Source organism: Leifsonia xyli, from assembly GCA_001647635.1.
Classification (GTDB): domain Bacteria; phylum Actinomycetota; class Actinomycetes; order Actinomycetales; family Microbacteriaceae; genus Leifsonia; species Leifsonia xyli_A.
Window position 1 is genome coordinate 916635 of record CP014761.1, and the last position, 113913, is coordinate 1030547.

Annotated in this window: 102 protein-coding genes, 12 pseudogenes and 1 other annotated feature (2 of these 115 running past the window's edge); of the genes and pseudogenes, 33 read left to right on the plus strand and 81 right to left on the minus strand. The window is 71.0% G+C overall.

What is annotated here, in order from left to right; all coding sequences use genetic code 11:
• A pseudogene (locus A0130_04515) lies at positions 1–815 on the plus strand (chromosome partitioning protein ParA) (it extends 3 nt beyond the left edge of the window).
• Positions 816–942: 127 nt separating this feature from the next.
• On the opposite strand, the gene A0130_04520 reads toward A0130_04515, so the two are convergent.
• The 7 genes from A0130_04520 to A0130_04550 all read right to left on the minus strand — a co-directional run bounded on the left by A0130_04520 (position 943) and on the right by A0130_04550 (position 5147).
• Positions 943–1494 (minus strand): transcriptional regulator, encoded by a 552-nt coding sequence (locus A0130_04520; protein ANF31044.1) that lies wholly within the window; start codon positions 1492–1494, stop codon positions 943–945.
• A 133-nt stretch (positions 1495–1627) separates the two neighbouring features.
• Complete coding sequence (locus A0130_04525) at positions 1628–2320, minus strand: MerR family transcriptional regulator (GenBank protein ANF31045.1); 693 nt, start codon at positions 2318–2320, stop codon at positions 1628–1630.
• On the minus strand, positions 2320–2826 hold the full coding sequence (locus A0130_04530; protein ID ANF31046.1) for a transcriptional regulator: 507 nt from the start codon (positions 2824–2826) through the stop codon (positions 2320–2322). Before A0130_04530 ends, A0130_04525 begins: the two co-directional genes overlap by 1 nt.
• Positions 2819–3451 carry a CDP-diacylglycerol--glycerol-3-phosphate 3-phosphatidyltransferase gene (locus A0130_04535; GenBank protein ANF31047.1) on the minus strand — a complete coding sequence of 211 codons (633 nt, stop codon included), beginning with the start codon at positions 3449–3451 and terminating at the stop codon, positions 2819–2821. The genes A0130_04530 and A0130_04535 overlap by 8 nt, the downstream gene beginning before the upstream one ends.
• Before the next feature lie 9 nt (positions 3452–3460).
• Positions 3461–4309 (minus strand): hypothetical protein, encoded by an 849-nt coding sequence (locus A0130_04540; protein ID ANF31048.1) that lies wholly within the window; start codon positions 4307–4309, stop codon positions 3461–3463.
• Positions 4309–4680, minus strand: a complete 372-nt coding sequence (locus A0130_04545; protein ANF31049.1) for an RNA-binding protein — start codon at positions 4678–4680, stop codon at positions 4309–4311. The genes A0130_04540 and A0130_04545 overlap by 1 nt, the downstream gene beginning before the upstream one ends.
• Entirely contained in the window at positions 4680–5147 is a 468-nt protein-coding gene (locus A0130_04550) for a hypothetical protein (GenBank protein ANF31050.1), read from the minus strand. The genes A0130_04545 and A0130_04550 overlap by 1 nt, the downstream gene beginning before the upstream one ends.
• Positions 5148–5179: 32 nt before the next feature.
• Between A0130_04550 and A0130_04555 the strand changes: the two genes are divergently transcribed.
• Positions 5180–5686, plus strand: a complete 507-nt coding sequence (locus tag A0130_04555; GenBank protein ANF31051.1) for a hypothetical protein — start codon at positions 5180–5182, stop codon at positions 5684–5686.
• On the opposite strand, the gene A0130_04560 is transcribed toward A0130_04555, so the two are convergent.
• Positions 5608–6441: a hypothetical protein gene (locus A0130_04560; protein ANF31052.1), complete on the minus strand. Its 834-nt coding sequence runs from the start codon at positions 6439–6441 to the stop codon at positions 5608–5610. The genes A0130_04555 and A0130_04560 overlap by 79 nt on opposite strands.
• Positions 6442–6570: 129 nt before the next feature.
• Between A0130_04560 and A0130_04565 the strand changes: the two genes are divergently transcribed.
• Complete coding sequence (locus A0130_04565) at positions 6571–6837, plus strand: hypothetical protein (protein ANF33287.1); 267 nt, start codon at positions 6571–6573, stop codon at positions 6835–6837.
• A gap of 1 nt (position 6838) precedes the next feature.
• Here the strand turns inward: A0130_04565 and A0130_04570 are convergent, their stop codons facing one another.
• Both A0130_04570 and A0130_04575 read right to left on the minus strand, forming a co-directional pair.
• Complete coding sequence (locus tag A0130_04570) at positions 6839–7228, minus strand: glyoxalase (protein ID ANF31053.1); 390 nt, start codon at positions 7226–7228, stop codon at positions 6839–6841.
• A 48-nt stretch (positions 7229–7276) separates the two neighbouring features.
• The gene (locus A0130_04575; protein ANF31054.1) at positions 7277–8224 is read right to left on the minus strand and encodes a heat-shock protein; all 948 of its coding nucleotides are present in this window, start codon (positions 8222–8224) and stop codon (positions 7277–7279) included.
• Between the two features lie 147 nt (positions 8225–8371).
• On the opposite strand from A0130_04575, the gene A0130_04580 reads away from it, so the two are divergent.
• On the plus strand, positions 8372–8752 hold the full coding sequence (locus tag A0130_04580) for a glyoxalase (GenBank protein ANF31055.1): 381 nt from the start codon (positions 8372–8374) through the stop codon (positions 8750–8752).
• Here the strand turns inward: A0130_04580 and ubiA are convergent, their stop codons facing one another.
• The 6 genes and pseudogenes from ubiA to A0130_04610 form a co-directional block, all read right to left on the minus strand.
• Positions 8753–9634 carry a prenyltransferase gene (gene ubiA / locus A0130_04585; protein ANF31056.1) on the minus strand — a complete coding sequence of 294 codons (882 nt, stop codon included), beginning with the start codon at positions 9632–9634 and terminating at the stop codon, positions 8753–8755.
• Positions 9631–9954, minus strand: coding sequence for a lycopene e-cyclase isoprenoid transferase B (locus tag A0130_04590; protein ANF31057.1), 324 nt, complete (start codon positions 9952–9954; stop codon positions 9631–9633). Before A0130_04590 ends, ubiA begins: the two co-directional genes overlap by 4 nt.
• A complete protein-coding gene (locus tag A0130_04595; protein ID ANF31058.1) occupies positions 9951–10307 on the minus strand; it encodes a C50 carotenoid epsilon cyclase in 357 nt (118 codons plus the stop codon). The genes A0130_04590 and A0130_04595 overlap by 4 nt, the downstream gene beginning before the upstream one ends.
• Positions 10304–11896 carry a phytoene dehydrogenase gene (locus A0130_04600; protein ANF31059.1) on the minus strand — a complete coding sequence of 531 codons (1593 nt, stop codon included), beginning with the start codon at positions 11894–11896 and terminating at the stop codon, positions 10304–10306. The genes A0130_04595 and A0130_04600 overlap by 4 nt, the downstream gene beginning before the upstream one ends.
• A gap of 65 nt (positions 11897–11961) precedes the next feature.
• Positions 11962–12861, minus strand: a pseudogene (locus tag A0130_04605) (phytoene synthase).
• Positions 12858–13955 carry a geranylgeranyl pyrophosphate synthase gene (locus A0130_04610; GenBank protein ANF31060.1) on the minus strand — a complete coding sequence of 366 codons (1098 nt, stop codon included), beginning with the start codon at positions 13953–13955 and terminating at the stop codon, positions 12858–12860. Before A0130_04610 ends, A0130_04605 begins: the two are co-directional and overlap by 4 nt.
• 75 nt (positions 13956–14030) lie before the next feature.
• Between A0130_04610 and A0130_04615 the strand changes: the two genes are divergently transcribed.
• Positions 14031–14630: a MarR family transcriptional regulator gene (locus A0130_04615; protein ANF31061.1), complete on the plus strand. Its 600-nt coding sequence runs from the start codon at positions 14031–14033 to the stop codon at positions 14628–14630.
• Here A0130_04615 and A0130_04620 read toward each other — a convergent pair.
• Positions 14554–16098, minus strand: a complete 1545-nt coding sequence (locus A0130_04620) for an NAD(P)-dependent oxidoreductase (protein ANF31062.1) — start codon at positions 16096–16098, stop codon at positions 14554–14556. The genes A0130_04615 and A0130_04620 overlap by 77 nt on opposite strands.
• A gap of 94 nt (positions 16099–16192) precedes the next feature.
• Between A0130_04620 and A0130_04625 the strand changes: the two are divergent.
• Positions 16193–16533: pseudogene (locus tag A0130_04625) on the plus strand (ATP-dependent DNA ligase).
• An 82-nt stretch (positions 16534–16615) separates the two neighbouring features.
• On the opposite strand, the gene A0130_04630 reads toward A0130_04625, so the two are convergent.
• Complete coding sequence (locus A0130_04630; GenBank protein ID ANF31063.1) at positions 16616–17527, minus strand: RNA polymerase subunit sigma-70; 912 nt, start codon at positions 17525–17527, stop codon at positions 16616–16618.
• A 302-nt stretch (positions 17528–17829) separates the two neighbouring features.
• Here A0130_04630 and A0130_04635 point away from each other — a divergent pair, with 302 nt between their 5' ends.
• Entirely contained in the window at positions 17830–19248 is a 1419-nt protein-coding gene (locus A0130_04635) for an MFS transporter (GenBank protein ANF33288.1), read from the plus strand.
• Here the strand turns inward: A0130_04635 and A0130_04640 are convergent.
• The 3 genes from A0130_04640 to A0130_04650 form a co-directional block, all read right to left on the minus strand.
• Entirely contained in the window at positions 19245–20234 is a 990-nt protein-coding gene (locus A0130_04640) for a DNA topoisomerase (GenBank protein ID ANF31064.1), read from the minus strand. The two genes, A0130_04635 and A0130_04640, sit on opposite strands and share 4 nt — an antisense overlap.
• Positions 20231–21127, minus strand: a complete 897-nt coding sequence (locus A0130_04645) for a Ku protein (GenBank protein ANF31065.1) — start codon at positions 21125–21127, stop codon at positions 20231–20233. The genes A0130_04640 and A0130_04645 overlap by 4 nt, the downstream gene beginning before the upstream one ends.
• A gap of 117 nt (positions 21128–21244) precedes the next feature.
• Positions 21245–21511 (minus strand): hypothetical protein, encoded by a 267-nt coding sequence (locus A0130_04650; GenBank protein ID ANF31066.1) that lies wholly within the window; start codon positions 21509–21511, stop codon positions 21245–21247.
• 186 nt (positions 21512–21697) lie between these two features.
• Between A0130_04650 and A0130_04655 the strand changes: the two genes are divergently transcribed.
• Both A0130_04655 and A0130_04660 read left to right on the plus strand, forming a co-directional pair.
• On the plus strand, positions 21698–22198 hold the full coding sequence (locus A0130_04655; protein ID ANF31067.1) for a hypothetical protein: 501 nt from the start codon (positions 21698–21700) through the stop codon (positions 22196–22198).
• 56 nt (positions 22199–22254) lie between these two features.
• Positions 22255–24672, plus strand: coding sequence for an ATP-dependent DNA ligase (locus tag A0130_04660; GenBank protein ID ANF31068.1), 2418 nt, complete (start codon positions 22255–22257; stop codon positions 24670–24672).
• 6 nt (positions 24673–24678) lie between these two features.
• Here A0130_04660 and A0130_04665 read toward each other — a convergent pair whose 3' ends face one another.
• Complete coding sequence (locus A0130_04665; GenBank protein ANF33289.1) at positions 24679–25878, minus strand: MFS transporter; 1200 nt, start codon at positions 25876–25878, stop codon at positions 24679–24681.
• Positions 25879–26078: 200 nt separating this feature from the next.
• Positions 26079–26522, minus strand: a complete 444-nt coding sequence (locus tag A0130_04670) for a hypothetical protein (GenBank protein ID ANF31069.1) — start codon at positions 26520–26522, stop codon at positions 26079–26081.
• A gap of 143 nt (positions 26523–26665) precedes the next feature.
• Here A0130_04670 and A0130_04675 point away from each other — a divergent pair, with 143 nt between their 5' ends.
• Positions 26666–28135, plus strand: a complete 1470-nt coding sequence (locus tag A0130_04675; GenBank protein ID ANF33290.1) for a hypothetical protein — start codon at positions 26666–26668, stop codon at positions 28133–28135.
• A 1-nt stretch (position 28136) separates the two neighbouring features.
• Here the strand turns inward: A0130_04675 and A0130_04680 are convergent, their stop codons facing one another.
• The gene (locus tag A0130_04680; protein ANF31070.1) at positions 28137–29303 is read right to left on the minus strand and encodes a citrate synthase/methylcitrate synthase; all 1167 of its coding nucleotides are present in this window, start codon (positions 29301–29303) and stop codon (positions 28137–28139) included.
• A gap of 51 nt (positions 29304–29354) precedes the next feature.
• Between A0130_04680 and A0130_04685 the strand changes: the two genes are divergently transcribed.
• Entirely contained in the window at positions 29355–30563 is a 1209-nt protein-coding gene (locus A0130_04685) for a hypothetical protein (GenBank protein ANF33291.1), read from the plus strand.
• An 84-nt stretch (positions 30564–30647) separates the two neighbouring features.
• On the opposite strand, the gene A0130_04690 is transcribed toward A0130_04685, so the two are convergent.
• Genes A0130_04690 through A0130_04700 form a run of 3 tightly spaced genes read right to left on the minus strand, consistent with a single transcriptional unit; the run spans position 30648 to position 33294 of the window.
• Positions 30648–31307: a methionine ABC transporter ATP-binding protein gene (locus A0130_04690; GenBank protein ID ANF31071.1), complete on the minus strand. Its 660-nt coding sequence runs from the start codon at positions 31305–31307 to the stop codon at positions 30648–30650.
• The gene (locus A0130_04695) at positions 31304–32347 is read right to left on the minus strand and encodes a methionine ABC transporter ATP-binding protein (protein ANF31072.1); all 1044 of its coding nucleotides are present in this window, start codon (positions 32345–32347) and stop codon (positions 31304–31306) included. The genes A0130_04690 and A0130_04695 overlap by 4 nt, the downstream gene beginning before the upstream one ends.
• A complete protein-coding gene (locus tag A0130_04700; GenBank protein ANF31073.1) occupies positions 32347–33294 on the minus strand; it encodes a methionine ABC transporter substrate-binding protein in 948 nt (315 codons plus the stop codon). The genes A0130_04695 and A0130_04700 overlap by 1 nt, the downstream gene beginning before the upstream one ends.
• 243 nt (positions 33295–33537) lie before the next feature.
• Here A0130_04700 and A0130_04705 point away from each other — a divergent pair.
• From A0130_04705 to A0130_04715, 3 genes and pseudogenes are all read left to right on the plus strand, one after another.
• Positions 33538–33726, plus strand: a pseudogene (locus A0130_04705) (BatC protein).
• Between the two features lie 2 nt (positions 33727–33728).
• Positions 33729–35090 (plus strand): cupin, encoded by a 1362-nt coding sequence (locus tag A0130_04710; GenBank protein ANF31074.1) that lies wholly within the window; start codon positions 33729–33731, stop codon positions 35088–35090.
• On the plus strand, positions 35087–36031 hold the full coding sequence (locus A0130_04715; protein ID ANF31075.1) for a hypothetical protein: 945 nt from the start codon (positions 35087–35089) through the stop codon (positions 36029–36031). The genes A0130_04710 and A0130_04715 overlap by 4 nt, the downstream gene beginning before the upstream one ends.
• 18 nt (positions 36032–36049) lie before the next feature.
• On the opposite strand, the gene A0130_04720 is transcribed toward A0130_04715, so the two are convergent.
• The 11 genes from A0130_04720 to A0130_04770 all read right to left on the minus strand — a co-directional run bounded on the left by A0130_04720 (position 36050) and on the right by A0130_04770 (position 46016).
• Entirely contained in the window at positions 36050–36472 is a 423-nt protein-coding gene (locus A0130_04720; GenBank protein ANF31076.1) for a lyase, read from the minus strand.
• 89 nt (positions 36473–36561) lie between these two features.
• Positions 36562–36966 carry an AraC family transcriptional regulator gene (locus tag A0130_04725; GenBank protein ANF31077.1) on the minus strand — a complete coding sequence of 135 codons (405 nt, stop codon included), beginning with the start codon at positions 36964–36966 and terminating at the stop codon, positions 36562–36564.
• Between the two features lie 60 nt (positions 36967–37026).
• Complete coding sequence (locus A0130_04730; GenBank protein ANF33292.1) at positions 37027–40569, minus strand: DNA helicase; 3543 nt, start codon at positions 40567–40569, stop codon at positions 37027–37029.
• A 131-nt stretch (positions 40570–40700) separates the two neighbouring features.
• Positions 40701–41267, minus strand: coding sequence for a Fe-S cluster assembly protein HesB (locus tag A0130_04735; protein ID ANF31078.1), 567 nt, complete (start codon positions 41265–41267; stop codon positions 40701–40703).
• Positions 41268–41271: 4 nt separating this feature from the next.
• A complete protein-coding gene (locus A0130_04740) occupies positions 41272–41490 on the minus strand; it encodes a hypothetical protein (GenBank protein ID ANF31079.1) in 219 nt (72 codons plus the stop codon).
• Between the two features lie 33 nt (positions 41491–41523).
• Positions 41524–42330, minus strand: a complete 807-nt coding sequence (locus tag A0130_04745) for a hypothetical protein (GenBank protein ID ANF33293.1) — start codon at positions 42328–42330, stop codon at positions 41524–41526.
• Between the two features lie 55 nt (positions 42331–42385).
• Positions 42386–43132: a 1-(5-phosphoribosyl)-5-((5-phosphoribosylamino)methylideneamino)imidazole-4-carboxamide isomerase gene (locus A0130_04750; GenBank protein ID ANF31080.1), complete on the minus strand. Its 747-nt coding sequence runs from the start codon at positions 43130–43132 to the stop codon at positions 42386–42388.
• Positions 43133–43181: 49 nt separating this feature from the next.
• Positions 43182–43823, minus strand: coding sequence for an imidazole glycerol phosphate synthase subunit HisH (locus tag A0130_04755; GenBank protein ID ANF31081.1), 642 nt, complete (start codon positions 43821–43823; stop codon positions 43182–43184).
• Positions 43820–44422, minus strand: coding sequence for an imidazoleglycerol-phosphate dehydratase (locus A0130_04760; GenBank protein ID ANF31082.1), 603 nt, complete (start codon positions 44420–44422; stop codon positions 43820–43822). Before A0130_04760 ends, A0130_04755 begins: the two co-directional genes overlap by 4 nt.
• Complete coding sequence (locus A0130_04765; GenBank protein ID ANF31083.1) at positions 44419–45576, minus strand: histidinol-phosphate transaminase; 1158 nt, start codon at positions 45574–45576, stop codon at positions 44419–44421. Before A0130_04765 ends, A0130_04760 begins: the two co-directional genes overlap by 4 nt.
• A 71-nt stretch (positions 45577–45647) precedes the next feature.
• The gene (locus A0130_04770; GenBank protein ID ANF31084.1) at positions 45648–46016 is read right to left on the minus strand and encodes a hypothetical protein; all 369 of its coding nucleotides are present in this window, start codon (positions 46014–46016) and stop codon (positions 45648–45650) included.
• 274 nt (positions 46017–46290) lie between these two features.
• Between A0130_04770 and A0130_04775 the strand changes: the two genes are divergently transcribed.
• On the plus strand, positions 46291–46971 hold the full coding sequence (locus A0130_04775) for a repressor LexA (GenBank protein ANF31085.1): 681 nt from the start codon (positions 46291–46293) through the stop codon (positions 46969–46971).
• Positions 46972–46999: 28 nt separating this feature from the next.
• Here A0130_04775 and A0130_04780 read toward each other — a convergent pair whose 3' ends face one another.
• The 4 genes from A0130_04780 to A0130_04795 form a co-directional block, all read right to left on the minus strand.
• The gene (locus tag A0130_04780; protein ID ANF31086.1) at positions 47000–47350 is read right to left on the minus strand and encodes a hypothetical protein; all 351 of its coding nucleotides are present in this window, start codon (positions 47348–47350) and stop codon (positions 47000–47002) included.
• Positions 47351–47436: 86 nt separating this feature from the next.
• Complete coding sequence (locus A0130_04785) at positions 47437–49788, minus strand: 5-methyltetrahydropteroyltriglutamate--homocysteine S-methyltransferase (protein ANF31087.1); 2352 nt, start codon at positions 49786–49788, stop codon at positions 47437–47439.
• Positions 49785–50747 (minus strand): 5,10-methylenetetrahydrofolate reductase, encoded by a 963-nt coding sequence (locus A0130_04790; protein ANF31088.1) that lies wholly within the window; start codon positions 50745–50747, stop codon positions 49785–49787. The genes A0130_04785 and A0130_04790 overlap by 4 nt, the downstream gene beginning before the upstream one ends.
• A 226-nt stretch (positions 50748–50973) precedes the next feature.
• On the minus strand, positions 50974–52509 hold the full coding sequence (locus A0130_04795; protein ID ANF31089.1) for a GTPase HflX: 1536 nt from the start codon (positions 52507–52509) through the stop codon (positions 50974–50976).
• 65 nt (positions 52510–52574) lie between these two features.
• On the opposite strand from A0130_04795, the gene A0130_04800 reads away from it, so the two are divergent.
• Positions 52575–53192: a 16S rRNA methyltransferase gene (locus A0130_04800; GenBank protein ID ANF31090.1), complete on the plus strand. Its 618-nt coding sequence runs from the start codon at positions 52575–52577 to the stop codon at positions 53190–53192.
• A gap of 37 nt (positions 53193–53229) precedes the next feature.
• On the opposite strand, the gene A0130_04805 is transcribed toward A0130_04800, so the two are convergent.
• The 13 genes and pseudogenes from A0130_04805 to A0130_04865 all read right to left on the minus strand — a co-directional run bounded on the left by A0130_04805 (position 53230) and on the right by A0130_04865 (position 66870).
• Positions 53230–54108: a diaminopimelate epimerase gene (locus A0130_04805; GenBank protein ID ANF33294.1), complete on the minus strand. Its 879-nt coding sequence runs from the start codon at positions 54106–54108 to the stop codon at positions 53230–53232.
• Between the two features lie 10 nt (positions 54109–54118).
• Positions 54119–55090 carry a tRNA dimethylallyltransferase gene (locus tag A0130_04810; protein ID ANF33295.1) on the minus strand — a complete coding sequence of 324 codons (972 nt, stop codon included), beginning with the start codon at positions 55088–55090 and terminating at the stop codon, positions 54119–54121.
• Positions 55087–56694 (minus strand): tRNA-2-methylthio-N(6)-dimethylallyladenosine synthase MiaB, encoded by a 1608-nt coding sequence (locus A0130_04815; GenBank protein ANF31091.1) that lies wholly within the window; start codon positions 56692–56694, stop codon positions 55087–55089. The genes A0130_04810 and A0130_04815 overlap by 4 nt, the downstream gene beginning before the upstream one ends.
• Before the next feature lie 60 nt (positions 56695–56754).
• A pseudogene (locus A0130_04820) lies at positions 56755–57366 on the minus strand (hypothetical protein).
• A 189-nt stretch (positions 57367–57555) separates the two neighbouring features.
• Entirely contained in the window at positions 57556–58629 is a 1074-nt protein-coding gene (locus tag A0130_04825) for a DNA recombination/repair protein RecA (protein ID ANF31092.1), read from the minus strand.
• A 171-nt stretch (positions 58630–58800) separates the two neighbouring features.
• On the minus strand, positions 58801–59025 hold the full coding sequence (locus A0130_04830; protein ANF31093.1) for a signal transduction histidine kinase: 225 nt from the start codon (positions 59023–59025) through the stop codon (positions 58801–58803).
• A gap of 93 nt (positions 59026–59118) precedes the next feature.
• Complete coding sequence (locus tag A0130_04835; protein ANF31094.1) at positions 59119–59430, minus strand: transcriptional regulator; 312 nt, start codon at positions 59428–59430, stop codon at positions 59119–59121.
• 158 nt (positions 59431–59588) lie between these two features.
• Positions 59589–60092 (minus strand): damage-inducible protein CinA, encoded by a 504-nt coding sequence (locus tag A0130_04840; protein ANF31095.1) that lies wholly within the window; start codon positions 60090–60092, stop codon positions 59589–59591.
• Positions 60079–60702: a CDP-diacylglycerol--glycerol-3-phosphate 3-phosphatidyltransferase gene (locus A0130_04845; protein ID ANF31096.1), complete on the minus strand. Its 624-nt coding sequence runs from the start codon at positions 60700–60702 to the stop codon at positions 60079–60081. Before A0130_04845 ends, A0130_04840 begins: the two co-directional genes overlap by 14 nt.
• Positions 60703–60708: 6 nt before the next feature.
• Positions 60709–63528, minus strand: coding sequence for a cell division protein FtsK (locus A0130_04850; protein ID ANF31097.1), 2820 nt, complete (start codon positions 63526–63528; stop codon positions 60709–60711).
• A 70-nt stretch (positions 63529–63598) separates the two neighbouring features.
• Positions 63599–64090 (minus strand): histone acetyltransferase, encoded by a 492-nt coding sequence (locus A0130_04855; GenBank protein ANF31098.1) that lies wholly within the window; start codon positions 64088–64090, stop codon positions 63599–63601.
• 49 nt (positions 64091–64139) lie between these two features.
• Positions 64140–65816 (minus strand): RNase J family beta-CASP ribonuclease, encoded by a 1677-nt coding sequence (locus A0130_04860; GenBank protein ANF31099.1) that lies wholly within the window; start codon positions 65814–65816, stop codon positions 64140–64142.
• Between the two features lie 76 nt (positions 65817–65892).
• On the minus strand, positions 65893–66870 hold the full coding sequence (locus tag A0130_04865; protein ANF31100.1) for a 4-hydroxy-tetrahydrodipicolinate synthase: 978 nt from the start codon (positions 66868–66870) through the stop codon (positions 65893–65895).
• Positions 66871–66950: 80 nt separating this feature from the next.
• Here A0130_04865 and A0130_04870 point away from each other — a divergent pair, with 80 nt between their 5' ends.
• The 4 genes from A0130_04870 (at position 66951) to A0130_04885 (ending at position 69327) form a co-directional block, all read left to right on the plus strand.
• The gene (locus A0130_04870) at positions 66951–67391 is read left to right on the plus strand and encodes a thiol reductase thioredoxin (GenBank protein ANF31101.1); all 441 of its coding nucleotides are present in this window, start codon (positions 66951–66953) and stop codon (positions 67389–67391) included.
• Positions 67392–67398: 7 nt separating this feature from the next.
• Positions 67399–67860: a hypothetical protein gene (locus A0130_04875; protein ID ANF31102.1), complete on the plus strand. Its 462-nt coding sequence runs from the start codon at positions 67399–67401 to the stop codon at positions 67858–67860.
• 113 nt (positions 67861–67973) lie between these two features.
• On the plus strand, positions 67974–68399 hold the full coding sequence (locus tag A0130_04880; protein ANF31103.1) for a peroxiredoxin: 426 nt from the start codon (positions 67974–67976) through the stop codon (positions 68397–68399).
• A gap of 31 nt (positions 68400–68430) precedes the next feature.
• Positions 68431–69327, plus strand: coding sequence for a nucleoside-diphosphate sugar epimerase (locus A0130_04885; GenBank protein ID ANF31104.1), 897 nt, complete (start codon positions 68431–68433; stop codon positions 69325–69327).
• Here A0130_04885 and A0130_04890 read toward each other — a convergent pair.
• Together A0130_04890 and A0130_04895 are read right to left on the minus strand one after the other, a co-directional pair.
• Complete coding sequence (locus A0130_04890) at positions 69324–69788, minus strand: hypothetical protein (GenBank protein ID ANF31105.1); 465 nt, start codon at positions 69786–69788, stop codon at positions 69324–69326. The genes A0130_04885 and A0130_04890 overlap by 4 nt on opposite strands.
• Positions 69789–69807: 19 nt before the next feature.
• Positions 69808–70614 carry a 4-hydroxy-tetrahydrodipicolinate reductase gene (locus tag A0130_04895; GenBank protein ANF31106.1) on the minus strand — a complete coding sequence of 269 codons (807 nt, stop codon included), beginning with the start codon at positions 70612–70614 and terminating at the stop codon, positions 69808–69810.
• A 68-nt stretch (positions 70615–70682) separates the two neighbouring features.
• On the opposite strand from A0130_04895, the gene A0130_04900 reads away from it, so the two are divergent.
• The gene (locus tag A0130_04900; protein ID ANF31107.1) at positions 70683–71186 is read left to right on the plus strand and encodes a PadR family transcriptional regulator; all 504 of its coding nucleotides are present in this window, start codon (positions 70683–70685) and stop codon (positions 71184–71186) included.
• A 6-nt stretch (positions 71187–71192) separates the two neighbouring features.
• Here the strand turns inward: A0130_04900 and A0130_04905 are convergent, their stop codons facing one another.
• Complete coding sequence (locus tag A0130_04905; GenBank protein ID ANF31108.1) at positions 71193–71795, minus strand: histidine phosphatase; 603 nt, start codon at positions 71793–71795, stop codon at positions 71193–71195.
• A 43-nt stretch (positions 71796–71838) separates the two neighbouring features.
• Entirely contained in the window at positions 71839–73197 is a 1359-nt protein-coding gene (locus tag A0130_04910; GenBank protein ID ANF31109.1) for a zinc protease, read from the minus strand.
• A 140-nt stretch (positions 73198–73337) separates the two neighbouring features.
• On the opposite strand from A0130_04910, the gene A0130_04915 reads away from it, so the two are divergent.
• Positions 73338–73922 carry a TetR family transcriptional regulator gene (locus A0130_04915; GenBank protein ANF31110.1) on the plus strand — a complete coding sequence of 195 codons (585 nt, stop codon included), beginning with the start codon at positions 73338–73340 and terminating at the stop codon, positions 73920–73922.
• 193 nt (positions 73923–74115) lie between these two features.
• On the opposite strand, the gene A0130_04920 is transcribed toward A0130_04915, so the two are convergent.
• The 8 genes and pseudogenes from A0130_04920 to A0130_04955 form a co-directional block, all read right to left on the minus strand.
• Entirely contained in the window at positions 74116–75168 is a 1053-nt protein-coding gene (locus A0130_04920) for an alcohol dehydrogenase (GenBank protein ID ANF31111.1), read from the minus strand.
• A 155-nt stretch (positions 75169–75323) separates the two neighbouring features.
• Positions 75324–76142, minus strand: coding sequence for a citrate lyase (locus A0130_04925; protein ID ANF31112.1), 819 nt, complete (start codon positions 76140–76142; stop codon positions 75324–75326).
• Complete coding sequence (locus tag A0130_04930) at positions 76139–76690, minus strand: dehydratase (GenBank protein ID ANF31113.1); 552 nt, start codon at positions 76688–76690, stop codon at positions 76139–76141. Before A0130_04930 ends, A0130_04925 begins: the two co-directional genes overlap by 4 nt.
• A pseudogene (locus A0130_04935) lies at positions 76690–77339 on the minus strand (succinyl-CoA--3-ketoacid-CoA transferase). Before A0130_04935 ends, A0130_04930 begins: the two are co-directional and overlap by 1 nt.
• A complete protein-coding gene (locus A0130_04940) occupies positions 77336–78097 on the minus strand; it encodes a succinyl-CoA--3-ketoacid-CoA transferase (protein ID ANF31114.1) in 762 nt (253 codons plus the stop codon). The pseudogene A0130_04935 and the gene A0130_04940 overlap by 4 nt, the downstream one beginning before the upstream one ends.
• Before the next feature lie 42 nt (positions 78098–78139).
• On the minus strand, positions 78140–79333 hold the full coding sequence (locus A0130_04945; GenBank protein ANF33296.1) for an acyl-CoA dehydrogenase: 1194 nt from the start codon (positions 79331–79333) through the stop codon (positions 78140–78142).
• Positions 79334–79381: 48 nt separating this feature from the next.
• Complete coding sequence (locus A0130_04950) at positions 79382–81490, minus strand: acetyl/propionyl-CoA carboxylase subuit alpha (protein ID ANF31115.1); 2109 nt, start codon at positions 81488–81490, stop codon at positions 79382–79384.
• Positions 81491–81495: 5 nt separating this feature from the next.
• Entirely contained in the window at positions 81496–83103 is a 1608-nt protein-coding gene (locus tag A0130_04955) for a methylcrotonoyl-CoA carboxylase (protein ID ANF31116.1), read from the minus strand.
• A gap of 98 nt (positions 83104–83201) precedes the next feature.
• Between A0130_04955 and A0130_04960 the strand changes: the two genes are divergently transcribed.
• Positions 83202–83825: a TetR family transcriptional regulator gene (locus A0130_04960; GenBank protein ANF31117.1), complete on the plus strand. Its 624-nt coding sequence runs from the start codon at positions 83202–83204 to the stop codon at positions 83823–83825.
• A 317-nt stretch (positions 83826–84142) separates the two neighbouring features.
• On the opposite strand, the pseudogene A0130_04965 reads toward A0130_04960, so the two are convergent.
• The 5 genes and pseudogenes from A0130_04965 to A0130_04985 form a co-directional block, all read right to left on the minus strand.
• Positions 84143–86739, minus strand: a pseudogene (locus A0130_04965) (penicillin amidase).
• Positions 86740–86848: 109 nt separating this feature from the next.
• Positions 86849–88120 (minus strand): citrate (Si)-synthase, encoded by a 1272-nt coding sequence (locus tag A0130_04970; GenBank protein ANF33297.1) that lies wholly within the window; start codon positions 88118–88120, stop codon positions 86849–86851.
• A gap of 193 nt (positions 88121–88313) precedes the next feature.
• The gene (locus A0130_04975; GenBank protein ANF31118.1) at positions 88314–89432 is read right to left on the minus strand and encodes a succinyldiaminopimelate transaminase; all 1119 of its coding nucleotides are present in this window, start codon (positions 89430–89432) and stop codon (positions 88314–88316) included.
• Positions 89433–89450: 18 nt separating this feature from the next.
• Complete coding sequence (locus tag A0130_04980) at positions 89451–89771, minus strand: ferredoxin (GenBank protein ID ANF31119.1); 321 nt, start codon at positions 89769–89771, stop codon at positions 89451–89453.
• A gap of 38 nt (positions 89772–89809) precedes the next feature.
• Positions 89810–90187, minus strand: coding sequence for a hypothetical protein (locus A0130_04985; GenBank protein ID ANF31120.1), 378 nt, complete (start codon positions 90185–90187; stop codon positions 89810–89812).
• A gap of 98 nt (positions 90188–90285) precedes the next feature.
• Between A0130_04985 and A0130_04990 the strand changes: the two genes are divergently transcribed.
• From A0130_04990 to A0130_05000, 3 genes and pseudogenes are all read left to right on the plus strand, one after another.
• Entirely contained in the window at positions 90286–91152 is an 867-nt protein-coding gene (locus tag A0130_04990) for a high-affinity Fe2+/Pb2+ permease (protein ANF31121.1), read from the plus strand.
• Positions 91153–91189: 37 nt separating this feature from the next.
• On the plus strand, positions 91190–92371 hold the full coding sequence (locus tag A0130_04995; protein ANF31122.1) for a PbrT family lead (Pb2+) uptake porter: 1182 nt from the start codon (positions 91190–91192) through the stop codon (positions 92369–92371).
• A 3-nt stretch (positions 92372–92374) separates the two neighbouring features.
• A pseudogene (locus A0130_05000) lies at positions 92375–93711 on the plus strand (peroxidase).
• Between the two features lie 4 nt (positions 93712–93715).
• On the opposite strand, the gene A0130_05005 reads toward A0130_05000, so the two are convergent.
• The gene (locus A0130_05005; protein ANF31123.1) at positions 93716–94186 is read right to left on the minus strand and encodes a hypothetical protein; all 471 of its coding nucleotides are present in this window, start codon (positions 94184–94186) and stop codon (positions 93716–93718) included.
• 132 nt (positions 94187–94318) lie between these two features.
• Here A0130_05005 and A0130_05010 point away from each other — a divergent pair.
• Positions 94319–95036, plus strand: a pseudogene (locus A0130_05010) (hypothetical protein).
• Between the two features lie 72 nt (positions 95037–95108).
• Here the strand turns inward: A0130_05010 and A0130_05015 are convergent.
• Positions 95109–97034 carry a GTP-binding protein TypA gene (locus A0130_05015; protein ANF31124.1) on the minus strand — a complete coding sequence of 642 codons (1926 nt, stop codon included), beginning with the start codon at positions 97032–97034 and terminating at the stop codon, positions 95109–95111.
• A 107-nt stretch (positions 97035–97141) separates the two neighbouring features.
• A pseudogene (locus A0130_05020) lies at positions 97142–99006 on the minus strand (glutathione ABC transporter ATP-binding protein).
• A 47-nt stretch (positions 99007–99053) separates the two neighbouring features.
• Between A0130_05020 and A0130_05025 the strand changes: the two are divergent.
• Positions 99054–99679: pseudogene (locus A0130_05025) on the plus strand (hypothetical protein).
• Between the two features lie 29 nt (positions 99680–99708).
• On the opposite strand, the gene A0130_05030 reads toward A0130_05025, so the two are convergent.
• The 3 genes from A0130_05030 to A0130_05040 form a co-directional block, all read right to left on the minus strand.
• Complete coding sequence (locus tag A0130_05030; GenBank protein ANF31125.1) at positions 99709–100719, minus strand: ABC transporter permease; 1011 nt, start codon at positions 100717–100719, stop codon at positions 99709–99711.
• The gene (locus tag A0130_05035; protein ANF31126.1) at positions 100719–102251 is read right to left on the minus strand and encodes an ABC transporter permease; all 1533 of its coding nucleotides are present in this window, start codon (positions 102249–102251) and stop codon (positions 100719–100721) included. Before A0130_05035 ends, A0130_05030 begins: the two co-directional genes overlap by 1 nt.
• A gap of 188 nt (positions 102252–102439) precedes the next feature.
• A complete protein-coding gene (locus A0130_05040) occupies positions 102440–104230 on the minus strand; it encodes an ABC transporter substrate-binding protein (protein ID ANF31127.1) in 1791 nt (596 codons plus the stop codon).
• A gap of 211 nt (positions 104231–104441) precedes the next feature.
• Here A0130_05040 and A0130_05045 point away from each other — a divergent pair, with 211 nt between their 5' ends.
• Positions 104442–105242, plus strand: coding sequence for a CAAX protease (locus A0130_05045; GenBank protein ID ANF31128.1), 801 nt, complete (start codon positions 104442–104444; stop codon positions 105240–105242).
• Positions 105243–105258: 16 nt separating this feature from the next.
• On the opposite strand, the gene A0130_05050 is transcribed toward A0130_05045, so the two are convergent.
• The 3 genes from A0130_05050 to A0130_05060 are packed head-to-tail and all read right to left on the minus strand — an operon-like array spanning position 105259 to position 109751.
• The gene (locus A0130_05050) at positions 105259–108174 is read right to left on the minus strand and encodes a glycine dehydrogenase (aminomethyl-transferring) (protein ID ANF31129.1); all 2916 of its coding nucleotides are present in this window, start codon (positions 108172–108174) and stop codon (positions 105259–105261) included.
• A gap of 15 nt (positions 108175–108189) precedes the next feature.
• Positions 108190–108564 (minus strand): glycine cleavage system protein H, encoded by a 375-nt coding sequence (locus A0130_05055; GenBank protein ANF31130.1) that lies wholly within the window; start codon positions 108562–108564, stop codon positions 108190–108192.
• A 2-nt stretch (positions 108565–108566) separates the two neighbouring features.
• Positions 108567–109751: a glycine cleavage system protein T gene (locus A0130_05060; protein ID ANF31131.1), complete on the minus strand. Its 1185-nt coding sequence runs from the start codon at positions 109749–109751 to the stop codon at positions 108567–108569.
• Positions 109752–109914: 163 nt separating this feature from the next.
• Positions 109915–110007: a binding site (glycine riboswitch), on the minus strand.
• Between the two features lie 234 nt (positions 110008–110241).
• Here A0130_05060 and A0130_05065 point away from each other — a divergent pair.
• The 4 genes and pseudogenes from A0130_05065 to A0130_05080 form a co-directional block, all read left to right on the plus strand.
• Entirely contained in the window at positions 110242–110973 is a 732-nt protein-coding gene (locus tag A0130_05065) for an ADP-ribose pyrophosphatase (GenBank protein ANF31132.1), read from the plus strand.
• Positions 110970–112265, plus strand: a complete 1296-nt coding sequence (locus A0130_05070) for a quinolinate synthetase (protein ID ANF31133.1) — start codon at positions 110970–110972, stop codon at positions 112263–112265. The genes A0130_05065 and A0130_05070 overlap by 4 nt, the downstream gene beginning before the upstream one ends.
• Position 112266: 1 nt before the next feature.
• Positions 112267–113820 carry an L-aspartate oxidase gene (locus tag A0130_05075; GenBank protein ID ANF31134.1) on the plus strand — a complete coding sequence of 518 codons (1554 nt, stop codon included), beginning with the start codon at positions 112267–112269 and terminating at the stop codon, positions 113818–113820.
• Positions 113814–113913, plus strand: a pseudogene (locus tag A0130_05080) (nicotinate-nucleotide diphosphorylase (carboxylating)) (it continues 754 nt past the right edge of the window). The gene A0130_05075 and the pseudogene A0130_05080 overlap by 7 nt, the downstream one beginning before the upstream one ends.

Below are 113913 nucleotides of genomic sequence, written 5' to 3' on the forward strand. Positions count from 1 at the left end.
GCTCTCGTGCACGTACTCAGCGTTAGCTCCCTCAAGGGCGGTGTCGGTAAGACCACTGTGACGCTCGGTCTGGCGTCCGCGGCGTTCGCCAAAGGGCTGCGCACTCTGGTCGTCGACCTCGATCCGCAGTCGGACGTCTCGACCGGCATGGACATCCAGGTCGCCGGTCACCTCAACGTCGCCGACGTGCTCGCCTCCCCCAAGGAGAAGATCGTGCGCGCGGCGATCGCGCCGTCCGGCTGGACGAAGGGCCGCTCCGGCACGATCGACGTGATGATCGGCAGCCCGTCGGCGATCAACTTCGACGGCCCGCACCCGAGCATCCGTGACATCTGGAAGCTCGAGGAGGCGCTTGCGAACGTCGAGCACGACTACGAGTTGGTGCTGATCGACTGCGCGCCGTCCCTCAACGCGCTGACCCGCACGGCCTGGGCCGCGAGCGACCGCGTCGCCGTGGTGACCGAGCCGGGCCTGTTCTCCGTCGCGGCCGCCGACCGCGCGCTGCGCGCGATCGAGGAGATCCGCCGTGGTCTGTCACCGCGCCTCCAGCCGCTGGGCATCATCGTCAACCGTGCGCGCGTGCAGTCGCTGGAGCACCAGTTCCGCATCAAGGAGCTGCGCGACATGTTCGGCCCGCTCGTGCTCTCCCCCAGCTGCCGGAGCGCACGTCGCTGCAGCAGGCGCAGGGCGCGGCGAAGCCGCTGCACGTCTGGCCGGGCGAGAGCGCGCAGGAGATGGCGCACAACTTCGACCTGCTGCTCGAGCGCGTGCTGCGCACCGCTCGCCTCGGCGAATACGCGACCGCCCAGTCCTGAGCCCCGCCTCCCGGCGCCTCCCCACCCCCGCGAAGTGCAGCTTGTTGCGCACTCGAACGGCGTGTCGAGCGCAACTAGCTGCACTTCGAGCGCGGTGGGAGGGGGATGCGCGGCGGGCGCGAGCGCGTCAGGAGGCGCGGGTGCGCGCGGCGCGACGAGCGGCGAGCTCGTCCATGGCGTCAGGCTGGGTGTCGAGCTCGACGAGGCTGGTCTCCACCTCGCGGAGGACCTTGCCGACCGCGATGCCGAAGACGCCCTGCCCACGGCTGACCAGGTCGATCACCTCGTCGTTCGAGGTGCAGAGGTAGACGCTCGCGCCGTCGCTCATCAGCGTGGTCTGCGCGAGGTCGTTCACGCCCGACTCTCGGAGCTGGTTGACCGCGGTGCGGATCTGCTGCAGCGAGATGCCGGTGTCGAGGAGGCGCTTCACGAGCTTGAGCACGAGGATGTCGCGGAAGCCGTACAGGCGCTGCGAGCCGGAACCGGCGGCGCCGCGGACGGTCGGCTCGACGAGGCCCGTCCGGGCCCAGTAGTCGAGCTGCCGGTAGGAGATGCCGGCGGCGCGGGCGGCGACCGCGCCGCGGTAGCCGTTCACGTCGTCCATCTCGGGCAGGCCGTCGGTGAAGAGCAGGCCCAGGTCGTAGCGGGAGGCGCCGTCGTCACGACTCAGTTCGCTCATGAAGATCGCCTCTCACCCGGGTAGTGGATCGCGCGCCGCAACCGCGTCGCTTCATCCACGGTACCCATGCGGGCGTCGCCGGGCAACGACATCCGTGGTTTCGGCGTCGGCGTGTCGGTCCGGCCGGCCCCGGTCACGGCCGAAGCCGGGCGATGGACGACCGGATGATGCTGCCGCGCACCACGTCGAGCTGGGCCGCGATCTCGCGGGCGAGCTCAGCCGTCCGGGCCTTCGCGGTCGCGTCGTTCCGCCGCGCGATCGGCACCAGGGCCGTCTCGATCAGGCCGATCTCGCGCTCCGCGGCCGCGCGGAAACCGCGTAGGTGCCGGGGCTCGATGCCGTTCCGCCGCAGCTCCGCCAGGGCGCGGAGCACCGTCAGCGCCTCATCGCCGTAGGAATCGGAGGCGGGGATAAGCGACGCGCTCACGGAGTCCTGGAGCAGCTCGGCGTCGGCTCCGGCCTCGCGGAGGAGGTCGTCACGCCGGTAGCGCCGCGACCCGCCGAGAATGGATCCCGCCGGTGCGGTGCCCGGGAAGGCCGGATCGAGTCCCGCGTCGAGGTCGGCGAAGTACTTCTTGATGACCTTGAGCGGGAGGTAGTGGTCGCGCTGCATGGCGAGCACCGCCCGCAGCCGCTCCACGTCGAGGGTGGAGAACTTCCGGTACCCGGAGGCCGTGCGGGCGGGCGAGACCAGCCCGCGCTCCTCCAGGAAGCGCAGCTTCGACGACGACAGGTCCGGGAACTCGGGGCTGAGGCGAGCGAGGACCTGGCCGATGCTGAGCAGGGCCGGTGCGTCGCCGGCGGCCCGCTGGGCCGGCCGGGCCACTAGCCGTTCGCCGCTGCGGCGAGGTCGTGGCGCGACGCGTAGAACGTAAGGCGGAACTTGCCGATCTGGACCTCGGCGGAGTCGGCGAGAAGCGCGCTCTCGATACGGACGCCGTCGTAGTACGTGCCGTTCAGCGAGCCCAGGTCGCGGACCTCGAAGGAGGTGCCGTGCCGCGTGAACTCCGCGTGGCGGCGCGACACGGTCACGTCGTCGAGGAAGATGTCGGCGTTCGGGTGGCGCCCGGCGGTGGTCACGTCGGCGTCGAGGAGGAACCGCGCCCCCGAGTTCGGACCGCGGCGGACGATGAGCAGCGCCGAGCCGGACGGCAGGGCGGCGATGGCCTCCTGCTCCTCCGGCGACACCTCGCCCGAGGGGTACATCTTCGAGATGAACTCCTCGCCGAAGCGCGCGGTCGTGTCTTCGTTGCCCGCGGCGTCGCGCAGGGGGCCCCGAGCGGTGTCGTCGGCTCCGCCGGCCGCAGCGTTCGGGTCAATGTTGTCAGGCACCGTCAACCTCCTTGCGGTCCAGCGTATCGGATCGAGAGCGGGTGTCATCGGCCGGAAGGCGGATCACGCGGGCGGTTTCACGGATGTAGACCACTCCCGCCCACCAGTACAGGAACGCGCCCCACAGCGCGAAGGCCCAGCCGAGGGGCAACGAGAACGGCGCGAGCGGGGCGTACGCCTCCCCCAGCATCAGCAGCGGGAGCGCCCAGAACAGGCAGAAAGTGGCCACCTTGCCGAGGTGGTGCACGGGCAGCGGACCGTAGCCGTGGTTCGCGAGGATGACGCCGAGGACGACGAGCATCACATCCCGCGCCACGATCACAAGGAACAGCCACCAGGGGATGACCTCGCGCCAGCACAGGCCGATGAGCGCGGCGAAGATGTAGAGCCGGTCGGCGGCCGGATCGAGCAGCTGGCCGAGCCGCGACACCTGGTTCAGGCGCCGTGCGAGCCAGCCGTCGAGGAAGTCGGTGACGCTCGAGACGACGAGCACGAGGAGGGCGAGTCCGTCCTCTCCGATGACGATCAGCCAGAGGAACACGGGCACGAGGGCGAGCCGGAAGAAGCTGAGCACGTTGGGGATCGTCCAGACCCGCGAGCTCACCACGACGCGTGCACCCTCCACAGATCGAGTCTAGTGAGCGTCCGATCCGTGCGGGCGCGGCGTCCACGCGGCGAGGCGGTCGCGGAGGCCCATCGCGTCGTAGGGCGCCCGCACCTTCACGTCGTTGTCGAAGTAGGCGTAGACGTCGCGGCCTCCCGCGAGCCAGCCGCCGAGCTCGGCCGCCCAGCGGTCGAGCGAGGCGTCGTCGTAGCCGCTGGTGTAGAGCTCCTCGTCGCCGTGGAGGCGCACGTATCCGAAGTCGGGCGCCGTCAGCTCCCGGATGACCGGGTAGCGTCCCGCGGTGTCGGCGAGCACGATCGCGACCCCGCGCTCCCGGGCGATCGCGGTGAACCCGGGGACGTCGAAGGACGCGTGGCGCACCTCGACCGCGTGCCGCAGCGGCCGGTCGGCGTCCACCGCGGTGTGGGTGCGGTCCTCGTCGAGGGTCGCCTCCCCCGCCAGCACGGCGGCCTCGGCGGTGCTGCGCGGCAGCATCCGGAAGAAGGCGTCCACCTGCTCGGCGTCGAACTGCAGGGTCGGAGGGAGCTGCCACAGCAGCGGGCCGAGCTTGGGGCCGAGGGCGAGCACGCCCGAGGCGAAGAAGTTCGCGACGGCGCCGCGCGCGTTCCTCAGGCGCAGGATGTGGGTGATGTACCGGCCGCCCTTGACGCTGAATACGAACTCGTCCGGGGTGTTCTCAGCCCAGGTGCGGTAGCTGGCCGGGCGCTGCAGCGAGTAGAAGCTGCCGTTGATCTCGATCGAGTCGAGCCGCTCGGAGGCGTACTCGAGCTCCCGTCGGTGCTGCAGCTTCGGCGGGTAGAACACGCCGCGCCACGGCGCGTAGGTCCAGCCGGAGATGCCGATGCGCGCGAGCGCCATCAGCGGCCCCGGAGCTGGTCCAGCATGCGGCGCTCCCGCTTGGTCGGGCGTCCGGCGCCGCGTTCGCGCGTAACGGTCGCCGGCGCCTCGGTGCGCGGCGGGGGCGGCGGCGTGCGGTCCTCGAAGCACTCGGCGGCCATGGCGGCGCTGACGCGCTTCACGATCAGCCGGCGGGCGATGTAGATGCGCTCGGCCGTTCCCGTCCACGCGCGAACCTCGTCGCCGACCTTCACGGGCTGGGCCGGCTTCGCCCGCTCGCCGTTCACCTTCAGGTGGCCGGCCTTGCAGGCGTCGGAGGCCGCGGAGCGGGTCTTGTACAGCCGCACGGCCCACGCCCAGGAGTCGACGCGGACGCTCGACGGGTCGGGCATCAGACCGCCGCGGGCTCGGGCGCCGTCTCGTCGGCCAGAGACGCCTTCCACTTCACCAGGCTGCGCACGGTGCGGCTGCGGTCGTTCGCGAGCTTCTCCATCACATCCGCCGGGACGAAGTAGTTGACGGCCACCCAGCCGCGTACGGTCTCCGACCGGTCGTCGGCGAGCTCGCGGAGGATGTCGCACGGCGTCGCCTCGTTCTTCGCCACGCAGCCGCGCACGCCCTCGTCGGCGTCGCGGGCGAGCGTCCAGAACAGATCCTCCGGCGTGTTGTAGCTGCTGGCCACCGCCTCCCGGATCTTCGGGTTGGCGTCCGTCGCGAGCAGTCGCAGTCGCCGGACCTTGCTCTCCGTCACCTCCGGGGCGGGATGCAGCGCGGCCGCCTCCTCGGGAGTGAGCATCGCCGGCCGGCTGTTCCGCATGGCCTGACGCTGGGCGGGGGTGTTGAACCGGATGCACGACATATCCCCACCGTAGCCCGGGTTACCGTGGATGCGTGGAAACTCTGCTCGCGCGGCTCGATCGCATCGCCGGCGGCCGTCACGCCGCCTACACGGTGCCCGAGGAGGGCCGCACCCACCCGCGCACGCGGCGCGCTTTCGTCGTCATCGGCTGGCTGCTCGCCGCCGAGCTGGTCATCGGCCTCGCCACGGTCGTCATCGCCGTCGTGCTCACCCTGCAGGGCGTCCGCGTGGCGTTCCCGGTGTGGATGCGCAGCGTGATCGTGCTCGGGATGACGGCCACCCTCTTCTACTTCGCGTGGCGCGCGCAGAAGGGCTACTACTGGGCGTACTCGCGGCTGCGGCTGTTCGCCAAGATCTTCCCCGTCGTGACGCTGGTCATCGCGGCGATCCCGGGCCTCTACCCGCTGTGGATGGTGACCGAGCAGATCGTGTTCAGCCTCATCTTGATCGGCGTGGCCGACTACCTCGACTCGGACCACATGCGGGCGGTGTTCCCGCGTCCGGGGAACCAGGGCACGACGGGCGACGTGCGCGCCTGATACTCGGCGTACTCCGGGTACCGCGAGCGCGAGATGCTCTCGGTGAAAACGGTGGAGCCGATGAACAGGCCGGTGAGCAGCAGTGGCCCGATCACGGTCCACTGCAGCACGGAGCCGGCGGCGACGCAGCCGAAGAGGAACACGACCCACCACTGCGCCTGCTCGCAGAAGAAGTTGGGGTGGCGCGAGAAGCGGAACAGCCCGGTCTGCAGGAAACGGGGCGACGGCTCCCGGCCCGCGGCGAGCTCGGCCTTCTTCCACTGGTGGAAGCGCCACTGCTGCTGGTCGGCGATCGTCTCGCCGATCAGCAGGGCCACGAACAGGGCGGCCAGGATGATGTCGAGCGGTGTCAGCGGCGTCCGGTGCTGGTACATCGTCCACGCGGGCAGCGTGATGAGGAGCAGCAGCACGTTCTGGTAGATCACGATGAAGAACAGGTTGAAGAGCGCGAAAGCGGCCTTCCCCATCCGGCCGCGCAGCACCTGCCAGCGGTAGTCCTCGCCGCCGGGCGCGTAGCCGCCCTTGCGGGCGAAGTTGAAGGTGAGGCGCGCGCCCCACAGCGTCACCAGGACGGCCACGAGGTCGAGGCGCGGGTCGGTGAGGCCCGCGGCGCCCGCGAAGACCCAGACGTAGACGACCGGCACGATGGACCAGATGCGGTCGACCCAGGAGTGCTCGCCGCTGATCAGCGAGAGCACCCAGGTGGCGGCGCAGGCGACCCCGAGGATCCACAGACAGACGATGAACGGCTCCACGGCGCCATCCTAGAACGCTGAGCACCGATCGAGGGACCGCTGTGCATCGACTGTGTCGCCCTCGCGCCGGTGCCCGAACGCGCCTACCGTAGCGTCGTGCCCGAAATCACGCCCGACTCCTTCCGCGCCATGCTGCTGCGCGACGGCAAACCGCCGCGGGTACTGACGCTGCCGTCGCGCCTCGATGTGCCGCCGAACCGCATCCGCATCCCGGCCGAGTTCGCCGGCGCCTCCGCCTTCGACGTGTTCGAGCTTGCGGACGATCGGGCGTGGCCGGCCGAGGCGACGTACCAGATGGTCGCGACCATCCCGCGGTCGACGGAGGACGTGCCGCCCGAGACGCGCGCCGAATGGGACGTCACCGACCTGGACAGCGACGAGGAGCCGCTGGCCTGAGTCAGTCCTGCAGGACCGACAACACGTTGCCCGCGGGATCGCGGAACCACGCGATGTCGGGGCCCTGCCCGGCGGCCCGCCCCCGCAGCACGCCCTTCTCGTCGGTGGGCAGGTTCGGGTCGTCGTAGATGGCCGTCTGCACGCCCTTGGCGTTGAGGTCGTCGACGGCCGCGTCGATGTCCTCGACGACGAGGTTCAGGATGGTGAACGTCGCGGGCTCGTGATTCGGCTTGGGGTAGATGAAGACGTGCCCGCCCGAGGGCAGCTGGAGGTCGAGGTTGCCCATGCTGCCGTCGGACACGCTGAGCCCGAGGGTCTCGCCGTAGAACGCCTTCGCCGCCGGGATGTCGTCGACGCTGAATCCGCTGAAGATCTCGAGTGGGGTGACCATGGGGTCCACTGTGCTCGTGTCGCGGCCCCGGTGTCTAGTGGGGCGGCCTCACACGAACCGCACGGACTCCTGCAGGCGGGTGCGCAGCTCGAAGGCCCGGTCGACGCTCTCGCGGCCGGCGGCGTTGGCACCGTCGCGGAGCACGCGCGGGAGGAGCGACCGCCGGACCAGCATGGAGCCGGCGAGCCGACCGCGACGGATGACGTCGAACGGCACGTCGAGGTCGGAATCCGGAACCACGACGATCAGGCCGGTGAAGCGGACACCCGCCTGGCGGCCGAAGCTCTTGGCGGCATGGTAGAGGTCGTGGAACGGCTCCTCGTCGGGTGCGATGCCCTCACCCACGAGCTCGCCCTTGGCGAGCTTGACCGGGCCGCCCCAGTCCGCCGACCGGACGGCGAACAGGCCCGCCGGCCCCAGGACGATGTGGTCGAGCTTCGCATCGGTCGCGGGATGCACGGCGACGTCGTTCCAGATGGTGAAGCCGATGCCGAGCCCTGTCACGGCTCGGGCTGTCGCCTCCTCGGCGAGCGCCTCCGCCAGCAGCTGGCGGATCTCGCGCGGGGCGGAACGGACGAGCGCCGGGTCGTAGGGGTCGCGGTCGTCGGTGCCGCGTCCCATCCACTCGCGCATGAGCCCGAGGAAGCGCTCGCGGGCCCGGCCGCCGGGATGCCCGTAGCTGCGGGCGCGGACGGTCGGTCCGCCGGAGCCGCCGCGGGTGGTGTGCACCGTCGCGCTGAAGCCGCCCCCGGCGGAGTCGCCGGCCACGGCGTCCACCGTGATGCTCTCGCCGCGGTCGTAGCGGGCGCGATCCTCCGGGTCGCCGACGAGCTCCCAGGCCTGCTGGACCGCCTGGAACGCGGCAGCGGTGCCACCAGTGTCGGGGTGCGTCTCGCGGAGCAGGCGGCGGTAGGCGCGCCGCAACTCGTCGTGGCTCACATCGGGGCGGACGCCGAGCACCTCGTAGGGGGTCGGCGAAGCCGGCGAGTCGCTCATCGGGCGCTGGTCGCTTTCGGATCTGGTGGCGGGTGGGATTTCGACGATAGCGTGCGGTGCCGCGAAATCGCCGAATGCGGATTGCGGCCGGAAACTGACCGGATGCCCTTCTACGCTGGAGGCAACCGGATAGGAAAGGCACCCATCATGACCATCACCGACTGGCGTATCGAGCTCATCATCCTCCCCGTCACCGACGTCGACCGGGCGAAGGCGTTCTACGTGGACACCGTCGGCTGGCACGCCGACCACGACCAGCGCGTCTCCGACGACCTGCGGTTCGTGCAGGTCACGCCTCCCGGGTCCGCCTGCTCGATCGCATTCGGGCAGGGGCTGACCGACATGGCCCCCGGCACGATGAAGGGGCTGCAGATCGTCATCCCGGACGCGGACGAGGCGCTGCGGCACCTGACCGAGCGCGGCGTCGAGGCGCGCGGGGTGCAGGATCTCGCGTGGGGGCGGTTCGTCGACTTCACCGACCCGGACGGGAACGCCTGGACGCTGCAGCAGCTGCCGAAGCGCGACTGATCAGCGCACCGCGGCCCAGAGGATGAGGAGCATCGTCACCACGAAGCCGCACGCGTAGTTGATCCAGAGGAACCGGCGCCAGCCGCGGTTCGCCTCGCCGGACCGCTCGTCGGTGACCGACCAGAACGGCGCCGCGGCCGCGATATAGGGCAGGGCGAGCACGGCGGCCAGCGGGCCGGGCCAGGGGGTGAACAGCATCGCCACCCCGGCGAGCGCCCACGCGGCGATCGCCAGGCGGACGGTCGCGGCCGCGCCGATGGCCGTCGCGATCGAGGAGATGCCGCCCTCGCGGTCGGGCATCACATCCTGGACCGCCCCGAAGGCGTGGCTGCCGATCCCCCACAGGAAGAAGGCGAGCAGCACGAGCCACAGCGCGGGCGTGAAGGTCGCGCCGGCGAGCACGAGCCCGTACAGCGCGGGGCTGGTGAAGTGGGTGCTGGAGGTGACGGAGTCGAGGAACGGCACCTCCTTGAACCGCAGCCCCTTCACCGAGTAGGCGACGACGGCGAACAGCGACACCGCGAGCACCAGCCAGGACAGCGGTGACCCGACGATGACGAGGTAGATCACGAACGGGACGGTGGTCACGACGGCCGCGATGAGGGTGCGGCGGTGCGCCGACCGGTCGAGCAGGGCACCTTCGGCGCCGCCCTTGCGCGGGTTCCGCAGGTCGGATTCGTAGTCGAAGACGTCGTTGATGCCGTACATCGCGAGGTTGTACGGGATGAGGAAGAACAGTGTCCCGATGACGAACGTCGCGTCCACGCGGCCGGTGGTGAGCAGGTACGCCGCCGCGAACGGGAAGGCGGTGTTGATCCAGCTGAGCGGCCGGGAGGCCAGGACCAGCTGCCGGAGCGGCGCCGCGGGCGCCACGGCGGTCACGCGCCGCTCCCCCGCCGCCGCGTGAGCAGCCAGAGCGCCGGCAGCAGCAGGAGCGCGGCGAGCGGGTAGGTGAAGTCCTCGAGGGGCACGAGGCCCAGTCTGGCACCGCTGATGTTCGCGTCGGTGTAGGTCATCAGGCCGGCGCCGATCATCAGGTTGTCGAAGACGGCGGTCAGCACGAGCACGACGACCGCGGCGATCAGCAGGGGCGCCCACCACCGGCGGGCGAGCCGGGCGCGATCCGGCGCCACCGCGAGGGCGACGACCAGGACGGCGGCCGCGACGGCCAGGAAGACGACACTGAGCAGGAGGTACGTCATCCGTCGCTCTCCCGCCGGTTCGAGAGGCGCCGGTTCGAGACCCGTCGGTCGAGCAGGGCGCGCGCCCCGAAGATCAGCACCAGCGTCAGGTAGCAGAGGAAGAGGAGGAAGAAGACCTCCTCGAGCGGCAGGTCCGGTGCCAGCTCGATCCCGGTCATCCACGGAGAACGGCCGCGGGCGAACACCCCGAGCAGGATGCCGAACGCGTCCCACGCCAGGAAGAACACCAGCCCCACCGCGAGCACGATCGTCGCGCGCCGCGCATCCCGCCAGAACACCAGCCGGAAGCGCGCGTCGAGCAGCACCATGGCGCCGAGCGCGATCAGCAGGCTCGCCAGGTAGGCCAGGCTCACGGGACGCGCTCGGCCTGCGGAGCCGGGAGGGGCTCCGGAAGCGGACCGGCGCCGCCGTCGCCGCGCAGGCGCTTGACGACCAATTCGGCGCTGATCAGGCACATGGGCAGTCCGATGCCCGGGATGGTGGAGCAGCCGGCGTAGAGCAGGCCGTCCACCTTCTTGGAGGCGTTGCCCGGGCGGAAGAACGCGCTCTGCCGGAGCGTGTGCGCCGGACCCAGCGCGCCCCCGCGCCAGGCGTTCAGGTCGGTGGCGAAGTCGTCCGGTCCGACCGTGCGCCGCACGACGATGCGGTCGGCGAGGTCCGGGATGCCGGCCCACGCGGAGATCTGCGCGATCGCCGCATCCGCCGCCCGCTCGATCGCCCGGTCGCCCTCGCCGTCGAGGCCGCCCGCGCCGAGGGACACGTCGGCGGGCACCGGGATGAGCACGAAGAGGTTCTCGTAGCCCTCCGGCGCGACGCCGGGGTCGGTCTCGCTGGGCATGCAGACGTAGAGCGAGGCCGGGTCCGGGATGCCCGGGTCGGGTCCGTAGATGGTCTGGAAGTTGGCCTCCCAGTCCGTGGTGAAGAACAGGTTGTGGTGCGTCAGCTGGGGAAGCCGGCCGCGCACGCCCAGCATGGCGAGGACGACGCCGGGACCAGGGTCGCGCCGGTCCCACACCTTCTCGGGATGCGTGCGCAGCGCCTCCGGCAGCAGGGCGGTCTCGGTGTGGTGCAGGTCCGCGGCCGACACGACGACGTCAGCGTCGACGGTGTGCAGGGACCCGTCGGCTGCGGCGTAGGTGACGCCGGCCGCGCGGGCGCGCGACGGCCCGGGAGCGGTGCGGATGCCGGTGACGCGCGCGCCGGTGACGAGCCGCGCGCCGGCCTCCTCGGCGAGCGCCGCGACCCGGTCGATCAGCGCGGCGAACCCGCCCAGGGGGTAGCGCACGCCGTCGTCGAGGTCGAGGTGGCTCATCAGGTGGTACATGCTCGGCGCCTTGTCGGGCGAGGTGCCGAGGAAGACCGCCGGGTAGCCGAGCACCTGGCGCAGCCGGTTGTCGGCGACGAAGCCGGCGGCGTACCGATCGAGCGGCTGGAGCAGCAGGCGGGCCAGGCGCGGCAGTCGACGGAGCAGATCCGGCGCGAACAAGGGACGCAGGTCGGCGAACGTGCTGTACAGGAACCGGTCGACGGCCATCCGGTAGGTGTCCGCCGCGCCCTCCAGGTAGCGGTCGAGCGCTGCGGCGCCTCCCGGCTCCTCCTGCTCGAACAGGGCGCGGTTGGCCGCCCCGTCCGCGCGGATGTCGAGCGGCGGGCGGCCGTCCTCCGAGAACACGCGGTAGCCGGGGTCGAGGGTCACCAGGTCGAGCTGTTCGGCGGTGGAGGTCCCCATCAGCCGGAAGAAGTGATCGAAGACCTCGGGCATCAGGTACCACGACGGCCCGGTGTCGAAGCGGAAGCCGTCGTGCTCCCAGGAGCCGGCGCGGCCGCCGAGGGTGCTCTTCTGCTCCAGCAGCGTGACGGCGTACCCGTCCCGGGCGAGCAGCGCGGCCGTCGCGAGGCCGGCGATGCCCCCGCCGATGACGGCCACGCGGCGGCCGGTCACGGGTGGGACTCCGTCCGGGCGGCCGCGGCCGGGACGATGGCCGGGGCGTGTGCGGCGGATCCGCCGCGCGGCATCGCGGCCGACACGGTGGCGCGGGCGAGGATGGCGAGCTTGACGCGGGTGGGCACGCTCACGCGGCGCGTGAGCAGCTCGGTGGCGGGCGTCTCGCGGATGCGGTCGCTCAGCTCCGCGAACAGGCCGTGCGCGGCGGCGATGGCGCGACGGCAGTTGTCCGGCAGGTCCGGGATGGCGTCGGCCGCCGCACCGAGGTCGCAGTCGATGTCGACCACGAGCGCCAGCTTCTGACGCTCGGTCAGGCGCGCCGGGTCGATGCCCGGGAAGTAGCTGCGGCCGAGCTCGGTCCAGTCCACCGCGAGGTCGCGGAGGAAGTTGATCTTCTGGAACGCTGCTCCGAGCCTGCGCGCCCCGGCCTCGAGCCGCAGCCGGGTCTCCTCCGGCACCGGGCTGTCGGCGAGGAACACCTTGAGGCACATCAGTCCCACCACCTCGGCGGACCCGTAGACGTAGTCGCGCAGCTCCTCGGCGGTGAAGTCCACCGGGCTCAGGTCGCGGCGCATGGAGGCGAAGAACGGGCGGGTGAGGTCGACGCCGATGCCCGCGGCGCGGGCGGTCACGGCGAAGGAGTGCACGACGACGTTGGCGCTGTAGCCGGTGCGCATGGCGCGCTCGGTGTCGGCCTCGAGGGCGTCCAGCAGCTCCCGCTGCTCGTCCACCGTGAGGCCCGCCTCGGCGGCGGCGCCGTCGACGATCTCGTCGGCGACGCGCACGAGCGCGTAGACGTCCTCGACCTGCGGGCGGATGCGCTGCCCGAGCAGCCGGGTGGCCATCCCGAACGAGGTCGAGTACGCGTGGATGATGGTGGCGGCCCCGGCGTGGGCCGCGTCGGTGTAGGTGTGCAGGTCCGTCGGCGGGGTGCCGACGGGAGCCTCCGGTGCGCGTGTCATGCGATCCTCCCGATGCAGGAGCGGGCGACGGCGGTGAGCGGGCCGGCGAGGGCCGGCGGGATGGACGGGGTGTCCAGCAGGGCGACGGCGGCGTCCACCTGCTGGGCGAGCAGCCGCTCCACGAAGCGGCGAGCGCCGCACTCGTCGAGCACCTCAGCCAGCCGGCCGGCTTCGTGCAGGGCGAGGTCGCCGCGGCCGAGGGACGCCGCGAGCTCCTCCCAGCGGGCGGTGCCGCGCGCGTACGCGATCAGGGAGGTCTCCTTGCCCTGGCGCAGGTCGCTCACGATGCTCTTGCCGGTCACGTCCTCGTCGCCGAAGACGCCGAGCAGGTCGTCTCCGAGCTGGAAGGCGATGCCGACCAGCCGTCCGTACTCGGCGAGGGTGGTGAGCACGTCCTCCCCGCCGCCGGCCAGGAGCGCGCCGGTCATCAGCGGGCCGGAGACGGAGTAGGCGGCGGTCTTGTGCTCGGTCATGGCGAGCACGTCCTCCAGCGTCGGCGCCTCGGGGCCGAGGTGCTCGGCCAGCGCCACGTCCGCGAGTTCGCCGGCGGCGGTGACGAAGACCCCGTGGTCGAGGACGTCCAGGAGGCGGTCGCGGGTGCGGTCGTCGGTCTCGGCGCGGGCGAGCACCGAGGCGGCCGCGTGGAGCAGCAGGTCGCCGGCGAGGATCGCTCCCGCCTCGCCCCAGTGGCGGCTGCGAGCGCCGTCCGCCCCGCGGGCTCCGGCCTCGGCGGTGAAGGCGCCGGCCACGTTGGGCCGGCCGCGGCGCACGGTGTCGCCGTCGATGACGTCGTCGTGCAGCAGGAACGCGGTGTGCAGCAGCTCGTAGGCGACGGCGGCGGTACGCGCCGCCTCCCTCCCCGCGCCGCCGAGCCCATGGAAAGCGGTCAGCACGAAACGCGGCCGGATGCGCTTGCCTCCGTCGGCCGCATCGCGTGCGCCCTCCCACAGGCGGCGATAGGAGGGATCGAAGGCGGAGGCCGCGGAGATGCGCTCTGCGAAGTACCGCCCCAGCCGGGCGTCGACCGCCGCGAGGTCGGACTCGAGCACGGTCTCGAGCTCGGTGGCCTGGGTTTCTGGGTGCAGCTGTGTCATACCGGCGCTCCCTTGTCTAGCCTGGTTAGCAAATAACCTAGCACGCATCTTACGAACAGGAATAGGATGTCGCTCATGACATCGGCCCGGGACGAGCAGAGGCGCATCTCCGCATCGCTCACCGACCCCCGGGTGATCGATCCACGCCAGGAGCTGGTCCGTCACGACGACCTGAGCGAGGAGGAGCTGGGCCAGATCGTCCGGCTGCTCGGCGCGATGCGGGAATGGCGGGAGGCCGACCAGAGGCTCAGCCTGGAGTCGCGCACGCACATGAAGCTCAACGAGACGGACATGCGCGCGCTGCGGTTCATCATCGCCTCCGCGAACGCCTCCGTGCCGGTCACCGCGGGCGCGCTGTCCGACCACCTCCGCATCTCGACGGCATCGACCACCAAGCTGCTCGACCGGCTGGAGCGCGCGGGTCATGTCGTGCGGCGCCCGCATCCCACCGACCGGCGCGCGGTCGTGGTCGAGATCACGCCCGAGACCCAGGCGGAGGTGCGCCGCACCATGGGCCTGCAGCACGCGCGCCGGTTCGAGGTCGCCCGGTCGCTCAGCCCCAGCGATCGTGATACCGTCATCCGCTTCCTCCAGGACCTCAGCGCGACGACGCTCGCAGCGGTGGGCTCGGAGCAGGAGCGACCGGCTCCGGGGACGGACGCGTCAGGCTCGTAGCCGCCTTCGGGTGCTCCGCCTCGTAGACGATGCGGTTCGCCATGCCGTTGAACACGATCCCGTGGAACGGCAGGATCGAGAACCAGTACAGCCGCCCGGCAAGCCCGCGCGGAAAGAACACGGCGCGCTGGCGGTACTCCGAGCCGCCGCCCTCGCGGGGCCGCACGGCGAGCTCCAGCCACGCCCGGCCCGGGACGCGCATCTCGGCGCGCAGCCGCAGGCTCCTCCCCCGCTCGATGCGCTCCACCCGCCACCAGTCGAGCGCGTCGCCCGTGTTCAGGTGGTCCGCATCCCGCCGGCCCCGGCGCAGGCCGACGCCGCCGACCAGCTTGTCCGCCCAGCCGCGCAGCGCCCACGCCAGCGGGAACGAGTACCAGCCCCGCTCGCCGCCGATGCCCTCGACCACGCGCCACAGCAGCTTCGGGTCGGCCGTCGACTCCCGTTCGCGCAGGTCCGTGTAGACCGTGTGGCCGGACCAGTCGGGGTCGCTCGGCAGAGGGTCACTCGGCGCGCCGGCGACGGACGCGTCCTGCCAGCTGGTCTCGACCTCCCCGGACCGCTCGCGCGCCAACGCCAGCCGCACCGAGCGGCGGTAGCCGGTCAGCCCCTCCGGCGGCGGCGGGATCACGGCGTCGATGTCGTGCTCGCGCATCACGCAGTCGTATTGCAGCGACTCGATGATCGGCACGGCCAGGCTGCGCGGGATGGGTGTGACCAGGTTCACCCACTGCGACGCCAGCCATGGCGTGAAGACCGGCAGCGACGCGATGGGACGCTGCGGCAGTCCCGCCTCGACGGCGTACGCGTTCATCATCTGGCCGTAGCGCAGGATGTCCGGGCCGCCGATGTCGAACGCGCGGGAGACCTCCGGCGGCAGGTCGGCGGCGGCGAGCAGGTAGTGCAGGACGTCCCGGATCGCGATCGGCTGGATGCGGTTGCGCACCCAGCGGGGCGCCGGCATGTAGGGCAGCACCTCGGTGAGGTGGCGGATCATCTCGAAGGACGCCGACCCGGAGCCGATCACGACACCCGCCTGCAGCACGACGGTCGGCACGCCGGAGTCGAGCAGGATGCGGCCCACCGCGACCCGGGAGCGCAAGTGCCGCGACAGCTCGCCGTCCGGATGGAGGGCGCCGAGGTAGACGATTCGGCGGACACCGGCCGCCTTCGCCGCGGCCGCGACCGTGCGCGCCGCATCCGACTCCTCCTCCTCGAAGTCGCCGCGCGCCCGCATCGAGTGGACCAGGTAGTAGACGACGTCGACATCGGTCGTCGCGCGTTCGACGGCCTCGGGGTCGTGCAGGTCGCCTTGGACGACCTCCACCTCCGATGCCCACGGCACGTCGGTGAGCTTCTGCGGCGAGCGCGCGAGCACACGGACGGTGTGCCCGCGGGCGAGCAGCCGGGGCACGAGACGGCCGCCGATGTAGCCGGTGGCTCCGGTGACGAGGACGCGCGAGGGGGTCATGCGGCAGAGACTACGCCGCGTCCGGCAGTGGCGCGGTGTTCGCCCAGCGAATGCCGAGGCGGGAGAGCCGCCGACGTCCTGTAGTTTTTTCCGCATGGGCAAGCTCATCTACGGCGGGACCACCGAGATCGGTTTCGAGGACCGGGTCCTGGCGCACCTGCAGATCGTGATCGGGCTGAAGCTCCGACGCAAGGAGGGGTTCTTCTTCTCCTGGCGCGATGAGCAGGGCGTCGGCGACGGCCGGAGCGCGATCTGGGTCGACCCGGCCATCCCCTGCTGTTCCGCTACAGCGGCGGACGGTCCCCGCGTATCAACAAGGCCTGGCTGGAGCAGCTCACGCTGTCCTCCAACAGTGCGCAGGGCCTCCAGCTGACCGAGGAGATCGGCGCGCTCGGCGCCGACGAGGTCGACGCGGACTCCCCTCCCGGCAAGTAGTCGCTCCCCTTAACGAGATTTGCGCCAAATCTCGGTTGTGGAGCTTCCACGACCGAGATTTGGCGCAAATCTGCTTCGAGGCCTACCGGAGGTACTCGAGGAGCTCCGGGGAGCGCAGGCGCTTGAGGCTGCGGGTCTCGAGCTGGCGGACGCGCTCGCGGGTGATGCCGTAGACCTCGCCGACTTCGTCGAGGGTCATCGGCTTGTGCCCGTCGAGGCCGAAACGCATCCGGATGACCTTGGCGTCGCGCGGGGGCAACTCGCGCAGGCGCTCCTCGAGGTCGCGGTGGCGGAACTCGACCTCCACGGTCTCGGACGGGCCGGCGAAGTCGCCGTCCTCGATCAGGTCGCCCAGCTCGGCGCCCTCGTTCTCGCCGACCGGCACGGCGAGCGAGACCGTCTCCGAGTCGCTCATCTGCAGCTTGTGCACCTCGGCGGGGTCGAGGTTCGACGCCTCGGCCATCTCCTCCAGGGTGGGCGTGCGGCCCAGCTCGCCGCCGAGGTCGCGGCGGATGCGGTCGAGCTTGTCGATCTTCTCCACCGTGTGGACCGGGATGCGGATCAGGCGGGCGGTGTCGGCGATGCCGCGGAGGATCGACTGGCGGATCCACCAGGTCGCGTAGGTCGAGAACTTGTTCCCGGTGCGATAGTCGAACTTCTCGACGGCGCGCACCAGGCCGAGGTTGCCCTCCTGGATGAGGTCCATCACGGGGAGGCCGCGGCCGGCGTAGCGCTTGGCGATGCTCACCACTAGGCGCAGGTTCGCCTCGATGAAGCGCTCGAACGCACGCTTGCCGTCATCGGCGAGGTACTGGAGCTCGCGCTTCTCACGGGGGGTCAGGTTCGGGCGGATCGCCAGGCGCTCACCGGCGAGCACTCCCACCTCGATCCGCTTCGCGAGTGCGACTTCTTCGTCCGCCGTCAGGAGGCGGGTGCGGCCGATCGAGTTCAGGTAGTCGCGTACCGGGTCGCTGGTCACTTCGAGCGTGGTCATCGTGTCATCCCATTCAGCCCATGTACTCACGGGCAGTCCTCGTTGCTGCTCTCAGTTCGGGTGCCTCGGGCCTCTCGTGGAGTCCCTCGGTTGTTAGCAACGATAAGCAATTGCCCCCTCGCACCAACAAGGGGTTGACAGTTGCGCGCTGCGTACGCTATCCGGGTTCCGAGCGCAAACGGGACGAAAAGTCAAGGCTCTGGAGGCCGATCCACAGGCGCCCTACTGTCGCTCGGGTGAGTGCACACACGGAGAGCAGAGCGGCGTCGCTGAAGACGATCCGCACGACCATCCCGGCCCGCATGGACCGGCTGCCCTGGTCGAAGTTCCACTGGCTGGTCGTCGTCGGACTCGGCACGGTCTGGATCCTCGACGGGCTCGAGGTCACCATCGTCGGCGCCATCGGAAGCCGGCTGACCGAGCCGGACAGCGGCCTCGGCCTCACCACCGCCCAGGTCGGCCTCGCCGCCGCGATCTACGTCGCGGGCGCCTGCACCGGGTCACTGGTGTTCGGCTATCTGACAGACCGGTTCGGCCGGAAGAAGCTGTTCATCCTCACCCTCGGCCTCTACCTGGTAGCGACCGTGCTCACCGCGTTCTCGTTCACGCCGTGGATGTTCTTCGTCTTCCGGTTCTTCACCGGCGCGGGCATCGGCGGCGAGTACGCGGCCATCAACTCCGCCATCGACGAGCTCATCCCGGCTCGCCGCCGCGGGCTCGTGGACCTGGCCATCAACGGGTCGTACTGGCTCGGGACGGCGTTCGGCGCCATCCTGACCGTGTTCCTGCTCAACACCGCGATCTTCCCGCCGAACATCGGCTGGCGCATCGCGTTCGGCCTGGGCGCGGTCCTCGGTCTCGTCATCCTCCTGGTGCGTCGCAACGTGCCGGAGTCGCCGCGGTGGATGTTCATCCACGGCCGCGACGAGGAGGCCGAGAAGGAGGTCGCCGAGATCGAGGAGGGGGTCGAGAAGGAGACCGGGAAGAGCCTCGACGCGGTGCCGGACGACAAGGCGATCGAGATCCACCAGCGCCGCTCCACGAGCTTCGGCGAGATCTTCCGCGTCGCGCTGTTCCAGTACCCGAAGCGGTTCGTGCTGGGGCTGTCGCTCTTCATCGGCCAGGCGTTCCTGTACAACGCCGTGTTCTTCACGTACTCGCTGGTGCTGACGAAGCTGCTGCATGTGCCGGACGACGTGGCGCCGTGGGCGCTCGTGCCGATCGCGATCGGCAACTTCCTCGGGCCGTTCCTGCTCGGTCACCTCTTCGACACGGTGGGACGCAAGTTCATGATCACGCTGTCGTACGTCGGCAGCGGCGTGCTGCTGGTCGGCACGGCCATCCTGTTCGACATGGGCGCTCTCGACGCGTTCTGGCTGACGGCATGCTGGATGGTCGTCTTCTTCTTCGCGTCGGCCGGCGCGAGCGCCGCGTACCTGACGGTGAGCGAGATCTTCCCGATGGAGACCCGGGCGATGGCGATCGCGTTCTTCTACGCGGTCGGCACCGGCATCGGCGGCATCATCGGCCCGATCCTCTTCGGAAATCTCATCGAGGGCGGCATCCACTCGGTGGTCATCGGCTACTACATCGGCGCCGGCCTCATGATCGCCGCCGGCCTGGTGGAGCTGTTCCTCGGCGTGAACGCGGAGGGCAAGTCGCTGGAGGAGATCGCCGCCCCGCTCTCCGCCTCCACGAAGGCGCAGACCCCGACGCGCTAGCTCGCCCGCTCGACGTCCCGGGGGCCCGCGTCGAGGAGGTCGAGCAGGGCGGCCTCGGGGACGCGGGAGGTGTCGATCACCTCGCCGTTGCGGTAGCGGTCGAAGATGCGCGGGTCGATGTAGCTGTTGCGCGCGATCGTCGGGGTGTTGCCGAGGGCGGAGGCCGCCTCGTTGACGGCGGCGCTGACCCGCTTCTTGCGCTGCGAGTCCGAGCCCGCCAGCCCGAGGTCGGCAAGCGCCGTGGCGGCGACGATGGTGCCCTTCAGCGTCCGGAAGTCCTTCGCGGTGAACTCGCCGCGCGTCTGCCGGCGGATGTACTCGTTGAGCGAGGCCGGGCGGATGGTGTGCCAGGTGCCGTCCTTCCACGACAGCAGGCGCGACCGCTGGCCGCGGAGCGCCTGGATCTGGCGGAGCAGCTCGGCGAGGTCCTCGTCGTTGATCGTGCTCGTCCACTTCTGCGCCGACTTCGCCGGGAAGGTCAACGTGATGTCGTCGCCGTCGATGACGGCGTGCCGGCACAGCAGCGTGGTGAGGCCGCGGCTGCCGTTGGCGTGCAGGTACTCCTCGCTGCCGATCCGGACGCTGCCGAGGTCGATGATCCGGAAGGCGGCCGCCAGGATGCGGTCACGGCCGAAGCCCTCCTCGCGCAGGTCCATGGTCACCTTGCGGCGGGCCGACGGGAGGGTCTCGGCGAGCTGGGCCGCGCGCTCGAACTTCAGGCGGTCCTGATGCAGGCGCCACGAGTCGTGGTACCGGTACTGGCGGCGTCCGGCCTGGTCGGTGCCGACGGCCTGGATGTGGCCGCGTGCGTCCGGCGAGATCCACACGTCCTCCCACGCGGGCGGCAGCACGAGGGAGCGGATGCGCTCCAGTTCGCGCTCGTCGACGATGCGGTTGCCCGCTTCGTCCTCGTAGACCGGTCCCTTGTCGGTCATCCTCCGGTGATAGCCGGGGCCGGACGGGTTGCTCCGCTTGAGCCGCGTCACGCGGGCTTCTTCGCAGACTTCTTGGCGGGAGCCTTCTTCGCGGGAGCCTTCGTGGCGGGCGCCTTCTTCGCTGTGGAGGCGGACGACCCCGCGGACGACTTCGTCGACCGGCTGCGTTCGACGCTGCGCTGCAGCGCCTCCATCAGGTCGATGACCTCGCCGCCGCCCTTCTTCTCGGACTCCTCCTCGCCGAAGGTCGCGGCGGTGTCGACGCTGTCGCCCTCCTCGAGCTTGGCGTCGATGAGCTTCCGCAGCTCCACCTGGTACTCGTCGCTGAACTTCTCCGGCTCGAAGTCGCCGGCGAAGCTCTCCATCAGGGCGCTCGAAAGCTGCAGCTCGCGGTCGGAGATGCGCGGCGTCTGGTCGAGCGCCGGGAAGTCGGCCTCGCGGATCTCGTCGTGCCAGAGCAGCGTCTGCAGCACGAGCACGTTGCCGCGCACGCGCAGGGCGGCAAGCCGGGTCTTCTGGCGGAGGGCGAACTCCACGATGGCGGTCCGCTCCTCGTCCTCGAGCGTCTTGCGCAGCAGCGCGTACGCCTTGAGGGACTTGGAGTCGGGCTCCAGGTAGTAGCTGCGGTCGAACATGAGCGGGTCGAGCTGGTCGTTGGGGACGAACTCCACGACGTCGATCTCGCGGCTGCGCTCGGAGGGCAGCGACGCGATGTCCTCGGGCGTGAGGATGACGGTCCGCTCGCCGTCGTCGTACGCCTTCGCGATGTGCTCGTACGGGATGACCTTGCCGTCGATCTCGCAGCGTCGCTGGTAGCGGATCCGTCCGCCGTCCTCGTCGTGCACCTGGTGCAGCGGGACGTCGTGATCCTCGGTTGCGCTGTACACCTTCACCGGGACGTTCACGAGTCCGAAGGTGATGGCGCCCGTCCAAATGGCCCTCATGTGCCCATGTTGACCAGAAAGCGGGCGCTACTCAACCCTCCGGTGTCGAATGTCGCCGCCGGATGGCCCCGATCCGCCTGCCGATAGTCCATCGGCAGGCGGATGGTCGAGCGTCGTCTACCAGATCACGTAGTCGTAGAACGTGCCGTAGTGGTAGCCGAAGAAGATCAGCATGACGAGCTTGAACAGGCTGCCGATGAGCTTGAGACCACCGAGGATCACGGCGATGAGCGCCAGGGCGCGGCCACGCTCGCCCGTCCGCGCGATTTGCGAGAGGCCGGCTGCGCCGAGGACGAGGGCGAGCGGGCTGAAGACGAACAGGAACACGAAGCCGACGACGGCCATCGTGTTCCATCGGCTGGTGGTCTGGGTGGTTGCGGACATGGTTCTCCTGGTGAAGGTGGGACGAAGACGCGAGTGCGCCCCCATCGAAGGAAGACGCGCCTTTCACCGTTCTCTGACGAAATCCACGCAAATCGCGTCACGGTGGCACGCCCGGACCGTCTGAACCAGTAGGGCAGCAGCTGCGCGTCCGCATCCATTCAGCAGTCACCAGAAAGAACTCATCACATGCGCAAGAACCTCCTCGTCCGTGCTCTCGCCGTCGGCGCTCTCGCCATCGCCGCCGGAAGCGTGCTCAGCGCCTGCAGCGTGCAGGATGGCTCCGGCACCACCGTTCCCTCGGGGAAGGTCACCGTCGAGATCGACGGCAAGAAGACCACCTACGACGACGGCACGTCGATCACCGGAGCCGGCAAGCCGATCTCGGTCGGCACCAACAAGTCGAAGGCCACCATCGCGTGTACCGGCGGCGAGGCGATCACCCTGCTCGGCGACACCGGCACGATCACCCTCTCCGGAGACTGCGGCGACATCTCCGCCACCGGCGCGCACACCCACGTAACCCTGGACAGCGGCAAGGAGCTGTCCATCCTCGGCGCCAACAACGTCATCACGGCCGGCGTGGTCGACGCGCTGAAGGTCACCGGCGCTGGCAACAAGGTCACCTACGCCTCGTCCACGAGCGAGCCCGAGCTGCTCGGCGTGAACAACGACGTCACCAAGAAGTAACCGCACCCGCGCGGCGGCCGCGCTCTCCGGCGGGCCGCCGGGCGTACGGTGTGCCTATGGCCGCGCCGGACACCGAGGTCGTCGACATCGACGGCCACCGCCTCAAGCTGACCAACCTCGACAAGGTGATGTATCCCGCCACCGGCACCACCAAGGCGGACATCTTCGGGTACTACAGCGCGGTCGCCGAGGCGATGATCCCCCATGTCCGCGACCGGATCGCCACGCGCAAGCGCTGGGTGCACGGCGTCGGGACCCCGGACGATCCCGGGCAGGTGTTCTTCCAGAAGGACCTCGACGACCGCTCGACGCCCGACTGGGTGCGCGAGGCGACCATCCAGCACTCCTCCGGGGCGAAGTCCTACCCGCTCGTGAACGACCGGGCGACCTTGATCTGGCTCGCACAGATCGCATCGCTCGAGATCCACGTGCCGCAGTGGCGTGTGGACCGCGACGGCGAGCGCGGCAACCCCGATCGGCTGGTGCTCGACCTCGACCCCGGAGAGGGCGTCACCCTCGCCGACTGCGCGGAGGTCGCCCGCATGGCGCGCGTCATCCTCACCGACATGGGGCTGGAGCCGTTGCCGGTGACCTCCGGCTCGAAGGGCATCCACCTGTACGCCGCGCTCGACGGGTCGCAGACCAGCGACCAGGTCTCGGCGGTGGCGCATGAGCTGGCCCGGGTGCTGGAGTCCGACCATCCGGATCTGGTGGTCAGCGACATGAAGAAGTCGCTGCGCGCCGGCAAGGTGCTGGTCGACTGGAGCCAGAACAACGGGTCCAAGACGACCATCGCGCCGTACTCGCTGCGCGGCCGCTTCGAGCCGACGGTGGCGGCGCCGCGGACGTGGCGGGAGCTCGCATCCAAGGACCTTCGCCACCTCGACTACCAAGAGGTCATGCAGCGCGTGAAGGGCCGCGGCGACCTGCTCGCCGACCTGGATGACGCGCACTCCGACGCCCGGGCGACGGAACCGGACCGGCTGTCCACCTACCGTTCGATGCGCGACGCGGCGAAGACCCCCGAGCCGGTGCCCGCCGACCGGCCGGAGGCGCGCGAGGGACGTTCGTTCGTCATCCAGGAGCACCACGCGCGGCGGCTGCACTGGGACTTCCGGCTGGAGAACGACGGCGTGCTGGTCAGCTGGGCGCTGCCGAAGGGCACCCCGACCGACCCGAAGCAGAACCACCTCGCCGTGCACACCGAGGACCATCCGCTGGAGTACGGGGGCTTCGCCGGTGACATCCCGCACGGAGAGTACGGTGCCGGGCACGTCGATATCTGGGATCACGGCGACTACGAGCTCGAGAAGTGGCGCGACGACGAGGTGATCGCGACGCTGCACGGCCAGCCGGACGGCGGCCTCGGCGGGGTGCCCCAGAAGTTCGCGCTCATCCGGACGAAGCAGGGCGGCGACGAGAAGAACTGGCTGATCCACCGGATGAAGCTGGACGGCGACGAGGAGCAGGCGCCGCGCCGGTCTCGCGAGCCGGGGCCGCCGATCACCGGCACCCCGGTCTCCCCCATGCTCGCCACCCTCGGCTCGGCCGCGGACATCTCGGACGAGGACGAGTGGGCGTTCGAGATGAAGTGGGACGGCATCCGCGCGGTCGCCGAGGTGCGCGACGGCCGGCTGCGGCTCACGACGCGCAACGGCAACGACGTGACCGTCACCTATCCCGACCTCGCCGGCCTGGTCGACCTCGCCGGCGACCACGACCTCGTCCTCGACGGCGAGATCGTCACGCTCAACGCGCAGGGCCGGCCCGACTTCGGGCTGCTGCAGACGCGGATGGGGCTGACGCGGCCGGCGGACGTGCAGTCCGCGCTGAAGCGCGCGCCCGCCCACTACATGGTCTTCGACGTGCTCGAGGTCGACGGCACGAAGCACACCCGCGACCCGTACGACGAGCGGCGATCGCTGCTGTCGGAGGTGCTGCGGCCCGGCCGCGGCGACGTTGTGCAGGTGCCGCCGGCGTTCGACGGCGACCTGGCGCACGCGGTCGCCTCCAGCAAGGAGCTCGGGCTCGAAGGCGTGATGGCGAAGCGGCGCGACAGCACTTACGCCACCGGGCGGCGCTCGCGGTCGTGGATCAAGATCAAGCACCACCTCACGCAGGAGGTCGTCATCGCCGGGTGGACGCCCGGCAACGGCCGTCGGGCGAACACCATCGGCGCGCTGCTGCTCGGCATCCCGGACGGGGACGGCCTGCAGTACGTCGGCAAGGTCGGCACCGGGTTCAGCGACCGCGCGCTCGACGACCTGAGCGCGAAGCTCGGGAAGCTGGAGCGGAAGACCCGGACGATGGAGGGCGTCCCGTCGGCGGATGCGCGCGGCGCGCACTGGGTGCGCCCGGACCTGGTGGGCGAGGTCGAGTTCGCCGAGTGGACGGGCCCCGGGAGGCTGAGGCAGCCGTCCTGGCGCGGGCTGCGGCCGGACAAGCGCCCGGATCAGGTGGTGCGCGAGTCCTGAGGCCGCCTACGGCGTGGGTGCGAGCGCGTCGTAGCGCCGGAACGAGCCCTGGACGCGGACGATCGTCGCGACGAGCACCACGATCAGCAGGCCGCCCAGCAGCGGCGGGAACCACAGCGCGCCGGTCAGCGCGAGCAGGCCGATGTAGAGGTCGCCGAGGCGCGGGCCGCCGGTGACCACGACCGTGAAGACGCCCTGAAGCCGGCCGCGCATCACATCCGGCGCCGAGGCCTGCAGGATCGTCATGCGGAAGATCGAGCTCACGTTGTCGGCCGCGCCCGAGGCCGCGAGCAGCAGCGTCGCGACCAGCAGCGCCGGCAGGTTGGCCTGGGTGAGCGAGGCATCGCCTCCCGCCGTACCGGTCAGGGCGACGACCGCGAGCACGATCCCGAAGCCGAGGATGCTCGCGCCGTACACGATGATCGCCCGCTCCACCGCACGACCCTGCCACCGGACACTGCCGAGACGTCCCGAGAAGACGCTCGACGCAAGTGTTCCGACCGCTCCCGCCGCGGTGAGGATGCCCACGGTGATCGGGCCGCCGCCGATGAGCAGCGCCCCGACGGCCGGGAACAGCGCGCGCGGCTGGCCGAACGTCATGGCGATGACGTCGAGGACGAAGGTCATGCTGAGGTTCGGGGCGGTGCGCAGGAACCGCAGCCCTTCGAGCACCGACGCGAGGCCGGCGCCGGTCCGCTCCCCCTCCGGCACGATCGCCGGCAGCGTGAAGATGCCGAGGAACGCGGCCGTGAAGAGCACGGCATCCACGGTGTAGGTCCACGGGATGCCGACGGTCGCGACCAGCAGGCCGGCGAGCGCGGGCCCGACCGTGACCATGACGCCCATGGAGATGCCGCCGAGCGCACTGGCGGCCGGGAGGAGGCTCGTCGGCAGCAGGCGCGGCGTGATCGCCTGCCGGGTCGCGCCGATCATCACGCCCGCGACCGCGTTGATCGTGGTGAGGATGTAGAGCGGCCAGACGACGGGTACGCCGGTCCAGGCGAGCAGCGCGAGCGCCGCCGTCGACAGCCAGGCCACGATCGCCGTCACGAGCGCGACCTTGCGGCGGTCGAACGCATCGGCGAGGACTCCGCCGTACAGCCCCAAGACGATCATCGGCACGAGCGCGAACAGCGCGACCAGCGACACGGCGAGCGTCGAGTGCGTGAGGTCGTAGATGTGCAGGCCGACCGCGACGACCGTCATCTGCGTGCCGATGCCGGAGATCGCGCCGCCCAGCCAGAGGCGCGCGAACGCGGGCGACTCGCGCAGCGGCGAGAGGTCGACGAAGTGTCGGCGACGGGGATGCTGCTGCGCGGTCTCCCCGGCGGGCACGCCGGCGTCGAGCGGCGCGGTGGGGTCGGTCTGCGCGGCGGGTTCAGCGGTGCGGTCCGCCGGGTCCCCGGTCAGAACCGCGGCTGCTTGCTGAGGCGGACCGCGGCCGTCGAGACGACGACGCCCGCCAGCATGATCACGACGGTGATCGCCTGGAGCAGCACCTGGAAGAACGGGGCGAAGGGCGTGACCGAGACCCAGAGCCAGAGGATGGCGCCGATCAGCGTGATCACGTAGCTGAACGTGTGGCGGGCGTACAGCGCGTTGAGCGAGACGACGGTCGCCGCGACGGTCACCTGGAAGAACGGCAGGAAGTCGTCCGCGTTGCCGGTCCACGTGAACACCAGGCTGATGACGCCGATCACCAGCGACGCCAGGACCACGAGCGTGGCGAGGAGGTTGCCGAGCGCCGGCGGGAGGACCGTGCTCAGGCTGCGGACGAGCGTTCCGCGCTCGTCGGAGCCGATGACCTCGCGCTCGTGCTCGCTGGGCTGGGAGATGACGTGCGTGCTCACGTCGTCGATCCTACCGCCCGTCGTCCGGGCGCGGAGCACGGTCGGCGTAGATTGCGAGCATGGCCACTTCTCGACGCCGCCGGCACGCCCGCCTCCCGTTCCCCGACCGCGCGGAGAGGGTGGACGAAGCCGTCGCCCGCCGGATCAACGCGCGTACCACCGGCCCGGCGGTCGACGGCTTCTGGCGGGGACTCACCCGGTTCGCCAACCACGGCAAGCTCTGGTTCGTCGCCGCCTTCGTGCTGGTCGCGCTCGGCCGCCCGCGCGCGGCGGTCCGCGGTCTCGCGTCGCTGGGGCTCGCCAGCCTGGTCGCCAACCTGGTCGGGAAGCGGCTGGTGGGCGGCGCCCGCCCGGCGCTGACATCCATCCCGATCGCGCGCCGCCTGGACCGCTCGCCCACGTCCCCGTCCTTCCCCTCCGGTCACACCGCGAGCGCCGCCGCGTTCGCCACCGGCGCCGGACTCGAATGGCCGGCCGCCGGCGCCGCCCTCGCCCCGGTCGCCGCGGCCGTCGGCTACTCGCGGCTGCACACGGGCGCCCACTGGTTCTCGGATGTGGCCGGCGGCGCCGCGATCGGCGTCGGCTCCGCCCTGGCCGTCAAGGCGGCCGCAGGGCTGGCCCGCCCGGTCGTGGACCGCCGCGACCCGCCGACGGCCGCCACCGTGGAGCTGCCCGCCACCACGACCGGCGCCGGCGTCTTCATCGTGGTGAACCCCGGTTCCGGCAAGGGACTGGGCCGGCCGGCGCCGGGACCGCTGCTGCACTCCGCCCTCCCGGAGGCGGAGTTGCACGAGCTCTCCGAGCACGAGGACGTCGCGACGCTGATCGCCGATCGGCTCGCCGCGGCCGACCCGCCGCGCGCCCTCGGGGTCTGGGGCGGCGACGGCTCGGTCGCCACCGTCGCCGACGCCGCTCGGTCGGCTGATCTCCCGCTCCTCGTGCTGCCCGGAGGCACGTTCAACCACTTCGCCCGCGCCCTGCTCGTCGACTCCGTCGATCAGGCCTTCGCGGCCCTGGCCGACGGCTGCGGCCGCGAGGTGGATGTGGCGGAGCTGGAGTTCGGCGACGGCACCACCCGCACGGTCCTCAACACGGCGTCCGTCGGCCTTTACCCGGCGTTCGTCGAGGAGCGCGAGCGGCACGAGAAGCGCCTGGGCAAGCCGATCGCCGCCCTGATCTCGGCGATCCGCACCGTCCGCCGCACTGAGCCGCTGGAGGTGGAGATCGACGGACGGGCCCGCACGGTCTGGTCCGTGTTCGTCGGCGTCGACCGGTACTACCCGCCGTCGGTCGCGCCGATCGAGCGCCGCCGGCTGGACGACCACCTGCTCGACGTGCGCATCCTCGCCGCCGGAGGCAAGCCCCGGACGCGCGGGGCCGTCGCCCTGGCGTTCGGCGGCCGCACGGACGCGCTGGCCGCCCGCCTGCCGTTCCTCCAGGGGCCGCCGGCGCTCGAGGCCCGCACGGTGGAGGCGATCGAGATCGCGGCCGACGGCGACGACCCGGGCTACGCCCACGACGGCGAGGCGTCCACGAGCACGCCGGGCGACCCGAAGCGCCTGCGCCTTCGGGTCGTGCCGAAGGGCCTGCGCGTGTACGCGCCGCGGGAGTGAGTCAGGCCGGGATGCGCGCGGGCAGCGGTTCCGGCGCCGCCGGGCCCACGTAGCGCGACGACGGCCGCACGATCTTGCCGTCCGCGGCCTGCTCCAGGATGTGCGCCGTCCAGCCGACCACACGCGCCGCGGCGAACGTCGGCGTGAACATGTCGCGCGGGATGCCGCACAGCTCCATCACGATGCCCGCGTAGAACTCGACGTTGGTGTGCAGCTCGCGCCCCGGCTTCAGCTCGGCGAGCAGCTCCTGCACGCGGCGCTCGACCTGCACGGCGAAGTCGACCCGCGGGCCGCCGAAGCCCTGGGCGAACGCGCGCAGCATCCGGGACCGCGGGTCCTCCGTGCGGTAGACGGCGTGCCCGAACCCCATGACGCGGCCGCCCTCGGCCAGCGTGCGGCGCACCCACTCGTCGGTGCGATCCGGCGTCCCGATCTCGTCGAGGGTGTCGAGCGCGCGGCTCGGCGCGCCGCCGTGCAGCGGTCCGGAGAGAGCGCCGAGGGCGCCGCCGACGGCCGCGGCGAGGTCCGCGCCGGTCGACGCGATGACCCGCGCGGTGAAGGTCGACGCGTTGAAGCCGTGGTCGATCGCCGCGGTCATGTACGCGCTCAGTGCGCGCTCCTCCTGCTGGGTCGGGACGCGTCCGGTGACGAGATACAGGTAGCCGGCCACGTGCCCGAGGTCGTTCCGGGGTTCGAGCGGCTCCCTGCCGGCGGCGAGCGCGTGCAGCGAGGCGAGGAGGACCGGCGTGATGGCCGCGGTGCGGATCGCGTCGCGCATCCGCTCGTCGGGGTCCTCGTCGTAGAGCGGCCGGACGCGGTCCGCGGCGGCGACGGCGGCGAGCGCCATCCGGAGTCCGGCTAGGGCGTCACCGTCCGCCGTCAGGCGCGCGATGGCCGGGAGCAGGGCGCGCACGTCGTCCGGGAGGGCGCGGGAGGCGGTGATCCGGGCGCGGAAGGCGTCCAACTCCCTCGGATCAGGCAGCGCGCCGAAGAGCAGCAGGTACCAGGCCTCCTCGAACGTCCGCTCGCGCGCGATGTCCACGGCCGAGTACTGGCGGTAGTGGTAGAAGCCCTCGTGGCCGCGCACGTCGCCGAGTTCGGTGCGCGCCGCCACAACGTTCGTGAGCCCACGCGGAACGTCGATGAGGGTGTCGTCCATCCTGTTCATACCGGTATGGTGAACTGGATTCATCGCCTCGTCAACGTTGATCGGATCAACATGGATGCGCTCCCCCGCCTGACCGCGGAGCAGACCGCCGACCGCCTCGGCGTCAAGCTCGAGACCCTGTACGCCTACGTCGCGCGCGGGCGGCTGCAGCGGGAGCGGACCGTCGATGGGTCGACCTTCGATCCGCTCGAGGTGGAGCGCTTCGCCGCGACCCGGCGGCGACGGCCGGCCGTGTCCGGACACTCCGAGGGTCGGCCGCTGATGGTGATCGAGACGCGCTTCGCGCTCATCGAGGAGGGCGAGCTGTTCTACCGGGGCCGGCCGGTGTCGGAGCTGGCGACGGAGCCGTTCGAGACCGTCGCCCGGTGGGCGCTCACCGGCCGTTGGGATGCTGCGGCGCGGTTCTCCCCCGGAGCGGGACTCGCGGCGGCGCGGGCGGCGTCGCAGGCCCTCCCCGCGTCGGCGGGCGACCGCGACCGGCAGCTGGTGGCGGTGATCGCCCTGGCGGCGGCGGACCCGCTCCGCGCCTCGGTCGACCCGGACATCATCGCCAGCGCCGCCGAGCGGCTGGTGGCGGGGATGGTGGAGGTGCTTCCCGAGCTCAGCGCGGGTCCGGGCGCCGGCACGCCGACGCTCGCCTCCCGGCTCCACCGGCGCCTGGTGGCGGCCGAGCTCCGCGCGTCCGACACCGCTCTGCTCGACGCCGCCCTCGTTCTCCTCCTCGACCACGACATCGCGATCTCGACCCTGGCCGCCCGCGCCGCCGCCTCCGCCCGGGCCACGCCTTACGGCGTGGTCGTCGCCGGGCTCGGCGCGCTCGACTCCCCGCTGCACGGCAACGCCAGCCGCGCGGCCCATCGGCTGCTGGCGCGGGTGGTCGCCGGCGAGGACGCCGCTCGTACAGTGGCGGACACGGTCCTCACCGCGCATGGACCGGTCCCGGGCTTCGGGCAGCCGCTGTACCCGGAGGGCGACCCGCGGGCGCGCATCCTGCTCGGCATGCTCGCCGCCGATCCGCGGCACGCGCGGGTCACGGAGGCCGTGGAGGCGGTGACCGCCGTCATGCGCGACCGCACGGGCGCGCATCCCAACGTCGACCTCGCGCTGGGCGCGCTCACGGTCGCGTGCGGCATGCGCGACGACGCCGGGGAGGTGCTGTTCGCCACCGCGCGCACGGTCGGCTGGCTGGTGCACGCCCTCGACGAGTACGCGCAGCCGCCGCTGCGGCTGCGTCCCGTCGGCCGCTACGTCGGGGACTGACGCCCGCGCTGCCGTCATTGAGGGGACGCAACACGCCGTCATGCACGGCGCATGACGGCGTGTTGCGTCCCATCGAGGGGTGCGTCAGCGGCGCAGCGCCTTGCGGGCCAGCCAGTTGCCGAGGAACTGCGCGGCCTGCACCAGGATGACGATGGTGATGACCGCGATCCACGTGACGGCCCAGTTGTAGCGCTGGTAGCCGTACGAGATCGCGAAGTCGCCCAGGCCGCCGCCGCCGATGCTGCCCGCGATGGCGGACAGGTCGACGATCGCCACGAAGATGAACGTGTAGCCCAGGATGAGCGGGCCGAGCGCCTCCGGGATCAGCAGCGTCGTGATGATCCGCCACGGGCTCGACCCCATCGCGCGGGCCGCCTCGATGACGCCCGGCTCGATGGTGACGAGGTTCTGCTCCACGATCCGGGAGATGCCGAACGTCGCCGCGATCGTCATCGGGAAGATCGCCGCCGGCGTGCCGAGGAACGTCCCGAGCACCAGCTGCGTGAGCGGCGCGATCGCCGTCATGAAGATGATGAAGGGGATGGGGCGGATGAAGTTCACGACCACGTTGAGGACGGTGAACAGCGTGCGGTTCTCCAGCAGCCCGCCGCGGCGGGTCGTGTAGAGCAGCACGCCGAGCGCGAGGCCCAGGATGCCGCCGAGCACCAGCGTCGCGACGACCATCCAGAGCGTCTGGCCGATGGACTGCAGGTACACCGGCCACAGGGTCGACCAGTCGGTCATGCGGCCACCTCCTCGACCTCGGTGACCGTCCGGAGCTCGGCGATCAGCGCATCCACGTTCGCGGGCTCGCCCAGCAGTTCGAGCGTGAGGCTGCCGAACGACCGGCCCTGCAGCGCCGAGATGCCGCCGTAGACGATCTCGAAGCGGACGCCGTGGCGTCCGACCGCATCCGACAGCACCGATCCGAGCCGGCCGTCGTCGTGGATGCGCGCCGACACGATGCGGCCCGCGTGCTTGCCGCGCAGGCGCTCGATGTCCGCCTCGCCCGGCTGGTTGCGCAGCACGGTGCCGACGAAGCGCTGGGCCGTCGGCGTCTGCGGGGCGGAGAACACCTCGAAGACGCTGCCCTGCTCGATCACGCGGCCGGCGTCGAGCACGGCGACGCGGTCGGCGATCGAGCGCACCACCTCCATCTCGTGGGTGATGACGACGATGGTGACGCCGAGCTCGCGGTTGACCCGCTTGAGCAGGGCGAGCACGTCGGAGGTCGTCTCCGGGTCGAGCGCGCTGGTGGCCTCGTCGGCGAGAAGGATGTCGGGGTTCGTCGCGAGCGCGCGGGCGATGCCGACGCGCTGCTTCTGGCCGCCGGAGAGCTGGTCGGGGTAGCTCCACGCCTTGTCCGTCAGACCGACGAAGGCGAGCAGCTCGGCGACGCGCTGCTTGCGCTTCTCCTTCGGCCAGCCCGCGACCTTCAGCGGGTACGCGACGTTGCCGAAGACCGTCCGCGAGCGGAACAGGTTGAACTGCTGGAAGATCATCCCGATCCCGGCGCGCACGCCGCGCAGGTCTTTCTCCTTGAGCGTGGTGAGGTCGCGTCCGTCGACGATCACCGAGCCGGACGTCGGATGCTCGAGCGCGTTGATGAGCCGCACCAGCGTGCTCTTGCCCGCGCCCGAGTAGCCGATGATGCCGAAGATCTCGCCGCGCGCGATGCTCAGGTCGAGGTCGTCGACGGCCGGAACCGCGGCGGCACCCGAGCCGAAGCTCTTGGTGACGCCGCGGAACTCGATGATCGGAGCCGTGGTGCCCGCTTCCGCCACTACTGCGCCGCCTGGATGGTCTTCTTCAGGCCGTCGAGGATGCCGATCAGGTCGGACTCGTCGCGCTTCACGATGACGGCGGTGTTCTTGGACTCCGCGAGCACCGCGTCCGTCACGGCCTTGGTGTGGTAGAGCTCGGCGACCTTCAGGTACGTCTTGTTGTCCTTGTCCTTCTCGCGGGCGACGAAGGCGTTGATGTACGGCTCGGCGGTGTCTGACTTGGGGTCGTCCTGGAACAGGGCCGACTTCGGGTCGATGCCCGCGGTCAGCGCGAAGTTGTTGTTGATGATCGCGCCGTCGGCGGAGCTGAGGGCCGGCGCGGTCTGGGCCGCGTCCACCGGGATGACGGTGACCTTCGAGGCCGAGGCGTCGATGTCGGCCGGGGTGGCGAGCGTGCTGCCGCCGTTCTTCAGCTTCAGCAGGCCGGCCTTCTGCAGCACGAGGAGCGCGCGCGCCTGGTTGGTGGCGTCGTTCGGGATGGCGATCTTCCCGCCCTGGGGGATGTCCTCGAGGCTCTTGTGCTTGGTCGAGTAGAGCGGCAGCGGGACGACGAGGGTCGCGCCGATCGGGACCAGGTTCTGCTTAGCCGACACGTCGTAGTTGGCGAGGAACTGGAGGTGCTGGAAGAGGTTCAGGTCGAGCTGGCCATCCGCGAGCGCCGGGTTGGCCTGCGTGTAGTCGCGGAAGTTGACGGTCTGGATGTCGATGCCCTCCTTCGCCGCCTCCTTCTTCAGCACGGCCCAGTACGGGGAGGACGCCTCGGTCGTGCCGATCTTCACGGTGACGGTCTTCGCGGTCGCGGCACCCGATCCGGTCAGGTTCACGACGACGAGCACGACGGCGACGATGACCGCGACGACGGCGATGCCGATGCCGACGAACCAGCCGGTGCGCGAGCGCTTCGGCTTCTCCGGCAGCGCGGGGGTGGGAGGGGTGGCGTCGGACATGGCTGTGCCTCTCGTGAAGGTGTGATGTGATTTCGCCGGCGGACGGTTGGCGGCTGATTCGAGCCTCCCCTGCTCGTGTGAATCGGTCAAAACGTCTTGCGAAATGTGACGCGTGGATGTTCGTCGAGCGTTCACGGCGCGGGCCTTACCCTGGCGCAGGGCCACGCGTAGTGTGAGCCGCGTCGGAGTGCTCCACGGGACGTGCTCCGCGGGACACGCGAACACGGACGGATGGGAGACGGAATGAGCGACATCAACGACGACGACATCACCACCGACGCGGCGGGCTCCGGCGAGGGCCCGGCGGATGGCGGCGCCAACGCGGGCGGCCACGACGGCGGTGCGGACGGGTCCGCGGGCAGCTCGGGCGAAGGCCCGGCCGACGGCGGCGCCAACGCAGGCGGCCACGACGGCGGAGCCGACGGGTCCGCTTGATGACGACGGACGGGCGCGGGCCGGGCGACCGGCCCGCGCTTTCGCGTTGCGTGCCGGTCGACGCATCCCGCTTCGCGGCGGAGTTCTGGGGCCGGCGCCCGCTGTTCACCCGCGCGGTGGACCTGGGCGGTGACGGCTTCGCCGACCTGTTCAGCGTGGATGCGGTGGACGAGCTGGTCTCGTCGCGCGCGTTGCGCACGCCGTTCGTCCGCATGGCGAAGGAGGGCACCGTCCTGGCGCCTGCGCGCTTCACGGGCCCGGGCGGCTTCGGTGCGGAGGTCGGCGATCAGCTCGACTCGGCCAAGGTGCTCGCCGAGTTCGCGGACGGCGCCACCCTCGTGCTGCAGGGCCTGCACCGCACCTGGCCCGCGATCGCGGAGTTCTCGCGGCGGCTCTCGGCCGAGCTCGGGCATCCAGCCCAGGTGAACGCGTACATCACGCCAGCGTCGTCGCGCGGCTTCGACCCGCACTACGACGTGCACGACGTGTTCGTGCTGCAGATCGCGGGCGAGAAGCACTGGCGCATCCACGAGCCGGTGCACGTCGACCCGCTGCGCGACCAGCCGTGGGGCGACCACCGGGACGAGGTCGTGGCGCGCGCCGCGGAGGCGCCGGTGATCGACGAGACCTTCCGGCCCGGTGACGCGTTGTACCTGCCGCGGGGCTGGATCCATTCGGCCGAGGCGCTCGGCGGCGTCTCCGTGCACCTGACCATCGGCGTCGCGGCCTACACGCGGGCGGACGTGGTCAGGGAGGCGGTGGCCCGCGTGGCGGACGTCGCTGCGCTGCGCGCGTCGCTCCCGGTCGGGTTCGACCCGGCTGACCCGGACGCAGTCGCTCCCGTGGTGGAGGAGACCGTGGACGCGCTGATCGCGGCCCTCTCCGATCGGTCCGCCCGCCCCGCGATCGCCGCCGCCGTGTCGAAGCAGCTGCTTCGGCGGCAGCGGTCGGACTCGCCGCCCGCCCCGGTGCGCCCGCTCGCCACGATCGCGGCGGCCGAGTCGCTCGGCCCGGACACTGTGGTCGTCGCCCGCCCGGGCCTGCGGCCGGATGTCACGGTCGAGGTCGAGACGGTGACCGTGCGGCTGCCCGCCAAGACGGTGGCCCTGCCGATCGCCGCGAAGGACGCGGTGCGGCTGCTGCTCGACGGACGGCCCGTCGCGGTCGGTGAGCTCCCGCTGGACGAGCGGTCGGCTGTCGTCGTCGCGCGACGGCTGCTGCGGGAGGGCATCGTGGTTCTCGACAGCGACCGTGGTGGGGCCCAGGATGCGGACGAGTTCGATTTCGCGGACCCGGCCGGGGTCTCGTCGGACGGCGAACGCAGCGCGACCGCCGACTTCGGGACCGCGACGGCCACGTGACGGGCGTGCCGGCCGTCGGTGAGTCGGCCGCCGGCGGCGGGCCCGCCGGACGAGTCCCGGCGTGGCTGCCGTGCAGTGATCGGGCGATCGAGCGCGGTGATCGCCTGGCCGGGACCGCCGGGTTCGGCGAGCGCTGGCTGCTGGTCGAGATCGAGAGCGGGTGGGGTCGCCACGCGTTCTTCGACTCCGACCTCGATCCCGCCCTCGGGGCGCGGATCGTCGCGCGCGCCGAGGCCGAGGGAGTCCGTCCGCTCGCCATCCGGCGCACGCGGTTGCGCGCGCCCGACCGGCGCGACCAGTCGTCGTGGCGCTGGGCACTGGTCGACAGCCGTGCGGGGACGGAGTCGATCCGCTGGGGCCGCGTGAACGACCCCACCGAGCTGCTGGACCTGCCCCTGGACGGCAGCGTCGGCGAACCGAGCGCCGCTCCGATCTACGCGGTGTGCACGCACGCCCGGCACGACCAGTGCTGCGCCGTGCGCGGGCGGCCCGTCGTCGAGGCGTTGGCGGCCTCGCATCCCGAGCTGACCTGGGAGTGCTCGCACCTCGGCGGCGATCGGTTCGCCGCGACGATGATCGTCTTCCCCCACGGGCTCCATTACGGACGGGTGACGGCCGACCGTGCCGAGACGGTCTTCGAGCGGTACGCCGCGGGACGGGTCGTGCCCGACCTTCTGCGCGGCCGCACCTCGCTGACGACGGTCGCGCAGGCCGCCGAGGCCTTCGCCCGCGACGACACCGGCGACGACCGCATCGAAGCCTTTCGTGTGGTGTCGGAGCGGCCCCATCCTCACGGCTGGACCGTCGAGCTGGACCACGGCGGGGACAGGCTGACGGTCGAGGTGGGCGAGCGCCTGTCGGAGCCGATGCTCAGCACCTGCGCCGCCACGCTCGCCCATCCGGTCCGTGAGTTCGTCCCGGTGTCGGTCGCCCGGCGGTAGCCTCCCCGGCGGCGCTCGTCAGGCGTTCTGCGCGGCCGGCGCGGTCTGCAGGATGCGGACCATGTTGCCGGAGGGGTCGCGGAACGCGCAGTCGCGGGGGCCCCACGGCTGGTCGATGGGCTCCTGCAGGACCTCGGCGCCCGCCGCGCGGACGCGCTCGAACGCGGTGTCGAGGTCGTCGGTACGGAAGACGATCGGGCTCATGGAACCCTTCACGACGAGCTCCTGGAGGGCGTCGCCGTCGGCCTGCGAACGGCCTGCGTGCGGGTCGCTGAGGACCACGGCGGCGTTGTCGTCGCCGGCCACGCCGAGCGTGATCCAGCGGTGGTCGCCGGACTGGACGTCCTGGATGACGTCGAGCCCGAGCGCGTCGCGGTAGAAGGCGAGGGACTCCTCGGGGTCGAGGACGGTGATCTGCGAGTACTGGAGTGAAACGGTCATGAGTCGACTCTAGGAAGCGGCATCCGAGGGCGCTTCTCCAAAACTGCTCTCTGTGGAGAAGTCGTCGAGGTGCGCTGCTGTGGCCGGTTTCAGCCGCGGACGCGGACCGGACGAGTGCGCTGCTTGGCGATGCAGTCGGGCATCGCCCGCACGGCCTCGTGCTCACGTGCGCGGTACTCGGTCGGCGTCATCCCGACCACCTCGGTGAACTTCGAGCTGAACGAGCCCAGCGATGTACAGCCGACCGCCATGCAGGCGTCGGTGACGCTCATCCCGCTGCGGAGCAGCGCCATCGCACGCTCGATGCGGCGCGTCATGAGGTAGCTGTACGGGGTTTCGCCGTAGGCGGCCCGGAACCGGCGGGAGAAGTGCGCCGGCGACATGTAGGCGCGCGCGGCCATCGTCGGGACGTCGAGCGGCTTGGCGTAGTCGCGGTCGATCAGGTCCCGTGCGCGGCGCAGGTGCGCGAGCGTCTGCAGCTCCTCCGGTGACACGGGATGAGAGTAGCACCGGGCGCTCCGCAGTCAGCCAGCGGTTCGATCGTCAGCGGGGCGTCACCCCACCGGTAGCGCGGCGGACTCCTCCGCGCCCTCGACCAGGCGGATGAACGCACTCAGCTCCCCCACCCCACTGGGCGTGGTCGGCAGGAACTCCGTCAGCTCCGGCGAGTGCACGAGGTACGCCGCCCACTTGGCGCGCGAGATGGCGACGTTGAGGCGGTTCTTCATGAGAAGGAACGACATCCCGCGCGGCACATCGACCGCCGACGACGCCGCGAGGCTCACGATCGCGATCGCCGCCTCCTGGCCCTGGAACTTGTCGACCGTCCCCACGCGCACGTCGCGATAGCCGGCCGCGTCGAGCAGCGCGCGCACCTCGGCGAGCTGCGCGTTGTACGGGGTCACGACGATGACGTCGTCCTCGCCGAGGGGGTCGTCGTCGCGCCCGGCGTCCGGATCGCTCCAGGACCGCCCGAGCAGATCGCGGACGATCTCGACGACCGCTTCGGCCTCTTCGGGTGAGGCCGTCGAGTTGCCGACGTGCAGCACCGGAACGGGATGCACGCCCGGCACGACCCCGCCCAGCTCGCGCTCGGACGCGCAGGAGTGCGCTCGGAGCTTGCCCTCGTAAGACAGCCGCGAGACCGACGCCGCCAGGTCGGGATGCATGCGGCGCGTCTCGGCGAGGAAGTACCCCAGCTCGGGCGGGAGCACGTCGTGCCCTGCGCTCACCCACCCCAGCGCGGACCCGTCCACCGGTTCGGGGTGTCGGCCCTGACTCACCTGCGGCAGTTGCTGCGGGTCGCCGAGGAGGAGCAGGTTCTTCGCCGCGACGCCGACCGCCACCGTCGAGGCGAGCGAGAACTGGCCGGCCTCGTCGACGACGAGCAGGTCGAGGCTTCCGCGGGGCACGCGCGCCGCGTTGGCGAAGTCCCAGGCCGTACCGCCGAGGACGAAGCCACGCCCCTCGTTTACCCCGGCGAACTCCAGGTGGCCATTGGCCGGCAGCGGCGTGAAGCGGTGTGCCGTCTCGCCTTCGGCCGCCTCGGGGTCGTCGCCGCGCGCACCGCCGCTCGGCACCTTGCCCACGGCGGCGGCATCGAGCCCGGCGTCCACCACACGGTCGAGCAGGTTCTCGACGACCGCGTGGGATTGCGCGACGACGCCGACCTTCCAGCCGTGCTCGGCGACCAGCCGGGCTATCACGTGCGCTCCGAGATACGACTTGCCCGTGCCGGGCGGCCCCTGCACGGCCAGGTACGACCGGTCGAGGTCGAGCAGGCTCGCCACGACGGCGTCGATGCGGCCATCGCCGTCGCTGCTCTGCCCACCGGCGACTCCGTCGAGCGTGGGATCGGGCACCAGCCGCCCCGACCGGGCACGCGGGGGCGTGCGTCGGAGCAGGTCGATCGTCGCGTCCACCGGCCACGTCTCGTGGTGCCGGGCGATGAGCAGCGCGGTGCCCCACTCCCGGATCGCCTCGGCGAGGCGCCGAGAGTCCGGTGGCGCAGCCGGCGTCAGAGCGCTGGGGAGGTCGCGGTAGGGCGGAACCTCCGGCGGGAGCGTCTCGCGCACGACGATGGAGCCGTCGGGCAACGCCTCGATGACCGCCACCGTCCGCGCGGCGCGTGCCCCGGGCTGCGCCCGCGGCTGTCGGAACGGGCCTGGGTACTCGTACAGCAGGTAGGGACCGCTGCGTTCGCTCACCCGGACCGCGCTGCCCGCACCCCACTGGCCGGTGAGCAGCAGTTCGCGCCGCTCGACCTTCTGGCCCTCGTCGATGTACCAGTCGCGCAGCACCACCGCGGTCTCGACCACCAGCACGTCGCGTGTCTCGGCCCACTCCTCGATCGGCTGGATCAGCCGAGCGAAATGCGACTGCCAGAAGCTCTTCTGCTCGCGGCGGTGGAAGTCGATCGCCGCCGCGGCGAGCGCCATCGCCTCGCGATCGCTCGACCGGTGCGGGTCGAGCGGATCTCCCGCGAAGGCCAGCAGGCCAGCGCGCAGCGGCGACTCGTCGGGAGCGACCTCGGACTCCTCCGCCGGCGCCGCGCCGACCGGGATGCCGTTCTCGGCGGCGCGGGCGAGCAGCCAGTCGCGCAGGCGCAGAGTCGACACGCAGTCGTACCGGTTGTACTCGCCGATGTCGTCGAGCAGCGGCTGGGCCTCGTCGAGGCGGCCGAGCGCGATCAGGTCGCGCGCATTGGCGTACTCGGTGATCGAGTCGGCGCCGTTCGTCACATCGCTCTCGCGCAGCTCGTCGCCCATGTAGAGCGGCTCGAGCTTCTTGATGGAGTACGAGCGCGATCCGACGCGCACCGCCTTGCGGACCAGCGGGTAGAGGTCGACCATCACGTTGTCGCGAAGCAGGCCGTCGACCTCCTCCTCGCCGACGCCGTGCCGTGCCGCGAGCGAAAGAAGGTGGGTCTGCTCGTACGCCGCGTAGTGGTAGATATGCATGCCCGGGTACTGCCGCCGCCGATCGCGCACGAACGCGAGGAACGCCTCCAGAGCGACGCGTTCGGCGGCGAAGTCGTGGGCCCAGAAAGCGGTGAACCGCTCATCCTGGTCGACCAGGCCGAACAGATAGTCGAGATTCCAGCGCTCGCCCGCGCCCTCGGTGTAGAGCGGGTCGCCCTCGAAGTCGAAGAAGATGTCACCCGGATCGGGATGCGGCAGCACGGCGAGCACCGGCGCGTTGAACACCCGGACGGGCGGCGGCGACCCGGGCTCGGCCTGCAGCTGCAGGCGCGCCTGCTCTCGCAGCCCGTCGAGCGTGCCCTCGGGGATGCCGTCGACCGGTCCGCTGGAGGCCGCCAACGCGTCGATCGTGCCGAGCCCCGCCGCGAGCAGGTGCTCGCGCTGCGTCACCCGCATGCCGGCGACCAGCAGCACATCCCGTGTCGCCTGCACCTCGGCGTCGCAGGTATCGCAGCGCCCGTCGACCGTGAACCGCGGATCGCCCCAGGCGACCGGCCCGGAGTCGGCGACGTGCTCGGCGATGATCGTCAGCAGCCGTGCCCGCCGCTTGCGGTACACCGGCTCGATGTCGGCGAGCGAGTGCTCACTGACGGATCCGTCGCCGAGAAGGAGCTCGACCGTGTCGTCGACCTCTACGCCCATCCGCCGCAGCTGCTCGGCGTACGCGGCCAGCTGCAGCAGCGCGGTCACCCGCGCGCTGCGGGCGAGCTTGGAGTCCTGCACCCGGTAGCGCCCATCGGGCAGCCGAACCACGAAGTCGGCGAAACCCACGAAGGCGCCATCGAAGAAGGTCGCCTGGAACACCACCTCGGCCCCGCGGGCGAACGCCTCCGACGTCAGCCGCACGGCCTCGGCCAGCGAATCGGCCGTCAGCTGCGGCGGCCGCTCGATCTCGACCACACCCGCGCCGAAACGCTCCCGGTAGCGCTCGAGGATGCGGTGCTCCTGCTCGTCGCCCATGCGCGACGAGCGCACGTACATCGGGTCTTCGATCTCTTCGGTCTTCTCGAGCCGACCGAGCTTGACGTCGACCGTACGAAGGAACGCGAACTCGCACTTGGACGCCTCGGTGAGGTCGCTGGCGCTCGTGACGATGACACCATCCAGCAGGAACACGGCGACCTCCTTCCACTCCGGCTGATCGACCCGGTACACCGAGGCTATCGGCCACCACCGACACGGCGGCGACGGTCGCAGAAGCAGTGGATAACCTCCGGGGCCGCCCGCCTGTGGGCGGTCTCAGCGGCTCACTTGGCCTTGGCTGCGGCCTTCATCGCGCGCTTGTGCTCACGCACCTTCGTCAGCGAGTCGGCGTCGACGATGTCGGCGACCGAGCGGTAGCCGGGCGTCCCGTAATCGCCCGCGGCCTTCTCCCACCCGGCGGCCGTGAGGCCCTTCTGCTTGCCGAGCAGGGCGAGGAAGATCTTCGCCTTCTGCTCGCCGAAGCCGGGCAGCGCCTTCAGCCGGCGCAGGACTTCGTCGCCGTCCGGGTCGCCCTGGGTCCAGATCGCGGCGGTGTCGCCGCCCCAGTCGGACACGATCGCGGCGGCGAGCGCCTGGACCCGCCCGGCCATCGAGCCCGGGAACCGGTGGACCGCCGGGGGCTGCTTCATGACCTCGGCGAGCTTCTCCGGATCCATCGCGGCGATGCTCTGCGGATCGAGCGCGCCGAGTCGGTCACGCAGCTTCGCCGGTCCACTGAACGCGGTCTCCATCGGGATCTGCTGGTCGAGCAGCATCCCGGTCAGCAGGGCGAAGGGGGACTCGTCGAGGAGGGCGTCCGCAGCGGGGTCGCCGGTGATGGAGAGTGGCATGGCCTCAGCCTGCCACCAGCAGCAGGACCCCCGCCACCGCCGACAGCGCGGCGAGGAGGAGTGCGACGCCGAGCAGCACGGCGTGCACGACGAGGAACGGGGTCGCGCGGCCCGCCGCGTCCCGCGCCCGCTGATCGTTCCGCACCCGCGCGAAGAAGCGCGGCCAGGCGAAGACGTTGAAGACGGCGTTGAGGAACAGGACGATGGCGGCGAAGACGGTCATGGTGCCTCCAGCCTAGACAGGGAGGAGGCGGCTTCAGCCCTGCGACGCCGCCAGCTGCACGCGGAGCGAGTCGACGCGCGTGGCGATCACGTCGTCGGCGGCCCAGCGCTGCGCGAGGCGGGCGAGGATGGCGTCCAGCTCCTCGCGCGTCAGCCCGGCGGCGAGAGCGAGGCGGACGACGAGCTCCTCGCCCGCCAGCCGGCCCTGCGGGTCGCCGGAGAGGAGCGCGATCTCGTGCACGCCGAGTTCGGACGCGATGGACGCACGGAACGCCTCACCGACGGCGGGATCGCGGTCGCTGGGGAGCCATGGCGTCCCCTGCGCGACGGCCCACACCGCGGGCCGCCGGAGCACGAACTCGGTCTCGGAGGTCGGGTCGAGCACGATGAGCTCCGTCCCCTCCGCCGCCGCGGCCAGAGCGGCGCGGCGGCCATCGACCGGGACAGGCCGGGCGGCGGGGTTCCAGGCCGTCATCGCGGCGACCGAACTGAAGACGGGCTGTACCGTCCGGCCGTCCGGGCCGGCGACGGTCACGATCGAGAGCTCCTGCGTCTTGTCCACGCGCAGACCGGCGTCGCTCTCCCCCTCGTCGCCCAGCTCGGCAACGAGCGGGATCAGGAGGCGCGAGGAGCGCAGCGCGTCCACGACCGCCTCGGCGCCGACCTCTCCCGCGCGGAACGCGGCCAGCGCGCCGAGCAGCGCCGGCGGTGCGGAACCGTCGTCGTCGCCGAACGGGTTGTCGTCGAACTCCCGACCCTCCCACGCCTGGCCGGCGGAGTCGGCGAGGGAGGCGGCGAAGCCGGCGAGCCGCGCCGCGCCCTCCTCGGACGGCGCTCCGATCACCGGACGACCGTCGTCGGCCCCACCGCCGGCGGCGGCGTCGGCGGCGTCGGCCTCAGCGTCCCGCGACATCCAGCGCCTCGGGCAGCGTGAACGCGCCCGCGTAGAGCGCCTTGCCGACGATCGCGCCCTCGAGGCCCAGAGGGACGAGCTCGCGCAGCGCGGCGATGTCATCGAGGTTGGAGATTCCGCCGGAGGCGACCACGGGACGCTCGGTGCGATCGAGCACCTGGCGAAGCAGGTCGAGGTTGGGGCCGCGCAGCGTGCCGTCCTTCGTCACATCGGTGACGACGTAGCGGGCGCAGCCGGCCTCCTCAAGACGGTCGAGCACCTCCCACAGGTCGCCGCCCTCGCGCGTCCAGCCGCGGGCCGCGAGGGTCGTGCCGCGTACATCCAGGCCGACGGCAATCGCCTCGCCGTACTGGCTGATCGCGTGGGCGGCCCACTCCGGGTTCTCCAGCGCGGCGGTGCCGAGGTTCACGCGGGAGGCGCCCGCCTCGAGCGCCTGCTCGAGGGACTCGTCGTCGCGGATGCCTCCGGACAGCTCGATGCTGACGCCCTTGACCTGGTGGATGACGCGCTTCAGGAGGGAGCGGTTCTCTCCGCGGCCGAACGCGGCGTCGAGGTCGACCAGATGGATCCACTCCGCCCCGGCCTCGGCCCACTCGGCGGCAGCATCCACCGGATCGCCGTAGCTGGTCTCGCTGCCGGCCGCGCCCTGAGTCAGGCGCACCGCCTTGCCGTCGGCGACATCCACCGCGGGAAGGAGGACGAGGCGGGGCGTGGTGAGAAAGTCGGTCATCGTTTCCTTAGGTTCTTCCGCGGCGCGGACGGATGGTTCGTGCGGTCGGCTAGAGCGAGCGGACCCAGTTACGGAGCAGCCGGATGCCGGCCTGCCCCGATTTCTCGGGGTGGAACTGCGTCGCGCTCAGCGGGCCGTTCTCGACCGCGGCGACGAACGGTGCGCCGTGGTCGGCCCAGGTCACCTTCGGCGTCGGGAACGGGGCCTCGGGGTGCAGCGTCCAGTCCTGCGCGGCGTAGGAGTGGACGAAGTAGAAGCGCTCGTCCTGCAGCCCGTCGAACAGCACCGAGTCCTCCGGCGCGCGGACGGTGTTCCAGCCCATGTGCGGCACGACGTCGGCCTTCAGGAGGTCGACCGTGCCCGGCCACTCCCCCAGCCCCTCAGTCTCGAGGCCGTGCTCCACGCCGCGCTCGAACATGATCTGCATGCCCACGCAGATGCCCAGCACCGGTCGTCCTCCGGCCAGCCGGCGGTCGATGACCTCGTCACCGTGCGACGCGCGCAGCGCCTCGGCGACGGCCGTGAACGCGCCGACACCGGGCACGAGCAGCCCGTCGGCCTCCTGGGCGCGCTTGCGGTTGCCGGTCAGCTCGACCGCCGCGCCCGCGGCTTCGAGCGCCTTGACCGCCGAGTGGACGTTGCCTGTGCCGTAGTCGAAGACGACGACGTCAGGCTTCCGCTCGTCGCTCACAGCGCCCCCTTCGTGGACGGGATGCCCGTGATCAGCGGGTCGAGGGCCTTCGCCTGGCGGAACGCGCGCGCGAACGCCTTGAACTCGGCCTCGGCGATGTGGTGCGGGTCGCGGCCGCCGACCACGGTGATGTGCGTCGTGATGGCGGCGTTGAACGAGATCGCCTCGAACACGTGCCGCACCATCGAGCCGGTGAAGTGGCCGCCGATGAGGTGCAGCTCGAAGCCCACGGGCTCGCCCGTGTGCACGAGGTACGGACGCCCGGAGATGTCGACGACGGCCTGCACCAGCGCCTCGTCGAGCGGCACCAGGGCGTCGCCGTAGCGGGAGATGCCCGCCTTGTCGCCGAGAGCCTGGCGGATGGCCTGGCCGAGGACGATGCCGATGTCCTCCACCGTGTGGTGGACGTCGATGTCGGTGTCGCCGGTCGCTCGGATGCGCAGATCGGTCAGCGAGTGCTTGGCGAACGCGGTCAGCAGGTGGTCGTAGAACGGGACGCTCGTCTGGATGTCGGACGTGCCGGTGCCGTCGAGGTCGAGGGTGAGCTCGATGCTCGACTCGCTCGTCTCGCGGGTGACCGTGGCGGCGCGGTTCGTCATAGGTCCGAGTCTATCGGGGCGGGCTCGGTGCGCTCCGGGGCGTCGTCGGCTGTGGATAACTCGTCCGCGGCCGCGGCAGGGCGGCCCAGCGCGGCCAACGCCTCCAGGAACGCGGTCGTCTCCTGCTCGGTGCCGGCGGTGACGCGGAGGTGGTGCGGGATGCCGACGTCGCGCACCAGGATGCCCTGCTCGGCGAGCGCCTCGAACGTCGCGTGGGGATCGGCGACGCCGCCGAACAGCACGAAGTTGCTGCCGCTCCGGTGCGGCGTGTAGCCGAGGGCGGCGAGCTCCGTGACGAGGCGGTCGCGCTGCACGCGGATCTCGCCGACGGTCGCCAGCATCTCGTCGGAGTGGGCGAGCGCGCCGAGGGCCGCCGCCTGCGTGATCGCGGAGAGGTGGTACGGCAGGCGCACGAGCCGCAGGGCGTCGTTCACGGCCGGATCGGCGGCCAGGTAGCCGACGCGGGCGCCGGCGAAGGCGAACGCTTTGCTCATCGTGCGCGAGATCAGGAGACGCGGGCGACCGGGAAGCAGCGAGAGGGCCGAGGGCGTGCCGTCGGGCAGGAACTCGGCGTACGCCTCGTCCACCACGACGATCCCGCGCGCGGCGTCGTAGGCCGCCTCGACCGTCGCCAGGTCGAGCGGGGTGCCGGTCGGGTTGTTCGGCGAGCAGAGAATGACGATGTCCGGGTCGAGCGCGCGGATCTGCTCGGCGGCGGTCGCCGGCGAGAGCTCGTAGTCCGCGTCGCGCGTGCCCGCGACATACGCGGTACCGGTGCCGGCGGCCAGCAGCGGGTACATCGAGTACGTTGGCGCGAAACCGAGCAGCGTGCGACCCGGGCCGCCGAACGCCTGCAGGATGTGCTGCAGCACCTCGTTCGAGCCGTTCGCCGCCCAGATCTGGTCGGCGGTGAGGTCGTGCCCGAGGTACCGCGCGAAGGCTCCGCGCAGCTCGGTGAACTCCCGATCCGGGTAGCGGTTCACGCCGCCGACCGCCGCGGCGACTCGCGCGACGATGTCGGACGCGACGCTCTCGGGGATGGGATGCGTGTTCTCGTTCACGTTCAGCGCGACGGGCACCGGACGCTGCGGCGCGCCGTACGGGGAACGACCGCGGAGGTCGTCTCGGATCGGCAGCTCGGAGAGGGAGGTCACCGTTCAATCGTAGTCAGCGCGGCACGCCCGCTCCGCCGGATGACGGCGTGCGACGGGCGGTGTACGGGAGGCTACTTCGCGTACTTCGCCGGAACGGCGAGCTGCTGGCCCGGGGTGACGACCGCCGAGTCGAGGCCGTTGAGGGAGACGATGTCGGCGATCACGTCGCGCGGGTCGGCGTTCGGGGCGACGCGCTCGGCGACCGACCACAGGGAGTCGCCGGAGGCGACGGTGACGTACTGGAAGGTGACGTGCGTCTGCTCACCGGTCGCGACCGCGCCGCCGCCGTTGAGGGCGAAGACGAGAGCGCCGATGACAAGCGGCAGTGCGACGAGAGCGCTCAGGACCGCGCGACCGCGGCGCGTGAGCCGCAGGCGGACGCGCGCGCCTTCGGGAAGCGGCGGCACCGCCCGAAGGGTGGTGGAAACCGACTCGCTCATCAGTACTGCGCTCATGGCCGTGACCTCCTCAGAATCGCGGGTGCGAAGCTGTGTTCCGAATGTATCTTCGAATGTCTGAATCCGCAAGGTGCCGTTCGCGGCTGCAGGAACCACAGAATTGCCCGAAGAAGTTCGCGACACACTCGAACACATGTTTGTCTTCCCTCCTGGACGCGGATACAGTTTCGACTGTCTGAGGACATCAGATCAGGAACCACCGACATTCCTGCCGGAGAGCACCCGGCGGACGGCCCCAGGCCCAGAGAGGACGCCCGTGTCGAACGAGAACCAGGCCCGCGGAGGCACCCGCCGCCGCAAGAACCTGAGCGACAAGCAGCTGGCGATCCTCGACGTCATCCAGAAGTCGGTGAGCCAGCGCGGCTATCCGCCGAGCATGCGCGAGATCGGCGACGCAGTCGGGCTCTCCTCCCTGTCGTCGGTGACGCACCAGCTCAATCAGCTGGAGTTGAGCGGATACCTGCGCCGCGACCCGAACCGCCCGCGCGCGCTCGAGATCCTGATCGACCTGCCCAGCGCGTCCGGCGACACCCCGGACTACGAGAACCAGACGCCCGTCGGCGACGCGGCGATGGTGCCTCTGGTCGGCCGCATCGCAGCCGGAATCCCGATCACGGCGGAGCAGCAGATCGACGAGGTGTTCCCGCTCCCCCGCCAGCTGGTCGGCAACGGCGAGCTGTTCATGCTCAAGGTCGTCGGCGAGTCCATGATCGACGCGGCCATCTGCGACGGCGACTGGGTGGTCGTGCGCGCGCAGAACACGGCCGAGAACGGCGACATCGTCGCGGCGATGCTCGACGAGGAGGCGACGGTCAAGGTGTTCCGCCAGCGCGACGGCCACACGTGGCTGCTGCCGCGCAACTCCAACTTCGAGCCCATCCTGGGCGACTTCGCGACGGTGCTCGGCAAGGTCGTCGCGGTCCTCCGCGCCGTCTGACCCGTCCCAGCCGTCGACCGGCCAGCGGTCACGCCCAGCCGAGCTCCTGCAGCCGGGCGTCGTCCAGCCCGAAGTAGTGACCGATCTCGTGGACGACGGTGACGCGCACCCGCGCCCGCAGCTCCTCCAGAGACGAGGCGGAGGCCTCGAGATTGTTCCGATACAGCGTGATGCGGTCGGGCAGCTCCCCGAATCCGTACACCGACCGTCGAGTCAGCGGGCGCCCGCTGTAGAGCCCGAACAGTCGCGGCCGTGCGCCCGGCGGCTGGTCCTCGATGAGGATGGCGACGTTCTCGAGCGGGCCGACCATGTCGTCGGGGAGGGAGTCGAGGATCTCTCCCACCATCCGCTCGAACTCCTCATCGGGGATGCGCACCATGCGCTCATCCTGCCCGACGCCGAAGCGCCCCGGGGCGGTGTCCGCGGACAGCGGACGCCCCGGGGCGCTTCGACGTGATCGGGCGATCAGGCGGTCACGGCCGCCTTCTCACGCACGCCGCGCGTCGCCTCGATGATGTTGCGGAGCGACGCCACCGTCTCGTCGTACCCGCGGGTCTTGAGCCCGCAGTCCGGGTTCACCCAGAGCTGACGGCCCGGGATGGCGCTGAGCGCCGTCTCGAGCAGTTCGGTGACCTCGGCGACCGACGGCACGCGCGGCGAGTGGATGTCGTACACGCCCGGGCCGATCCCGTGCTCGAAGCCGGACCGCTGGATGTCGTGCACGACCTCCATGCGGCTGCGCGCGGCCTCGATGCTGGTCACGTCCGCGTCCAGGTTGCGGATCGCGTCGATGACGACGCCGAACTCCGAGTAGCAGAGGTGCGTGTGGATCTGCGTCTCGTCGGCGACGCCCGAGGTGGCGAGGCGGAACGACCCGACCGACCACTCCAGATAGTCGTCCTGGTCGCGCTTCTTGAGCGGCAGGAGCTCGCGCAGCGCGGGCTCGTCGACCTGCACCACGCGGATGCCCACCTGCTCCAGGTCGGCGATCTCGTCGCGGAGGGCGAGGGCGACCTGGCGGGCGGTCTCTCCGAGCGGCTGGTCGTCGCGGACGAACGACCACGCCAGGATCGTCACCGGACCGGTCAGCATGCCCTTCACCGGCTTGGACGTCAGGCTCTGCGTGTACGACGACCAGTCGACCGTGATCGGCGCCGGACGCGACACGTCGCCCCAGAGGATGGACGGGCGCGTGCACCGCGACCCGTACGACTGCACCCAGCCGTTCTGGGTCACCGCGAAACCGTCGAGGTTCTCGGCGAAGTACTGCACCATGTCGTTGCGCTCGGGCTCGCCGTGCACGATGACGTCGATCCCGATCTCCTCCTGGAGGTCGACGACCCGCTTGATCTCGTCGCGCATGCGGCCGAGGTACTCCGCCTCGCTGATGAGGCCCTTCGCGAGCTGGGCGCGCGAGCGGCGGATGTCGGCGGTCTGCGGGAAGGATCCGATCGTCGTGGTGGGCAGGAACGGCAGGCCGAGAGCCTCCTCCTGCGCCGCCTGACGCGCGTCGTAGTCGCCGCGGCGGAAGTCGGCGCGGGTCAGCGCCGCCTCGCGCTCGCGCACGGCCGGGACGCGCACACCGGGCGCCGAGGCGCGGTCGGCGAGAGCCGCAGTGGCGGCCGTCAGCTCCTCCTGGATGGCCTCGTGGCCGTCGACGATCCCGCGGGCGAGAACGGCGACCTGCGCGACCTTCTGATCGGCGAAGGCGAGCCAGGTCTTCAGGCGCGCGTCCAGCTCCGGCTCGTCGTCCACGTCGTGCGGCACGTGCAGCAGCGAGGTGGAGGTAGACACGGTCACGGACGGGCTGAGCGACAGGAGCTCGGTGAGCGTCCCGAACGCCGCCTCCAGGTCGCCGCGCCAGATGTTGTGGCCGTCGATCACACCGCCGACGACGGTCTTGGTCGCGAGCGCGGCCGCGGTCGCCGCGTCCAGTCCGGTCGGGACCGTCCCGCGGACGAGGTCGAGCGAGATCGCCTCGACCGGAGCGGCCACCAGCGGGGCGAGGGCGTCATCGAGGCTGCCGTACGGCGCCGCGACGAAGATCGCAGGCCGGTCGGAGGCGGAGCCCAGTTCGTCGTAGGCCGTGCGGACGGCGTCGAGCACGGCATCCCGCGGCTCGTCGATGCTCTCGCTGACAAGCGCGGGCTCGTCCAGCTGCACCCACGGAGCGCCGGCCGCGGCCAGGCGGGCGAGCAGTTCGCGGTACACCGGCAGGAGGTCGGACAGGCGCGACAGCGGGCGGAAGCCCTCGGAGGCGTCGTCGCTCGGCTTGCTCAGGAGCAGGAAGGTGACCGGGCCGACGATGACCGGGCGGGTGACGAAGCCGGCCGCGCGGGCCTCCTCGAACTCGCGCACGATGCGGTCGGAGGCGAGACGGAAGTCGGTCTCCGGTCCGATCTCGGGCACGAGGTAGTGGTAGTTGGAGTCGAACCACTTGGTCATCTCCAGCGGCGGGTTCTCCCCCTCGCCGCGGGCGATGGTGAAGTAGCCCGCGAGGTCGACGGCGCCGTCCGCCCCGGCGAGACCGGCGAAGCGCGACGGAAGGGCGCCGATGGTGACGGCGGCATCCAGCACCTGGTCGTAGTAGCTGAAGCTCTCCGGGATTGACGCGTCGGTGCGGCCGAGGCCGAGGGACGCGAGGCGCTCGCGAGTGGCCGAGCGAAGGTCGGCGGCCGTCGCCTCCAGCTCGTCCGCGGTGATGCTGCCGGCCCAGAACGCCTCGACGGCCTTCTTGAGCTCGCGGCGGCGGCCGATGCGCGGGTAGCCGATGATCGTGCCCGCGGGGAAGGCGGGGCGCGCGGTGGTGTCGGTCATGCTGGTTCCTTCTGGGTGGTGGGTCGGTCGATGTCGCCGGACGGCAGGGCGCCGATCCGGTCCAGCACGGAGAGCACGGCCTCGTGCTGGTTGAACGTGTAGAGGTGGATGCCGGGGGCGCCGCCGTCGAGCAGGCGCTGCGCGAGACGGGCCGCCCAGGCGATGCCGATCTCGCGGCGGCCCTCGTCGGTCGGCTCGACCTCGAGTTCGATGGCGAGGTCGCTGGGGAGGTCCTCGCCGCTCAGCTCCAGCATCCGCTTGAGGCGAGCCGGGCTGGTGACGGGCATGATCCCGGGGAGGATCGGGAAGGCGACGCCAGCCTCGGCCGCGCGCTGCGCGAAGTGGAGGTAGTCCTCCGCGTGGAAGAACAGCTGGGTGATTCCGAGGTTGGCGCCGGCCGCCTGCTTCGCGAGCAGCGCGTCGATGTCCTGAGAGACCGAGCGCGACGACGGGTGCCCGTTCGGGAACGCCGCGACCGCGATCTGCACGTGCTCGCGGTGCTCCAGCACGGCCTGGGCGTGCAGCCCGGGGACCGGCAGCTCGCCGTACGGCACGCGCTCGGCCTGCACCCGGTGGATGAGCTGCACCAGCTCGGCCGTGGTCCGGATGTCGCCGATGGGATCCTCGCCCTCCGGCAGGTCCGCAGGCGGGTCGCCGCGCACGGCGAGGAACCGGCGCACGCCCGCATCCAGGAACTCCCGGATCAGCCGGTTCGCCTCCTCGTGCGACGAGCCGACGCAGGTGAGGTGGGCCATCGGGCTGACGTCGGTGTGCTGCAGGATGTAGCGGAGCACGTCGAGCGACGCGGTGCGCGACGATCCGCCGGCGCCGAAGGTCACCGAGATGAAGTCGGGATGCACGGCCGCGAGGCGGTCGATCGTTCCCGGGAGCGCAGCCGCCGCACGCTCGTTGCGCGGCGGGTACAGCTCGAAGGAGTACCGGGGCTCGGTACAGCTCATGGATCGGTTCCTCGGATGGTCGGACAGCGGCACGGGATACCCGCCCCGCGCGAGTGCGCGGTGGCGGTTTTCACGGGCGGGTGCCGGGCTCGGCTGTCGCACCACGTCAGCGGTCGCCCGCTTCGGTTGAGAGGCAATCTAGCAACGCAGAAGGCCGGACGGAATCGCCCGTGTCATGCTTCGACACAGTCGATCCCGTCCGGCCTCCCGGATCGGTGCGCTGCCGTTAGGCGGTCGCGGTCACCTCGAACGGCTCGAACGCCGCGTGGTACTCCGGCATGATCCGCGCGGTGACGCGGGTGCCCTCCTCCACGTACTCGGTCGAGATCACCCGGCCGCGCTCGTGCAGGGCCGAGATGAGGTCGCCGCGGTCGTACGGCACCACGAGCTCCACCTCCAGCGACGGGTCCGGCAGCAGGCGCGCGATAGCCGCGAGCACCTCATCCACACCCTCGCCCGTGCGGGCGGAGGCGAAGATGGCGCCCGGCTCCAGGCCGCGCAGCACCAAGCGCTCGTCCTCGGGGATCAGGTCGGCCTTGTTGAAGACCACGATCTCCGGGATGTCGCGCGCCCCGACCTCGCCGATGACGTCGCGGACGGTCGCCAGCTGCGACGCCGGGTCCGGGTGCGACCCGTCGACCACGTGCAGGATGACGTCGGAGTCGGCGACCTCCTCCAGCGTCGACCGGAACGCCTCCACCAGCTGGTGCGGCAGATTTCGCACGAACCCGACCGTGTCGGCGAGCGTGTACAGGCGCCCGTCGGCGGTCACGGAACGGCGGACCGTCGCATCCAGCGTCGCGAACAGCGCGTTCTCGACCAGCACGCCGGCCTTCGTCACGCGGTTCAGCAGGCTGGACTTGCCCGCGTTGGTGTAGCCGGCGATCGCCACGGACGGCACCGAGTTGCGGTTGCGGTTCGCGCGCTTCGCCTCGCGGGCCGGCTTGAAGCCGGCGATCTGCTTGCGCAGCCGCGCCATGCGGGTGTGGATGCGGCGGCGGTCCAGCTCGATCTTCGTCTCACCGGGTCCACGCGAGCCCATGCCGGCTCCCGCGCCGCCCACCTGGCCACCGGCCTGACGGGACATCGACTCGCCCCAGCCGCGGAGGCGCGGGAGCAGGTACTCGAGCTGCGCGAGCTCGACCTGCGCCTTGCCCTCGCGGCTCTTGGCGTGCTGGCTGAAGATGTCGAGGATCACGGCCGTCCGGTCGATCACCTTCACCTTCACCACGTCCTCGAGCGCACGACGCTGGCTCGGGGCCAGCTCGGTGTCGGCGATCACGGTGTCGGCGCCGAGGGCGGCCACGATCCCGGCCAGCTCCTCCGCCTTGCCGCGTCCGAGGTAGGTGCTCGGGTCGGGATGCGGACGGCGCTGCAGCAGGCCGTCGAGCACCGCCGCTCCCGCGGTCTCGGCCAGAGCGGCGAGCTCGCGCATCGAGTTCTCGGCGTCCTGCAGGGAGCCCTGCGAGTACACGCCGATCAGCACGACGTTCTCGAGCCGCAGCTGCCGGTACTCGACCTCGGTGACGTCCTGCAGCTCCGTCGACAGGCCGGAGACGCGGCGGAGGGCCGCACGCTCCTCGCGCTCGAACTGCTCGCCGTCGTGAAGGCCGCCGTCGGCCCTCTCGGCCTGCAGTGCCTGAGCACGATCCGCGCTCCCGGCTCCGAAGAGCGTCACGGAGGCGCGGTTGTTCTCGGTCGCGAGCACGCGGGCGACGACGTCGTCTTCGGTGTGTTCGCGGATGTTCGTCTTATCAGTCATTCATTCCCCTGATCCGGGATAAACCCTAGTTCGTCTTGTTCGCGTCTGTCCTGTACCGTCTGCTTATGGCCAGCGGAGATCACTACTTTTCCCCGGCGCCGGAAAGCGAACTGAACCTGCGGCCGTTCACCGCGCGCCTGGCCGGACGGACCTACGAGCTCGTGACGGCCAACGGCATCTTCAGCCCCGAGCGCGTCGATATGGGCACGAGAGTGCTGCTGGACCATGTCCCCACGCCTCCGCCCGGCGGTCAGTTCCTCGACCTCGGATCCGGCTGGGGACCGCTGGCTCTCACACTTGCTCTCGAATCCCCTCATGCGACGGTCTGGGCCGTCGACGTCAACAACCGAGCGCTGGATGTGGTCCGCCGGAATGCGGAGAAGCTCGGCCTCACCAATGTAAACCCGGTGACGCCGGATAATGTTCCCGATGACGTGATGTTCACGACGATCTGGTCGAATCCGCCGATCCGCGTGGGCAAGAACGAGCTGCACGCCATCCTGGAGCGCTGGCTCCCCCGGCTGGAGCCGGGCTCGGACGCGTGGCTGGTCGTGCAGCGCAACCTGGGCAGCGACTCCCTGCACCGGTGGATCCAGGCGACGTTCCCGGAGCTGACGACGACGCGGGCCGCGACGTCGAAGGGCTACCGCGTGCTGCGGGCGCGGGCGCGGGCGTCGGCGTAGGCGGCCCCGGACGCGGAGCACTGCGGCCGCGAAGCGCTCAGGCCAGCTCGAGCGTCCCGGTGTAGACCAGCTCGGCGGGGCCGGAGAGGCCGACATGCTCGCCGTCCTCCGTCGCGAACATGCGGACGCCGACCGTGCCGCCGGGCACATCCACGCGCCACTGGTTCGGAGCGCCTTCGCCCGCCCAGTACCGGACCGCGAGAGCGGCGGCGGCCGCGCCGGTGCCGCACGACAGGGTCTCGCCGCTGCCGCGCTCGTGCACGCGCATCCGGATGCGGCCGACGCCGTCCTGGATCAGCGGCTCGCGGGGCACGACGAACTCGACGTTGGCGCCGTGCTCGGGCGTCGGCTCGAGGTGCGGGATGTACGAGAGGTCGGCCGCGTCCAGCTCGGCGTCGTCGGCGACCGCGACCACGACGTGCGGGTTGCCCATGTCGATGCCGAGGCCGGGCCGGGCGACCGGGAGCTCCTTGGCGCGCACCAGGGGTTCGCCGCCAGCGAGGTCCCACCGGCCGAGGTCGACCTGGAAGCCGTTGGTGCTGCGTTGGACGTCGCGCACGCCCGAGCGGGTGCCGATCGCGAGCGTCCCGCCCTCGGGCAGCTCGGCGAGGCCGGTCTCGAGCAGGTAGCGGACGTACACCCGGATGCCGTTGCCGCACATCTCGGCGGCCGACCCGTCGGCGTTGTAGTAGTCCATGAACCAGATGGCGCCGTCGTCCTCCGCCAGCGCCGCAGCGCCGTCGGGCAGGTGGGCGGAGCGGACCGCGCGGATGACGCCGTCCGCGCCCACGCCGAAGTGCCGGTCGCAGATCTCCGCGATCTGGGCGGCGGTCAGCGGCAGCTCCCCCTCGGGGTCGGAGTACAGGACGAAGTCGTTGCCGGTGCCCTGACCCTTGGTGAAGTGGATGGTCGCCATGCGCTCCAGCCTACCGATCCCCGGCTGGGTGGTCGGCGGCGTCGACGAGCGCCAGGGCGGCATCCACGAGCTGCGGGTCGTCGTACCCGAGCCAATGGATGCCCGGGTAGCGCTTGAACCAGCTGACCTGCCGGCGGGCGTAGCGGCGGGTGAGCTGCTGCGTCTGAGCGATCGCGTCCTCGCGGGTCAGCTCGCCGCGCAGCTCGGAGAGCGCCTGCGCGTACCCGATGGCGCGGCGGGCGGTGACGCCGTCGTCGATCCCCTGCGGGATGAGGCGTTCGACCTCGGCGACGAGGCCGTCCTGCCACATCTGCTCGACGCGGGCGTCGAGGCGCGTGACGAGTTCGTCGCGCGGTGCGGAGAGGCCGATGACGACGGTCGGCTCGTGCCAGTATCCGGGCTCCTCGGGGAGCGCGCCGCTGACCGACGTGCCGGTGAGCTGTGCGACTTCGAGGGCGCGCACGATGCGGCGTCCGTTGCGCGAGCCGATGCGGCGGGCGGCGTCCGGGTCGAGCTCGGCGAGTCGCAGGTAGAGCATCCCGGGGCCGTGCTCCGCGAGCTCGGCTTCGAGTCGTGCGCGGAGCTCCGGGTCGGTGGTGGGGAAGTCGAAGTCGAAGAGGACGCTCGAGACGTAGAGGCCCGATCCGCCGACGAGCACCGGCACGGCGTCCCGGCCGAGGATGTCGGCGATGAGGGCGCGGGCCGCCGGCTGGTACCCGGCCACGGTGGCCTCCGCGCTGACGTCGTGCGTGTCGAACAGGTGGTGCGGGATGCCGCGCCAGTCGGCGGGCGGCAGCTTGGCCGTGCCGATGTCCATTCCGCGGTACTGCTGCATCGCGTCGGCGTTGACGATCTCAGCGCCCCGGCCGCGGTCGCGCAACGCCTCGGCGACCGCGAGCGAGAGGTCGGTCTTCCCGGTGCCGGTCGGGCCGACGATGGCGACGAGAGGACGCGACGAAGCCTCGGCGCGCGCGGTGCTCAGCGCTGGCCGTCCGATGGGTCGTAGATCGGCATGGTGCCGACGCCGGGCGAGGTCAGGGGCTCGCGGACGCGGAGCGTCGGGAGTCCGAGTGACACCGGGCCTGCGCCCGTGGCGGCCGTGCCGCCGTGGGTCGGCACGGCGCACGAGTCGGCCTCGGCACGGTCCCACGCGTCTCCCGCGCGGGTTCGGCGGACGCGGAGCGGCGCTCCGTCGGTCGCGTCGGCGATGAGGTGGTGCGGGGCGGCCTGCGTGACGCGCACGGTGACGGTGTCGCCGGGGCGCGGGAGGTCGGAGCCGGCCGGCACCTCGAAGTGCACCAGGCGGCTGTCGCGCGCGCGGCCGCTCAGGCGGCGCGTGTCGGCGTCCTTCCGGCCCTCGCCGTTGGCGACGAGCAGTTCGACCTCGCGGCCGATCAGCTTCTGGTTCTCCTCCAGGGAGATGCGCTCCTGGAGGGCGATCAGGCGGTCGTACCGGTCTTGCACGACCTCCTTCGGCACCTGGTCCTCCATCGTCGCGGCCGGGGTGCCCGGACGGATCGAGTACTGGAACGTGAAGGCGGACGCGAAGCGGGCGGCCTCGACGACCCGCAGGGTGTCCTGGAAGTCCTCCTCGGTCTCTCCGGGGAAGCCGACGATGATGTCGGTGCTGATCGCGGCGTCCGGCAGCTTCGCGCGCACGCGATCGAGGATGCCGAGGAACTTCTCGGAGCGGTACGAGCGTCGCATCGAGCGCAGGATGCGGTCGGACCCCGACTGCAGCGGCATGTGCAGCTGCGGCATGACGTTCGGGGTCTCGGCCATCGCGTCGATGACGTCGTCCGTGAAGGCGGCCGGGTGCGGGCTGGTGAAGCGGATGCGCTCGAGCCCCTCGATCTGTCCGGCCGCGCGGAGGAGCTTGCTGAACGCCTGACGGTCGCCGAATTCCACGCCGTAGGAGTTGACGTTCTGACCGAGCAGGGTGACCTCGATCGCGCCGTCATCGACGAGCGCCTGGATCTCGGCCAGGATGTCACCGGGACGCCGGTCCTTCTCCTTACCGCGGAGCGACGGCACGATGCAGAAGGTGCAGGTGTTGTTGCAGCCGACGGAGATGGACACCCAGCCGGAGTACGACGAGTCCCGCTTGGTCGGGAGGGTGGACGGGAACGTCTCGAGCGCCTCGAGGATCTCGATCTCGGCCGCGTCGTTGTGCCGCGCGCGCTCCAGCAGGCTCGGCAGCGCGCCCATGTTGTGGGTGCCGAACACGACGTCGACCCAGGGCGCCTTCTCGAGGATGACGTTCTTGTCCTTCTGGGCGAGGCAGCCGCCGACGGCGATCTGCATCCCCTCGTGACGGCGCTTGACCCCTGCAAGGTGGCCGAGGTTGCCGTAGAGCTTGTTGTCGGCGTTCTCGCGCACTGCGCAGGTGTTGATGACGACGATGTCGGCCTCTTCGCCGTCGGCCGGCACGTACCCGGCGGCCTCCAGCGAGCCACTGAGGCGCTCGGAGTCGTGGACGTTCATCTGGCAGCCGAAGGTGCGCACCTCGTATGTTCGCGCCCGGCCGTCGGGACGGAGGGCCGCCACGGAGGGCTCGATGACGCTGCGCTGTTCCAGGATGCTCATGATGGCGACAAGTCTACGTATCTCTGCCGCCCGGAAACGACTCGCCTCTGTGTGCAGCGGCTACTGGAAGCGGACGCCGGACCCGCCGCGCGACCGCCGCCCGGCGAAGGCGGCGTCCATCGCTTGTCGCACGATGTCGGAGGTGTACCCCTTGCGTGCGAGGAACCCGTGCAGGCGACGCCGAGCGGTCTCGTCGTCGTAGCTGGACAGTTGCCCGATGCGCTTGACCGCGAGCTCGGTCGCGCGCTCCAGCTCGTCGTCCTCACCGATGTCTTCGAGGGCCGCCTCGATCAGCTCGGGGTCGATGTGGCGCCGCTTGAGGTCCTGCTCGATCACCGTGCGCCCCAGCCCTTTGCGGCTGTGCTGTGTGAACGCCAGCGTCGCCGCGAGCGACGCGTCGTCGATCACGCCGAGCTTCTCGAGCCGGTCGAGCTCCGGACCGAACACCTCCGGATCGATCTCCCGCTTGGTCAGCAGCTGCTCAAGCTCCCAGCGGGACATACCGCGACGTGCCAGCTGACGGATGGCGACGCCCGTCGCCTTCCGAGTCTGTCGCTCGGTCTCCTCGTCCAGCTCTTCGGAAGCGTCGTCCGAAGACGCCACCGCCATCGAACGCGGGCGCGCGGTCGGTGCCGCAGGGTCTGAGCCCCAGGTGTTGTTCCACCCCCGCTCGAGAGCGCGGCGACGGGGCGCGCCGCCGACCTCCGCGACGGATGCGCATCGGACGCACGCTCGCGCCCCGCGCCCGCCGGGCGGAGCGGTGTCACGGGAGCCAGGTGCTCCCCTTCCTCCGCTCCGCCCTCGGGCGACGACGGGAATCTCACCACCACGCGCAACTCCTCCCGGAGCCGAATGCCACCGTCACGCGCCCTTGCGGGCCTGCAGCTTGTCTTCGATCGAGCCGACGTTGGACGGCGCCGCGGCGGCCGCGTTCGGGTCGGGGATGATGCCGAGCTTGATCTTGATCTTCTGCTCGATCTCGGCGGCGACGTCGGGGTTCGCGATCAGGAAGTTGCGCGAGTTCTCCTTGCCCTGGCCGAGCTGGTCGCCCTCGTACGTGTACCAGGCACCCGACTTCTTGACGATCGCGTGCTCCACACCGAAGTCGAGGAGGCTGCCCTCGCGCGAGATGCCCACACCGTAGAGGATGTCGAACTCGGCCTGCTTGAAGGGCGGCGCCATCTTGTTCTTGACGATCTTCACGCGCGTGCGGTTGCCGACCGCCTCGGCGCCGTCCTTCAGCGTCTCGATGCGGCGGATGTCGAGGCGGACGGACGCGTAGAACTTGAGCGCCTTACCACCGGCGGTCGTCTCGGGGCTTCCGAAGAACACGCCGATCTTCTCGCGCAGCTGGTTGATGAAGATCATCGTGGTGTTGGTCTGGCTCAGACCACCCGTGAGCTTACGCAACGCCTGCGACATGAGGCGCGCCTGCAGACCGACGTGCGAATCGCCCATCTCGCCCTCGATCTCGGCGCGCGGCACGAGCGCCGCGACGGAGTCGACCACGATGAGGTCGATGGAGCCGCTTCGCACGAGCATGTCGGCGATCTCGAGCGCCTGCTCACCCGTGTCGGGCTGCGACACCAGGAGGGAGTCGATGTCGACGCCGAGCTTGCGGGCGTACTCGGGGTCGAGCGCGTGCTCGGCGTCGATGAAGGCCGCGATGCCGCCGGCGCGCTGCGCATTGGCGATGGCGTGCAGGGTCAGGGTCGTCTTACCGGACGACTCCGGGCCGTAGATCTCGATGATGCGGCCACGAGGCAGACCGCCGATGCCGAGCGCGACGTCGAGTGCGATGGATCCGGTCGGGACGACCTCGACGGGCGCGCGCTCGTCGCTGCCCAGTCGCATGACGGACCCCTTGCCGAACTGGCGGTCGATCTGCGCGAGAGCGGTCTCGAGCGCCTTCTCGCGGTCTGCGGGTGATGGCATTGCGGTTCTCCTTCGTGGCTTCGCTACGGTTCGACTCTAGGAGTGACGTCCGACACTGGAAGCGCGGGCGCGCGATCTGTGGACAACCGGTTTTCGACTGCCGTTGTGAAGAAGTCTAGCCAGTTCCGAACATATCTTCGAGAGTCCGAATCCGGCGTGTCGCGCTGCGGATCAGCGCTTCGGCGCGGGCTTTCCGGCGCCGTACCAGCGCGACGACGGCACGCCCGTCTCTTTGCAGAGCGCGATCCAGACCTCGCGGGGCGGCAACCCGGCGGCGATCGCCTCGTTCGCGGTGCGCCCGCCGAGTTCGGCGAGCACGAGGTCGGTCAGCAGCGTCTGACCGTAGGAGCTGCCGAACTTGTCGGAGACGGCGCGCTGGAACTCGCTGAGCTTCATGGGTCCTTGACTTCTAGGCGAAAGGGAGAACAGGTGGGTGGGAAAACGAAGGACGCCCCGCTGTTCGCGGGGCGTCCTCGACAGTCTTCGGAATCAGCGGACGACCAGGTCCGAGTCCATCGCCGAGACGAACTCGTCGGGCACCGTGTCCGGGATCACCGGCTCGAGGCCCTCGAGAACCGCGATGCGGTCTCCGACCTCGCGCATGATGACCGAGACCGGGGTCTCGAGCGCGTCTGCAACGGAGGCGAGGATCTCGCTCGACGCCTCCTTCTGACCGCGCTCGACCTCGCTGAGGTAACCGAGCGCGACGCTGGCCTTGCTGGCGACCTGGCGGAGCGTACGTCCCTTTTGCAGGCGGAAGTCCCTGAGCACGTCGCCGATTTCCTGACGTACAAGAATCATTCGGAGCCTCCTTCTCTTACCCTGCCGACGTATCGATGGGATACGAATGTACCGCATCCGGTTGCTCCACGATATCGAGGGCCACTGGGCTTTTCTTGTGAATGCAGCAGGTGTAACGAGACCGAAACACCGCGTATTCCCGCGGTAACGCGGGATGTTCACACAGCCGTTATGCCGAGCTCCTCGGCGATCACCGCGACGGCCGAGACGACGGTGGCGCGCCGGATCGCGTCGCGGTCCCCGGACAGCTCGAGGGCGACCGCGCGCGTGCCCCGCGCCGACGAGACGCCGACGAAGACGGTCCCCACCGGACGACCCCCCTGGGGCTCCGGGCCGGCGACCCCGGTGGTCGCGACGCCGAGGTCCGCCGGGCGCCCGTCCACCGCCAGCCGCTCCCGGACGCCGCTCGCGAGCTGGCGGGCGACCTCCGGATGGACCGGACCCTCGGCGGCGAGCAGGTCGGCGTCCACACCGAGCAGCGAGTGCTTGAGCTCGGTCGCGTACACGACCGCTCCCCCGAGGACGACGGCGGACGCGCCGGGCACGCTGGTGAGTTCGGCGGTGACGAGGCCGCCGGTGAGCGACTCGGCCGCCGCGATCGTCAGACCGCGGTCGATGAGCGCCCGGACGACCGCGGCGGTCGCCGGATCAGGCGACGGCACGCTTGGCCCTCCGCCCCTTCCACGCCTGCCAGAGGTAGTCGATGCCGGTCCAGACGGTGAGGATGACAGCGGCCGTCATGAGGACACCGTTGACCCAGAAGACCCAGTCGCCGAACACCGTCCACAGCGGCACGAGCGCGAACGAGATGGCCACCGACTGGACGATGGTCTTGATCTTGCCGCCGCGGGAGGCGGCGATCACGCCCTGCCGGATCACGACGAAGCGGTACACGGTGATGCCGATCTCGCGCACCAGGATGACGATGGTCACCCACCAGGGCAGCTCGTTCAGGATGGAAAGGGCGATGAGCGCACCACCGGTGAGCACCTTGTCGGCGATCGGGTCGAGCAGCTTGCCGAGGTCGGTCACCTGCCCGTTGCGTCGCGCCAGGGCGCCGTCGACGCCGTCGGTCGCGATCGCCAGGATGAACAGGGCGGCCGCCGCCCAGCGCAGCAATCCGTCGTCGCCGCCGTCCGCCAGCAGCATCCAGACGAAGAGCGGGGCGAGCAGGATGCGCACGACGGTGATGACGTTGGGCAGGTTCCAGTTGCTCACGCGCTTCGCTCCGCCGTCCGCCGGGGTGGGCGGAGGCGCGTCGGGCACCGACATCGCGGTCTACTCCCTGTCGGTCAGCTGCCAGGCGTCCTCGTCCGAGTCGCCGTCGACCTCAGGATAACCCGCCGTCATGTCCGCGACCGGGTCCGCTCCGTACCGGTCGTCGCCGTACTCGTCCTGCGGCGCTGCGGGAGCGGGCGTCGCAGCGGCGGCCGGCGCAGCCGCGGGCGAGGCAGGCGCCGGCTCCTCGCCGCGCAGGCGCGCCAGCACCTGTGGCAGCTGCTCGGCGGTGACCAGCACGTCGCGGGCCTTCGAGCCCTCCGACGGGCCGACGATCTCGCGGGACTCCAGCAGGTCCATCAGGCGACCCGCCTTCGCGAAGCCCACGCGCAGCTTGCGCTGCAGCATCGAGGTGGAGCCGAACTGCGACGACACCACGAGCTCCGCGGCCGCGAGCAGCAGCTCCAGGTCGTCGCCGATGTCGGAGTCGATCTGCTTCTTCTCGGCGCCGGCCGTGACGTCCTGCCGGTACTCGGGCCGCGCCTGGCGCGTGACGTGCTCGACGACCTTCTGGATCTCCTCCTCGTTCACCCACGCGCCCTGCACGCGCAGGGCCTTGGAGGCGCCCATCGGCAGGAAGAGCCCGTCGCCCTGGCCGATGAGCTTGTCGGCACCCGGCTGGTCGAGGATGACGCGCGAGTCGGTGACGCTCGTCACCGCGAAGGCGAGACGCGACGGGACGTTCGCCTTGATCAGACCGGTGACGACGTCGACGGACGGCCGCTGCGTCGCGAGCACGAGGTGGATGCCGGACGCCCGCGCCAGCTGCGTGATGCGGACGATCGAGTCCTCCACGTCGCGCGGCGCGACCATCATCAGGTCGGCCAGCTCGTCGACGACGACCAGGAGGTACGGGTACGGCTTGAGCTTCCGCTCGCTCCCCTCCGGCAGGACGATCTCGTTGTTGATCACCGCGCGGTTGAAGTCGTCGATGTGGCGGAAGCCGAAGCTCGCCAGGTCGTCGTACCGCATGTCCATCTCCTTCACGACCCATTGCAAGGCCTCCGCGGCCTTCTTGGGGTTCGTGATGATGGGCGTGATCAGATGCGGGACGCCGCCGTAGATGGTGAGCTCGACGCGCTTCGGGTCGATGAGCACCATGCGCACCTCGGACGGCTTCGCGCGCATCAGCAGCGAGGTGATCATCGAGTTGACGAAGCTCGACTTGCCCGAACCGGTCGAACCGGCGACCAGGAGGTGCGGCATCTTCGCCAGGTTGGCGACGACGAAGCCGCCCCCCACGTCTTTGCCGACGCCGATGGTCATCGGGTGCGTGCTCTTGGCGGCCGCGGGCGAGCGCAGGATGTCGCCGAGCGATACGATCTCGCGGTCGGTGTTCGGGATCTCGACGCCGATCGCGCTCTTGCCCGGGATGGGCGACAGGATGCGCACCTCGTTGCTGGCGACCGCGTACGACAGGTTCTTGCTCAGCGCGGTCACGCGCTCGACCTTCACGCCCGGGCCGAGCTCGATCTCGTACTGCGTGACCGTCGGGCCGCGCGAGTAGCCGGTGACCTTCGCATCCACGCCGAACTGCGTGAGCACCTCGGTGATGGCCGCGACGATCTCGTCGTTCGCGCCGGAGCGGGTCTTGGCCGGCGTCCCGGCCGACAGCATGGACGCCGACGGCAGGTGATACGGCGCCGTGGGCTGGGGCAACGCGGGCGGACCGGCGGCCTCCTCGTCGAAGTCCTCCGCCCCGGCCTGGAAACCGGGCAGCACGGCTCCGGCGCCCGGCACGCCGCCGCCCGTCGTCGGCATCGGCGCGACGGCCGTCGGCGGCAGTTCGCCGGTGAAGCGCTTGAGGGCGTCCTCGGCCTGCGCCAGCTCGCCGATGACCTCGGTGTTGTAGTGGTCGCTCGACGGGTCCGGCTCGAGCGGAGTGTCGAACTCGCCCTTGCCGCGCTGCGGGGCGCCGAACACCTCGGTGAGCCCGTCGACACCGGGGGCGTCGTAGTCCGGGTCCTCCTCGCGCTGCGACTTGTTGCGCCGCCACCACGGCAGGTTGGCCCCGCCTTCCGGCTCGTCGTCGATGCCGTCGAGCTCGACCTGCTTGGACGCCGCCTTCGCCTCTTTCGCCTCGGCGCGCTCGTCCTCGGTCGGCAGCTGGGCGCCGAAGAGGTAGGCATAGAGCTCGCGGATGCGGGCAGGCAGCTTGTTCGGCGGCGTCTTGGTGATGATGAACAGGCTCAGGATGAGCAGCAGGATGATGACGGCGCCGGCGCCGTACGGGGTGATCACGAGCGAGAGCGGCGCCGCGACGAGCCAGCCCAGCACGCCGCCCGCCTGGGCGAGCGCGATCATGCCGTCGGAGGGCGACGGGTGCGGGCTGAACAGGTGGCACAGCCCGGAGACCATGAGCAGCAGGATGCTGAGTCCGATGCCGATGCGCGTGTTGTCGTGCACGGAGCTCGGATGCCGGAACAGCCAGGCGGCGAAGATCACCATGACGACGGGCAGCGCGAAGGCGACGCGGCCGAACAGGCCGCCGAACGTCCAGGCGTCGAGCGTGCGCGCGACCTGGTCGTTGATGAGGAACCACTCGACCACCGCCCCGGCGATCGCCAGCAGCACCAGGAAGAAGGGGAAGCCGTCGCGGCGCTCCTCCCTCGACAGCTTCTCGGGACCGAGGGCGCGGAACGCCGCGCCGGTGAGATGCGCCAGCCCCATCCAGGCGCGGATGAGCGGGCTGGGCCCCGCGTCGGCCGCCGGGTACGCGACCGTCTTCTGCTGCGCGGTCTTCGACGCCGGCTTGCGCGCGGTCGACCCGCCGCGGCCGGAGTTCCGGGCGCGGGAATTCGACTTGGTGCTCGTGGCCATGGGGACAACGGTACGTCGTGCCCCCGTCAACGCCGGGATACCGCGCCTGAATTGTGGAAAATCCGGCCGGTCAGCGGACTGTGAGTACCATCGTCTCGGAGCCGCCCTGGGAGGCGACGGTCACGTATCCCTCGCTCTGGTACAGCCGGTGGGCGAAGTTGCCGTGGGCGACGCTGAGGCTGAGTCGTGCGTGGCCTCGCGCCGCGGCCGTCCGCGCGAGTTCGCGGAGCAGCGCGCGACCGGCGCCCTGCGCCCGCCAGTACGGGTAGACGCCGAGCGTCAGCTCGGGGACGCCGACCGCCACGAAGCCGTAACCGGGCGCGTTCGCCGGGAACAGCCGCGCCCAGCAGGCGCCCACCGGCAGTCCGTGGACGTCCTCCGCCACGCAGCCGAAGTCGCCGGGACGCTGCCAGCCGGCGACGTACCGCGCGACGGCCCGATCCTCGAGCACGGCGACGCGCGGGCGCGCCCGCACCGGGTCCCAGTTGGCCGCCTCGACCAGCATGTCGGTGAGCACGCGCGCATCCTCCCCCGTGGCGGGACGGATGCGGAACGCGTTCATGGAGGAACGCTACCCGCGCTCGTGTTACGCGCGGGTTACGTCCGGCTTCTCACGCCTCGATGACGAGCGGCACGATCATCGGCCGGCGACGGTAGCTGGTGTTCACCCAGCGGCCGACCGTGCGGCGGACGACCTGCGACAGCGCGTGGGAGTCGCGGACGCCGTTGTGCGCCGCGTCCGCCAGCGCCGCTGCGATCTTCGGCTTGACGTCGTCGAACACGGCGTCGTCCTCGGCGAAGCCGCGGGCGTGAACCTCCGGGCCGGTGACGATGCGCCCGCTGGCCGCCTCGACCACGACGATGATCGAGATGAAGCCCTCTTCTCCGAGGATCCGCCGGTCTTTGAGGTCGGCGTCGGTGATCTCGCCCACGCTCGATCCGTCGACGTAGACGAAGCCGAGGTCGAGCTGGCCGACCACCCGGGCGACGCCGTCGCGGAGGTCGATGACCGAGCCGTCCTCGGCGAGGATCGTGTTCTCCTCCGGAACGCCGGTGTCCATCGCCAGGCGCGCGTTGGCCACCAGGTGGCGGTACTCGCCGTGCACCGGCATGACGTTCTTCGGCTTGAGGATGTTGTAGCAGTACAGCAGCTCGCCCGCGGCCGCGTGGCCCGAGACGTGCACCTTCGCGTTGCCCTTGTGCACGACGTTCGCGCCGAGCTTCGTCAGCCCGTCGATGACGCGGTAGACGGCGTTCTCGTTGCCCGGGATGAGGCTGGAGGCGAGGATGACGGTGTCGCCGTGCCCGACCTCGATCTGGTGGTCGAGGTTGGCCATGCGCGCGAGCACGGCCATCGGCTCGCCCTGGGACCCGGTCGACATGTAGACGATCTCGTCGTCGGGCAGGTCGGCGGCCTTCTTGTAATCGATGAGCACGCCTTCGGGCACCTTGAGGTAGCCGAGCTCGGCGGCGATCGTCATGTTGCGGACCATGGAGCGGCCCAGCAGCGCGACCCGGCGGCCGTTGGCGGCGGCCGCATCCAGCACCTGCTGCACGCGGTGCACGTGGCTGGAGAAGCTGGCGACGATGACCCGGCGGGGCGCGCGCGCGATGACGGTGTCGAGCACCGGCCCGATCGACCGCTCGAGGGGCGTGAACCCGGGCACGTCGGCGTTGGTCGAGTCGGCGAGGAACAGGTCGACGCCCTTCTCGCCCAGACGCGCGAAGGCACGCAGGTCGGTCAGCCGGTCGTCGAGCGGCAGCTGGTCCATCTTGAAGTCGCCGGTGTGGAGCACGACGCCGGCGGGCGTGGTGATCGCGACCGCCAGTGCGTCCGGGATGGAGTGGTTGACCGCCACGAACTCCAGCGAGAACGGGCCGAGCTGCTCGACCTGCCCCTCCTTCACCGTCAGCGAGTAGGGCTGGATGCGGTGCTCCTTGAGCTTCGCCTCGACCAGCGCGAGCGTGAGCCCGGACCCGATGAGCGGGATGTCGCGGCGCAGCTTCAGCAGGTAGGGCACGGCGCCGATGTGGTCCTCGTGACCGTGGGTCAGCACGACGCCGACGACGTCGTCGAGGCGGTCGCGGACCGGTCCGAAGTCGGGGAGGATGAGGTCGACGCCGGGCTGGTCCTGCTCCGGGAAGAGCACGCCGCAGTCGACGATGAGGATCTTGCCCTCGTACTCGAAGACCGTCATATTGCGGCCGATCTCGCCGAGACCGCCGGTGGGGATGATCCGGAGCGTTCCGGGTTCGAGCGCGGGAGGCGCAGAGACGAGGTTGGGCATGGGCCCTCCTATTTCTGTATTCGTACGCGGGGCTTCTCGCGCCCGCGATGTGGTGTGGCCGCCTTCCCGGCGGCCGTCAGCGTGTGGTCCCGGCGATCTTCGGGAGCGCTCCGCCCGCGGCCGCGTTGCGGTCAGGGCGGAAGTTGGAGAAGTCGACGCCCGGAATGTCCTTCACGAGGTCGAGCTCGTCCTCGATCTGAGCGGCCTCCCACTCCTCGGGACCGACGAGCGGCAAGCGCACGCGGGGGCTCGAGATGCGGCCGAGGCCGTGCAGGATGTACTTGGTCGAGACGGTGCCCGGCACGTGGGTCATGACCGCGCGCACGAGCGGCTCGAGCTTCTTGTGAGCCGCCGTGGCGGTGGCCAGGTCACCCGCGTTGACCGCGTCGACGATCTGCCGGTACGGCGTGGCCGCGATGTTGGCCGTGACGCCGATGAGGCCGCTGGCCCCGATGGCGAGGTGCGGGAGCACATTGGCGTCGTCGCCCGAGAAGTACAGGAGGTCGGTCTGGTTGAGAACGCGACTGACCTCGCTGAAGTCGCCCTTCGCGTCCTTGATCGCCAGCACGTTCGGGTGCTTCGCGATGCGCAGGATGGTCTCGTACTTGATCGGGACACCCGTGCGGCCGGGGATGTCGTACAGGATGACCGGCAGGTCGGTCGAGTCGGCGATCATCCGGAAGTGGGTCAGGATGCCCGCCTGCGTCGGCTTGTTGTAATACGGCGTGACGACCATCACGCCGTCGGCGCCCGCCTTCTCGCTCTGCTGGTAGAGCTGGATGGCGTGGGCCGTCTCGTTCGAGCCGCCGCCCGTGATGATCTTGGCCCGGCCGCCGGCCACCGACTTGCCGACCTCGACCAGCCGCAGCTTCTCGGGGTCGGTGAGCGTGGAGGTCTCGCCGGTGGTGCCGGTGACCACGATGCCGTCGGCCCCCGCCTGGATCACGTCGTCGATGTGCTTCTCGACCGCGGCCCAGTCCACTTCGCCGTCGGCGGTGAAGGGCGTGACCAGGGCGACGAGCACCTGGCCGAACGGGTTCGCGGTGGTTGGCATGGCTCCTAGGCTATCGGGTCGCCGTCACGTGAGGTCACATTCCCTGCGCTGTGGAGAAGTCGGGCGTAACGTCCCGACCTGTGAACGGATTCGCCGCCCTCGGCATCCTGCTGGGGCTCGTCGCCGTGGCCACCGCCGCCGGGCTGGTCTGGCGCGCCACGACGGGCCGCTCGCGCGCCGCGCGCGGTCACCGGGTGCTCGCGCCGGCCGACGTCGACGTCACGGCGTTCGGCGACCGCGCCACCCTCCTGCAGTTCTCCACCGAGTACTGCGCGCCGTGCCGCTCGACCGCACGCGTGCTCGGCTCCATCGCCGACGACGTCGACGGCATCCGGCACCTCGAGGTCGACCTGACCGACCGGCCGGACCTCGCCGACCGGTTCCGCATCCTGCAGACCCCGACCACTCTCGTGCTCGACGGCACCGGCGCCATCCGCGCCCGGATCGGCGGCGCGGCCCGCGCGGACGACGTCCGCACCACCCTCGACCGCATCCTCGGGAGCGACCATGTCACAGCCTGAATCCACCGTGTCCGCCGCACGCGGGATCGACCCGCGGTCCCCGCGCTTCGGCGCCGGGATCACCGCCGTCCTGCTCCTGGTCGACCTCTTCCTGTCCCTTGTCGGCGCGACCGTCGCGGCGGCCGTGCTCCTGCTCGCGATCGCGCTGCTGTTCGCCTGGGGAGCGTTCGCGGGCGTCCAGCGCCACCCCTACGGCGCGCTGTACCGCGCGTTGATCCGGCCGCGGCTGGCTCCGCCGGCCGAACTGGAGGACCCCGCTCCCCCGACGTTCGCGCAGGGAGTCGACCTGCTCGTCACCGGCGTCGGCCTCGTCCTCTTCGCGTTCGGCGTGCCCCTCGCGCTGCCGATCGCCGCAGCGCTCGCCTTCGTGGCGGCCTTCCTCAACTCGGTCTTCGGATACTGCCTCGGCTGCCAGCTCTACCTGCTGCTGGTGCGCGCCCGGGTGATCCGCCGCCGCGCGACCGCCTGACGCCAGCGGCCCAGCCGGGAATCCGCCGTGCACCGGGTGACGGTGTCGGACGCCGTCAGTAGTGTGGGTCGGGCCCGGCCGCGCACGGCGGCCGCGTCTCGTAGGAGGTCTCCATGGCAGTCACCAGCGCATCCACCACCGTCTGGAACGGCGATCTGAAGAGCGGATCGGGCACCGTCACTCTCGACTCGTCGCACGCGGCGGAGCTGTCGGTGAACTGGAAGGCCCGCTCCGAGGGAGGCGCCGAGGTCACCACGCCGGAGGAGCTGCTGGGAGCCGCGCATGCCGCCTGCTTCTCGATGGCGTTCTCGAACGCCCTCGCGCAGTTCGGGCACGCGCCGGAGAGCATCCGCACCACGGCCGCCGTCACGTTCGACCCGGCCCAGGGCATCACCGGCAGCCACCTCACGGTCGTCGCGACCGTCCCCGGGCTGTCGCACGAGGACTTCCAGCGCCTCGCCGACGAGGCGAAGGCGGGCTGCCCGGTGTCGCGCGCGCTGGTCGGGATCCCGATCACGCTCGAGGCCTCGCTGGCCTGATCCCCCGTCCGCGACGAAGGGCGGAGACGACATGAAGGTGCTGCTGGCCGGTGCATCCGGCCTGATCGGCGGCGAACTGCGGTCGCAGCTCGCCGCGGCGGGGCACGACGTGCTCCGACTCGTCCGGCGCGAGCCGTCGTCGTCCGACGAGGTCCGCTGGGATCCGGCGGGGCGGTCGGTCCCCGTGGAGCCGTTCGACTGGGCCGACGCGGTCGTCAACCTGTCCGGGGCGTCGCTGCAGCGGCTCCCGTGGACGAAGGCGACCAAGCGGCGCATCCTCTCGTCGCGGCTGCAGGCGACCGGGACGCTGACCGACGGGATGCGGCGCGCCGACGATCCGCCCGCTGTGTTCGTGAGCGGGTCGGCGGTCGGCTTCTACGGCGACCGGCCGGGGCAGCATCTGACGGAGTCGGCGAGCAAGGGCAGCGGGTTCCTCTCGGATGTCGCCGACGCCTGGGAGGCCGCAGCGCGACTGGCACCCGACTCGACGCGTCTCGTGCTCGCCCGCACCGGCGTGGTGATCGGCCGCGGCGGTGCGATGAAGCCGCTGCTGCCGCTCGCCAAGGCCGGACTCGCCGGGCCGCTCGGCTCCGGCCGCCAGCACTGGCCGTGGATCAGCCTCCACGATGAGGCGGCGGCGCTCATCCATCTGCTCGGGTCGGACCTCGACGGGCCGGTGAACCTCGCGGGGCCGACTCCGGCGACCGAGAGGGAGGTCGTGAAGGCGCTGGCGCGCGCGGTGCGGCGGCCGTCGGTCGTGCCCGTCCCGCGGTTCGCGCTCGAACTGGCGCTCCAGGACGCCGGACGCGAACTGCTGCTGGCCGACCAGCTGGTGGTGCCGCAGAAGCTGCTCGACGACGGGTTCGTGTTCCGCGACCCGACGGTCGAGGACGCGATGGATCGCCTGGTGGAGGTGCGGGCCGCCTAGGCCGGCCGCTCCCCCGCCTTGGCGTCGGCGCGCTCCAGCCGGATCGCCTGCCGCAGCGCCTCGCGCGCCCGGCGACGATCCCCCGAGGCGTCGTACGCGAGCCCGAGCCGGAACCAGGCGCGCCAGCTCGACGGCGCCGCCTCCACCTCGGCCTTGTACTGCGGGAACTGGGCGTCCGCCGCATCCCGCAGCGGCCGTCCACTTGCCCGGGTCGGGAGGTCCTCGACCGGGAGGTTGCCCTCCGCTTCGAGCTGCCGCACCAGTCGCTCGGTACGTGCGCCGAACAGCAGCTCGCGCCCGATCGCCCACGCCGCGATCACCGGCAGCACGAACAGGGCGACGCCCATCGCGATCCCGATCGGCACGCCGGACAGGATGAGCAGCACAGCGCGCTGGGTGACCAGCACGAGATAGACCAGCAGGAGCAGCGCCATCAGGATGGCGGCCAGGCGATTCCTCATCGGCGGTGCGTTCTCCTGCTCAGCGGGTCAGCTCGGTGCCGTCGTCGCCGGCGTCGCGCACGGTCCGGCGCGGCGGCTCGCCGCTCGGCTCGGCGATCCCGAGGTCGATCAGCTTGTCGAGGCCGACCGTCACGCCGGTCGCCGTCGCGGCTGCGCGCAGCGCGAGCAGGATGCCGGCCTCGTACGCCTCCGACCCGACCGTGTCGTGCTCGATGATCAGCTGCTCCCCGGCGCCGCCGAAGATGACCTGCTGCTTTGCGACGACCCCGCGCATCCGGAGGCTGTGGATGGGGACGCTCGCCACCTGCTGCCCGCGGGCGCGCTGGTCCGAGTGCGGCGCCTCGACCGGGCCCTTCGACGCGCGTGCGGCGCCGATCAGCTCCCCGGTGCGCACCGCGGTGCCCGAGGGCGAGTCCACCTTGCCGGCGCCGTGCGTCTCGATGATCTCGATCGAGTCGAAGAAGCGCGCAGCGACCGTCGCGAAGGCCGTTCCGAGGGCGGAGCCGAGGGAGAAGTTGGGGATGACGACCGCGCCCGTGCCCTCGTGCTGGGCGACGCGGCGCTCCAGGTCGAGGATGCGGTCCGCCGACCAGCCGGACGTGCCGACCAGGACGTTGAGCCCGTGGTCGACGGCGAACGCGACAATGCCGGGGCTCACCTGCGGCAGCGTCATGTCGACCAGCACGTCGGCGCCGAGCATGTCATCGAGCGGCGACTGCGAGCCCAGCCGGGCCACCAGCTCCAGGTCGTCGGCCTGCTCGATGAGGCGCACGGCCACGCTTCCCAGTTTTCCGGTCGCTCCGGCGACGGCCACGCGAATGCTCACACCCCCAGCCTACCTGCGCGCCTGTGGACGACCCGCGGCCCGGCCCTCCCCGGCGCTACGCTGGACCGATGGTGTCTTTCGCAGACGTCGCCGTCACCGACGCGACCGCCCACCGGATGCTCTCGGACTACTTCGCCGAGCGCGCCGAGACCTTCCCGAGCGCGCAGGGCGCCTACCGGACGGCGTTCCCGGATCCGGGCCAGTTCGTCGCCCCGAACGGCGTCTTCCTGCTCGCCTACGACGAGGGCGTCGAGGTCGGCTGCGGCGGCGTCCGCGAGCTGCGCGTCCCGCTGGGCGAGACCGAGGACGGCACCCCGGTCGTGCGCTACGAGATCAAGCATCTCTGGGTGACACCGTCACGGCGCGGCAACGGGTACGGCCGCGCCATCCTGATCGAGCTGGAGCAGCGCGCCCGCGGCTTCGGCGCGACAGAGATCGTGCTCGATACGAACGCCAGCCTGGAGGCCGCCGGCGGGCTGTACCGCGCGCACGGCTACGAGAGCATCCAGCCGTACAACGACAACCCGAACGCGACCGACTGGTTCCGCAAGCGGGTCGAACCGATCGAGTAGCCCGGCTCAGACCGGCTGCAGCTCCGGCAGCCCGGTGCGCAGCTCCACCGGCAGATGCCCGAGGTCGTTGTGCACCACCAGCACCGGCGGCTTCGCCGAACGCACCCGGATGATCGTGAGGCCGCAGTTGGCCTGATTCAGGCCCAGCCACCGCCAGTCAGGGGCGTCGAACACGTGCCGCACGAACCATCCGATCACGAAGTTGTGCGTGATCAGCAGGTCGTGCCGGTCTCCCATCGCGGGCGTCAGGAACTCGTGGACCGCATCGTCCATCTGCGCGCGCCCCGCCTCGATCTCGGCCTCCGTCACCGGGCCGAAGAACGACTCGAACGCCTTCGGCATATCCGGCGTCGGACCCGACGGGATGCAGTCGAACAGCAGGCTCGACGGCTGCGGCTCCAGCGCCGGCATCCGCTCCGCCATGATCGACGCGGTCTCGGTCGCCCGGTTGAGCGGCGAGTGGTACATCGAGGTGAACGGGATGCCGCTCAACCGCTCGGCGATCAGCTGCGCCTGGCGCTTGCCGCGCGGCGAGAGGGGGCCGTCCGGCATTCCGTGCTCGGCATCCTGCTGCTCGCCGTGGCGCACGAGGTAGATGTAGTGGGGCACGAGGGTGGACCTTTCGAGAAGAGCGGAGCGGGAGGGAGGCGGATCAGGGAGCGAGACCGGCGAACGTGTCGTCGGTGACGCTCCCCACCGCCGCAACGGAGAGCGGCCGCCCCGCCAGATCGGCGGCGAGCTCCCGCACATCGTCGACGGTGACGAGGTGCAGGCGGCGGAGGCTCTCATCCAGGTCGGCGAACTCGCCGAGGGTGATCTCGGCGCGGCCGAGGCGGGACATGCGCGTGTCGGAGTCCTCGAGCGCCAGGGCGGCGCCTCCGGACAGCTGGCCGACGGCGCGGCGCAGCTCGTCGGCGGTGACGCCGTCGGAGCCGAGCCGGCGCAGCTCGTCGAGCATGAGCTCGGTGACCTGCCGCGCCTTCGCGGGCGCGCAGCCCGCGTAGAGGCCGAAGACGCCGGCATCCGAGTAGGAGCCGGAGAAGGAGTACACGGCGTAGGCCAGGCCGCGGCGCTCGCGGACCTCCTGGAACAGCCGGCTCGACATCCCGCCGCCGAGGATGGAGTTGAGCACGCTCATCGTGGTGCGGCGCGGGTCGGTCGCGACGATGCCGGGCATCCCGACGAAGACGTTCGCCTGCTCCGTCGGGCGCTGGACCGTCACCACGGCGCTGCCGCGCGAGATCTCCGCGGCGCCGCCGGTGCGACGGCCGACCGGGGTGGCGGCGAGGTCGAGGTCCCAGCCCGCTGACAGCAGGGCTCGCTCGACGCCCGCGACCAGCAGGTCGTGGTCGACCGCGCCTGCGGCGGTGACCACGAGGTCCTGCGGCCGGTAGTTCGCCCGGTAGTGCTCCCAGACGCCGTCGCGGGTGGCGGCGTGGATGGTGTCCGGGCGGCCCCCGATGGGGCGGCCGAGGGGATGCCCGCCGAGCACGGCCTGGAACATCCGCTCGTTGGCGACGTCGCCCGGGTCGTCCTCCGCCATGGAGAGCTCTTCCAGGATGACGCCGCGCTCGTTCTCGAACTCGGCCGGGTCCAGCACCGAGGAGGTCAGCATGTCGCCGATGACCTCGACCGCCATCGCGAGGTCGCGGTCCTGCACCTTGGCGTAGTAGCAGGTGTACTCCTTGGCGGTCATCGCGTTGTGCTCGCCGCCGACCGAGTCGAAGGAGACCGCGATGTCGAGCGCCGTCCGCGAGCGGGTGCCCTTGAACAGCAGGTGCTCGAGGAAGTGTGTGGAGCCGAGGGTGCCGGGATGCCCCGGCTCGCCCTCGTGCTCGTCGCGCGAGCCGACCGCGACCCAGTACCCGAGGGTGGCGCTGCGGGCGCCCGGCACCTGCTCGCTCAGGACTCGCACGCCGCTCGGGAGGATCGTGCGGCGGACCAGCGCTTCGCCGGATGCGGCGAACGTGAGGTCGGCCACACCGAGCGGAAGGTCGACTGCGCTGTTCATCCCCTCCAGCCTACGCCAGGGCGCGTTCGATCCCTGGCCGGTCAAAAAGAGGACAAACAGACTCGTCTGTCCACTGCTATACTTCGAGAACCGAAGGGAGGCGGCCGTCGCCTCCCCCTCAAGCAAGGGAGTCGTGCCGGATGGTCGTAAGTGCCCGAGCGACCATCCGGCCGCCCGCCCCGTCGAAGGTCAAGATCCTCGCCACGGCCGACGAGCTCTTCTACCAGGAGGGCATCCACACCGTCGGCGTCGACCGCATCATCGCGGGCGCCCGCGTCACCAAGGCGACGTTCTACAAGCACTACCGGTCGAAGGACCTGCTGATCATCGCCTACGTCGAGGGCCGCGACCGGCAGGTGCGCGAGTGGTTCGCCGAGAAGGAGGCGGAGCTCACCGATCCGCGCGACGTCGCGCGCGCCCTCGTCGACTCGATCAACGAGGAGGCGGTGCGTCCCGGGTTCCACGGCGACCCGTTCATCAACGCGGCCGCGCAGTTCTCCGACCCGAGCGATCCCGTCCGTGTCGCAGTCACCGCCCACCGCGACTGGTACGCCAACCACATCGAGGAGCTCTTCCGCCGCATCGGGCATCCGCGCCCGGGCGACGCGGCCGACGACCTCATCCTGGCCCGCGACGGCGCCCTGGCGGGCGGCTACGTCGGAGACCCGATCGCCGCGGGTGCCGCCCTGCACCGCGCGCTCGACCGCATCCTCGCCGAGGCGTAGCCCCGCCCCGCTCCCGCCTGCTTGACGCAACACGCCGCGCCGCCACCCCATCCCTGGGACGCAACACGCCGTCACGCGCGCCGCAGAACGGCGTGTTGCGACCCATGGATGCCGCTAGTGGGCCCGACACGCCGTTACCGGGCGATGCGTGACGGCGTGTTGGGACCAGTAGATGAGCGGACGGGCCCGCGGACTACTCGGAGACGCGGTCGAGGTCGAGCATCTGGGAGCGGGTCAGGCGGATGCCGGCCGCGGCCATGAGCGCGTCCACCTGCTCCGGACGGCTGGCGCTCGCGACCGGCGCGACGATCGTCCGCTTGGCCAGCAGCCAGGCGAGGGCGATGCTCGCGGGCGCCACCTTGTGCTCGGCCGCGATGCGGTCGAGCACCGCGAGCACCCGCTGGCCGCGCCTGTTGACGTAGGCCGCCGCGCGCACGCTGCGAGCACCCGCCGTGAGGTCGCCCTTGCTGCGGTACTTGCCGGTCAGGAAGCCGTTCGCCAGCGCGTAGTACGGCATCACGCCGAGCCCCTGCGCGGCCGCGACGATCCGCGGGGCGCTCTCGAACTCGGTGCGGTGCATGAGGTTGTACTGGTTCTGGATGGCGACGAACTTCGGCAGCCCGGCCGAGGCCAGGATGCGGGCCTCGATCAGGCGGTCCGCGGTGAAGTTGGAGGCGGCCAGGTAGCGGACCTTGCCGCTCTCGATCAGCCACTCCGCGGTCGCCAGGCTGTCCTCCAGCGGCGTCTCGGGGTCGTCGTCGTGGAAGTACAACAGATCGATGTAGTCCGTCTTGAGCCGCTCGAGCGACGCCTCGACGGCGCGCACGATGCTGACGGAGCCGAGGCCCGGGTTCTCCTGGTGGCGCCCGACCTTGGTCGCGATGACCATGCGGTCGCGGTTGCGGCGCTCGCGCATCCACGTACCGATGAGCACCTCGCTGCGGCCGCCGACGTAGCTGTCGGCGGTGTCGATGAAGTCGCCGCCGAGCTCCGCGAAGCGGTCCAGGATGGCGAACGACGTGTCGCCGTCAGCCGTCCAGCCGAAGACGCTCGCCCCGAGCGACAGCGGGTACACCGCGAGGTCGCTCTCGCCGATGCGGCGGGGCGCGATGACGGCCAGCGGGCCGGTGCTCTCGATGGCCGGGTCGATGTCGACGACGCCGGTGGGCGGCTCGGCGGTGCCGGCGCGCGCCTGCTCGCGGGCGGAGGCGGGCTGCCGGAGGCGCAGGGGAAGCAGCTGTGGCATCTCTCCCCCTCCCCTCTGCACTGCCGAACACTCGCGTCACTCGAATCGATTCGAGATCGTTCGATTCCCTAGTGAACACTTGCAGATTACGGCATGCCTCGGACAGTCGGAGTCCGAAACGGTGAACCGCGGAGGAAAGCTAGGTCACAGTTTCATCACGAACGGCGGAGCACCGCTCGGGCGTGCGCGAGCACCGGTCCGTCGACCATCTTCCCGGCATGTCGGAACACCCCTCCGCCCGCCGCCGCGGCCGCTTCGAGCAGTGAGCGCGCCGCCTCCACCTCCGCCGCGGACGGCCGGTACGCGTCACGGATCGTCGGCACCTGGCCGGGGTGGATGCACGCCGTCGCCGCGAATCCCACGGCCACCGCATCCTCAGCCTCCGCCGCCAGCCCCGCGAGGTCGGCGATGTCGAGGTGGACCGTGTCGATCGCGTGCACGCCGCCCGCCGCCGCGGCCAGCAGCACGGCCGAGCGGGCGGCGCGGGCGACATCGCGGTAGCGCCCGTCGGCGTGCCGGCTCGACGTCCCGCCGAGCGACGCGACGAGATCCTCGGCGCCCCACATCAGCGCCAGCACCGACGGATCCTGCGCCAGGGACGGCGCCGCGAGCACCCCGGCGGCCGTCTCGCACAGCGCGATCACGTCGTAGCCGCTCAGCCGCGCCAGGTCGCCGACGCCCTCCGCCTTGGGCAGCATGACGGCCCGGTACGGCGTCGCGGCGAGCGCCGACACATCGGCGTCGTGGTCGTCCGTGGCGGCCGGGTTCACCCGCACGATCACCCGCGCCGGGTCGAGGTCGGACGCGACCAGCGCCTCCCGCGCCGCCACCCGGCGTGCCGGGTCGACGGCGTCCTCCAGGTCGAGGATGACCGCGTCCGCCCGCTCCAGCGCCTTCGCGTACCGCTCGGGCCGGTCGGCCGGGCAGAACAGCAGCGCCGGCCCCCAGGGGAACGGTCGCCCGGCTGCGGTCACAGGATGCCGTCCGGCGAGGTCGCACCCGGGTCGAGGGCGTCGGCGTCCGCCGCTCCCCCGGCGTCGACGGTGGCGACCGGCGACGCATCCCGGCACCACACCATGACCTGGCGGGTGGCGGTCGCGACGATCACGCCGTCCTGGTTCCGGCCGGTGTGCTCCAGCGTGACGATGCCCTGTCCGGGGCGCGACGCCGACAGGCGCTTGCCGAGCACGACCGTCTCCGAGTAGAGCGTGTCGCCGTGGTGCAGCGGGTGCGGGAACGACACCTCGCTGAATCCCAGATTCGCGACGATGGTCCCCTGCGTGAGCTGGGTGACCGAGGCGCCCACGATCGTGGCGAGCGTGAACATGGAGTTGACCAGCCGCTCCCCGAACGGCTGTCGCGCCGACCACGCGGCGTCCAGGTGCAGCGCCTGCGTGTTCATCGTCAGGGTCGTGAAGAGGACGTTGTCGGCCTCCGTGACCGTGCGCCCCGGGCGGTGCAGGTAGCGCGTGTCCGGTTCGAACTCCTCGTAGTAGAGCCCGCGCTGCTCGATCTCGCGCATCAGGCCGCCTCCACCGTCAGCTCGACCGCGAGCGGCGCGCCGGTCGCGGCCACCACCTCGTCCACCGTGACCCCCGGCGCGGTCTCGCGCAGCACCAGGCCGTCGGGCGTGACGTCGATCACGGCGAGGTCGGTGATGATGCGGTCGACGCATCCGGTGCCGGTGAGCGGGAGAGTGCACTCCTCGAGGATCTTCGGGCGGCCCTCCTTGTCCACGTGCTCCATCATGACGATCAGCCGTTTGGCTCCGAAGACCAGGTCCATCGCGCCGCCCATCCCCTTCACCATCTTGCCGGGGATCATCCAGTTGGCCAGATCGCCGGCGGCGCTGACCTCCATGGCGCCGAGGACCGCGAGGTCGACGTGTCCGCCCCGCACCATCCCGAACGACAGCGACGAGTCGAAGAAGGCGGCGCCGCGGTTCACGGTCACCGTCTCCTTGCCGGCGTTGATCAGGTCGGGGTCGACGGCGTCGTCGGCGGGATACGGCCCCACCCGAGCACGCCGTTCTCCGAGTGCAGAATGACCTCGACGCCCTCCGGGATGTAGTTCGGGATCAGCGTGGGCATCCCGATCCCGAGGTTGACGTACTGGCCGTTCTCCAGCTCGCGCGCCACCCGGGCGGCGAGCTCCGTGCGCGTGAGGCTCATCGTGCGCTCCCTTCGGCGACGGTGCGCCGCTCGATCCGCTTCTCGACGCCGGGCGCGTGCACGACGCGCTGGACGAAGATGCCCGGGCAATGCACCTGGCCCGGGTCGAGCTCGCCGGGCTCGACCAGCTCCTCCACCTCCGCGATGGTGACCCGGCCGGCCATCGCGGCGAGCGGGTTGAAGTTCATCGCGGCGGCGTGGAAGACGAGGTTGCCGTGCCGGTCGCCCTTCGCCGCGTGGACGAGCGCGAAGTCGGGCCGGAGCGACCGCTCCAGCACGTACTCGGCGTCGTCGAAGGTGCGCACCTCCTTCGGCTCGCTGGCGACGGCGACCGAGCCGTCCGGGGCGTAGCGGCGGGGCAGGCCGCCGGTGGCGATCTGCGTGCCGACGCCCGCGGGCGTGAAGAAGGCGGGGATGCCGGCGCCGCCCGCGCGCAGCTTCTCGGCAAGCGTGCCCTGCGGGGTGAGCTCGACCTCCAGCTCGCCGGAGAGGAACTGGCGGGCGAACTCCTTGTTCTCGCCGACGTACGAGCTGATCATCTTGGCGATGCGGTGCTCGGCGAGCAGCAGGCCGAGGCCCCAGTCGTCGACGCCGCAGTTGTTGCTCACCACCTCGAGGTCGGTCGTCCCGTCGTCGAGCAGCGCCTGGATGAGCGCGCTCGGGATGCCGCAGAGCCCGAACCCGCCGACGGCGAGCGTGGCGCCGTCGGGGATGTCGGCGACCGCCTCCGCGGCCGTCGCCACCGTCTTGTCGATCATCCGTCCTCCTCCTCGTCGAGTGTCTGGCCGTTGCGGTCCAGGCTAGGCGTCGAAGCCCAGCGCGCGGGAGATGATCATGAGCTGCACCTCGCTGGTGCCCTCCCCGATCTCCAGGATCTTCGAGTCGCGGTAGTGGCGGGCGACCGGGTTCTCGTTGAGGAAGCCGTAGCCGCCGAAGATCTGGGTCGCGTCGCGTGCGTTGTCCATGGCCGCCTCGCTGCCGACCAGCTTCGCGATCGACGCCTCCAGCTTGAACGGCTTCCCGGCCATCAGCTTGAAGCACGCGTCGTAGTAGGCGAGCCGCGCCGCGTGCACCCGGGCCTGCATCCGCGCGATCTTGAAGGCGATGTACTGGTTGGAGCCGATGGGCCGCCCGAAGACGTTCCGGGACTTCGCGTAGCGGAGCGCCTCCTCCAGGCAGCCCTGCGCGGCGCCCGTGCACAGCGCGGCGAACGCGACGCGGCCCTCGTCGAGCGTCAGGAGGAAGTTCGCGTACCCGCGGCCGCGATCGCCCAGCAGGTTCGCCTCGGGCACGTGGACGTCGGTGAGCGTCAGCGGGTGCGTGTCGGAGGTGTGCCATCCGACCTTGTCGTAGACCGGCTCCGCGACGAAGCCGGGGGTGCCGGTCGGGACGATGATCGCCGACAGCTCCTTCTTGACCGACCCGTCGGCGCGACGCTCCTCGCCGGTCACGGCGGTGATCGTGACGAGCTTGGTGATGTCGGAGCCGGAGTTGGTGATGAACTGCTTGGTGCCGTTGATCACCCACTCGCCGTCGCGGAGCACCGCGGTGGTCCTGGTTCCGCCCGCGTCGGATCCCGCGTCCGCCTCGGTCAGGCCGAACCCGGCGAGCGCCTCGCCGCGCGCGAGCATCGGCAGCCACTCCTGCTTCTGCTCCTCCGTGCCGTTGCGGTAGATGGGCATGGCGCCGAGGCCGATGCCCGCCTCCAGGGTGACGCCGATGGACTGGTCCACGCGTCCCAGCTGCTCGACGGCGAGGCACAGCGACAGGTAGTCCTTGCCCTGGCCGCCGTACTCGACCGGGAAGGGGAGGCCGAACAGGCCCATCCGGCCCATCTCGGCGATGATGCCGTACGGGAGGCTGCGCTTGGTGTCGTACTCGTAGGCGGCCGGGGCGACGACGTTGTCGGCGAAGTCGCGCACCTCGTCGCGGAGGCGGCGCTGGTCGTCGGTGAGCTCGAAGCCGGCGACCTCGGTGTCGGCGGGCCGGTCCATCTGCATGGTCATGGGGTTCCTGTCTGTCTCGGAAGGCTCTCGTGGGGCCTATCGCTGGGCGGCGGCCGGGGGTGCCGGCGCCGCGTCCGCCTCGAGGGGCGGCACATCGGTGGGGAGGTCGGGCTCGTCGGCGTCGGTCTCGTCGGCGTCGACGCGCGCGACGAGCTGGTCCAGCCGGACGAGGTCGCCCGGCTGCACGTGCACGGTGACGGCGCCCGCGACCGGGGCGAGGAGGCGGTGCTCCATCTTCATCGCCTCGACCACGACGACCGTGTCGCCGGCGTCGACCCGGGCGCCGGACTCGACCGGGACCGCGACGACGGTGCCCGGCATGGGCGAGCGGAGCTCGGGATGCGCGGCCGCGTCGCCGCGGTCGAGCGCGGCGAGCCGGTCGGCGAGCCGCGCGGCGCGGTCGCGCAGGCGCAGCGGGCGGGCGTGCCCCTCGCGGGCGAGCCAGACGGTGTCGCCGTCGCGGGCGACGTCGAAGCGCAGGGTGCGGCCGTCGACGTCGACCAGGGCGACCGCGGGCTCGCCGGGGCGCCCGGGGTCGCGCAGACGCAGGGACGCCGCGCGGGCGTCCCCTTCCGCGACGGCCACCTGCGCCGCCGACGGCTCGCCGGTCACGGTCACCGGCACGCCCTCCACGTCGTACCGCGTGGGCCGTGCGCGACCGAGCCGCCATCCGGTCGGCGCCGCCCACAGCGTCCCGACCGCCGTCGGAGGCTCCTGCCAGCGGTGGAGATGGGCGACCAGCGCCGCCGCGACAAGCTCGTCCTCGCCGGCCGGGGTCGGCGTCAGCTCCGCGTAGCGCCGGTCGATCAGCGTGGTGTCCATCCGGCCGGCGACGACATCCTCGTCGGCGGCCAGCTCGGCGAGCCACGCGACGTTCGACACCGCCCCGAGGATGCTCGTGCGGCCGAGCGCCCTGCGCAGCCGTGCGAGCGCCTCCGACCGGTCCGACCCCCAGGCGATCACCTTCGACAGCATCGGGTCGTAGTCGGTCACGATCGGGATGCCCGCCGCAAGACCGCTGTCGACCCGGACGCCCTCCCCCGTCGGCTCGCGCAGCGCCAGCACGCGGCCCGCGGCGGGCAGGAAGCCCCGCTCCGGGTCCTCGGCGTACACGCGCGCCTCCACGGCGTGCCCGGTCAGCGTGACGTCGTCCTGCTCGAACGCCAGCGGCTCCCCCGCCGCGATGCGGAGCTGCTGCTCCACCAGGTCCAGCCCGGTCACCAGCTCGGTCACCGGATGCTCGACCTGCAGCCGCGTGTTCATCTCCATGAAGAAGAACTCGTCCGGCGCCTCCGCCGACACCAGGAACTCGACCGTCCCCGCCCCGACGTACCCGACCGACGCGGCGACCCGGCAGGCGGCGTCGCCGATCCGGGCGCGCGTGGACGCGTCCAGCAGCGGCGACGGAGCCTCCTCGATCACCTTCTGGTGGCGGCGCTGCAGCGAGCACTCGCGCTCGCCGAGGTGCACGATCCCGCCGTGGCGGTCAGCGAGCACCTGCACCTCGATGTGACGTGGGGACGACACCAGCCGCTCCAGGAACAGCGTGTCGTCTCCGAAGGCGGCCGCGGCCACGCGCCGGGCCGCACGCAGCGCCTCCGGGAGCTCGGCCGCCGAGCGCACGGCCTGCATCCCCTTGCCGCCGCCGCCCGCCGACGGCTTCACCAGCACCGGGAAGCCGATGCGCTCGGCGGCGGCGATCAGGTCGTCGTCGGAGAGCCCCGGCTCGGCGATGCCGGGGATGGTCGGCACGTCGTGCTCGGCGACGGCCTGCTTGGCGGTGATCTTGTCGCCCATCACCTCGAGCGCGTGCACGCCCGGTCCGACGAAGACGATGCCGGCGCGTTCGCACGCCTCGGCGAGCGCAGGGTTCTCCGACAGGAAGCCGTACCCGGGATGGACCGCCTCGGCGCCCGTGCGGCGCGCGGCCTCCACGATCGCGTCGACGTTCAAGTAGCTGTCGCGCGCCGGGGCCGGCCCGAGCCGGACGGCGATGTCGGCGAGCGCGACGTGCGGCGCATCCCGGTCGGCGTCGCTGTAGACGGCGACCGAGCGGATGCCGAGCGTCTGGAGAGTGCGGATGACGCGGCAGGCGATCTCGCCGCGGTTGGCGACGAGCACGGTGCCGAAGGGAGTGGAGGTCATCGTCGTCACATCCGGAAGAGGCCGAAGGCCGTGTCGGGGAGCGGGGTGCGCGCGATCACGTCGAGCGCGAGTCCCAGCACCGTGCGCGTCTCGGCCGGGTCGATCACGCCGTCGTCCCAGAGCCGGGCGGTCGAGTAGTACGGGTTGCCCTGCTCCTCGTACTGCGCCGCGATCGGCGCGCGGAAGGCGGCCTCGTCGTCGGAGGACCACTCCTCGCCGCGCGCCTCCAGCTGGTCGCGCTTGACCGTCGCCAGGACGCTGGACGCCTGCTGGCCGCCCATCACCGAGATGCGGGCAGCGGGCCACATCCACAGGAAGCGCGGTGAGTACGCCCGGCCGCACATCGAGTAGTTGCCGGCGCCGAACGACCCGCCGATCACGACGGTGAGCTTCGGCACGCGGGTGGTGGCGACCGCGGTGACCATCTTGGCGCCGTTCTTCGCGATGCCGCCGGCCTCGTAGTCCCGGCCGACCATGAAGCCGGAGATGTTCTGCAGGAACAGCAGCGGGATCCCGCGCTGGTCGCACAGTTCGATGAAGTGCGCGCCTTTGAGCGCGGACTCGCTGAACAGCACGCCGTTGTTGGCGACGATGCCGACGGGATGCCCGTGGATGCGCGCGAAGCCGGTCACGAGGGTCGTGCCGTACTCGGGCTTGAACTCCTCGAACCCGCTCCCGTCGACGATCCGCGCGATGACCTCGTGCACGTCGTACGGCGCCTGCACGTCGACCGGGACGACACCGTACAGCTCGGCCGGGTCGGCGGCCGGGTCGACGACGTCGACGACGGGCCAGGCCGGTTCGAGCGGCGTCGGGAGGGTCGCGACGATGTCGCGGACGATCGCCAGCGCGTGCTCGTCGTCCTCGGCCAGGTGGTCGACGACGCCGGAGGTGCGGGCGTGCAGGTCGCCGCCGCCGAGCTCCTCCGCGGTGACGACCTCGCCGATCGCCGCCTTCACGAGCGGCGGACCGCCGAGGAAGATCGTGCCCTGGTTGCGCACGATGACCGTCTCGTCGCTCATCGCCGGCACGTAGGCGCCGCCCGCGGTGCACGAGCCGAGCACGGCCGCGATCTGCGGGATCTTCGCCGCGGACAGCCGGGCCTGGTTGTAGAAGATGCGGCCGAAGTGGTCGCGGTCGGGGAAGACCTCGTCCTGCATCGGCAGGAACGCGCCGCCCGAGTCCACCAGGTAGATGCAGGGAAGGCGGTTCTCGAGCGCGACCTCCTGCGCCCGGAGGTGCTTCTTGACCGTCATCGGGTAGTACGTGCCGCCCTTCACCGTGGCGTCGTTGCAGACGATCATCACGTGGCGGCCGGCGACCAGGCCGATCCCGGCGATGACGCCCGCCGCGGGGCTCTCGTCGTCGTACATCCCCGTCGCCGCGAGGGGCGCGAGTTCGAGGAACGGGCTGCCCTCGTCGAGCAGCGCGTCGATGCGGTCGCGCGGGAGGAGCTTGCCGCGGGCGACGTGGCGCTCGCGGGCGCGTTCCGGTCCCCCGGCCGCGGCCGTGGCCAGCCGCCGTCGCAGGTCGGCCACCAGCTCGCGCTGGGCGGCGTCGTTCTGCTCGAACCGCGCATCCGTGGCGGACGCCTCGCTGATCAGGGTCGGCATGCTGCTCCGTTGTCGTCGTCGACAGTCGGTTAGTGGTCACTAACTCGTTTTTTAGGTTAGTGTTCACTAACCGAAATGTCCAGCACCGGCGGAGAACGATGACCCAGCTCGATCCCACCACTCCCGTGGAGCGCCCCACGCAGCGCAGCCAGGCCAAGGCCGACCGCCGCGCCGCCCTGCTCGACGCAGCCGCCGGCCTGTTCGCCGACCGCGGTTTCAACGGCGTCTCGATCGAGGACCTCGGCGCGGCGGCGGGCGTGAGCGGCCCGGCGGTCTACCGGCACTTCGCATCGAAGCAGGCCGTGCTCGAGGCGCTGCTCGTCGGCGTCAGCGAGCGCCTGCTCGCCGGCGGCCAGGAGGTCTCGGACGACGCCGCCGACGCCGAGGCCGCCCTCCACGCCCTGATCGGCTTCCACATCGACTTCGCGCTCGGCGAGCCCGACACCATCCGCGTCCAGGACCGCGACCTCGACGCCCTCCCCGACACGCCGCGCCGCGAGGTCCGCCGCCTCCAGCGCCGCTACGTGGAGGTGTGGATGCGCGTGCTCGGCCAGCTGCACCCCGGCCTGACCGACGACGAGCTCCGGGTGCGGGTGCAGGGCACCTTCGGCCTCCTCAACTCGACCCCGCACACCGCTCGGATCGGCAGCGCGCCGGTCGCGGCGGCGCAGGTGCGGCCAGTGCTGGAGCGGATGGCCTGGGCGGCGCTGACCTCCGGCTGAGTCGGCCCCGCCCCATAGGGCTTCGCGTCCGAAACGGAGGAGAACTCGCCGCGGCCGGCCCTCAGCCACCTCCCTTTCGCGTCAGCGACCGGCGTGTCGGGATGGATCTCCTCCCTTTTCGACGGCCGGTGGATGAGTGGGCGGTTCGCGCGAAAGGGAGGAGATCCATCCCGACACGCGGGTCGGATTCGCAGAACGGAGGAGTCGGCCGGCGGCCGGTCGCGCGAATTCCTCCGTTTTGCGCTGATGGCAGACGGCGAGGCCCAGCCCGCGCGGCAGACTCAGCCCGCGCGGCAGACTCAGCCCGCGCGGCCGGCTTAGCCTGCGGGCCGCAGGGTCAGCGTCTGGTCCGCCGCCTTCTTGACTGCGGCGGCCGAGAACGGCCAGGGCCGCGTCCTCCCGCCGCCCAGAGGTCCGTCTGGTCTGTGTAGTGCGCGTCGAAGGCGTGCCCGGAGGCGCCGGTCAAGTTGATCCACGTGCTCCTGTCGAAGTCGGACAGGTCCACGACCATCCGCATCGACGGCACCCGGTCGACCTGGTAGCCGACCGTGGTGTCCCATCCCGTCGCGTCGACGATGCTCGAGCCGCCGCCGACGTGCCACGGTCCGCGGTTGAACAGCCACTCGATGGGCGCGACGCCGGAGACCCCGAAGCTCGCGTTCGTCAGCATGAGCGTGTGGAGGCGGTCCCAGCGCCACGACGACGGGTCCCCGCCGAGCAGGCGCCGCGCCTCGCCCCACGCCTGCCCGGCCGCATAGGCGATCATCGAGTCGCGGTCGGAGGTGCCCAGGTCGGAGTTCGCCCACCACGACGAGTCGGGCTGGTCGAGCAGCGACTGCACGACCGAGAACCAGCGGTCGCCACCGGCGGGCGCGGTGCCCGACGGCAGCTTGCGGGCGAACGTGTCGTGCAGCAGCTCCTTCCAGAACACCGCGAAGTAGGCGGCCTGCGCACTGCCGGCGTCGTCGCGGTAGTCCCAGCCGTCGAGCAGCCGCGCGGCCTGCTGCACCTCCGACGACACGTCCGGCTTCGCCGCAACGGCGCGCAGCACGGGAACGAGATTCGCCGCGTTCGCGTCGTAGGTGTCGGATTGGATGGCCGACATGTCCTTCGCCGCCACTTTCTTCCCGTCCGCGAAGAGCTTTGCGAGCCGCAGCTCGATCTGGTTGGCGCGGTAGCCCTGATCCCAGTCGGCGGTGATGAGCACGGGATAGCCGGGACCGACGGCCGCGTTGTTCGCCGTCACGATGTAGCCGGAGGGCGGGTCGAACACCGACGGAAGCTGGTCGAACGGGACGGTGCCCGTCCAGCTGTAGCGGCTCTCCCATCCTGGAACCGGCAGCGTCCCGTCGCCCGCGGACCGGACGGGGATGAGGCCTGGCGCTTGATAGCCGATGTTGCCGTCGATGTCGGCGTAGACGAGGTTCTGCGACGGCACCTGGAACCGCTGCGCGGCGGCCCGGAAGCTCGGCCAGTCCCACGCCGTGTCGAAGGCGAAGATCGCGTCTGCGGTGGTGCCCGGCGTGAGCGCGGTCCAGCCGAGCGAGAGCTGGAACTGCTGCGCCGGGACGCCGAGCTTGCCCGCCTGATCCTTGGCGATGACCGCATACGCATCGCCGATGTCGGTGACGATCGGCCCGTGCCCGGTCGAGCGCACGGTGATCGTGACGTCCTTCCCGCCCGCGACCTTGATCCGCTCGGTGCGCTTGACGAGCGGCAGCTGGCGGCCGTCGTACTCGTACGTGTCGCCCGACACCTTCTCGACGAACAGGTCCGCGACATCCGGGCCGAGGTTGGTGAACCCCCACGAGATCTTGTTGTTGTGCCCGATGATCACGCCAGGGAAGCCGGAGAAGCTGAAGCCCGCCACGTCGAACGGGCAGGCCGCGTCCACCGTCCGGCAGTGCAGCCCCATCTGGTACCAGACCGACGGCAGGGCCGCACCGAGGTGCGGGTCGTTGGCGAGCAGCGGCTTGCCGCTCGCGGTGTGCGACCCGGCGACGACCCAGGAGTTCGACCCGATGTCGTCCCCGGCCGGACCCATCAGCTGCGGCAGCGCCTCCACGCTCGCCGCGACCTGTCGCAGCTGCGCGGCGTACGCGGAGGGATCGAGGGAGGATGCGGCTCCGGCCGCCGACGACGCCACGGCCTGCGGGTCGGCGTCCGGGGTCACGGTGCGCGGGTCGCCGCCGCCCTGGTCGGTGATGGTCGGATGCGCGGTGTACGGGTAGCCGGGATGCAGCTCGGCGACCTGCTCGGGCTTCAGCTTGGTCGCGAGCAGCGCCCGGTCGATCTCGTCCTCGAGGTTGGAGCGGAGGTCCCACGCCATCGCCTTCAGCCACGCCACCGAGTCCGCCGGGGTCCACGGTTCGGGCTTGTACGACGGGTTCTGGAGGCCGAGCACCGCGTACTCCAGTGACAGCTCGGCGCCCGAATGCTGCTTCAGGTAGGCGTTCACGCCGTCCGCGTAGTCCTGGTAGTACTTCAGCGAGGTCGGATCGAGGAGCTTCACCTCCTGCTCGGCGACCTGACGCCAGCCGAGGGTGCGGATGAAGGTGTCGGTCGGCACCTGGCTCGCGCCGAACAGCTCCGACAGGCGTCCGGAGGTGACATGCCGGCGGAAGTCCATCTCCCAGAACCGGTCCTGCGCGTGCACGTACCCCTGCGCCCGGAAGAGGTCGTCCGGGGTGGAGGCGTACAGCTGCGGGACGCCGGCGTCGTCCCGGTACACCGTGACCGGCTTCGACAGCCCGGGGACGTCGACGCTCCCGGCGGTCTGCGGGAAGGACCGGGTGACCGTCCAGACCGCGACACCACCGGCGATCACCACGAGCACGAGGAGGACCGCCAGCACGCCGCCGACGATCCGCAGCACCCGATGGTGCAGCCTCAGCCGCGGGGTGTCGTCGCCCACGTCGCTCCTTCGTCCGGCCGGTGCCGCCCTCCCTTCGGACTGTAGCTCATCCGGGTGACGGGCAGGTCCGCGCGTTCGTCGGGCGGATCAGCGGCAGGCACGGGCGCGCTCAGCGACCGAGATCGCGCTCCGGCGAGCCGACGTAGAGCTGCTGCGGGCGGCCGATCTTCGTCTGCGGGTCGAGGTTCATCTCGCGCCAGTGGGCGATCCAGCCGGGCAGCCGGCCGATCGCGAACAGCACAGTGAACATCCGGGTCGGGAAGCCCATGGCCTTGTAGATGACGCCCGTGTAGAAGTCGACGTTCGGGTACAGCTTGCGGTCGATGAAGTACTGGTCGGCGAGCGCGACCTCCTCCAGCTCCTTCGCGATGTCGAGCAGCGGGTCGTGCACGCCGAGCGCCTCGAGGACCTCGTCGGCGGACTGCTTGACGAGCTTGGCGCGCGGGTCGAAGTTCTTGTAGACGCGGTGCCCGAAGCCCATGAGCTTGACGCCGGACTCCTTGTTCTTGACCCGCTCCACGAACTTCTGGACGCTCTCCCCCGAGTCGCGGATGCCGGCGAGCATCTGCAGCACGGCCTCGTTGGCGCCGCCGTGCAGCGGGCCGTAGAGGGCGTTGATGCCGGCGGAGACCGAGGCGAACAGGTTCGCCTGCGTCGAGCCGACCAGGCGGACGGTCGAGGTGGACGCGTTCTGCTCGTGGTCCTCGTGCAGGATGAGCAGGCGCTCGAGCGCGCGCGAGAGCACGGGGTTCACCTCGTACGGCTCCGCCATCGTGCCGAAGTTGAGACGCAGGAAGTTGTCGACGAAGCTCAGCGAGTTGTCCGGGTAGAGGAACGCCTGGCCGAGGCTCTTCTTGTGCGCGTACGCGGCGATCACCGGCAGCTTCGCCAGCAGGCGGATGGTGGAAAGCTCGACCTGCTCGGGGTCGCTCACGCTCAGCGAGTCCTGGTAGAAGGTCGACAGCGCGGAGACGGCGCTCGAGAGCACCGACATCGGGTGCGCGTCGTGCGGGAGCGCGTCGAAGAAGCGGCGCAGGTCCTCGTGCAGGAGGGTGTGGCGGCGGATGCGGTCGTCGAACTCGGCCAGCTCGCTCTCGCTCGGCAGCTCGCCGTGGATGAGCAGCCAGGCGACCTCGAGGAACGTCGAGTGCTCGGCGAGCTGCTCGATGGGGTAGCCGCGGTAGCGCAGGATGCCCTGCTCGCCGTCGATGTAGGTGATCGACGAGCGCGTGGCCGCCGTATTGACGAAGCCGTAGTCGAGGCTGGTGAGCCCGGTCTGCTTCGTGAGCGACGAGAAGTCGATGCTCGAGGCGCCGTCGACGCTCGGGCGGATCGGGAACTCGGCCACACCGCCGGGGTAGGTCAGCGACGCCGTCGCCAGTTCGGCGTCGGCCGCGGCCGCCCCCTTCTCGGTGCCCGTGCTCTCGGTGCCGAGTCCGCTCACAACGCCTCCTGGTGGGATAGTCGGGGTTCCATACGCCGATCGTGGCGGCGCTGCAGAATGAATCCGTGCCGATACAGCCTAGCGAACGCACGCAACAACTGCCGCATCGGGCAAACGACAGCCCGACTCGTTAGAGAGAATCTCCAAAGGCCCGGAGGCGCGCCGCCGCCGCCTCCACCCGCTCGTCCGTCGCGGTCAGGGACAGGCGCACGTGCTGCGGGTAGTGGATGCCGTAGAAGTGCCCGGGTCCCGCCAGGATGCCGAGGTCGGCCAGCCGGCCGATGCTCTCCCACGCGTCACGGCCCTCGGTCGCCCAGAGGTAGAGGCCGCCCTCACTGCGGTCGATGCGGAAGCCCGCCGCCTCGAGCGCCGGCTTGAGCAGGTCGCGCCGGACGCGGTACCGCTGCTTCTGCGCCTCTACGTGCTCCTCGTCGCCGAGGGCGGTCACCATCGCGGCCTGCAGCGGCGCGGGCAGCATCAGCCCGGCGTGCTTGCGAACGTTGACCAGCCGCGCGATCACGGTGCGGCAGCCGGCGACGAACGCGGCCCGATAGCCGGCGAGGTTCGACTGCTTGCTCAGCGAGTAGACCGCGAGGATGTTGCGGCGGTCGTCCCCGATCACCCGCGGGTCGAGAACGCTCGGCACGCGCTCCGCATCCCACGGCGCCTCCCAGCCGAGCTCGGCGTAGCACTCGTCGCTCGCCAGGTAGGCGCCCAGCTCGCGGGCGCGGGCGACGGCGGCGCGCAGCTCCTCCACCGAGAGGATGCGGCCGTCCGGGTTTCCGGGCGAGTTCAGCCAGATCAGGCGCGTGTTCTCGGGCCATTCGGCCGGGTCGTCGGCGGCCATGGCGGTGGCGCCGGCGATCGCGGCGCCGATGGCGTAGGTCGGGTAAGCGGCGCGCGGGTGCACCACCACATCCCCCTCCCCCAGGCCGAGCATGAAGGGCAGCAGCGCCACCAGCTCCTTGGAGCCGATGGTCGGCAGGACGTTGTCGACCGTCAGTCCGCCGACACCGCGGCGCCGGGCGAACCAGTCGACGATGGCCTCGCGCAGGGCCGGCGTGCCGATCGTCTGCGGGTAGGCGTGCGCGTCGGTGGCCTCGGCCAGCGCGCGCCGGATCAGGTCGGGCGTCGGATCGACCGGGGACCCGATCGACAGGTCGACGATGCCGCCCTCGTGCGCGCGGGCGCGCTCGGCGTACGGGGCCATGAGGTCCCACGGGTAGTCCGGGAGCTCCTGCAGCGCCATGTCAGCGCCCCTCCCGGCTCAGTGGCCCTGCGGAGGCAGCGCTGCGATGACCGGGTGGTCCTTCTGGATCACGCCGACCTTCGAGGCGCCCCCGGGCGAGCCGATGTCGTCGAAGAACTCCACGTTCGCGCGGTAGTAGTCCTTCCACTCCTCGGGCAGGTCGTCCTCGTAGTAGATCGCCTCGACCGGGCACACCGGCTCGCAGGCGCCGCAGTCCACGCACTCGTCCGGGTGGATGTACAGCGACCGTTCGCCCTCGTAGATGCAGTCGACCGGGCATTCGTCGATGCAGGCCCGGTCTTTGACGTCGACGCAGGGGAGGGCGATGACATAGGTCACAGTGTTTCGGATCCCTTCACGAGAGCTACCCTGCTAGCTTATGCCGTCGAGCGGGCCGGGCGACGCCCCCGCACGTCGGGCCAGGCCAGCACGATCGCAGCGATGACGATCGGCCCCACCAGCCACACCTGGCCGGCGAGGTTGTTCGGGATGAGGACCGACCCTCCCCCGCTCTGCTGCGTGAAGAGCAGGATGACGGCGATAGCGCCGAGCGCCGCGAGCAGCGCCGGGAGGCGGCTGTGACCGAGCAGGCGCAGGCCGATGAGCAGCGCGGCGAACGCGACGAGCGCTCCGATCAGCCCGAGCGGGATCGGGACGCCCCACGTCACCGAGCTCTGGTGGGCGATCGTGCCGATGACCCCGAATAGGGCTCCGGTCAGCACGAGCAGGATGGCGCTGACGATCCGGCTGAGCATTCTCGAATCCTAGCTGGACACTTCCTCAGGCTTGTCTTACGGTGGACGGGTAAGGTTAGCCTTACCAACCTCATCCCCCACCCTCGACAAGGTCCCCTGTGCTCGCGAACTACCTGATCGGCCTCCGCGAAGGCCTCGAGATGGCGCTCATCGTCACCATCCTGATCGCCTACGTCGTCAAGGTCGGCCGGACCGACGTGCTCTCCAAGCTGTGGATCGGCGTCGGCATCGCCCTCGTCGTCCCGCTCGCGATCGGCGCCGCGCTCACCTGGGGGCCCTACGGCATGAGCTTCGAGGCGCAGGAGATCCTGGGCGGCTCGCTCTCGCTGGTCGCGGTCGGGTTCGTCACCTGGATGGTGTTCTGGATGGGCCGGACCGCCCGCACCATGAAGTCCACCCTCCACAACCGCCTCGACTCCGCGCTGGTCGGCGCGGGCTGGGGCGTCATCCTGCTCGCCATGCTCAGCGTGGGGCGCGAGGGCATCGAGACGTCGCTGTTCGTCTGGGCCACGGTGGCCTCGACCGGCGGCACCTGGGAGCCCGCGGTCGGCGCGCTGCTCGGCCTGCTCACCGCGGCCGTCCTCGGCTTCCTGCTGTACCGCGGCATGGTCAAGATCAACCTCGGCGCGTTTTTCACATGGACGGGCGCCTTCCTCATCCTCGTCGCCGCCGGCGTCTTCGCGTACGGCCTGGGCGACCTGCAGGAGTCGGGACTCATCCCCGGATCCGGTGTGCACGCCTACGACATCAGCGGCGCCATACCCGCCTCCAGCTGGTACGGCACGCTCGCCGCGGGCATCCTCAACTTCAACCCGTCGCCGACCTGGCTGCAGGTGGTCGGCTGGGTCGCCTACCTCGGCATCGTCGGCTTCTTCTACGTGCGTCAGCACCGCGCCGCCGGCCGCCCCGCGGCGACCAAGCCGGCCGCACGCGCCACCGCGCCGCACGCGCCCATCGCCTCCTGACCCTCGCCCGTTCCGCGACAGAAAGCACAGCACACCCATGCCCCGACTCCGTTCGCTCGCTGCCGTCACCGGTTCCCTGGCCGGCGCAGCCGCCCTCGCCGTCGCGCTGACCGGCTGCGTCCCGAACAAGGCGGATGCCACCGCGGAGGCCATCGCCGTCTCGCTCTCCGACACGAAGTGCACGGTCTCGACGAACACGGCGAAGGCGGGCCCGATCACCTTCCAGGTGACCAACACCGGCAGCGACGTCAACGAGTTCGAGCTGCTCGCCTCCGACAAGCTGCGCATCGTCGGCGAGAAGGAGAACATCGGCCCGGGCACGACGGTCAACTACGTGGTGCAGCTGGCCGAGGGCTCCTACTTCTCGGCCTGCCGCAAGGGGATGGTCGGGCAGCCGACGAACGTCGCGGCGTTCACCGTCGCACCGGGCACCGGCAAGACGGTCTCGCAGAGCGAGAGCAAGCAGGTCGCCCAGGCCGTCGCGAACTACACCGGCTACGTGAAGGATCAGGCGGGAGCCCTCCTCACCGCCACGAAGTCCTTCGCCGCGGCCTACGCGGGCGGCGACGACGCGGCCGCCCGAGCCCAGTACGCCTCCACCCGCAGCTACTACGAGCGGATCGAGCCGACCGCCGAGCAGTTCGGCGACCTCGACCCCGCGCTCGACCTGCGCGAGGCCGACCTCGCGGAGGGCCAGGAGTGGACCGGCTGGCACCGCATCGAGAAGGACCTGTGGGCGCCCGCCGGGTACACGCCCGTCGACGCCGGCACCCGCACGCAGCTCGCCGACACGCTCGTCGCCGACACCCAGAAGCTGTACGAACTGGTGCACGCGAAGGACTTCCGCCTCACCATCGATCAGATCTCCAACGGGGCCATCGGCCTGATGGAGGAGGTCTCCCGCTCCAAGATCACCGGCGAGGAGGAAGCCTTCTCGCACACGGATCTCGCCGACTTCCAGGCCAACCTCGAGGGCGCCCAGGTCGCCTACGGCGTCGTGCGCGACATCGCCGCCGCCAAGGGCAGCAGCGGCAAGGACGTCGTGTCGAAGCTCGACGCGGAGTTCGCCACCGTCGAGAAGACGCTCGCCCAGTACAAGAGCGGCGACGGCTTCGTGAGCTACACCGAGCTCAGCACCGCTCAGGTGAAGGAGCTGTCCGACCAGGTCAACGCGCTCAGCGAGCCGCTGAGCCGGCTCACCTCGATCATCGTCAAGTAAGCCGTGACGCAGAGCCACCCCGACGCCGAGCGCCCGGAGACCGACGAGGTCGCCGGGCGCTCCGGCGACCCCGAACCGCGGCGCGGCCTCTCCCGGCGCGGGATGCTCGGGATTGCGGGCGCGACCGTCGGCGCCGGCCTGGTCGGCATCGGAGCGGGTGTCGCCGCCGACCGCGCCGTGCTCGGCGCCTCCACCGGCGACTCCGCGACCTACCCCTTCTACGGCGCGCACCAGGCCGGGATCACCACGCCCGCGCAGGACCGCCTCCACTTCGCCGCCTTCGATGCAGCGCCCGGCCTCGACCGGGCCGGCCTGATGGAGCTGCTGCAGGACTGGACCGTCGCGGCCGCGCGCATGACCCAGGGGCGCCCGGCCGGGAAGTACGGTCCGGCCTCCGGCCCGTCGGACGCCCCGCCCGACGACACCGGCGAGGCGCTCGACCTGCCGCCCGGCGGGCTCACGCTGACCTTCGGCTTCGGCCCGAGCCTGTTCCGCACGGCGAGCGGCGAGGACCGGTTCGGGATCGCGTCCCGCCGCCCCGAGGCGCTGGTCGACCTCCCCGCTTCCCCGGCGACGCGCTCGTGGACGCGATCAGCGGCGGCGACCTCTGCGTGCAGGCCTGCAGCGACGATCCGCAGGTCGCGGTGCACGCCATCCGCAACCTCTCCCGCATCGCGTTCGGACGCGCGTCCATCCGCTGGTCGCAGCTCGGCTTCGGGCGCACCTCCTCCACCTCGAAGGCGCAGGCGACGCCGCGCAACCTGTTCGGGTTCAAGGACGGCACGGCCAACATCAAGTCGGAGGACCAGTCGGTCGTCGACGAGCAGGTGTGGGCCGCGCACGGAGACGGCGCGGCATGGATGGCCGGCGGCTCCTACCTCGTGGCGCGGAAGATCCGCATGGTCATCGAGACCTGGGACCGCCAGCAGCTCGGCGAGCAGGAGCGCATCGTCGGCCGCGACAAGGGCGAGGGCGCGCCGCTCTCCGGGGGCACCGAGTTCAGTGCACCGAACTTCCTCGCTCTGGCGAACGACGGCGGCACCAAGATCGACCCGGACTCGCACGTGCGCCTGGCGCATCCCTCGATGAACGACGGCGCCCAGCTGCTCCGCCGCGGCTACAACTTCGTCGACGGCAACGACGAGCTCGGGCGGCTCAATGCCGGCCTGTTCTTCATCGCGTTCCAGCGGGATCCGCGGAAGCAGTTCATCCCGATCCAGAAGCGGCTCGCGTCGAACGACCTCATGAACGAGTACCTGAAGCACGTCGGCTCGGGCGTGTTCGCGGTACCGCCCGGTGCCTCCGAGGGCTCGTTCGTGGGAGCGGGTCTGTTCGCCTGACCGCTCAGGTGCCGGCGGTCGGCGTCGGGCTCGGCGACTTCCCCTTCGAGACGGAGTAGTTGGCGACCCAGCCCTTGTCGCCCGCATCGGTCACCACGACCAGCACGCCGTAGGTGCCGTTGCTGAATGTCCCGGTGCCGCCGCCGTTCGGACCCTGTGCGCCGAATTCGCCGCTGAATCCCGCGTCGGTGAGCTGCTTCTGGATGTCGTTGTACGAGCTCCCACCGCTCACCTTGACGGTGACGTTCCACACCTTGTCGTCCCCCGAGCCGAGGCCCGCCGCGAAGACGACGTCGCCGTTCGCCAGCGGGACCTCCTTCGGGAAGTCGGACGGCACGCTGGTGCCGCCGACGTCGATGTTGCCGCCGGAGACGTCCTTCACGACGCTCTGGAAGCTGCAGCCGGCCAGGGCGGGCGCCGCCCCGAGCAGCAGTGCGGCGGCGAGCGGGAGGGCGACGAGACGACGACGGTTCATGCGTCCATTCTCCCGGAGGCGCGCGCGGCCATGGTTGCGCGGATCGGTGAAATGTTCACCTCGCGGGTCTTGTCGCACGCCGCCGGACGTTCATAGTCTTCGCGCACAAGCCCTATCTCGAAAGGAATCGCCATGCCATCGCCCACCATCGTCCTCATCCACGGCGCCTTCGCCGACGCGGGCAGCTTCACACCCGTCACCCGGCGCCTGCTCGACGCCGGCCACACCGTGCGCGTGCCCGGTCTCCCCAACCGCAGTCTGCTGGGCGACGCCGAGTACATCCGCTCGGTCGTCGAGAACATCGACGGACCGGTCCTGCTCGTCGGGCACTCGTACGGCGGCGCGGTCACCACGATCGCCGGTGCCGCGGACAACGTCGTGGGGCTGGTCTACCTCGCCGGCTACGCGCTCGACGAGGGCGAGAACCTCAACCAGTTGCAGGGACGCTTCCCCGATTCGCCGCTCGCCAAGGCGCTGGTCTTCACGCCGTTCCCGATCGACGGCGCGGAGCCGGGCACGGACGTGTCGGTGAACGTCGACGAGTTCCCGGACATCTTCGCCAGGGCCTCGACCCGGCCGTCACCCAGGTGTTCGCCGTCTCGCAGCGCGCCCGCTCGCGGCGATCGCCTTCGAGCAGCCGGCGCCGGTCGCGGCGTGGAAGACCAAGCCGGCCTGGGGCATCGTCCCGGCGGCCGACCGCACGATCAACCCGGACGTGGAGCGCTTCGGCTACGAGCGCGCGAAGTTCCGGGCGGTCACCGAGATCGACGAAGCCCCGCACCTCGTCATGTACTCGAACCCCGACGACGTCGTCAAGGTGATCACCACGGCTCTCGACGAGGTCGGCTGACACCATTCATGAGACGCAACACGCCGCTCACCTTCAGCGGTGGCGGCGTGTTGCGTCCCATGGTTGCTGGGATCAGACGGCAGCGGCGTCCTGACGCTTCAGGCGAGCGGCGGCGCGGCCGCGAGCGGTCGCGTCCAGCTCGACCTTGCGGATGCGGACGGCCTCCGGGGTCACCTCGACGCACTCGTCGTCGCGGGCGAACTCCAGCGACTCCTCCAGCGTGAGCTGACGGCTCGGGGTCATCGACTCGAACGTGTCGGCCGTGGAGGAGCGCATGTTGGTGAGCTTCTTCTCCTTGGTGATGTTCACGTCCATGTCGTCGGCGCGCGAGTTCTCGCCGATGACCATGCCCTCGTAGACCTCCTCGGTGGGGTTCACGAAGAAGGTCATGCGCTCCTGCAGCGCGATGATGGCGAACGGCGTCACCACACCGGCGCGGTCGGCCACGATGGAGCCGTTGCTGCGGGTGACGATCTGACCCGCCCACTCGTCGTAGCCGTGGAAGATCGCGTTGGCGATGCCCGTGCCGCGGGTGGTGGTCAGGAACTCCGTGCGGAAGCCGATCAGGCCGCGCGACGGCACGATGAACTCCATGCGGACCCAGCCGGTGCCGTGGTTCGACATGTTCTCCATGCGGCCCTTGCGGGCGGCCAGCAGCTGGGTGATGGCGCCGAGGTACTCCTCGGGCGCGTCGATCGTCAGGTGCTCGTAGGGCTCGTGGGTCTTGCCGTCGACCTTCTTGGTGACCACCTGCGGTTTGCCGACGGTGAGCTCGTAGCCCTCACGGCGCATCTGCTCGACCAGGATGGCCAGCGCCAGCTCGCCGCGGCCCTGCACCTCCCAGGCGTCGGGGCGGCCGATGTCGAGCACGCGGAGCGAGACGTTTCCGATGAGCTCGCGGTCGAGGCGGTCCTTGACCATGCGTGCGGTGAGCTTGTGGCCCTTGACCTTGCCGACGAGCGGCGAGGTGTTGGTGCCGATGGTCATCGAGATCGCGGGCTCGTCGACGTGGATCGCGGGAAGCGGACGGATGTCGTCGGGGTCGGCGAGCGTGTCGCCGATCATGATGTCGGCGAAGCCGGCGACGGCGACGATGTCGCCGGGGCCCGCGGACTCGGCCGGGTAGCGGTCCAGCGCCTTGGTCATGAGGAGCTCGGTGACGCGGACGTTGTGCACGTCGCCGTCGTGACGCACCCAGGCGACCGTCTGGCCTTTCTTGAGCGTGCCGTTGAAGATGCGGAGCAGCGCGAGGCGGCCGAGGAACGGCGACGCGTCGAGGTTGGTGACGTGCGCCTGCAGCGGAGCCTCGGGGTCGTAGGTCGGAGCCGGGATGTGCTCGAGGATCGCCTCGAACAGCGGCTCGAGGTCGTCGTTGTCGGGCAGCTCGCCGTTGGCGGGCTGGTTGCGGCTCGCGGCGCCGGCGCGGCCGGAGGCGTAGACGACCGGCACGTCGAGCACGGCGTCGAGGTCGAGGTCGGGCACGTCGTCCGAGAGGTCGCTGGCGAGACCGAGGAGCAGGTCCTGGCTCTCGCTCACGACCTCCTCGATGCGGGCGTCGCCGCGGTCGGTCTTGTTGACCGCGAGGATGACCGGCAGCTTGGCCTGCAGCGCCTTGCGCAGCACGAAGCGGGTCTGCGGCAGCGGGCCCTCGGAAGCGTCGACCAGCAGCACGACGCCGTCGACCATAGAGAGGCCGCGCTCGACCTCGCCGCCGAAGTCGGCGTGGCCCGGGGTGTCGATCACGTTGATGGTGATCGGGCCGTTCGGGGCGTGGATGCCGTTGTACGAGATCGCCGTGTTCTTGGCGAGGATCGTGATGCCCTTCTCACGCTCGAGCTCGTTGGAGTCCATGGCGCGCTCCTCGACGTGCGCGTGCGCGTCGAAGGAGTTCGTCTGCTTGAGCATGGCGTCGACCAGCGTGGTCTTGCCGTGGTCGACGTGGGCCACGATCGCGACATTGCGCAGATCGTCGCGGCGGGCGACGGCGTTCTCGGACATGCTTGAAGACTCGACTCTCGTCAGATGGAAGAAGGGGAACGGTCCATCCTACCGTGGATCCGCTCCCCTTCTCCTGTGTCCGCTGTCAGCGAGCTACAGCCGCTGAGCTACAGCCCCTGTGCGACCGGGGGCTCCGGCGTCTGCGGCTCCTGCGGCGCGACGGCGCCGGGGCGGCCTCGTCCGAGCCGGCCGCGAGCAGTTCCAGGCGCAGGGCGCGGCGGGCGCGCTGCTGCTCCGGGTCCGGGAGCGGCACGGCCGCGAGGAGGCGCTGCGTGTACGCCTCCTTCGGGTAGCGCAGGATCTCGTCGCGGGTGCCGACCTCGACCAGGCGGCCGTGGTGCATCACCGCGATGCGGTCGGCGAGCACGTCGATGACCGCGAGGTCGTGCGTGATGAAGAGGCAGGCGAAGTTCATCTCGCGCTGCAGCTGCTGCATCAGCTCGAGAACGCGCGCCTGCACCGACACGTCGAGCGCGCTGGTGGGCTCGTCCGCGATCAGCACCTTCGGCTGCAGCGAGAGCGCGCGGGCGATGCCGACGCGCTGCTTCTGGCCGCCGGAGAGCTCGTGCGGGAACCGGCTGCGGTAGGCGCGCGGCAGCTCGACGCTGTCGAGCAGGCGGTCGACCTCCTTCGAGAGGTCGGCGCCCTTCAGCCCCTTGGCCAGGCGCAGCGGCTCGCCGATGGAATCGGCGATCTGGAGGCGCGGGTTCAGCGACGACGACGGGTCCTGGAACACGATGCCGACGTTGCGGTGCAGCTTGCGGATCTCGTCCCGGCCCGCGCTGCTGATGTCCTGGCCGGCGACGACGAGCTTGCCCGAGTGGATGGGCAGCAGGCCGATCGCGGCGCGGCCGAGCGTGGTCTTGCCGGAGCCGGACTCGCCCACCAGGCCGACGACCTCGCCCTGGCGGATCTGCAGGTCGATGTCGCTGGCGGCGCGGAACGCCGGCACGCGGCCGTGCTTGGGGTACTCGATCGCGACGTTCTGGAAGTCGACGACGACCTCGCGCTTGTCGAGCTCCGCCTTCTCGTGCTCCGCCTGGGCGGCGCGCTCGTTGGCGCGGATGCGCTCGGCGAACTCGGCGTCCGGGTTCTCGGTGCCGGCCGCGAGGGCCGCCGTGGTGTCGATCTCCTCGTCCTCGCGCTGACCGAGGTGGGGCACGGCGTCGAGCAGGGCGATCGTGTACGGGTGCTGCGGGGCGGCGAAGACGTCCTTCACCGTGCCCGCCTCGACGATGTCGCCCTTGCGCATGACGACGATGTTGTCGGCCAGGTCGGCGACGACGCCCATGTCGTGGGTGATGAGCAGGATGGCGCTGTCGAGCCGGTCGCGGAGGCTGCGCAGCAGCTCCAGGATCTCGGCCTGCACGGTGACGTCGAGAGCCGTGGTCGGCTCGTCCGCGATCAGGAGCTTCGGGTCGCACGAGATCGACTGCGCGATCATGGCGCGCTGACGCTGGCCGCCCGAGAGCTGGTGCGGGTACGAGTTGAACGCCTTCTTCGGGTCCGGCAGCTCGACCATGGCGAGCAGTTCGAGCGCGCGCTCCTTCGCCTCGTGCGGCGACATCCCGAAGTGGATGCGCAGCGTCTCGACGATCTGGAAGCCGACGGTGTAGACGGGGTTGAGCGCCGTCATCGGCTCCTGGAAGATCACCGCGACCTGGCGTCCGCGCACGCGCCGCATCTGCGGCTGGCTCAGGCCCGTCAGCTCGCGGCCGTCGAGCTTGATCGAGCCCTGGACGCGGGAGTTCTTCGGCAGGAGGTCGAGGATCGCCATCGAGCTCGCACTCTTGCCCGAGCCGGACTCGCCCACGATGGCGAGCACCTCGCCGGGACGGATCTGGTAGTTCAGGTTCTTGGCGGCGGGCACCCACACGCCGTCCACGCCGAAGTCGACGGAGAGGCCGGTCACTTCGAGCACGGGGCCGCCGGTCACGGTGGACGTGCCGACCGTGTTGGTCTCAGCAGTCATCAGTGGTTCCTTTCGGGGGCGTTCGACGGGGATGAGAGCATGGAGCCATGCCCTACGTCTCCCCGCCGGACGCGAGGTTTTCGTGTCCCGGTTCAACCGGGTCCTTGCCGTGCTGGTCTGGGCGGCTGCCGCCGCGCTGACCGTCGGCCTGCTGGTGAGCGTCCACGACGCCCGTCTGCTCTACATCGTGCCGCTGGCCCTGTTCGCCTTCATCGCCTGGGCGATGCTGTGGCGTCCGAACCTCGTGGTCGACGACGACGGGCTGCACCTGGTCAACGTGACGCAGTCCGTCCGCATCCCGTGGGAGGCGCTCATCGCGGTCGACACGAAATACGCGCTGACGCTGTACACGCCCGGCCGCAAGTTCCCGGTCTGGGCCGCTCCCGCTCCCGGCACGACCCGCACGCTCCGCGCGACCCGCAACGAGACGAGGGGCCGCGTCGGAAGACCGACCGTCGAGGACAGCCTGCGCCGCCCCGGCGACCTGCTGGCGACCGAGTCGGGCGCCGCCGCCGAGGTGGTGCGCCGGCGCTGGGCGGCCCTGCAGGAGTCCGGCGCGATCGAGGCCGGACGCGCCGACGAGACGCCGGTCGAGGTGCGCTGGCACATCGCGTCGCTCGCCGTGCTGGTGCTGCTCGCGGCGGGCACCGTCGCCGCGCTGCTCCTGGCCTGAGGCCGGGAGCAGCGCGGCGGGGCGGGTCGTCACAGCACGTCCTCCGCGAGAGCCGCTCCGGTCTTCGGGGTGCGGTCGTCGCCCTCGCCCTCCTCCGGCTCCTGCTCGCGCATCTTGCGGAGGTTGAACCGGCGGTGGCGCGGGTCGAACGCATCGCGCAGACCGTCGCCGACGAAGTTGACCAGCAGCGCGAGCGTCACGATGAACGCGCCGGGCCACCAGAACAGCCACGGACGGGTCTGGAACGCCGACTGGTTCGAGCTGATCAGGAGGCCGAGCGAGACGTCCGGCGGACGGATGCCGTAGCCGAGGTAGGACAACGCGGTCTCGAGCAGGATGGCGGAGGCCATGATCAGCGTGGAGGCCACGATGACCACGCCGATCGCGTTCGGCAGGATGTGCTTGAAGATGATGCGCGTGTCCGAGGCGCCGGCGACCCGGGCGGCCTCCACGAACTCCCGCTCGCGCAGCGAGAGGAACTCGCCGCGGACCAGACGGGCGATGCCCATCCACGAGAAGAAGCCGAGCATCAGCGCCAGGAAGAACGCGCCGAGCCCGCCGAACGCGTGTCCGACGACCGAGCCGATGACCAGCGCCGGGATGACGATGAACACGTCGGTGATGCGCATCAGGATCGCGTCGGTCACGCCGCGGAAGTAGCCCGCGACGGCGCCGACGACGACGCCCACGACGCTCGCGATGAGGCCCAGGACGACCATCACGAGGATGGAGTTCTGAATGCCGCGCATCGTCAGTGCGAAGTAGTCCTTGCCGATGCGGTCCTGACCGAAGGGGTGCTCCCAGGTCGGTGCTCCCTGCTGCACCTGGTCGTTCAGCTCGGTGTAGTTGTACTTCCACCAGCCCGGGATCGGCCCGAGGCCGATCGCGGAGATCGAGAAGATCAGGATCAGGATGAACAGGATCGCGCTGGCGACGGCGACCTTGTTGGAGAGGAACCGCTTCCAGACGAGCTTGCCCTGGCTGACGGGCGGGGCGCTCGGCGCCTCGAGCTCGTCGGCGATACGGGTGGTTTCGGCCATTATCGGACCCTCACTCTCGGGTCGAGTGCGGCGTACGCGAGGTCTGCCAGGAAGTTGAACAGGATCGCCATCGCCGCGATCACCAGGAAGTACGCCATGACGGGGTTCAGGTCACCACGGCTGAGGCCGAGGTTGAACAGCGAGCCCATGCCGGGGATGGCGAACACGCGCTCGGTGATGACCGCACCACCGAGCAGCGCGCCCACGTCGAACGCGACGAGGGTGGTGATCGGGATGAGCATGTTGCGGAACGCGTGGCGCACCACGACGGTCCGCTCGGGCAGGCCCTTCGCCCGCGCGGTGCGGATGAAGTCCTGGTTGAGCACCTCGAGCATCCCGGCCCGCGAGTAGCGGGTGTAGGAGGCGAACGAGATGAGGAGCAGCGCGATGGTCGGCAGCACCAGGTGGGTGAACGTGTCGAGCCCGGTGACCCACATGTCGCCCTCGAGGCCCGGCGTCGACGAGCCGACGGTCGCGATCGGGCGGCCGTTCGTGTCCTGGAAGTACTGCGGCCAGGCCTGCATGAAGCGATCGACGATGATCAGGAAGCCCGACACGATCGTCACGATGACCGCGATGCGCATGTTCTGGCCGCGGTCGTAACCGCCGACGAAGTACCCGATGGCGAGGCTGACGACGATGGCGATGACCGCGAGGATCACGATCGTGGCGACCGTCGAGACGTTGAACAGCGGCTGCAGCACGAAGTAGCAGACCAGGCTGATCGCGCCCGCGATGGCCGCCGAGATCAGGGCCCGCCGGTTCTGGAGGCCCGAGATCAGCGCCGTCGTGCCGATGACCGTCGCCGCGATGAGGATGATCATCACGACCGGGCCGAGGCCCGGCATGAGGAACCAGTTCATCGCCGACATCAGCAGCAGCACGCCCGCGGTGGCGACACCGGAGATCAGGAAGGTGAGGAGCCTGCGACGCCGGTCACCGCCGATCAGCGATTGCCAGATCAGACCGGCGACGACGCCGATGATCACCGCCACCCACCACGGTATGACCGGGTGCGCGAGGAAGTTGTTGAAGCCGATCGCGACGAACTCCTTGAGGAGCACCGCGACGAGGAAGGCCGGGAGGGAGTACAGGAAGAAGCTGAGGAACGTGACGACGTTGTCGAGTCCGCTGTACTGCCGGAGGGCCGTGACGATGCCGATCGTGACACCCAGCAGGATCGCCAGGATCAGAGCGGCGGTGACCAGCTGCACCGTGGACCCGAGGGCCTGGGGCAGGATGTCGGTCACCTTAGCGTTGGAGACGGTGGACCCCAGGTCGCAGGCGTTGGCGAACGGGATGAGGCACTTGGCCGCACCGCCCAGCCAGAGCAGCCAGCGCAGCGGCGGCACGACGTCCAGCTGCAGGAGCTGGATGCGCGCGTTAATCAGCTGCGTCTTGTTGGGGGAATTGCTGCTTCGCAGATCCTGGAGCGGGTCGGCGCTGTAGGCCACCAGCATGTACATCAGGAACGAAGCGGCGATGATGATGAGCACTGAGACCAGGAGGCGTCTCAGGATGAAACTCGCCATAGGTTCAAAACCTTCACTGACAGGACGCGCCGATCGGGGGGTGCGGCGGGGGTGCCGCCAGGCGCGTATCTCAAGGGTGGACGGATCGCGCCCACCGACTACATGATACGGGGCGCCGGCTGAGAACCGACGCCCCGCCGCAGGGAGAGTGCCCGGGGTTCGCCCGGGCACTCTCTCTTACGGAGCTGTTACTTCGAGGAGGACGACTTGACCGACCACTCCCAGAAGTTCCAGAACGGGCCGGACTGCCCGCCGTTGTACTTGACGCCCTCGACCCGGTTGGTGGCCGCGAAGACACCCGGGAGCTGGAAGAGCGGCAGACCGTACGCGTCGGTGAAGGTCTGCTTGTCGATCTGGTACTCGATCTTCGTCAGAGCATCCTTGTCGAGGGTGGTCTGCGACTTGAGGGCCAGGTCGTTGGTGCCGGTGTAACCGTTGTAGTTACCGCCACCCTGCGAGGCGAACACCTGCGGCAGCTGCGTGGTGCCTGCACCCGGGCTGATCCAGCCGAAGAGCGAGGCGTCGTAGTCGCCACCCGGGAGCAGCTTGCTCCAGTCGGGCGAGCCGGCGTCCACGACCTTGATGCCGGCCTTGGCGGCCGAGGCCTGGATCGACTGGAACTCGTCGACACGGTTCGGGTTGTTGGTGTTGTACAGGATGCGGATCGACGGGGTGGCACCGGCGAGGAGCGCCTTGGCGCCTTCGATGTCGACCTTGTCGTACTTGTCGGAGCCGTTCTGCTTGACGCTGCCCTCGTACTGCTCCTGGTTCGGCAGGAAGATCTGCGAGTTCAGGACCTTGGCCTTCGAGTCGACCGGGGTGACGATCGAGTCGAGGATCTGCTGACGCGGGATGGTCTTGAGGAACGCCTCGCGGACCTTGGCGTCGGAGAGCACCGGCGACTTGAAGTTCAGGTCGAGGTGGTCGTACGAGGCCTGGGCACCGGTGAGGATCTTCGCGCTGGTCTGCTTGAGCGCGGTGATCGTGTCGGCGGACGCCTGCGGGTTGATGATGTCGACCTCACCGTTCTGGAGAGCGGTGACCTGGGCGTTCGCGTCCGGGATGATGCGGAACACGATCTTGTCGACGTTCGGCTTGAGGCCGCCCGCGTAGTACTTGTTCGGCGTCATGGTCAGCGACTGACCCGGGGTCCACGACGAGACGACGAACGGGCCGGAGGAGACCAGCAGGTCCTTGTCGGTCGGGAACGCGGTGACGTCGTAACCGGTGTTGACGAAGTCCGCCGCCTTCTTGAGCGTCGGGTCGGCCGGGGCCGGGTTCGCCGGGTCGCCCTTCGGCAGGCCCTTGAGCAGCTTCGTCAGGTCGGCGGCCGACGAGAGGCCCGCCTTCTTGGCGACGATGTGCGCGGGCTGCGCGATCGGGTTGACGAGCTCCCAGTCCACGTAGGGGGTGGAGTACTTGAGCGTGATCGTGCGGTTGTCGTTACTGACCTCGGGGAAGTCCGTGGCGTCGACACCCGCGGTCGAACCCGCGATCTGGAAGTACTGCGTGCCGCTGGTGACGTTGCCCTCGGAGTCGAACTTCGCCGAGTCGTAGTGACCGGAGGCGATGGCCCACGCGAGGATCATGTCGTCGGCGGTGACGGGCTCGCCGTCGGACCACTTGTCGTCCTTGTTCAGCGTGTACTTGACCGTCAGCGGGTCGTCCGAGGTCTTCTCGAACGTGCCGAACTTGTCGTCGTGGACGATCTTGTAGTTGTTGTCGATGTACTGGAACCCGGTTCCGTACGACCCGTTCAGGTAGCCGACCTGGCCGTTGGTGTCCAGGTTGCCCTGCGGGGTCTGCGAGTTGAACGAGGTGAAGTCGTTGACGACCGCAACCGTCACGGTGCCGCCCTTGGCAGCGGACGAGGTGCTGGTGCTGCCGGACGTGGTGCAGGCCGACAGAGCCAGTGCTGCGACGCCTGCGACGGCGACCGCGCTGACCGCGTACCTCACCCTTCTTCCGTTGATGTGCAATGTTCCTCCTGTGCGAAGTGTGCGACGGTGCAGGCGTGCGAGAGTGCCTGTCCCGCGCGGGATAAGAATGACCCTAGGTAGCGTCGCCAGCGATTGCAAAACAGGCGGGGAAAACGTTACATAGTGGTAACTCAGTCGACGGATTCCTGCGCGAAGCGCACAAAATCGGTGGAATAGTTCGCTCGATGCAACGATCTGGCAGGATGCCCCTATGAGCCAGACCCCAACGTTCACCGGAGAGGTGCCCGTCGCCCGGCCGGAGCGCACCCGGCTCTGGTGGGAGATCGCCATCGTCCTCGGGCTCTCGCTCGGACAGTCGGCGATCTACTCGATCGTCACGATCATCGACCGCTCCACGCAGAGCACCCCGCTCTCGCAGCAGACCGCACAGGTGAACCCGAGCCAGTCGAACCGCGAGGTCTTCGACTTCCTCTACCAGGTGCTGGGCAACCTGTTCCCCCTGTTCGCGGTCGCGCTGGTGATCTACCTGCTCTGGCAGCCGCAGCGCAGCGGCTTCCGACGGATCGGCTTCGACCTGACCCGGCCGGCGCGCGATCTGGGCGGCGGGCTGCTGCTGTTCCTGGTGATCGGCATCCCGGGCATCCTGTTCTACGCGCTGACCCGCCTGCTCGGCATCACCGTCGCCGTGCAGGCGTCGACACTGGACGCGCACTGGTGGACGGTCCCCGTCCTCATCCTGGCCGCGTTGCGCGCCGCGCTGCAGGAGGAGGTGATCGTCGTCGGCTACCTCTTCACGCGGCTGCGGCAGCTGGGCTGGGGCACGTGGACGATCATCGTCGTGTCGGCGCTGCTCCGCGGCAGCTACCACCTGTACCAGGGCTTCGGCCCGTTCGTCGGCAACGCCGTGATGGGCATCGTCTTCGGCTGGGTCTACACCCGCTGGGGCCGCGTGATGCCGCTGGTGGTCGCGCACACGATCATCGACATCGTCTCCTTCGTCGGCTATCCCCTCGCCGTCGCCTGGTGGCCGTCGATCTTCGCCGCCCACTAGCCACCAGGCGCACGGGTCAGGCGAAGGCCTCCGGGGGCGGGCAGGCGCAGAAGAGGTTGCGGTCGCCGTAGGCCTGGTCGATGCGGCGCACCGGGGGCCAGTACTTGTTCCGGACGAGCGCGGGAACGGGGTACACGGCCTGCTCGCGGGAGTAGGGGTGGCTCCAGTCGGACGAGACGGCCGCCTCCGCCGTGTGCGGCGCGTTGCGCAGCGGGTTGTCGTCGGACGGCCAGTCCCCTGCGGCCACGGCGTCGGCCTCCTCGCGGATGGCGATCATCGCGGCCACGAAGCGGTCGAGCTCCGCCAGGTCCTCGCTCTCGGTCGGCTCCACCATCAGGGTGCCGGCGACCGGGAACGACATGGTCGGCGCGTGGAAGCCGTAGTCGATGAGGCGCTTGGCCACGTCGTCCACGGTCACGCCGGTGCGCTCGGTGAGCGGACGCAGGTCGAGGATGCACTCGTGCGCGACCAGACCGTCCTCCCCCGCGTAGAGCACCGGGAAGTGCTCGCGCAGGCGCGCGGCGACGTAGTTCGCGGCGAGGACGGCCGCGCCGGTCGCGTCCTTCAGGCCCTCGGCGCCCATCATCCGGACGTACGCCCAGCTGATCGGCAGGATGCTCGGGCTGCCGTACGGCGCGGCCGAGACCGGTCCGCCGCCGTGCTCGACGCGTCCGCCGCCCGCGACCGGGTGCGTCGCATCCTGGGCCAGCGGGTGGCCCGGCAGGAACGGCGCGAGGTGCGCCTTGGCCGCGACCGGTCCGACGCCGGGGCCGCCGCCGCCGTGCGGGATGCAGAAGGTCTTGTGCAGGTTGAGGTGGCTGACATCGCCGCCGAAGTCGCCGAACCGGGCGTAGCCGAGCAGCGCGTTGAGGTTGGCGCCGTCGACGTACACCTGGCCGCCCGCGTCGTGGACGGCCTGCGTGATCGCGACCACCTCGTGCTCGTAGACGCCGTGCGTCGACGGGTAGGTGATCATCAGGGCGGCGAGCGTGTCGGCGTGCTCCGCGATCTTGGCCCGCAGGTCGTCGAGGTCGACGTTGCCGAGCTCGTCGGTCGCCACGACGACGACGCTCATACCGGCGAGCACCGCCGACGCCGCGTTGGTGCCGTGCGCGGACTGCGGGATGAGGCACACCGTCCGCTGGTCGTCGCCGCGCGAGCGGTGGTAGCCGCGGATCGCGAGGAGTCCGGCGAGCTCGCCCTGGCTGCCCGCGTTCGGCTGCAGCGACACGGTGTCGTAGCCGGTGACGTCGGCGAGCCACTCCTCGAGCTGGTCGATCAGCTCGAGCGAGCCGGCGACGTCGGCGGCCGGGGCGAAGGGATGCAGGGCCGCGAACTCCGGCCAGGTCACCGCCTCCATCTCGGTCGCCGCGTTGAGCTTCATCGTGCAGGAGCCGAGCGGGATCATGCCGCGGTCGAGCGCGTAGTCGCGGTCCTGCAGCTGCCGCAGGTAGCGCATCATCGCGGTCTCGGAGTGGTGCGTGTTGAACACCGGGTGCGACAGGTACGCCGACTCGCGGGTCAGGGCCGGGTCGAAGGACGTGTCGGCCGGCAGCGAGAAGACGAGGTCGCCGTCCACCGTGCCGCCGAGCACCTCGACGAGGTCGCCGAGCGGGAACGCGCCGTCGCGCAGGTCGGCCGCCGACTCCTCGTCGACGCTCAGCGAGACGAGGCCCGAGTCCGTGGCGTGCAGCAGCAGGCCGCGGTCGTGGGCGCGGGCGACGACGGTCGCGGCGTCGTCCACCTCGACCTGGAGCGTGTCGAAGAACGAGCGCGAGACGACCTCGACGCCGGACGCGCGCAACGCGTCCGCGAGCGCCGCGGTGGACAGGTGCACCTGACTCCCGATCGCGCGAAGGCCCGCGGGGCCGTGGTAGACGGCGTACATCGCGGCCATGACGGCGAGCAGCACCTGCGCGGTGCAGATGTTCGACGTCGCCTTCTCGCGGCGGATGTGCTGCTCGCGGGTCTGCAGCGTGAGCCGGTACGCGGGCTTGCCCACCGCATCCTGTGAGACTCCGACCAGGCGTCCGGGGAGCTGGCGCTCCAGGCCCTTCCGGACGGCCATGTACCCGGCGTGCGGGCCGCCGAAGCCCATCGGCACGCCGAAGCGCTGGCTGGTGCCGACCGCGACGTCCGCGCCGAGCTCGCCCGGGCCCTTGAGCTGGGTCAGCGCGAGCAGGTCGGCAGCGGCCACGACGACCGCGCCCGCCGCCTTCGCCGTCGCGATGGCGGCGGACGGGTCCCATACCCGGCCCGAGGCGCCGGGGTACTGGACGAACAGGCCGAACGCGTCCGACAGCTCCGGGGCGTCGTCGGCGAGGGAGGCCAGGTCGAGCACGATGAGCTCGATGCCGACCGCCTCCGCGCGGTTGCGGAGCAGCGCCAGGGTCTGCGGGAAGGTGTCCGCATCCACGACGAACTTCGTCGACTTCGCCTTGGACGCGCGACGTGCCAGCAGCATCCCCTCGACCACCGCGGTGCCCTCGTCGAGCATCGACGCGTTCGCGGTGTCGAGCCCGGTCAGGTCGGAGACCATGGTCTGGAAGTTGATCAGCGCCTCCAGCCGGCCCTGCGAGATCTCGGGCTGGTACGGCGTGTAGGCGGTGTACCAGCCCGGGTTCTCGAGCACGTTCCGCTTGATCACCGCGGGCGTGATGGTGCCGTAGTAGCCGAGGCCGATCAGGCTGCGGTTGACCGTGTTGCGTGCGGCCAGCGCCCGCAGTTCGCGGAGGGCGGCGCGCTCGCCGAGCGGTTCGGGCAGTGCGGAGGTGCGGTCGTCGTCGACGCGGATCGAATCCGGGACGGCCGCGTGGACGAGGTCCTCGACGGAGGACCAGTCGCGGGAGGCCGCCGCCGAGATCGCGGACAGCATGGTGCTCTGCGCATCCCCATCGGTTCCGATGTGACGCGTCGGGAAGAGGTCGGTCATGAAGGAGCGGGAACCTTACTCGCCGGTGAGGGCGGCGTACTCGTCGTAGCTGAGGAGGTTGTCGGGCAGCTCGGTGAAGCGGACCTTCACCAGCCAGCCCTCGCCGAACGGGTCGGAGTTGACGAGCTCGGGTGCGTCGACGACGGCGGAGTTCGCCTCGGCGACGATGCCGTCCACGGGCGCGAACAGCTCGCCGACGGACTTCGTGGACTCGATCTCGCCCACCACGCGGCCGGCCGTGACGTCGCTGCCCTCGTCGGGCAGCTCCACGAAGACCACGTCGCCGAGCTTCTCGGCCGCGTACGAGGTGATGCCGACGGTCGCGACATCGCCCTCGACCAGGAGCCACTCGTGCTCAGGCGTGTACTTCAGGTCTCGTTCTGCGGCCATGGCTAGCGCTTCTTTCTGCTGTAGAAGGGGAGGGCGGTGACGGTGAACGGGAGGCGCGTGCCGCGCACATCCACGTGGAGCACGGTGTTCTCGCGCGCGAGCTCGGGGGCGACGTACGCCATCGCGATCGGCACGCCCAGCGTCGGCGACAGCGCGCCGGAGGTGACCACGCCGACCTCCGCGTCCTCGCCGTTCGCGGTGTCCTTCGCGAAGACCGGGTAGCCGGCGCGAGCGGCGCGCTTGCCCTCGCCGACGAGGCCGACGAGGACCCGGGCCTCGGGATGCGGCCCCTCCTCGCTCGCAGCGCGGCCGATGAAGTCGGTGTCCTTCGCCAGGTTGACGACCCGGCCCAGCCCCGCCTGAGCGGGCTTCGTGTCGAGGCCCAGCTCGTGCCCGTACAGCGGCATCCCGGCCTCCAGGCGCAGGGTGTCGCGCGAGGCGAGGCCCGCCGGGACGAGGCCCAGGCCCTGCTCGGTGCCCGCCTCGGTGAGGGCGTCCCACAGCGCGCGGGCGTTGTCCGGGGCGACGTAGAGCTCGAAGCCGTCCTCGCCGGTGTAGCCGGTGCGCGCGATGAGCACGGGATGCGTCTGGAAGAGCGCGGGCAGCGACCAGTAGTACTTGAGGGAGGACAGGCGCTCGCCGAAGTCCTCGCCGTCGAGGGCGCCGTCGTCGGCGGCCAGGCCGTCGGTGGCGAGCAGGACGGACAGCGCCGCCGGCCCCTGCACGGCGATCAGCGCGATGTCGTCGGACTCGTCGAACACCTCGACGTCGAACGGGGACGTGCGGTCGCGCAGCTCCTGCGCCACCGCATCCCGGTTGGAGGCGTTCGCGACGACCATGTAGCGGTCCTCGCCGGTGCGGTAGACGACGAGGTCGTCGACGATGCCGCCGGCGCGCGACAGCAGGAGGCTGTACTTCGCCTGGTCGATGTTGAGCGCGGACAGCTTGCCGGCGAGCGCGTAGTCGAGCGCCTCCCCCGCCTCCGGGCCGATCAGCACGATCTCGGCCATGTGCGAGAGGTCGAAGAGTCCGGCTGCGGTGCGGACGGCGTGGTGCTCGGCCAGGTCGGACGAGTAGCGCACCGGCATCTGCCAGCCGGCGAAGTCGGTGAAGGAGGCGCCGGCCGACGCGTGGGCGTCGTGGAGCGGGGAGGTACGGCCGCCGTCGGCGTCCTGGTGCGAGGTCATGAGTTCTCCGATTCGCCGGCCGTCGGCCGGGGGCTGCGGGGGCGTCGCCGCTCCCGGGAAGAACTCCCCCTCTGTCATCCGGCCTGAGAGTTTCACCGCGTCCGTGGAAGCGGCTTTCACCGTGGGCGAGGGCGGCGGATGCCGTCCTGCTTTTCAGAGTGGCCAGTCCGATGCGGTACGCGTACCTGAGAGATTGTCGGGGAGGATTGCTCCTTCGGTGCCGCGCGCACGCGCGCGACTCTCCCGCATCGACCTCGTGGCCGTTGTTCAGTTGTGTGCGGCCAGCATATCCGCTCCCGCCTCCGCCCGCTCGCTCCGCGGACGTTCGCGCCCCACCACCGCGCGCATTCGTGCCGAATCGGCGCGATTCGTGACGAATGGGGCACATTCGGCACGAATCATCGCCGTGGTTGTGCTTTTGGTCAGGGCGACACTAAGATGGCTCCAACGTTAGAGTCATCCTGACTCTTACCCGATCCCGGGAGCAGCCATGACGGCACGGCACGAACGCGCGAGCGCGATCCTCGCCGTGTCCACCGTGATCTTCGCGCTGCGGAGCGACGACGAGACGGGCGGCGTCCCGCAGGTGTGGCTGCCGCTGGTGCGGCGCATCCGGGAGCCGTTCGAGGGCCGGTGGGCACTTCCCGGCGGTCCCCTGCGAGTCGGCGAAGACCTGGCCTACGCCGCCGCCCGGACGCTCAACGACACCACCGGCCTCACGCCCCGCTACCTCGAGCAGCTCTACGCCTTCGGCGACGCCGACCGCTCCCCCGGCGCCGAGCGCGTCGTCTCGGTCGTGTACTGGGCGCTGGTGCGCAGCGAGGAGGCCGAGCGGGCGAGCGTCGGCGAGAACGTCCGCTGGTTCCCCGCCGACGACCTCCCCGAGCTGGCCTTCGACCACAACGTCATCGTCGAGTACGCCCTCTGGCGGCTCCGCACCAAGATGGAGTACTCGCGCATCGCCCACGCCTTCCTCGGCGAGCGCTTCACGCTGGCCCAGCTGCGCGGCGTGCACGAGGCCGTGCTCGGCAAAGCGCTCGACCCGGCGAACTTCCGCCGCACGATCGAGGCGTCCGGCGCCGTCGTCGCCACCGACGAGTACCTCACCGGCACACCGCACCGCCCGCCGCGGCTGTACCGCTACAACGACCGGATCGACCTCGCCGACGCGGGGCCGCTCCCCCGGCAGCAGCATCCGTTCGAAGGAAGAAGCGAATCATGACCATCGCCTCGGTCGACACCACCATCCAGCTGATCGCCTCCGGCCAGGTCGACGGCGAGACCTGCACGCCCGACCTCGTCGAGGCGCCCTGGGAGTTCGACGGCCTCGCGCCGAGCTACGGTCCGGGCGCCTCGCTGGGCGACCCCATCCCGGTGAACGCGCCGCGCCAGGGCGAGCTGCCGGAGGAGTACCGCACGGCCTCCGCCCAGGAGCTCGGCGACCGCATCCGCGCCGCCAAGGAGACCCTCGGCGACCGTGTCGCGGTGATGGGCCACTTCTACCAGCGCGACGAGGTCGTGCAGTACGCGGACTTCGTCGGCGACTCGTTCCAGCTCGCCAACGCGGCCAAGGCGCGACCGGAGGCGGAGGCGATCGTGTTCTGCGGCGTCCACTTCATGGCCGAGACCGCGGACATCGTCTCGCGGCCCGAGCAGCGTGTCATCCTCCCGAACCTCGCCGCCGGCTGCTCGATGGCCGACATGGCCGATCTCGACTCGGTCGAGGAGTGCTGGGAGCAGCTGGAGGAGCTGTACGGCACCGAGCCGGACGCGGACGGCCGCGTGCCGGTCATCCCGGTCACCTACATGAACTCGTCGGCGGCGCTGAAGGCGTTCTGCGGCGAGCACGGGGGGATCGTGTGCACTTCCTCCAACGCCGCCACGGTGCTGGAGTGGGCGTTCGAGCGGGGGCAGCGCGTCCTCTTCTTCCCCGACCAGCACCTCGGCCGCAACACCGCCAAGGCGATGGGCATCCCCGTCGAGCGGATGCCGCTGTGGAACCCGCGCAAGCCCTGGGGCGGCACCGACGCGTCCACCCTGCAGGACGCCCAGGTCATCCTGTGGCACGGCTTCTGCTCGGTGCACAAGCGGTTCACGGTCGGTCAGATCGAGCACGCGCGCGCCGAGTTCCCGGGCGTCCGCGTGATCGTGCACCCCGAGTGCCCGATGGATGTGGTGGATGCGGCCGACGAGTACGGCTCGACCGACTACATCGTGAAGGCGATCCAGGCGGCGCCGGCCGGCTCGACGTTCGCGATCGGCACCGAGATCAACCTGGTGCAGCGGCTCGCGGCGCAGTTCCCGCAGCACACCATCTTCTGCCTGGACTCGGTCGTCTGCCCGTGCTCGACGATGTACCGCATCCACCCCGGCTACCTCGCCTGGGTGCTGGAGGGGCTCGTCCGCGGCGAGGTGCTCAACCAGGTGACGGTGCCAGACGCGGTCGCCGCCCCCGCCCGGGTCGCGCTCGAGCGGATGCTCGCCACGCGTCCCGACACGACGATGGCGGCCTGACATGAGCCGCGTGGTCGTCGTCGGGAGCGGGATCGCCGGACTGACCGCGGCCCTGCGGGCGCACGCGCTCGGGCACGACGTCACGGTGGTGACCAAGGCGTCGCTGTCCGACGGCAGCACCCGATACGCGCAGGGCGGCATCGCGGCGGCGCTGTTCCCGGACGACAGCGTGGAGGCGCACGTCGCCGACACGCTGCGGGCAGGCGCAGGGCTGAACGTCCGGGACGCGGTGGAAGCGCTGTGCACCGACGGACCGGAGCGCGTGCGCGAGCTGATCGCGCTCGGCGCGGCCTTCGACCGCGACGGCGACACGCTCGCGCGGGGGCTCGAGGCGGCGCACTCGTCCGCGCGGGTGCTCCACGCCGGCGGGGATGCGACGGGAGCCGAGCTCTCGCGTGCGCTGATCGCGGCCGTGCGGGCGGCGCGCATCCCGGTCGTCGAGGGCGCCTTCCTGCGGGAGGTGCTGGTGCGCGACGGCGCGGCGGTGGGCGTCTCCCTGCTCGTCGCGGGGACGCCGGTCGCGCTCGAGGCGGACGCTGTCGTCCTGGCGACCGGGGGCTGGGGACGGCTGTACGCGCACACGACGAATCCGGCGGTCGCGACCGGGGACGGCGTCGCCGCGGCCTGGCGCGCCGGGGCGGTGCTGGCGGACCTCGAGTTCACGCAGTTCCACCCCACCGCCCTGCACGCACCGGGCCAGGCGGGGGCGGGCGCGTTCCTCGTGTCCGAGGCCGTGCGCGGCGAGGGCGCGGTGCTGCGGAACGCGGCCGGCGAGCGCTTCATGACCGACGTGCACCCCGATGCGGAGCTCGCTCCGCGCGATGTGGTGGCCCGTGGGATCGCGGTCGAGATGGCCGCGCAGGGCGGGCGTCCGGTGCTCCTCGACGCGACCGAGCTCGGCCGGGAGTTCCTCGCGCGGCGCTTCCCGACGATCGACGCGGCGACGCGGGCGGCGGGATACGACTGGGCGACTCGCCCCATCCCCGTGACCCCGGCGGCGCACTACGCGATGGGCGGCGTGGCGACCGACACCGAGGGGCGCACGAGCGTCCCCGGACTCTTCGCCGTCGGCGAGGTCGCCTGCACCGGCGCGCACGGCGGCAACAGGCTGGCGTCGAACTCACTGCTCGAAGGGCTGGTGTTCGCGCACCGGGCGGCCGGCGCGATCGGCGGCGTCTGGACGGAGGGCCCGGAGTGGGTGCGGGAGGGTGCGGTCACGGCCGTGCCGTCCGACACGCCGTCGAGGCCCGCTCGCGCCTTCTCGCGGGAGCGTCTCGGCGCGCTGCTCTGGGACGCTGCGGGCGTGCACCGCGACGGCGCACGGCTGGCGGCTGCGGCGGCCGAATTGGCGGCGACCGCTGAGCCCGGGGACGGGCCGTCGGAGGACGGCAACCTCCTCTCCCTCGCCCGCCTGGTCGTCGCCGCCGCGCTGGCGCGCGAGGAGTCGCGCGGCGCGCATTTCCGCTCGGATTTCCCGCTGACCGGCGCGGCCGAGCCCGCGCACACCGTCCTCCTCCCCCAGTTCTCCCGTCTCGAGGTGCCCTTCGCATGCTGACCCGCCAGATCATCCAGACCGCCGTCCAGGCCGCCCTCGTCGAGGATGCGCCCTGGGGCGACCTCACGAGCGAGCTCCTCATTCCGGAGGCGG

Excerpts from the sequence above, each read along its gene's own strand:
- A0130_05060 (ANF31131.1), bottom strand. The coding sequence starts at position 109,751 with ATGACCTCGCACCAGGACGCCGACGGCGGCCGTACCTCCCCGCTCCAC.
- A0130_04740 (ANF31079.1), bottom strand. The coding sequence starts at position 41,490 with ATGACCGTCTTCGCCGCCATCGTCCTGTTCCTCAACGCCGTCTTCAAC.
- A0130_04735 (ANF31078.1), bottom strand. The coding sequence starts at position 41,267 with ATGCCACTCTCCATCACCGGCGACCCCGCTGCGGACGCCCTCCTCGAC.
- A0130_04850 (ANF31097.1), bottom strand. The coding sequence starts at position 63,528 with ATGGCCACGAGCACCAAGTCGAATTCCCGCGCCCGGAACTCCGGCCGC.
- A0130_04940 (ANF31114.1), bottom strand. The coding sequence starts at position 78,097 with ATGATCGACAAGACGGTGGCGACGGCCGCGGAGGCGGTCGCCGACATC.
- A0130_04825 (ANF31092.1), bottom strand. The coding sequence starts at position 58,629 with ATGCCATCACCCGCAGACCGCGAGAAGGCGCTCGAGACCGCTCTCGCG.
- A0130_05075 (ANF31134.1), top strand. The coding sequence starts at position 112,267 with ATGAGCCGCGTGGTCGTCGTCGGGAGCGGGATCGCCGGACTGACCGCG.
- A0130_05015 (ANF31124.1), bottom strand. The coding sequence starts at position 97,034 with ATGTCCGAGAACGCCGTCGCCCGCCGCGACGATCTGCGCAATGTCGCG.
- A0130_04545 (ANF31049.1), bottom strand. The coding sequence starts at position 4,680 with ATGCCCGACCCGTCGAGCGTCCGCGTCGACTCCTGGGCGTGGGCCGTG.
- A0130_05070 (ANF31133.1), top strand. The coding sequence starts at position 110,970 with ATGACCATCGCCTCGGTCGACACCACCATCCAGCTGATCGCCTCCGGC.
- A0130_04770 (ANF31084.1), bottom strand. The coding sequence starts at position 46,016 with ATGAGCGAGTCGGTTTCCACCACCCTTCGGGCGGTGCCGCCGCTTCCC.
- A0130_04910 (ANF31109.1), bottom strand. The coding sequence starts at position 73,197 with ATGAACAGCGCAGTCGACCTTCCGCTCGGTGTGGCCGACCTCACGTTC.
- A0130_04930 (ANF31113.1), bottom strand. The coding sequence starts at position 76,690 with ATGCGCGAGATCGAGCAGCGCGGGCTCTACTACGAGGAGTTCGAACCG.
- A0130_04830 (ANF31093.1), bottom strand. The coding sequence starts at position 59,025 with ATGAAGCTCAGCGAGTTCCAGCGCGCCGTCTCCGACAAGTTCGGCAGC.
- A0130_04915 (ANF31110.1), top strand. The coding sequence starts at position 73,338 with ATGGTCGTAAGTGCCCGAGCGACCATCCGGCCGCCCGCCCCGTCGAAG.
- A0130_04610 (ANF31060.1), bottom strand. The coding sequence starts at position 13,955 with ATGACACAGCTGCACCCAGAAACCCAGGCCACCGAGCTCGAGACCGTG.
- A0130_04805 (ANF33294.1), bottom strand. The coding sequence starts at position 54,108 with ATGGCGACCATCCACTTCACCAAGGGTCAGGGCACCGGCAACGACTTC.
- A0130_04855 (ANF31098.1), bottom strand. The coding sequence starts at position 64,090 with ATGAACGCGTTCCGCATCCGTCCCGCCACGGGGGAGGATGCGCGCGTG.
- A0130_04815 (ANF31091.1), bottom strand. The coding sequence starts at position 56,694 with ATGAGCATCCTGGAACAGCGCAGCGTCATCGAGCCCTCCGTGGCGGCC.
- A0130_05005 (ANF31123.1), bottom strand. The coding sequence starts at position 94,186 with ATGAACCGTCGTCGTCTCGTCGCCCTCCCGCTCGCCGCCGCACTGCTG.
- A0130_04690 (ANF31071.1), bottom strand. The coding sequence starts at position 31,307 with ATGACCGACTGGTCGACCCTGTGGCCGGTGTACCTGCAGTCCATCGGC.
- A0130_04760 (ANF31082.1), bottom strand. The coding sequence starts at position 44,422 with ATGACGAACCGCGCCGCCACGGTCACCCGCGAGACGAGCGAGTCGAGC.
- A0130_04790 (ANF31088.1), bottom strand. The coding sequence starts at position 50,747 with ATGAGCTGTACCGAGCCCCGGTACTCCTTCGAGCTGTACCCGCCGCGC.
- A0130_04885 (ANF31104.1), top strand. The coding sequence starts at position 68,431 with ATGAAGGTGCTGCTGGCCGGTGCATCCGGCCTGATCGGCGGCGAACTG.
- A0130_05030 (ANF31125.1), bottom strand. The coding sequence starts at position 100,719 with ATGGCCGAAACCACCCGTATCGCCGACGAGCTCGAGGCGCCGAGCGCC.
- A0130_04570 (ANF31053.1), bottom strand. The coding sequence starts at position 7,228 with ATGGTCACCCCACTCGAGATCTTCAGCGGATTCAGCGTCGACGACATC.
- A0130_04835 (ANF31094.1), bottom strand. The coding sequence starts at position 59,430 with ATGATTCTTGTACGTCAGGAAATCGGCGACGTGCTCAGGGACTTCCGC.
- A0130_05035 (ANF31126.1), bottom strand. The coding sequence starts at position 102,251 with ATGGCGAGTTTCATCCTGAGACGCCTCCTGGTCTCAGTGCTCATCATC.
- A0130_04720 (ANF31076.1), bottom strand. The coding sequence starts at position 36,472 with ATGACCGTTTCACTCCAGTACTCGCAGATCACCGTCCTCGACCCCGAG.
- A0130_05045 (ANF31128.1), top strand. The coding sequence starts at position 104,442 with ATGAGCCAGACCCCAACGTTCACCGGAGAGGTGCCCGTCGCCCGGCCG.
- A0130_04710 (ANF31074.1), top strand. The coding sequence starts at position 33,729 with ATGACGACGGACGGGCGCGGGCCGGGCGACCGGCCCGCGCTTTCGCGT.
- A0130_04590 (ANF31057.1), bottom strand. The coding sequence starts at position 9,954 with ATGACGTACCTCCTGCTCAGTGTCGTCTTCCTGGCCGTCGCGGCCGCC.
- A0130_04865 (ANF31100.1), bottom strand. The coding sequence starts at position 66,870 with ATGCCAACCACCGCGAACCCGTTCGGCCAGGTGCTCGTCGCCCTGGTC.
- A0130_04960 (ANF31117.1), top strand. The coding sequence starts at position 83,202 with ATGACCCAGCTCGATCCCACCACTCCCGTGGAGCGCCCCACGCAGCGC.
- A0130_04920 (ANF31111.1), bottom strand. The coding sequence starts at position 75,168 with ATGCCACAGCTGCTTCCCCTGCGCCTCCGGCAGCCCGCCTCCGCCCGC.
- A0130_04750 (ANF31080.1), bottom strand. The coding sequence starts at position 43,132 with ATGACCGACTTTCTCACCACGCCCCGCCTCGTCCTCCTTCCCGCGGTG.
- A0130_04795 (ANF31089.1), bottom strand. The coding sequence starts at position 52,509 with ATGACTGATAAGACGAACATCCGCGAACACACCGAAGACGACGTCGTC.
- A0130_05065 (ANF31132.1), top strand. The coding sequence starts at position 110,242 with ATGACGGCACGGCACGAACGCGCGAGCGCGATCCTCGCCGTGTCCACC.
- A0130_04565 (ANF33287.1), top strand. The coding sequence starts at position 6,571 with ATGCTGCTGCGCGACGGCAAACCGCCGCGGGTACTGACGCTGCCGTCG.
- A0130_04685 (ANF33291.1), top strand. The coding sequence starts at position 29,355 with ATGGATGCGCTCCCCCGCCTGACCGCGGAGCAGACCGCCGACCGCCTC.
- A0130_04890 (ANF31105.1), bottom strand. The coding sequence starts at position 69,788 with ATGAGGAATCGCCTGGCCGCCATCCTGATGGCGCTGCTCCTGCTGGTC.
- A0130_04635 (ANF33288.1), top strand. The coding sequence starts at position 17,830 with ATGGACCGGCTGCCCTGGTCGAAGTTCCACTGGCTGGTCGTCGTCGGA.
- A0130_04665 (ANF33289.1), bottom strand. The coding sequence starts at position 25,878 with ATGACGGTCGTCGCGGTCGGCCTGCACATCTACGACCTCACGCACTCG.
- A0130_04550 (ANF31050.1), bottom strand. The coding sequence starts at position 5,147 with ATGTCGTGCATCCGGTTCAACACCCCCGCCCAGCGTCAGGCCATGCGG.
- A0130_04580 (ANF31055.1), top strand. The coding sequence starts at position 8,372 with ATGACCATCACCGACTGGCGTATCGAGCTCATCATCCTCCCCGTCACC.
- A0130_04900 (ANF31107.1), top strand. The coding sequence starts at position 70,683 with ATGGTGTCTTTCGCAGACGTCGCCGTCACCGACGCGACCGCCCACCGG.
- A0130_04800 (ANF31090.1), top strand. The coding sequence starts at position 52,575 with ATGGCCAGCGGAGATCACTACTTTTCCCCGGCGCCGGAAAGCGAACTG.
- A0130_04945 (ANF33296.1), bottom strand. The coding sequence starts at position 79,333 with ATGGACCGGCCCGCCGACACCGAGGTCGCCGGCTTCGAGCTCACCGAC.
- A0130_04950 (ANF31115.1), bottom strand. The coding sequence starts at position 81,490 with ATGACCTCCACTCCCTTCGGCACCGTGCTCGTCGCCAACCGCGGCGAG.
- A0130_04575 (ANF31054.1), bottom strand. The coding sequence starts at position 8,224 with ATGAGCGACTCGCCGGCTTCGCCGACCCCCTACGAGGTGCTCGGCGTC.
- A0130_04975 (ANF31118.1), bottom strand. The coding sequence starts at position 89,432 with ATGGCGCTGCAGGAGCTCCCGGACTACCCGTGGGACCTCATGGCCCCG.
- A0130_04630 (ANF31063.1), bottom strand. The coding sequence starts at position 17,527 with ATGACCACGCTCGAAGTGACCAGCGACCCGGTACGCGACTACCTGAAC.
- A0130_05055 (ANF31130.1), bottom strand. The coding sequence starts at position 108,564 with ATGGCCGCAGAACGAGACCTGAAGTACACGCCTGAGCACGAGTGGCTC.
- A0130_04780 (ANF31086.1), bottom strand. The coding sequence starts at position 47,350 with ATGGTGCGCATCCCCGATGAGGAGTTCGAGCGGATGGTGGGAGAGATC.
- A0130_04995 (ANF31122.1), top strand. The coding sequence starts at position 91,190 with ATGCCCCGACTCCGTTCGCTCGCTGCCGTCACCGGTTCCCTGGCCGGC.
- A0130_04985 (ANF31120.1), bottom strand. The coding sequence starts at position 90,187 with ATGCTCAGCCGGATCGTCAGCGCCATCCTGCTCGTGCTGACCGGAGCC.
- A0130_05050 (ANF31129.1), bottom strand. The coding sequence starts at position 108,174 with ATGACCGACCTCTTCCCGACGCGTCACATCGGAACCGATGGGGATGCG.
- A0130_04660 (ANF31068.1), top strand. The coding sequence starts at position 22,255 with ATGGCCGCGCCGGACACCGAGGTCGTCGACATCGACGGCCACCGCCTC.
- A0130_04650 (ANF31066.1), bottom strand. The coding sequence starts at position 21,511 with ATGTCCGCAACCACCCAGACCACCAGCCGATGGAACACGATGGCCGTC.
- A0130_04520 (ANF31044.1), bottom strand. The coding sequence starts at position 1,494 with ATGAGCGAACTGAGTCGTGACGACGGCGCCTCCCGCTACGACCTGGGC.
- A0130_04645 (ANF31065.1), bottom strand. The coding sequence starts at position 21,127 with ATGAGGGCCATTTGGACGGGCGCCATCACCTTCGGACTCGTGAACGTC.
- A0130_04700 (ANF31073.1), bottom strand. The coding sequence starts at position 33,294 with ATGTCCGACGCCACCCCTCCCACCCCCGCGCTGCCGGAGAAGCCGAAG.
- A0130_04655 (ANF31067.1), top strand. The coding sequence starts at position 21,698 with ATGCGCAAGAACCTCCTCGTCCGTGCTCTCGCCGTCGGCGCTCTCGCC.
- A0130_04680 (ANF31070.1), bottom strand. The coding sequence starts at position 29,303 with ATGAACAGGATGGACGACACCCTCATCGACGTTCCGCGTGGGCTCACG.
- A0130_04860 (ANF31099.1), bottom strand. The coding sequence starts at position 65,816 with ATGCCCAACCTCGTCTCTGCGCCTCCCGCGCTCGAACCCGGAACGCTC.
- A0130_04955 (ANF31116.1), bottom strand. The coding sequence starts at position 83,103 with ATGCCGACCCTGATCAGCGAGGCGTCCGCCACGGATGCGCGGTTCGAG.
- A0130_04620 (ANF31062.1), bottom strand. The coding sequence starts at position 16,098 with ATGACCCCCTCGCGCGTCCTCGTCACCGGAGCCACCGGCTACATCGGC.
- A0130_04880 (ANF31103.1), top strand. The coding sequence starts at position 67,974 with ATGGCAGTCACCAGCGCATCCACCACCGTCTGGAACGGCGATCTGAAG.
- A0130_04615 (ANF31061.1), top strand. The coding sequence starts at position 14,031 with ATGACATCGGCCCGGGACGAGCAGAGGCGCATCTCCGCATCGCTCACC.
- A0130_04845 (ANF31096.1), bottom strand. The coding sequence starts at position 60,702 with ATGTCGGTGCCCGACGCGCCTCCGCCCACCCCGGCGGACGGCGGAGCG.
- A0130_04540 (ANF31048.1), bottom strand. The coding sequence starts at position 4,309 with ATGGCGCTCGCGCGCATCGGCATCTCCGGCTGGACCTACGCGCCGTGG.
- A0130_04785 (ANF31087.1), bottom strand. The coding sequence starts at position 49,788 with ATGACCGACACCACCGCGCGCCCCGCCTTCCCCGCGGGCACGATCATC.